General features: G+C 69.7%; 109 protein-coding genes (2 of these 109 cut by a window edge). 75 read left to right on the forward strand and 34 right to left on the reverse strand.

The window, feature by feature from the left end:
- Positions 1-60, forward strand: the 3' end of a protein-coding gene (locus ACFY1L_RS09650; RefSeq protein ID WP_388820670.1) for an Nramp family divalent metal transporter. Its footprint begins 1,263 nt before the window's first position; the window shows 60 of its 1,323 coding nt (coding positions 1,264-1,323); its start codon lies beyond the left edge, outside the window; its stop codon occupies positions 58-60.
- 22 nt (positions 61-82) lie between these two features.
- On the opposite strand, the gene ACFY1L_RS09655 is transcribed toward ACFY1L_RS09650, so the two are convergent.
- Positions 83-1,330 (reverse strand): hypothetical protein, encoded by a 1,248-nt coding sequence (locus ACFY1L_RS09655; RefSeq protein WP_388820673.1) that lies wholly within the window; start codon positions 1,328-1,330, stop codon positions 83-85.
- A 40-nt stretch (positions 1,331-1,370) separates the two neighbouring features.
- A complete protein-coding gene (locus tag ACFY1L_RS09660) occupies positions 1,371-1,877 on the reverse strand; it encodes a SigE family RNA polymerase sigma factor (RefSeq protein ID WP_388820676.1) in 507 nt (168 codons plus the stop codon).
- A gap of 143 nt (positions 1,878-2,020) precedes the next feature.
- Here ACFY1L_RS09660 and ACFY1L_RS09665 point away from each other — a divergent pair, with 143 nt between their 5' ends.
- The gene (locus ACFY1L_RS09665; protein WP_388820679.1) at positions 2,021-2,734 is read left to right on the forward strand and encodes a hypothetical protein; all 714 of its coding nucleotides are present in this window, start codon (positions 2,021-2,023) and stop codon (positions 2,732-2,734) included.
- A gap of 11 nt (positions 2,735-2,745) precedes the next feature.
- On the opposite strand, the gene ACFY1L_RS09670 is transcribed toward ACFY1L_RS09665, so the two are convergent.
- The 5 genes from ACFY1L_RS09670 to ACFY1L_RS09690 form a co-directional block, all read right to left on the reverse strand.
- Complete coding sequence (locus ACFY1L_RS09670; RefSeq protein ID WP_388820682.1) at positions 2,746-4,440, reverse strand: chitinase; 1,695 nt, start codon at positions 4,438-4,440, stop codon at positions 2,746-2,748.
- Positions 4,441-4,510: 70 nt separating this feature from the next.
- Positions 4,511-4,906, reverse strand: coding sequence for a hypothetical protein (locus ACFY1L_RS09675; protein ID WP_388820684.1), 396 nt, complete (start codon positions 4,904-4,906; stop codon positions 4,511-4,513).
- Positions 4,906-5,337 (reverse strand): DUF3592 domain-containing protein, encoded by a 432-nt coding sequence (locus tag ACFY1L_RS09680; RefSeq protein ID WP_388820687.1) that lies wholly within the window; start codon positions 5,335-5,337, stop codon positions 4,906-4,908. Before ACFY1L_RS09680 ends, ACFY1L_RS09675 begins: the two co-directional genes overlap by 1 nt.
- Positions 5,338-5,339: 2 nt before the next feature.
- On the reverse strand, positions 5,340-5,903 hold the full coding sequence (locus ACFY1L_RS09685; protein WP_388820690.1) for a hypothetical protein: 564 nt from the start codon (positions 5,901-5,903) through the stop codon (positions 5,340-5,342).
- 20 nt (positions 5,904-5,923) lie between these two features.
- On the reverse strand, positions 5,924-7,486 hold the full coding sequence (locus ACFY1L_RS09690; protein ID WP_388820692.1) for a Flp family type IVb pilin: 1,563 nt from the start codon (positions 7,484-7,486) through the stop codon (positions 5,924-5,926).
- 334 nt (positions 7,487-7,820) lie between these two features.
- On the opposite strand from ACFY1L_RS09690, the gene ACFY1L_RS09695 reads away from it, so the two are divergent.
- The 25 genes from ACFY1L_RS09695 (at position 7,821) to ACFY1L_RS09815 (ending at position 30,200) form a co-directional block, all read left to right on the forward strand.
- Positions 7,821-8,630 carry a hypothetical protein gene (locus ACFY1L_RS09695; protein ID WP_388821171.1) on the forward strand — a complete coding sequence of 270 codons (810 nt, stop codon included), beginning with the start codon at positions 7,821-7,823 and terminating at the stop codon, positions 8,628-8,630.
- A 76-nt stretch (positions 8,631-8,706) separates the two neighbouring features.
- Positions 8,707-9,417 (forward strand): Flp pilus assembly protein CpaB, encoded by a 711-nt coding sequence (cpaB, locus tag ACFY1L_RS09700; protein WP_388820695.1) that lies wholly within the window; start codon positions 8,707-8,709, stop codon positions 9,415-9,417.
- A gap of 9 nt (positions 9,418-9,426) precedes the next feature.
- Entirely contained in the window at positions 9,427-10,674 is a 1,248-nt protein-coding gene (locus tag ACFY1L_RS09705) for a CpaE family protein (RefSeq protein WP_388820698.1), read from the forward strand.
- A gap of 14 nt (positions 10,675-10,688) precedes the next feature.
- Positions 10,689-11,069: a pilus assembly protein gene (locus ACFY1L_RS09710; RefSeq protein WP_388820701.1), complete on the forward strand. Its 381-nt coding sequence runs from the start codon at positions 10,689-10,691 to the stop codon at positions 11,067-11,069.
- 1 nt (position 11,070) lies between these two features.
- The gene (locus ACFY1L_RS09715) at positions 11,071-11,457 is read left to right on the forward strand and encodes a TadE/TadG family type IV pilus assembly protein (protein WP_388820704.1); all 387 of its coding nucleotides are present in this window, start codon (positions 11,071-11,073) and stop codon (positions 11,455-11,457) included.
- A gap of 18 nt (positions 11,458-11,475) precedes the next feature.
- Positions 11,476-12,813: a CpaF family protein gene (locus ACFY1L_RS09720; protein WP_388820707.1), complete on the forward strand. Its 1,338-nt coding sequence runs from the start codon at positions 11,476-11,478 to the stop codon at positions 12,811-12,813.
- A gap of 41 nt (positions 12,814-12,854) precedes the next feature.
- Positions 12,855-13,799: a type II secretion system F family protein gene (locus ACFY1L_RS09725; protein ID WP_388820709.1), complete on the forward strand. Its 945-nt coding sequence runs from the start codon at positions 12,855-12,857 to the stop codon at positions 13,797-13,799.
- A 36-nt stretch (positions 13,800-13,835) separates the two neighbouring features.
- Positions 13,836-14,723, forward strand: coding sequence for a DUF5936 domain-containing protein (locus ACFY1L_RS09730; protein ID WP_388821174.1), 888 nt, complete (start codon positions 13,836-13,838; stop codon positions 14,721-14,723).
- Between the two features lie 239 nt (positions 14,724-14,962).
- On the forward strand, positions 14,963-16,447 hold the full coding sequence (locus ACFY1L_RS09735; protein ID WP_388821177.1) for a sensor histidine kinase: 1,485 nt from the start codon (positions 14,963-14,965) through the stop codon (positions 16,445-16,447).
- Positions 16,448-16,514: 67 nt separating this feature from the next.
- Positions 16,515-17,468 (forward strand): response regulator, encoded by a 954-nt coding sequence (locus tag ACFY1L_RS09740; protein ID WP_388820712.1) that lies wholly within the window; start codon positions 16,515-16,517, stop codon positions 17,466-17,468.
- A 253-nt stretch (positions 17,469-17,721) separates the two neighbouring features.
- Positions 17,722-17,955: a hypothetical protein gene (locus ACFY1L_RS09745; protein WP_016437724.1), complete on the forward strand. Its 234-nt coding sequence runs from the start codon at positions 17,722-17,724 to the stop codon at positions 17,953-17,955.
- Positions 17,955-18,566: a pilus assembly protein TadG-related protein gene (locus ACFY1L_RS09750; protein WP_388820715.1), complete on the forward strand. Its 612-nt coding sequence runs from the start codon at positions 17,955-17,957 to the stop codon at positions 18,564-18,566. The genes ACFY1L_RS09745 and ACFY1L_RS09750 overlap by 1 nt, the downstream gene beginning before the upstream one ends.
- A 34-nt stretch (positions 18,567-18,600) precedes the next feature.
- Positions 18,601-19,179, forward strand: a complete 579-nt coding sequence (locus tag ACFY1L_RS09755) for a hypothetical protein (protein ID WP_388820718.1) — start codon at positions 18,601-18,603, stop codon at positions 19,177-19,179.
- Between the two features lie 8 nt (positions 19,180-19,187).
- Entirely contained in the window at positions 19,188-19,835 is a 648-nt protein-coding gene (locus ACFY1L_RS09760) for an OmpA family protein (RefSeq protein ID WP_388820720.1), read from the forward strand.
- Positions 19,836-20,324: 489 nt separating this feature from the next.
- A complete protein-coding gene (locus tag ACFY1L_RS09765) occupies positions 20,325-20,936 on the forward strand; it encodes a hypothetical protein (protein ID WP_388820723.1) in 612 nt (203 codons plus the stop codon).
- Positions 20,927-22,000, forward strand: a complete 1,074-nt coding sequence (locus tag ACFY1L_RS09770; protein WP_388821180.1) for a hypothetical protein — start codon at positions 20,927-20,929, stop codon at positions 21,998-22,000. The genes ACFY1L_RS09765 and ACFY1L_RS09770 overlap by 10 nt, the downstream gene beginning before the upstream one ends.
- Before the next feature lie 123 nt (positions 22,001-22,123).
- The gene (locus ACFY1L_RS09775; RefSeq protein ID WP_388820726.1) at positions 22,124-22,423 is read left to right on the forward strand and encodes a hypothetical protein; all 300 of its coding nucleotides are present in this window, start codon (positions 22,124-22,126) and stop codon (positions 22,421-22,423) included.
- Positions 22,424-22,435: 12 nt separating this feature from the next.
- Positions 22,436-23,788, forward strand: coding sequence for a putative T7SS-secreted protein (locus tag ACFY1L_RS09780; RefSeq protein WP_388820728.1), 1,353 nt, complete (start codon positions 22,436-22,438; stop codon positions 23,786-23,788).
- A 130-nt stretch (positions 23,789-23,918) separates the two neighbouring features.
- Positions 23,919-24,518: a hypothetical protein gene (locus ACFY1L_RS09785; RefSeq protein ID WP_388820731.1), complete on the forward strand. Its 600-nt coding sequence runs from the start codon at positions 23,919-23,921 to the stop codon at positions 24,516-24,518.
- Between the two features lie 19 nt (positions 24,519-24,537).
- Positions 24,538-25,245, forward strand: coding sequence for a hypothetical protein (locus ACFY1L_RS09790; protein ID WP_388820733.1), 708 nt, complete (start codon positions 24,538-24,540; stop codon positions 25,243-25,245).
- Between the two features lie 2 nt (positions 25,246-25,247).
- Positions 25,248-25,481: a hypothetical protein gene (locus ACFY1L_RS09795; RefSeq protein ID WP_388820736.1), complete on the forward strand. Its 234-nt coding sequence runs from the start codon at positions 25,248-25,250 to the stop codon at positions 25,479-25,481.
- A gap of 587 nt (positions 25,482-26,068) precedes the next feature.
- A complete protein-coding gene (locus ACFY1L_RS09800; RefSeq protein WP_388820739.1) occupies positions 26,069-26,200 on the forward strand; it encodes a hypothetical protein in 132 nt (43 codons plus the stop codon).
- A gap of 15 nt (positions 26,201-26,215) precedes the next feature.
- Positions 26,216-26,947 carry a hypothetical protein gene (locus ACFY1L_RS09805; RefSeq protein WP_388820741.1) on the forward strand — a complete coding sequence of 244 codons (732 nt, stop codon included), beginning with the start codon at positions 26,216-26,218 and terminating at the stop codon, positions 26,945-26,947.
- An 8-nt stretch (positions 26,948-26,955) separates the two neighbouring features.
- Complete coding sequence (locus tag ACFY1L_RS09810; protein ID WP_388820744.1) at positions 26,956-27,396, forward strand: hypothetical protein; 441 nt, start codon at positions 26,956-26,958, stop codon at positions 27,394-27,396.
- A 260-nt stretch (positions 27,397-27,656) separates the two neighbouring features.
- Positions 27,657-30,200, forward strand: a complete 2,544-nt coding sequence (locus ACFY1L_RS09815; RefSeq protein WP_388820747.1) for a Flp family type IVb pilin — start codon at positions 27,657-27,659, stop codon at positions 30,198-30,200.
- Between the two features lie 6 nt (positions 30,201-30,206).
- On the opposite strand, the gene ACFY1L_RS09820 is transcribed toward ACFY1L_RS09815, so the two are convergent.
- Complete coding sequence (locus ACFY1L_RS09820; protein WP_388820750.1) at positions 30,207-30,680, reverse strand: hypothetical protein; 474 nt, start codon at positions 30,678-30,680, stop codon at positions 30,207-30,209.
- 291 nt (positions 30,681-30,971) lie between these two features.
- Between ACFY1L_RS09820 and ACFY1L_RS09825 the strand changes: the two genes are divergently transcribed.
- From ACFY1L_RS09825 to ACFY1L_RS09835, 3 genes are read left to right on the forward strand one after another with little or no spacing between them, the layout of a single operon-like run.
- Positions 30,972-31,565, forward strand: coding sequence for a hypothetical protein (locus ACFY1L_RS09825; RefSeq protein ID WP_388820753.1), 594 nt, complete (start codon positions 30,972-30,974; stop codon positions 31,563-31,565).
- 51 nt (positions 31,566-31,616) lie between these two features.
- Positions 31,617-32,306 carry a hypothetical protein gene (locus ACFY1L_RS09830; RefSeq protein ID WP_388820756.1) on the forward strand — a complete coding sequence of 230 codons (690 nt, stop codon included), beginning with the start codon at positions 31,617-31,619 and terminating at the stop codon, positions 32,304-32,306.
- A complete protein-coding gene (locus ACFY1L_RS09835; protein WP_388820759.1) occupies positions 32,303-32,818 on the forward strand; it encodes a hypothetical protein in 516 nt (171 codons plus the stop codon). The genes ACFY1L_RS09830 and ACFY1L_RS09835 overlap by 4 nt, the downstream gene beginning before the upstream one ends.
- A gap of 35 nt (positions 32,819-32,853) precedes the next feature.
- Here ACFY1L_RS09835 and ACFY1L_RS09840 read toward each other — a convergent pair whose 3' ends face one another.
- The gene (locus tag ACFY1L_RS09840; protein WP_388820762.1) at positions 32,854-33,228 is read right to left on the reverse strand and encodes a DUF192 domain-containing protein; all 375 of its coding nucleotides are present in this window, start codon (positions 33,226-33,228) and stop codon (positions 32,854-32,856) included.
- A 124-nt stretch (positions 33,229-33,352) separates the two neighbouring features.
- Between ACFY1L_RS09840 and ACFY1L_RS09845 the strand changes: the two genes are divergently transcribed.
- From ACFY1L_RS09845 to ACFY1L_RS09860, 4 genes are read left to right on the forward strand one after another with little or no spacing between them, the layout of a single operon-like run.
- Positions 33,353-34,105 (forward strand): prepilin peptidase, encoded by a 753-nt coding sequence (locus tag ACFY1L_RS09845; RefSeq protein WP_388820765.1) that lies wholly within the window; start codon positions 33,353-33,355, stop codon positions 34,103-34,105.
- Between the two features lie 59 nt (positions 34,106-34,164).
- Positions 34,165-35,037, forward strand: coding sequence for an LLM class flavin-dependent oxidoreductase (locus ACFY1L_RS09850; protein ID WP_388820768.1), 873 nt, complete (start codon positions 34,165-34,167; stop codon positions 35,035-35,037).
- Between the two features lie 43 nt (positions 35,038-35,080).
- Positions 35,081-35,674: a nucleoside deaminase gene (locus ACFY1L_RS09855; RefSeq protein ID WP_388820771.1), complete on the forward strand. Its 594-nt coding sequence runs from the start codon at positions 35,081-35,083 to the stop codon at positions 35,672-35,674.
- Positions 35,675-35,690: 16 nt separating this feature from the next.
- The gene (locus ACFY1L_RS09860) at positions 35,691-36,482 is read left to right on the forward strand and encodes a methyltransferase domain-containing protein (protein ID WP_388820774.1); all 792 of its coding nucleotides are present in this window, start codon (positions 35,691-35,693) and stop codon (positions 36,480-36,482) included.
- A gap of 6 nt (positions 36,483-36,488) precedes the next feature.
- On the opposite strand, the gene ACFY1L_RS09865 is transcribed toward ACFY1L_RS09860, so the two are convergent.
- The gene (locus ACFY1L_RS09865) at positions 36,489-37,643 is read right to left on the reverse strand and encodes a winged helix DNA-binding domain-containing protein (RefSeq protein ID WP_388820777.1); all 1,155 of its coding nucleotides are present in this window, start codon (positions 37,641-37,643) and stop codon (positions 36,489-36,491) included.
- Between the two features lie 766 nt (positions 37,644-38,409).
- Here ACFY1L_RS09865 and ACFY1L_RS09870 point away from each other — a divergent pair.
- The 7 genes from ACFY1L_RS09870 (at position 38,410) to ACFY1L_RS09900 (ending at position 45,391) form a co-directional block, all read left to right on the forward strand.
- Positions 38,410-39,183, forward strand: coding sequence for an isoprenyl transferase (locus tag ACFY1L_RS09870; protein ID WP_388820780.1), 774 nt, complete (start codon positions 38,410-38,412; stop codon positions 39,181-39,183).
- A gap of 328 nt (positions 39,184-39,511) precedes the next feature.
- Complete coding sequence (locus ACFY1L_RS09875; RefSeq protein ID WP_388820782.1) at positions 39,512-40,837, forward strand: PhoH family protein; 1,326 nt, start codon at positions 39,512-39,514, stop codon at positions 40,835-40,837.
- A 400-nt stretch (positions 40,838-41,237) separates the two neighbouring features.
- A complete protein-coding gene (locus ACFY1L_RS09880) occupies positions 41,238-41,921 on the forward strand; it encodes a transglycosylase SLT domain-containing protein (protein ID WP_388820785.1) in 684 nt (227 codons plus the stop codon).
- 155 nt (positions 41,922-42,076) lie between these two features.
- Positions 42,077-43,456, forward strand: a complete 1,380-nt coding sequence (locus ACFY1L_RS09885; RefSeq protein ID WP_388820788.1) for an AI-2E family transporter — start codon at positions 42,077-42,079, stop codon at positions 43,454-43,456.
- 224 nt (positions 43,457-43,680) lie between these two features.
- Positions 43,681-44,505: a MarR family transcriptional regulator gene (locus ACFY1L_RS09890; RefSeq protein WP_388820791.1), complete on the forward strand. Its 825-nt coding sequence runs from the start codon at positions 43,681-43,683 to the stop codon at positions 44,503-44,505.
- Positions 44,506-44,571: 66 nt separating this feature from the next.
- The gene (locus tag ACFY1L_RS09895; protein ID WP_388820794.1) at positions 44,572-44,958 is read left to right on the forward strand and encodes a roadblock/LC7 domain-containing protein; all 387 of its coding nucleotides are present in this window, start codon (positions 44,572-44,574) and stop codon (positions 44,956-44,958) included.
- Positions 44,959-44,962: 4 nt separating this feature from the next.
- Positions 44,963-45,391, forward strand: a complete 429-nt coding sequence (locus ACFY1L_RS09900) for a hypothetical protein (protein ID WP_361266008.1) — start codon at positions 44,963-44,965, stop codon at positions 45,389-45,391.
- Positions 45,392-45,450: 59 nt separating this feature from the next.
- Here ACFY1L_RS09900 and ACFY1L_RS09905 read toward each other — a convergent pair whose 3' ends face one another.
- Genes ACFY1L_RS09905 through ACFY1L_RS09915 form a run of 3 tightly spaced genes read right to left on the reverse strand, consistent with a single transcriptional unit; the run spans position 45,451 to position 48,988 of the window.
- Positions 45,451-47,784 (reverse strand): ABC transporter permease, encoded by a 2,334-nt coding sequence (locus ACFY1L_RS09905; RefSeq protein ID WP_388820796.1) that lies wholly within the window; start codon positions 47,782-47,784, stop codon positions 45,451-45,453.
- Entirely contained in the window at positions 47,781-48,467 is a 687-nt protein-coding gene (locus tag ACFY1L_RS09910) for an ABC transporter ATP-binding protein (protein WP_361266004.1), read from the reverse strand. Before ACFY1L_RS09910 ends, ACFY1L_RS09905 begins: the two co-directional genes overlap by 4 nt.
- Entirely contained in the window at positions 48,464-48,988 is a 525-nt protein-coding gene (locus ACFY1L_RS09915) for a PadR family transcriptional regulator (protein ID WP_388820799.1), read from the reverse strand. The genes ACFY1L_RS09910 and ACFY1L_RS09915 overlap by 4 nt, the downstream gene beginning before the upstream one ends.
- Before the next feature lie 321 nt (positions 48,989-49,309).
- On the opposite strand from ACFY1L_RS09915, the gene ACFY1L_RS09920 reads away from it, so the two are divergent.
- Positions 49,310-51,691 carry a transglycosylase domain-containing protein gene (locus tag ACFY1L_RS09920; RefSeq protein ID WP_388820802.1) on the forward strand — a complete coding sequence of 794 codons (2,382 nt, stop codon included), beginning with the start codon at positions 49,310-49,312 and terminating at the stop codon, positions 51,689-51,691.
- A 65-nt stretch (positions 51,692-51,756) separates the two neighbouring features.
- On the opposite strand, the gene ACFY1L_RS09925 is transcribed toward ACFY1L_RS09920, so the two are convergent.
- From ACFY1L_RS09925 to ACFY1L_RS09950, 6 genes are all read right to left on the reverse strand, one after another.
- A complete protein-coding gene (locus tag ACFY1L_RS09925; protein ID WP_388820805.1) occupies positions 51,757-53,862 on the reverse strand; it encodes a SpoIIE family protein phosphatase in 2,106 nt (701 codons plus the stop codon).
- Between the two features lie 493 nt (positions 53,863-54,355).
- Positions 54,356-55,051 (reverse strand): DUF402 domain-containing protein, encoded by a 696-nt coding sequence (locus tag ACFY1L_RS09930; RefSeq protein ID WP_388820807.1) that lies wholly within the window; start codon positions 55,049-55,051, stop codon positions 54,356-54,358.
- Between the two features lie 72 nt (positions 55,052-55,123).
- Positions 55,124-56,509, reverse strand: coding sequence for a class II fumarate hydratase (locus ACFY1L_RS09935; protein ID WP_388820810.1), 1,386 nt, complete (start codon positions 56,507-56,509; stop codon positions 55,124-55,126).
- 68 nt (positions 56,510-56,577) lie between these two features.
- The gene (locus tag ACFY1L_RS09940; RefSeq protein WP_388820813.1) at positions 56,578-57,357 is read right to left on the reverse strand and encodes a DUF2690 domain-containing protein; all 780 of its coding nucleotides are present in this window, start codon (positions 57,355-57,357) and stop codon (positions 56,578-56,580) included.
- A gap of 201 nt (positions 57,358-57,558) precedes the next feature.
- Positions 57,559-58,125, reverse strand: a complete 567-nt coding sequence (locus tag ACFY1L_RS09945) for an SH3 domain-containing protein (protein WP_388820816.1) — start codon at positions 58,123-58,125, stop codon at positions 57,559-57,561.
- 170 nt (positions 58,126-58,295) lie between these two features.
- Positions 58,296-59,963 carry a fumarate hydratase gene (locus ACFY1L_RS09950; RefSeq protein ID WP_388820819.1) on the reverse strand — a complete coding sequence of 556 codons (1,668 nt, stop codon included), beginning with the start codon at positions 59,961-59,963 and terminating at the stop codon, positions 58,296-58,298.
- A gap of 157 nt (positions 59,964-60,120) precedes the next feature.
- On the opposite strand from ACFY1L_RS09950, the gene ACFY1L_RS09955 reads away from it, so the two are divergent.
- Both ACFY1L_RS09955 and ACFY1L_RS09960 read left to right on the forward strand, forming a co-directional pair.
- Positions 60,121-60,813, forward strand: coding sequence for a DUF1707 domain-containing protein (locus ACFY1L_RS09955; RefSeq protein WP_388820821.1), 693 nt, complete (start codon positions 60,121-60,123; stop codon positions 60,811-60,813).
- Positions 60,814-60,987: 174 nt separating this feature from the next.
- A complete protein-coding gene (locus ACFY1L_RS09960) occupies positions 60,988-61,365 on the forward strand; it encodes a WhiB family transcriptional regulator (protein ID WP_388820824.1) in 378 nt (125 codons plus the stop codon).
- Between the two features lie 64 nt (positions 61,366-61,429).
- On the opposite strand, the gene glpX is transcribed toward ACFY1L_RS09960, so the two are convergent.
- On the reverse strand, positions 61,430-62,464 hold the full coding sequence (glpX, locus tag ACFY1L_RS09965; RefSeq protein ID WP_388820827.1) for a class II fructose-bisphosphatase: 1,035 nt from the start codon (positions 62,462-62,464) through the stop codon (positions 61,430-61,432).
- Between the two features lie 126 nt (positions 62,465-62,590).
- Between glpX and ACFY1L_RS09970 the strand changes: the two genes are divergently transcribed.
- Complete coding sequence (locus ACFY1L_RS09970) at positions 62,591-63,112, forward strand: DUF4245 domain-containing protein (protein ID WP_388820830.1); 522 nt, start codon at positions 62,591-62,593, stop codon at positions 63,110-63,112.
- Positions 63,113-63,175: 63 nt separating this feature from the next.
- On the opposite strand, the gene ACFY1L_RS09975 is transcribed toward ACFY1L_RS09970, so the two are convergent.
- The 3 genes from ACFY1L_RS09975 to xseA all read right to left on the reverse strand — a co-directional run bounded on the left by ACFY1L_RS09975 (position 63,176) and on the right by xseA (position 65,340).
- Positions 63,176-63,766 (reverse strand): malonic semialdehyde reductase, encoded by a 591-nt coding sequence (locus ACFY1L_RS09975; RefSeq protein WP_388820832.1) that lies wholly within the window; start codon positions 63,764-63,766, stop codon positions 63,176-63,178.
- A gap of 111 nt (positions 63,767-63,877) precedes the next feature.
- On the reverse strand, positions 63,878-64,111 hold the full coding sequence (locus ACFY1L_RS09980; protein ID WP_388820835.1) for an exodeoxyribonuclease VII small subunit: 234 nt from the start codon (positions 64,109-64,111) through the stop codon (positions 63,878-63,880).
- Entirely contained in the window at positions 64,108-65,340 is a 1,233-nt protein-coding gene (xseA, locus tag ACFY1L_RS09985) for an exodeoxyribonuclease VII large subunit (RefSeq protein ID WP_388820838.1), read from the reverse strand. The genes ACFY1L_RS09980 and xseA overlap by 4 nt, the downstream gene beginning before the upstream one ends.
- Before the next feature lie 216 nt (positions 65,341-65,556).
- Here xseA and ACFY1L_RS09990 point away from each other — a divergent pair, with 216 nt between their 5' ends.
- The gene (locus ACFY1L_RS09990) at positions 65,557-66,567 is read left to right on the forward strand and encodes a 4-hydroxy-3-methylbut-2-enyl diphosphate reductase (protein ID WP_388820841.1); all 1,011 of its coding nucleotides are present in this window, start codon (positions 65,557-65,559) and stop codon (positions 66,565-66,567) included.
- A 29-nt stretch (positions 66,568-66,596) separates the two neighbouring features.
- Positions 66,597-67,343, forward strand: coding sequence for a polyphosphate--glucose phosphotransferase (gene ppgK / locus ACFY1L_RS09995; protein WP_388820844.1), 747 nt, complete (start codon positions 66,597-66,599; stop codon positions 67,341-67,343).
- Here the strand turns inward: ppgK and ACFY1L_RS10000 are convergent.
- Complete coding sequence (locus tag ACFY1L_RS10000) at positions 67,340-67,936, reverse strand: DUF6542 domain-containing protein (RefSeq protein ID WP_388820847.1); 597 nt, start codon at positions 67,934-67,936, stop codon at positions 67,340-67,342. The genes ppgK and ACFY1L_RS10000 overlap by 4 nt on opposite strands.
- A gap of 200 nt (positions 67,937-68,136) precedes the next feature.
- Here ACFY1L_RS10000 and ychF point away from each other — a divergent pair, with 200 nt between their 5' ends.
- A complete protein-coding gene (gene ychF, locus ACFY1L_RS10005; RefSeq protein ID WP_388820850.1) occupies positions 68,137-69,225 on the forward strand; it encodes a redox-regulated ATPase YchF in 1,089 nt (362 codons plus the stop codon).
- Here the strand turns inward: ychF and ACFY1L_RS10010 are convergent.
- A complete protein-coding gene (locus ACFY1L_RS10010) occupies positions 69,215-70,129 on the reverse strand; it encodes a squalene/phytoene synthase family protein (protein ID WP_388820853.1) in 915 nt (304 codons plus the stop codon). The two genes, ychF and ACFY1L_RS10010, sit on opposite strands and share 11 nt — an antisense overlap.
- Before the next feature lie 144 nt (positions 70,130-70,273).
- Between ACFY1L_RS10010 and ACFY1L_RS10015 the strand changes: the two genes are divergently transcribed.
- Genes ACFY1L_RS10015 through ACFY1L_RS10025 form a run of 3 tightly spaced genes read left to right on the forward strand, consistent with a single transcriptional unit; the run spans position 70,274 to position 73,321 of the window.
- Positions 70,274-70,585: a hypothetical protein gene (locus ACFY1L_RS10015; protein WP_388820856.1), complete on the forward strand. Its 312-nt coding sequence runs from the start codon at positions 70,274-70,276 to the stop codon at positions 70,583-70,585.
- 1 nt (position 70,586) lies between these two features.
- Positions 70,587-71,615, forward strand: coding sequence for a hypothetical protein (locus tag ACFY1L_RS10020; RefSeq protein ID WP_388820858.1), 1,029 nt, complete (start codon positions 70,587-70,589; stop codon positions 71,613-71,615).
- On the forward strand, positions 71,612-73,321 hold the full coding sequence (locus ACFY1L_RS10025) for a hypothetical protein (RefSeq protein WP_388820861.1): 1,710 nt from the start codon (positions 71,612-71,614) through the stop codon (positions 73,319-73,321). The genes ACFY1L_RS10020 and ACFY1L_RS10025 overlap by 4 nt, the downstream gene beginning before the upstream one ends.
- On the opposite strand, the gene ACFY1L_RS10030 is transcribed toward ACFY1L_RS10025, so the two are convergent.
- Entirely contained in the window at positions 73,302-74,999 is a 1,698-nt protein-coding gene (locus ACFY1L_RS10030; protein ID WP_388820864.1) for an APC family permease, read from the reverse strand. The two genes, ACFY1L_RS10025 and ACFY1L_RS10030, sit on opposite strands and share 20 nt — an antisense overlap.
- A 150-nt stretch (positions 75,000-75,149) precedes the next feature.
- Between ACFY1L_RS10030 and ACFY1L_RS10035 the strand changes: the two genes are divergently transcribed.
- Positions 75,150-77,468: a DUF4132 domain-containing protein gene (locus ACFY1L_RS10035; RefSeq protein WP_388820867.1), complete on the forward strand. Its 2,319-nt coding sequence runs from the start codon at positions 75,150-75,152 to the stop codon at positions 77,466-77,468.
- Positions 77,469-77,540: 72 nt separating this feature from the next.
- Here ACFY1L_RS10035 and ACFY1L_RS10040 read toward each other — a convergent pair whose 3' ends face one another.
- Positions 77,541-78,449 (reverse strand): LysR family transcriptional regulator, encoded by a 909-nt coding sequence (locus tag ACFY1L_RS10040; protein ID WP_388820870.1) that lies wholly within the window; start codon positions 78,447-78,449, stop codon positions 77,541-77,543.
- A 97-nt stretch (positions 78,450-78,546) separates the two neighbouring features.
- Between ACFY1L_RS10040 and ACFY1L_RS10045 the strand changes: the two genes are divergently transcribed.
- Together ACFY1L_RS10045 and ACFY1L_RS10050 are read left to right on the forward strand one after the other, a co-directional pair.
- Positions 78,547-79,377: an oxidoreductase gene (locus ACFY1L_RS10045; protein WP_388820873.1), complete on the forward strand. Its 831-nt coding sequence runs from the start codon at positions 78,547-78,549 to the stop codon at positions 79,375-79,377.
- Between the two features lie 79 nt (positions 79,378-79,456).
- A complete protein-coding gene (locus ACFY1L_RS10050) occupies positions 79,457-81,634 on the forward strand; it encodes a DEAD/DEAH box helicase (protein WP_388820876.1) in 2,178 nt (725 codons plus the stop codon).
- Positions 81,635-81,637: 3 nt separating this feature from the next.
- On the opposite strand, the gene ACFY1L_RS10055 is transcribed toward ACFY1L_RS10050, so the two are convergent.
- Positions 81,638-82,618: an SMP-30/gluconolactonase/LRE family protein gene (locus ACFY1L_RS10055; protein WP_388820879.1), complete on the reverse strand. Its 981-nt coding sequence runs from the start codon at positions 82,616-82,618 to the stop codon at positions 81,638-81,640.
- A 127-nt stretch (positions 82,619-82,745) separates the two neighbouring features.
- On the opposite strand from ACFY1L_RS10055, the gene ACFY1L_RS10060 reads away from it, so the two are divergent.
- Positions 82,746-83,213: a MarR family winged helix-turn-helix transcriptional regulator gene (locus ACFY1L_RS10060; RefSeq protein ID WP_388820882.1), complete on the forward strand. Its 468-nt coding sequence runs from the start codon at positions 82,746-82,748 to the stop codon at positions 83,211-83,213.
- A gap of 35 nt (positions 83,214-83,248) precedes the next feature.
- Here ACFY1L_RS10060 and ACFY1L_RS10065 read toward each other — a convergent pair whose 3' ends face one another.
- Positions 83,249-84,454 carry a serpin family protein gene (locus ACFY1L_RS10065; protein ID WP_388820885.1) on the reverse strand — a complete coding sequence of 402 codons (1,206 nt, stop codon included), beginning with the start codon at positions 84,452-84,454 and terminating at the stop codon, positions 83,249-83,251.
- Between the two features lie 144 nt (positions 84,455-84,598).
- Here ACFY1L_RS10065 and ACFY1L_RS10070 point away from each other — a divergent pair, with 144 nt between their 5' ends.
- The 6 genes from ACFY1L_RS10070 (at position 84,599) to ACFY1L_RS10095 (ending at position 91,198) form a co-directional block, all read left to right on the forward strand.
- Complete coding sequence (locus ACFY1L_RS10070) at positions 84,599-85,822, forward strand: DUF4190 domain-containing protein (RefSeq protein ID WP_388820888.1); 1,224 nt, start codon at positions 84,599-84,601, stop codon at positions 85,820-85,822.
- A gap of 147 nt (positions 85,823-85,969) precedes the next feature.
- Positions 85,970-86,722 (forward strand): GntR family transcriptional regulator, encoded by a 753-nt coding sequence (locus ACFY1L_RS10075; RefSeq protein WP_388820891.1) that lies wholly within the window; start codon positions 85,970-85,972, stop codon positions 86,720-86,722.
- A 353-nt stretch (positions 86,723-87,075) separates the two neighbouring features.
- Positions 87,076-87,276, forward strand: a complete 201-nt coding sequence (locus tag ACFY1L_RS10080; protein ID WP_361265901.1) for an SPOR domain-containing protein — start codon at positions 87,076-87,078, stop codon at positions 87,274-87,276.
- Positions 87,277-87,301: 25 nt separating this feature from the next.
- Entirely contained in the window at positions 87,302-87,766 is a 465-nt protein-coding gene (locus tag ACFY1L_RS10085; protein ID WP_388820894.1) for a (deoxy)nucleoside triphosphate pyrophosphohydrolase, read from the forward strand.
- A 53-nt stretch (positions 87,767-87,819) separates the two neighbouring features.
- Positions 87,820-88,281 carry an ATP-binding protein gene (locus ACFY1L_RS10090; RefSeq protein WP_388820897.1) on the forward strand — a complete coding sequence of 154 codons (462 nt, stop codon included), beginning with the start codon at positions 87,820-87,822 and terminating at the stop codon, positions 88,279-88,281.
- Positions 88,282-88,540: 259 nt separating this feature from the next.
- Positions 88,541-91,198 carry a SpoIIE family protein phosphatase gene (locus ACFY1L_RS10095; protein ID WP_388820900.1) on the forward strand — a complete coding sequence of 886 codons (2,658 nt, stop codon included), beginning with the start codon at positions 88,541-88,543 and terminating at the stop codon, positions 91,196-91,198.
- 14 nt (positions 91,199-91,212) lie between these two features.
- Here the strand turns inward: ACFY1L_RS10095 and ACFY1L_RS10100 are convergent, their stop codons facing one another.
- Positions 91,213-92,679, reverse strand: coding sequence for a hypothetical protein (locus ACFY1L_RS10100; protein WP_388821183.1), 1,467 nt, complete (start codon positions 92,677-92,679; stop codon positions 91,213-91,215).
- Between the two features lie 233 nt (positions 92,680-92,912).
- Here ACFY1L_RS10100 and ACFY1L_RS10105 point away from each other — a divergent pair, with 233 nt between their 5' ends.
- The 3 genes from ACFY1L_RS10105 to ACFY1L_RS10115 all read left to right on the forward strand — a co-directional run bounded on the left by ACFY1L_RS10105 (position 92,913) and on the right by ACFY1L_RS10115 (position 95,459).
- Positions 92,913-94,031 (forward strand): hypothetical protein, encoded by a 1,119-nt coding sequence (locus ACFY1L_RS10105; protein ID WP_388820903.1) that lies wholly within the window; start codon positions 92,913-92,915, stop codon positions 94,029-94,031.
- 97 nt (positions 94,032-94,128) lie between these two features.
- Positions 94,129-95,130 (forward strand): phosphotransferase family protein, encoded by a 1,002-nt coding sequence (locus tag ACFY1L_RS10110; protein ID WP_388820906.1) that lies wholly within the window; start codon positions 94,129-94,131, stop codon positions 95,128-95,130.
- A 5-nt stretch (positions 95,131-95,135) separates the two neighbouring features.
- On the forward strand, positions 95,136-95,459 hold the full coding sequence (locus tag ACFY1L_RS10115) for a hypothetical protein (RefSeq protein WP_388820909.1): 324 nt from the start codon (positions 95,136-95,138) through the stop codon (positions 95,457-95,459).
- On the opposite strand, the gene ACFY1L_RS10120 is transcribed toward ACFY1L_RS10115, so the two are convergent.
- Genes ACFY1L_RS10120 through ACFY1L_RS10135 form a run of 4 tightly spaced genes read right to left on the reverse strand, consistent with a single transcriptional unit; the run spans position 95,437 to position 99,281 of the window.
- A complete protein-coding gene (locus ACFY1L_RS10120; RefSeq protein ID WP_388820912.1) occupies positions 95,437-96,210 on the reverse strand; it encodes a succinate dehydrogenase/fumarate reductase iron-sulfur subunit in 774 nt (257 codons plus the stop codon). The two genes, ACFY1L_RS10115 and ACFY1L_RS10120, sit on opposite strands and share 23 nt — an antisense overlap.
- Positions 96,207-98,150, reverse strand: coding sequence for a fumarate reductase/succinate dehydrogenase flavoprotein subunit (locus ACFY1L_RS10125; protein ID WP_388820915.1), 1,944 nt, complete (start codon positions 98,148-98,150; stop codon positions 96,207-96,209). The genes ACFY1L_RS10120 and ACFY1L_RS10125 overlap by 4 nt, the downstream gene beginning before the upstream one ends.
- Entirely contained in the window at positions 98,150-98,971 is an 822-nt protein-coding gene (locus tag ACFY1L_RS10130) for a hypothetical protein (RefSeq protein WP_388820918.1), read from the reverse strand. Before ACFY1L_RS10130 ends, ACFY1L_RS10125 begins: the two co-directional genes overlap by 1 nt.
- 19 nt (positions 98,972-98,990) lie before the next feature.
- Entirely contained in the window at positions 98,991-99,281 is a 291-nt protein-coding gene (locus tag ACFY1L_RS10135) for a hypothetical protein (protein WP_361265870.1), read from the reverse strand.
- A 333-nt stretch (positions 99,282-99,614) separates the two neighbouring features.
- On the opposite strand from ACFY1L_RS10135, the gene ACFY1L_RS10140 reads away from it, so the two are divergent.
- From ACFY1L_RS10140 to ACFY1L_RS10190, 11 genes are all read left to right on the forward strand, one after another.
- Positions 99,615-101,735: an ABC transporter family substrate-binding protein gene (locus tag ACFY1L_RS10140; protein ID WP_388820921.1), complete on the forward strand. Its 2,121-nt coding sequence runs from the start codon at positions 99,615-99,617 to the stop codon at positions 101,733-101,735.
- A 138-nt stretch (positions 101,736-101,873) separates the two neighbouring features.
- Positions 101,874-103,781 (forward strand): translational GTPase TypA, encoded by a 1,908-nt coding sequence (typA, locus tag ACFY1L_RS10145; RefSeq protein ID WP_388820924.1) that lies wholly within the window; start codon positions 101,874-101,876, stop codon positions 103,779-103,781.
- 591 nt (positions 103,782-104,372) lie between these two features.
- The gene (locus tag ACFY1L_RS10150) at positions 104,373-105,407 is read left to right on the forward strand and encodes an ABC transporter permease (protein WP_388820927.1); all 1,035 of its coding nucleotides are present in this window, start codon (positions 104,373-104,375) and stop codon (positions 105,405-105,407) included.
- Positions 105,408-105,508: 101 nt separating this feature from the next.
- The gene (locus tag ACFY1L_RS10155) at positions 105,509-107,314 is read left to right on the forward strand and encodes an ABC transporter substrate-binding protein (protein ID WP_388820930.1); all 1,806 of its coding nucleotides are present in this window, start codon (positions 105,509-105,511) and stop codon (positions 107,312-107,314) included.
- 92 nt (positions 107,315-107,406) lie between these two features.
- Positions 107,407-108,387, forward strand: a complete 981-nt coding sequence (locus ACFY1L_RS10160; protein ID WP_388820933.1) for an ABC transporter permease — start codon at positions 107,407-107,409, stop codon at positions 108,385-108,387.
- A 21-nt stretch (positions 108,388-108,408) separates the two neighbouring features.
- Positions 108,409-109,470 (forward strand): ABC transporter ATP-binding protein, encoded by a 1,062-nt coding sequence (locus ACFY1L_RS10165; RefSeq protein ID WP_388820936.1) that lies wholly within the window; start codon positions 108,409-108,411, stop codon positions 109,468-109,470.
- Between the two features lie 11 nt (positions 109,471-109,481).
- On the forward strand, positions 109,482-110,606 hold the full coding sequence (locus ACFY1L_RS10170; protein WP_388820939.1) for an ABC transporter ATP-binding protein: 1,125 nt from the start codon (positions 109,482-109,484) through the stop codon (positions 110,604-110,606).
- A 52-nt stretch (positions 110,607-110,658) separates the two neighbouring features.
- Positions 110,659-110,919 (forward strand): hypothetical protein, encoded by a 261-nt coding sequence (locus tag ACFY1L_RS10175; RefSeq protein ID WP_388820942.1) that lies wholly within the window; start codon positions 110,659-110,661, stop codon positions 110,917-110,919.
- A gap of 14 nt (positions 110,920-110,933) precedes the next feature.
- Positions 110,934-111,137, forward strand: coding sequence for a hypothetical protein (locus tag ACFY1L_RS10180; protein ID WP_388821206.1), 204 nt, complete (start codon positions 110,934-110,936; stop codon positions 111,135-111,137).
- Positions 111,138-111,212: 75 nt separating this feature from the next.
- Positions 111,213-111,602, forward strand: a complete 390-nt coding sequence (locus tag ACFY1L_RS10185) for a VOC family protein (RefSeq protein WP_388820945.1) — start codon at positions 111,213-111,215, stop codon at positions 111,600-111,602.
- A 162-nt stretch (positions 111,603-111,764) separates the two neighbouring features.
- Positions 111,765-112,943: the 5' portion of an MFS transporter gene (locus ACFY1L_RS10190; protein ID WP_388821186.1), read on the forward strand. It continues 48 nt past the right edge of the window; only the first 1,179 of its 1,227 coding nucleotides appear in the window; its start codon is at positions 111,765-111,767; its stop codon lies beyond the right edge, outside the window.

A 112,943-nucleotide genomic window follows, 5' to 3' on the forward strand; every position in this document is an offset into this window, starting at 1 on the left:
CTGTTCCTGATCCTGTGCGTGAAGCAGATCTGGGACCAGCCGTGGGCGGAGTTCTTCTGACCAGTGAGGCCGACCCCCGGGGTCACTGCCACCACTTCGGGCTGAGGGCGATCTCGCGGAGCTGCTTCATGCTCAGCGCGGGGGTCTTGCGGGTGGCGGCGGTGTCCTGGGCGCCGGAGTTGAAGGCGCTGACCACCACCCGCCGTCCGTCGGCCGTGATGGTGTCGACGGTCCACATCACGACCCCCGTGCCGCCCTTCTCGCCCGGCCCCTGGTGCGTGGCGACCTTCGTCCCGTCGGACAGGGTCTCGGCGTCGGAGCCGAAGAGGTCTCCCGCGACGTCCGACATATCGCTCTGGACGTTGACCTGGACGAGGCTCTTGCCCTTGCCGTCGTCGAGGACGGCGTAGCCGAACCCGGAGTCGGAACCGCTGTCCTCGGAGATCGTGAAGCCCTTCGGCAGCAGGGACCTGAGCGTCGGGGCGACCGGCACGGCGGCGGCGGTCTCGGTCGAACTCGGCTGCGCGGACGGCTTGTTCGGGTCCTCGGGCGTCGCGTCGACGGCGTCACGCCAGGCCTTCGCCGCGGCGATGTTCCGCAACTGGGCCGGGGACAGCGGCGGTCGGTCCCGGGTGATCGGCGCGTCCTTCTCCGCCGCGGCGTTCCACTCGCTGACGCTGACGTGGTGGCCCTGCGGGGTGACCAGTTCGGCGGTCCACCACTTGGTCTCCACACGGCGGTCCGGATACTCGTACCCCTGCAGGACCATGACCAACGAACCGTCCGGCAGCCTGGTCGTGCCGCAGGCGTCGTAGTGGACGTAGGCCTTCCCCGGGCACTTGGTGACCTGCCGGGCCTCGTCGCTGCCCGGCTCGACCCGGCCGAGCCCGACGCCCACGGCCGCCGCGCCCTTGCCGTCGTCGAAGACGAGGTGCACGTACGGCCCCGGCCGCTCGTCCGTGCCGTGTGCCTCCGCCTGGCTGAACTTGCCGTCGGGGAGCAGCTTTTCGAGCGTACGGATCAGGGAGTCGCCGGAGACGGGGGCGGGAGCGGGGGAGGAGGTGGCGCTGTGCGTGGCGGCCACGGAGGAGTCGTCCTCCCTCGGGGAGCCGCCGCCGGGCAGGAGCAGCGCCGCCCCGCCCACGCCGACGAGCGCGAGACCGGCGGCCCCGCCCACGCCGGCGGCCCGCCGCAGCATCAGGCGCCGCCGCCCCTTGAGGGCACCGGCGGCGACCAGCGCGGCCCGGTCGGTCTCGAAGGCGCCGCCGGCCTGCCGCAGGCCGGCGGAGAGCCGCTCCTCGAAGGGATCGCTGTGCTGTTCGACGGGCATGACGGACCACCGTTTCGTGAAGTGGGATGACACGGAGCGTTCAGGGGCGCGCGTACTCGTCGAGGTCCTCGCCGAGCAGTTCCCGCAGCCGGCCGAGGGCTCGGACGCACCGGGTGCGCACGGCTGCCGAACTCGCGTTCATGGCCTGGGCGGTCTCCTCGATGGAGCGGTCCTCCCAGTAGCGCAGGACGACCACCGCCCGGTCCTTCGCGGGCAGCCGGCCGAGCGCCTCCAGCAGGGTCAGCCGCAACGGCGTGTCGAGGCCTTCGGCAGGTCGGTCCGGCAGCACGTCGGTGGCGCGCTCGGTACTGCTGCGTCTGCGCTGATGGGCGAGGAACGTACGCGCGAGAACGGTCTGTGCGTAGGCCGCGGGGTTGCCGACCCGTGCCAGGCGTCCCCAGCGGACGTACAACCGCCCGAGGGTCTCCTGCACCAGGTCCTCGGCGAGATGCGTGTCCCCGGCGGTCAACAGACAGGCGGAACGGTAGAGATGCCCGGCACGCGCCGATGCGAACTCCGCGTACTCGTCCGCGCGTGCCTGTCTCATTCCTGATCCCCCTGTCCGCGGTACCGCCCTCACTTCATTGATGCGGTGGCACCGGGGAAATGTTTCACGCAGGCTCGGGCCGTCGTGCCGGTAGGGTGCTCCACCGGTTGCTTGATCACCAAGAAAGGCTCGACGGAGGCCTGATGAACACCCCGCCGCCCATACCGCCGTCCGGCCCGTACGCCGCCCCGTATCCGGGACCGTACGGAGTGCCGGGCCCCGCGCCCGCCCCCATGTGCGAGGTGTGCGGGGCGGCTCCCGCGGCGGCGGTGACCATCCGGGCCCACCAGGGCATGGTCGTGCTGATGCGCTCGATGCGGCGCCAGGGCGTCTACTGCCGGCCGTGCGGCATGGCCTTCTTCCGTGAGATGCAGGCGGACACCATGCTGCAGGGCTGGTGGGGCCTGCTGTCGGCGTTCGTCACCCCGCTCTTCCTGCTCCTGAACCTGGGGGCCCGCGCGACTCTCCGCGCCCTCCCGGAGCCCACCACCTGGGGCTGGCGCCCACCCCTGGACCCGGGCAAGCCCATCCTGAAGCGCCCGGCGGGCCTCATCGCCCTGATCCCCCTGATCGCAATCGCCGTTCTGGTCACGGCGTTCACCGTGCTGATGATCATCGGCCTGGTGGCCGGGGACGACGACACCCCGAAGCCGCTCACCGCCGGCTCGTGCGTCCGCAACGAGGGTTCCTGGACCGACCAGGACCTGCAGCCGGTGCCCTGCGACTCCGCACTCGCCGCCTACCGAGTCAAGGACCCCGGCACGGACGAATGCCCGGCCGGGGCCTATCTGGCCGACCTGAAGTACAGCGGGGACGGCACGACGAACCTGTGCCTGGTTCCCCTCAGCCGGCGGTGACACTCACGCGGCTAGGGGAGTCCGTGCACATGCGCCCCCACCGAACTGGACCATGAACTCCCCGCCGCGGCATCCCAGTTGGTCGACCACGTCATCGCACCCCGCAGGTCGGGATACGTCTTCGACGGCTTGAAGGAGCCGCAGTTCGTTCCCTTGGTCAGGCAGTCCAGGGCGTTGTTGACCACCGTCGGGGAGACGTAGCCGCTGCCCGCCGCGCTCGTCGAGGCCGGGAGGCCGAGGCCCACCTGGGACGGGGAGAGGCCGCCCTCCAGCTGGATGCAGGCCAGGGCCGTCAGGAAGTCGACCGAGCCCTGGCTGTAGACCTTGCCGTCGCAGCCCAGCATCGAACCGCTGTTGTAGTACTGCATGTTGACGACCGTGAGGATGTCCTTGATGTTCAGGGCCGTCTGGAAGTAGGAGTTCGACGTCGACTGCATGTCGATCGTCTGCGGCGCCATCGTGATGACCAGGGACGAGCCCGCCTTCGAGGAGAGGGAGCGCAGCGCCTGGCTCATGTACGTCGCGTTCAGGCCGTTCTCCAGGTCGATGTCGACCCCGTCGAAGCCGTACGTCTGCATCAGCGAGTAGACGGAGTTGGCGAAGTTCGTCGCGGACGCCGAGTCGCTCACCGACACCGTGCCGTTCTGGCCGCCGACGGACACGATGACCTTCTTGCCCGCTGCCTGCTTCGCCTTGATGTCCGCCTTGAACTGGTCGACCGTGTAGCCGCCGAGGCCCGCCGAGTCCAGGTTGAAGGTCACCGCACCCGGCGTCGTCGTCGCGTCCGCGAAGGCCACCGCGATGATGTCGTACTGGGAGGAGACGTCCGAGATCTTCTGGACCGTCGCCCCGTTGTTGAAGTTCTGCCAGTACCCGGTGACCGCGTGCTTCGGCACGGCGCCACCGCCTCCGCCGCCGGAGGACGCCGTCGTCGTCCCCGTCACCGCCGCCGACTTCGCCGACTCGCCCGCCGAGTTCGTGGCCGTGACCTGGAAGGAGTACGACGTCGACGCCGCGAGCCCCGTCACCGTCGCCGAAGTCCCGGTCACCGCCGTCACCTTGGTGCCGTCGCGGTAGACGTTGTAACCGGTCGCGCCCGACACCGAGTTCCACGCCAGCGACACCGACGACGACGTCGTACCCGACACCGCCAGTCCGCCCGGCGTCCCCGGAACCGTCGGCCCCGGATCAGTGCCGCCGCCCCCGTCCGGGCCGTACACCGACACGTCGTCCGCGTAGTACGCCGCCTGCCCGTACCAGCCGTGCGTGTACACCGACACCGACGTCGTCGACGCGCCCGTAGTGAAGGTCGTCGACAGCTGCTTCCAGGACGAGGAGTCCGGGGTCCACGTCGACACGTCCGTCGTGCCGGTGCCGGTCACGCCCAGGAACGCGTACCCGCCCTGCACCCAGGCGCTCAGCGTGTACGTCGAGTTGGGCTTCACCGCCACCGACTGCGTGCACTGGGCGTTGTCCTGCCCGGCCGGCGTCGCCTTCAGGGCCGCCGAGCCGCCGTGGACGGGGGAGGTGACCGTCGTGCCGCTGCTCGCGGTACAGGTCCAGTTGGCCAGGCCGGACTCGAAGCCGGCGTTCTTGGCGTTGTTGACGTCCGCGGCGGACGCCTGAGCCGCGCCCGCCAGGGACAGGGCGAGGGCGGCGGTGACCGCTCCCGACCAGAACCTCATGGATCGTCTAAGTGGGTACATGACAACAAGTTGGTCCAGACCAATCCGCCTGTCAAGAGGTCCAGACCAACTTCCCCGCAGCCGGGGGCCCTCACGCCTCCCGGCCCTCCCACCACTTGTCCAGCAGCAGCCCCATCGAACAGCCCGCCAGCAGCACCCCCGTCGACATCCACAGCGCGAGACTCGACACGTTCGCCAGCTCCGGCCGCAGCGACACCGTCAGCAACTGCCCCGCCGCCGGCACCGCGCAGGCCGCCGCCACATGGCGCGCGGGCATCTGGCGCCACGGCTCCGGATGCACCCGGGCGGCCGCCCAGGTCGCGAGGACGACGCAGAGCAGGTTCGGGACGTGGACGAAGGCCAGTGCCGAGCCGAAGGAGTCGACTCCGTCGGGGCCCACCAGGTTGTCGTAGACCACCCTGATCTGGACGTACTCGGTGACGACGAGAACCAGGATGCCCACGGCCCAGCAGCGTATGAGAGCCATCAGTTGCCTCCGAAGGCCTCGTACGCGAGCAGGACCGTGAAGCCCAGCGCCGCCATTCCGCAGCCCGCGGTCAGCGCCAGGGCCTGCAGCACCGGGGACCAGCTGCCCCGGCCCGCCACGGTCGCCGTCCCCTGCGGATCGCGGGGGTCGTAGGTGACGGTGACCGGGGTGCCCTCGTCGGTCGACCAGCCCGCGAGGTCCTCGAACTCGACGTGCGTGCCGTCGGCCGTACGGAAGGCGAAGAAGTGGCGGGTGGCGTCGGAGCGGTTGTACGGCTCGGTCTCGACCCGGACGCACTCACCGGAGGCGCGCACCCCGCGCCGCAGCACCCGCGCCACCGTCACCAGCCGCCTGGCGTACTTCACCGCGATCGCCCCGAACAGCACGACGAGCAGCACGAGTACGACGTAACCGCCACCCGGCACCTGCACGGCTAGTGCACCTCCACCGAATCGACGATCTTCGCGAGGTCCGCGTCCGAGAGCTTGCCCTCGACCGCGTCGACACGAACTGCGAAGGTCTTGCCGGAGGAGTCCAGGCCCGTCAGGATCACGCCCTTGACCGGGGTGCCCTTGGGCGGATCGTCGTCCTGGCCCGCCGACTTGAAGGTGAAGTCGATCCGCTTCGCCTCGTCCGTGCCGGACAGCTTCACGTCCTTGTCGCCCTTCACCTTCGCGCCCATCTGGATGCCGGCCTCGGCGGCGATGGCGGCCTGCTCGGCCGAGTCCGCCTGGGTGAAGCCGAGTTGGACGGTGATGACGGAGACGGTCCTGCCGCTCTCGGTGCGTACGGCCGCCGCCGCGTTGTACTTGCTGCGCTCGGCCGCGCTCTGCTCCTCGTACCCACCGGATCCCTTCGGGTACGACACGTCGACGCCCTTCGTCTTCAGCGTCCCCCAGTCGTCGGGCACCGAGGCGGAGTCGGAGTTCCCGTCGCCGCACCCGGCGAGCAGTGCGGTCAGCAGGCCGGCGGCCAGGAACGTACGGCGGGTCTTCATCGGCGAAAGCTCCCCTCTCGTCAGTTCGCACAGTAGCTGTAGGGCAGGTAGGAGCGGCTGTCGCCGCGAGGGGCGCCCAGGAACTGCGCGTCGGTCAGCGTCTCGGACTTCTGCTCGGTGCTGACCGTCAGGCCGAGGCTGAGCCCGATGTTGAGCTCGAAGCCGTACTCGGCCGCGTTGACCTGACCGGTGTACGTCATCCTGCTCGACTTGCCCTGGTCGAACATCAGCTGCCCGAAGGGGTCGTCGGCGCCGGGTCGGCTGGTCGGGGCGTGGTCGTCGAACATGTACTTGAACGGCGCGGCGATCTGCTCGTTGTTGCCGTCCAGCCACTGCTCGCCGACCGCCCGGGCCTTGTCGCCCTCGGGGCCGGGGTCGAAGCTGACGGAGTTGGTGACGATCTCGATGCCGGTGGAGCTGTCGGTGCCCTTCTCGCCGACACTGCCGCCCCGCTTGTCCTTCTTGTCCTTGCCGTTGTCGCCGCCGACCTTGACGCCGTCCTTCTGGCCGCCGTCCTCGACCGTGCGGGTCATGTCGATACGGACCAGCTTGCCCGTCTTCTTGTCGTAGGTGACGGTGATGGTGCCGGTCTGGGTCCGGGAGGCCGAGTACTCGCCGCTGACCGGGCCGGCCTCGTAGCCCACCTTGGTGCCGTATTCGATCGACGAGGAGTAGGTGTACGACTTGGTGCCCTTGTAGGGGTTGTCCGTCCAGGTCACGTCCGGCGAGTACTTGAAGTTGCCGCCGAGCGTGGCGCTCAGCTTCTTCTCGTCCGCCACCGAGAACTTGATGCCCGCGGACGCCGACGCCTCCAGACCCACTTTGCCGTAGGTGATCTTCCGGTTGTCGCCGAGGTGTTCCTTGACCCGGTTCTCGGTGTCCTCCTCGTCCTTGAGGGGACCGGCGCCGAAGAGGTAGGCGATGCTGTCGCCGAGACTGGCCTCCGCGCCGCCGGGCATCGTCCGCCGCATCTCGTACATCTGCAGCTTCTCGATGTCGTCCCGGAACTGCTTGGCCTCGTCGGGGCTCTCGAAGACCCAGGTGTCGCCGTTGGTGACCTTGATCCCGGCGCCGAGCTCCACCTTGTCGGTGCCGAACTTGCCCACCTTCATGCCCGGTTTGAAGTCCTTCTTCGCGGCGACGGACGCGGCGTCGGTGAAGGTCAGATAGACCAGCTCGTCCTTGTCGTCGACCTTGCCGTCGTGGTTGACGTCCGTCTTCGCCTTGAGGTGCTGCTCCTGGAAGCCGTACTCCTTGCCGATCTCCCAGAACAGGATCTTCGCCTTGGAGCCCGCCTTGTCGGTGACCGAGGAGACCTGGCACAGGGCCGGCTCGTAGTCGGCGTCGGTGAGGGGCTCGCCCTGGTTCGGGCCGCCGGCACCGCAGTTGCCGCCGCCGGCCACCTTGCAGATCTGGGCGGCGAGCTTGTCGTAGATCGTCTGCCCGATGCCGGTGGCCGAGACGGCGAGCACGATCGCGGCACTGACCACGACCATGCCGAGGTACTCGGTGCCGGTCGCGCCGCGGTCGTCGAATCTGTACGTCGGTGGTGTGTACGGCCGTATGCCTCCCCCGTGAGACATGCGCACCCCTCCTTGGCGGGCGGTGTTCCTGTGGATGGCCGCGACAGTAGGTGCGGGGGTGGCCGGGCGGCGTGGGTCCGGGGACCCAAACAGGGGCCCAGTGTCGAACTGGGACCGGCAAGATGCTCAACCTGCCCCGTTTTGGCGTGTCTTGTGAAACAGCAGTTGCCCACCAGCTACAGAAACGCTGTTCTCCGGTCACAGAGGCGTGGATACAGTGCTGAGGTAGTCACGCAGTGAAGTCATCTCGGTGTACCGGAGTAACCCCGGTGGATCGACGGCGTAACACGGGGAGCTGCGCGTGCCAACTGCCATTGCCGTGACCAGTGCCGACATGGCGCTGCCACCGCAGGACGAGCGGACCCTGCCTGCCGTCGTCCTGCCGGACCTGGACAAACAGCCGCTCGACCAGGCACTGGCCGGCCTGCAGAGCCTCATCGACCAGCACGGGCATGTGATCGTCGTCTGCTCGCAGGCCGTCTCGCGTGGAGTGGAGCGGCGGTTGCACACGATCCGCTCCCTCCTGGAGAGCGACCGTATCGCTCTGTTCCGCCCGGATCTGCCCCCACTCGGACTGGCCGTCCTGGCCCGCCAGTTGAGGCAACTGGCCTCCTGCGACCTCAGCCCCGGCGTGCTCGCCTCCGCGGGCCGGCTGCTCACCCACTACATCCATGCGGGGGCCCTGCTCGGCTCCGTCGCCCGCCTCGACCGCGTACCCGTCGGACTCAAGTCGCACGCCAAGTCCTGGGTGCCGGGCAGCCAGTTCGGCGTACTCGCCCATCCCGAGCCGCAGTTGGTGAAGATCGGCCCCGGAGCCACCCTCGCCGGGCCGGAGTTCGGCACCTGGATGCTGGTCGGAAAAGGGCAATTGCAGTCGGACTGGGTCACCGGGACCCTGGCCAAGCAGTGGAACGTACAGGGACTTCGCGAGGCGCCGCTGCCGGCCGAGTCGTCGGTCTGGTGGGGAACGGGCAAGGTGATCGAGTTCGCCGCCTTTCTCCCCGACCTGTCAGTGCTGTACCAGCTGGTCACGTCCGTGCGGCAGAGCACCTGCCACTGGTGCGGCATCGACGTCATCGGCGACCGCTGCGTCTTCTGCAGCGCCACTCCACCGCTCACCGAGAACCAAATCACCGCCGGGTGAGTCCTGAACCTCCAGACGCACCGCTTGCACGAATCCATTCCGCTCGACCGATATCCCCAATGAGGTTGTACGGTTCATGAACTCCCGTCAGCGCCGCGGCGTGCTACTCCTGCTCCTGTCGGTCGTCTGCGCCCTGGGCGCGTTCGCCGGCGTCCTGTCCGTCATCAGCGACGTGAAGTCCAAGGTCGGGCCCGAGGTCACGGCGTACCGGCTGAAGACCAATGTGGCGCCCTACACCACGCTGAACACGGGCCAGTTCGAGAAGATCAAGATGCCCGAACGCTGGCTGTCGGAGAACGCGGTCACCAATCTCAACGACATCCGGGGCAAGATCGCCGTCACGACCCTGAAGGCCGGCTCCCTGCTGCAGAGCGACATGATCGTGAACCAGCCCGCTCTGCAGCCCGGGCAGCAGGAGGTCGCCATCATGATCGATGCGGCGACCGGTGTCGCCGGCAAGATCACGCCGGGATCCACGGTCAACGTGTACGCCACCTTCGCGGGCGAGCGGGAGGGTGACCCCGCCCAGTCCAAGATCATCGTAACAAACGCCAAGGTGCTGGACGTCGGGAAGATCACCGCGCTGGATCCGAGCGAGAGCAACAAGAACCAGCAGCAGCCCACCGACGCCGTGCCGATCACCTTCGCCCTCTCCACCCTCGACGCCCAGCGCATCACGTACGCCGAGTCGTTCGCCGAGCGGGTCCGGCTCGCGCTGGTGGCGCCCGGCAGCGACACCACGGTCCCCGACAGGGACCGGACGTACCAGCTCGCGAAGGACAAGTGAGAGGCCCGCATGCCCACGAGGATCCTCCCGGCGGTCGGTGACGCGGACGCGGTCCGTTCCATCACGACACTGCTCAGCCAGCTCCCGGACGCCGATCCGGTGGCCCCGGTCGTCGACTCGACCCAGCTCATCGACACCCTCGCGCGCCTGGCCGCCGAGTCGGTCGACGAGCTGCCCGAGGTCGTGGTGGTGCACGAACGGATCGGCCCGGTCCCGGCGTTGGAGCTCATCCGCGAGGTGGCGCTGCGCTTCCCGGCGGTGGGAGTCATCCTCGTCACCTCGGACGCGAGCCCCGGCCTGTTCCAGGCGGCCATGGACTACGGCGCGCGCGGACTTGTGGCGCTCCCGCTCAGCTACGAGGAGCTGGCCAGCCGCGTCCAGGCGGTCGCGCAGTGGTCCGTGGGCGTACGGCGTCATCTGGGCTCCGGCGGCGACGTGTTCACCGGGGTCGGCGGCACGGTCGTCACGGTGAGCGGGTCCAAGGGAGGCGTCGGCGCCACCCTCATGGCCATCCAACTGGCCCTTGCGGCACAGGCGTCCGGGCGCAGTACGGCCCTGGTGGACATGGACCTGCAGACGGGGGACGTGGCCTCGTACCTGGACGTCCAGTTCCGCCGCTCGGTCGTCGACCTCGCGGCCATCACCGACATCTCCCCGCGGGTCCTCGCGGACGCCGTCTTCCGCCACGACACCGGGGTCGCGCTGCTGCTCGCCCCCGGAGACGGCGAACGCGGCGAGGAGGTCACCGACCGGGCCGCCCGGCAGATCGTCAGCGCACTGCGCTCGCGCTACGAGGTCGTCGTCATCGACTGCGGTGCGCAGATGGGCGGGGCGGCCGCGGCGGCCGTGGAGATGGCCGACACCGCGCTGCTGGTCACCACGCCCGACGTGGTCGCCGTACGGGGCGCCAAGCGGACGGTGCGGATGTGGGACCGGCTGCAGATCCGCAAGGCCGAGGAGACGACGGTGGTCGTCAACCGCCACACCCGCGGGACGGAGATCCAGCCGCCGCTGATCCAGAAGATCACGGGGACGGCGGTGGCCGGGACCGCGATCCCCGCGAACTTCAAGGAACTTCAGGGCGCGGTGGACGCGGGGCGCATCCACGAACTGGACAGCAGGAGCGTGGTCAAGCAGGCGTTGTGGGCGCTGGCGGGGGAGTTGGGGCTGGTGAAGCCGGTCGAGGGCGCGCAGAAGGGCGGCGGGCGGCTGCGGGGGGATCGGGGATCGGTGAGTTTCCGGCGGCGCAAGGAGTGAGGGGAGTGAGGGGGATGACTGCGAAGGAGAGAGACCGGGGCCAGGTCACCATCGAGTTCCTCGGCATGACGCCGCTGATCATCGTCACGCTGGTGGTGCTGTGGCAGCTCGTGCTCGTGGGGTACGCGTTCACGCTTGCGGGGAATGCTGCGGACGAGGCGGTGCGGGCGGGGACGGCGGCCGAGTACGACGGCAACGGGAAGTGTCAGCAGGCGGGGCTGGACAAGCTGTCGGGTGCGTGGAAGGAGGGCGCGACAGCGGGGTGCGGCGGGTTCGGCACCGGCTACATCACCTCGGACGTCAGCATCAAGGTCCCCGTCCTCTTCCCCGGCACGATCAACTTCCCCTTCACCGTGAAGGGCCACGCGGGCGCCGTAGAGGAGGCGACGAACTGAGATGTCGTACGGCAGGAGAGTCCGCGACCGCGACGTCCGTGACCGCGAAGTCCGTGACCGCGGCCAAGTTGCCATCGAGTACCTCGGGTTCATCCCGATCCTGCTCCTGGTCGCGATGGCCGCCGTACAACTCGGTCTGATCGCCTACACCGCCCAGCAGGCGGGCACCGCGGCCCGCACCGGGGCGCGCAGTGCGTCGCTCCGTGACGACTACACGCAGGACTGCCGGAACGCGGTCAGTGGCTTCCTGGCCGACGGCACGAAGTGCGAAGCCGCCTTCGGCGGTGACGACGTCACCGTCACCTCGACCGTGAACATTCCCTCGATCGTCCCCTTCTGGAAATTCGGAGACGCCCACAAGACCGCCACCATGCCGCTCGACCACTGACGCACTGCGAGGAACACCATGAGCCTGCGGGCACGAATCAACTCCCCCGAGGAGAACGGTCACCGGGGCGAGGACGGCCACATGGTCGCCTCGTACCGGGCCAAGCTTCTGGAGGAGATCGACCTCGCGGAGATGAGCTCGCTGGCCGCGGCCGAGCGCCGGGCCCGCCTCGAGCGGGTGCTCGGGCACATCATCAGCCGCGAGGGCCCCGTGCTGTCGACGGTCGAGCGCTCGCAGCTGATCCGCAGGGTGGTCGACGAGGCACTGGGCCTGGGCATCCTGGAGCCCTTGCTGGAGGACGCGTCGATCACCGAGATCATGGTGAACGGCCCGGACGCGATCTTCGTCGAACGAGGCGGCAGGGTCGAGCAGTTGCCGCTGCGCTTCCCGTCCCACGACCAGCTGATGCAGACGATCGAACGCATCGTCTCGACGGTGAACCGCAGGGTGGACGAGTCGAACCCGATGGTCGACGCGCGCCTGCCGTCCGGCGAGCGTGTGAACGTGATCATCCCGCCCCTGTCGCTCACCGGCGCGACGCTCACCATCCGCCGCTTCCCGCGCTCCTTCACGCTGCAGGAGATGATCGGCTTCGGCTCGCTCGACGAGCACATGCTGTACCTGCTGGCGGGGTTGGTGCAGGCGAAGTTCAACGTGATCGTGTCGGGCGCGACGGGCACCGGAAAGACGACCCTGCTCAACGCCCTCTCCGGCCTGATCCCGGAGGGCGAACGCATCATCACCATCGAGGACTCGGCCGAACTCCAGCTCCAGCAGGCACATGTGATCCGCCTGGAGTCCCGCCCCCCGAACGTCGAGGGCAAGGGCCAGGTCACCATCCGCGACCTGGTCCGCAACTCCCTGCGTATGCGCCCCGACCGCATCGTCGTCGGTGAGGTCCGCGGCGGCGAGTCGCTGGACATGCTCCAGGCGATGTCGACGGGCCACGACGGCTCCCTGGCCACGGTGCACGCGAACAGCGCGGAGGACGCCCTCATGCGTCTGAAGACCCTGGCGTCGATGTCGGAGGTGGAGATCCCCTTCGAGGCGCTGCACGACCAGATCAACAGCGCGATCGACGTGATCATCCAGCTGACCCGCTTCGCCGACGGCGCCCGCCGCATCACCGAGGTCGCACTCCTCGACAGCCACGGCAGCGAGCCGTACCGGCTGGCGACGGTGGCCCGCTTCAACGCCCAGCCGATGGCGGCGGACGGCCGTATCTACGGCGCCTTCGAGTACTTCCCGCTCCCGCGCCGTACCGCAGACCGCCTCTACATGGCGAGCCAGCCCGTCCCCCAGGCCTTCGGCGTCGCCCAGACCGCAGACCAACTCGCCACCCGAGAAGCCAGGTAGGCAGGAACCCGTCCCCATGGAACCCAGGTAGGAACCGCTCGATGGATCTGCAAACCCTTGTCACGCTCACGACCGGCATCACCCTGCTGACCTGCGTCCTGGCAGTCATGGGCCTGCACGCCTACGCCATGGGCAAGGCCCAGCGCCAGGCCCTCGTCGACCGGCTCTCGGCCACGGGCCAGATCCAGATCGGCGGCCGCCGACGCCGCTTCCGCAACCTGGACCGCCGCCTGCGCCGCACGCAGCTCGGCAAGAAGCTGGAACTGCGGCTCGCGGCAACGGGTTTGGACATCACGCCGGGCGAGTTCTTCGTCTACATGCTCGCGACGGTGATGGGCCTGTGGCTGATCGGCCAGGCGTCTCTGGCGCCCTTCTTCGGCCCGATCGCGGGTCTGCTGGGCATCTGGGTGGCCCTGCAGTTCCTCAACTGGCAGCGCCAGAAGCGCATCGAGAAGTTCATCAACCAGCTGCCGGAGCTGGCCCGGATTCTGGCCAACGCGACGCAGGCGGGGCTGGCGTTGCGGACGGCGATCGGGATGGCGGCGGAGGAGTTGGAGGCGCCGGCGGGGGAGGAACTCGGCAAGGTGGCCAACCAGTTGGCGGTGGGCGCCTCGATGGACGATGCGCTCGGCGAGCTTGCGGAGCGCCTGCCATCCCGTGAACTCGTCGTCCTGGTCACGACGTTGGTGCTGTCGAACCGGGCGGGCGGCCAGGTGGTCAGTGCCCTGCGCAACCTCACGGAGACCCTCGAGGAACGCAAGGAGACCAGGCGCGAGGTCCGCACCCAGCTCTCCCAGGTCAACATGACGTCGTACGCCGTCCCCGTGCTGGGCGTGGGCTCGTTGTTCCTCATGAACGGCGTCAAGGACGGCGCCCTGGATCGCATGACGGGCTCCGCGTTCGGCCAGGCGGCGGTGATCATCGCGTTCTCGCTGTACGCCGTGGGGTTCATCCTCATCCGCCGGCTGTCCCGCATCGACGTCTGAGCGGCCGAGACAGGTTCAGGAAGGAGGACGACCATGGTGGCACTTCTGCTGGCCCTGGTGATGGGCCTCAGCGTCTGGGGCATCTTCGCCGGCATCCGCATGTACCGCGCGGACGCCCGGCTGCCCGTCGACCTGGCGCTGGCCCTGGAGGTCGGATCCACCCGCACCGGCGCGGTCGACTCGCTCGTCGACCGCCTCGGCATGCGGTATGCGCCCGCGGTCCTGCGCCTGATGGGCCCGAAGATGGTCGCCAAGTACCGCCGCAAGATCGACCTCGCGGGCAACCCCGGCGGCCTGACCATCGACCGCTACGCGGCCCGCCGCGCGGTCTACGGCTTCCTCGGCGGCGTGGGCGGCCTGGTGTTCCTGATGAAGGGCAACTTCATCGTCGCGGTCATCCTGTTCGCCTTCGGCGCGTTCTGGACGGAGGTCGGCATCTGGTCGGCGATCCGCATCCGCAAGGACGTGATCGAGCGGACGCTGCCGGACTTCCTGGACGTCCTGGCGGTCGTGGTGAGCGCGGGCCTCGGCTTCCGCCAGGCCCTGGACCGCGTGGCCTTGAAGTACGAGGGCCCCTGGGCCGACGAACTCCGCATCACCCTGCGCCAGATGGACCTCGGCATGAGCCGCCGCCAGGCCTTCGCGGAGCTGCGCCGCAGGAACGACTCGGAACAGGTGGCGATGTTCGTGACAGCACTGCAGCAGGGCGAGGAGCTGGGAGCGCCGATCGTCGACACTCTCGTGTCCCTGGCGAAGGACATGCGCCGCACGGACGCGCAGAACGCCCGCCGCAAGGCGGCCCGCGCGGTCCCCAAGGCCACCATGATGATCACCACCTTCATGGTCCCGGCCACGATGATCCTTCTCGGCGCCGGCCTGATCCTCGGCTCCGGCACCGACTTCGGCTCGCTCACGGGCAAGTAGAGAGGCGGTGACTGGTGATGCCGACGACGAAAGAACGCATCGGGCTCCTGCGGCGCCGCCCGAAAGCCCCGGAGATCACAACGCCCCCGGCAGGCACGGTCCTTCCGGCCTACGTCCGCACCGGCGCTCCCGACATCCCGGTGACCTCGGCGACACCGGCACTGCCACCGGGCTGGGAACCGGCGGACGCACCACTGCCGGGGCTGCCGGCACAGCCGGATCCGCGGGTGCAGGCGGGCATGGCTCCCGTGGCCCCCGGGGCCGGCGGGGTTCCGGCGGAGCGGACGGTACGGATCACGCGGGCGGGGCGCCGGACCCATGCGCAGGCGGCGGCTCCGGTGCCTCCTCAGCCGGCTGCTCCCGCGCTCCCTTCGGCGACCGCCCCTGCGGCAGCCGGCGGTGCACAGCCTCCGGCGGCGCCGGCTGCACCTGACGCCGGGGCCCGCACATCCCCTACGCCTCCCACGCCTCCGGCATCCGTCTCATCCCCTGCGTCCGCGTCCCCCGCGATCCCCATCCAGGTCAACGCACTCCAGGCCATGTGCCGCCAGGTCTTCGGCTTCCGCCTGGCCATGATCGCCCTGTCGGCCCCCGCGGCCCTCGTCAACGCCTCGCCGGGCCTGGCCACCCGCCTCGTGGGCGCAGCCGTAGTCGTCACCTTCATGGGCTCCTACGTCCTCTTCAGGGACTGGGAACGCTTCGGCCCCCTCCTCCTGCGCCACCCGACCCTCCTGGCGGTGGACACCCTCTTCGGTTCCCTGCTCCTCATCTCCGCGGGCCCGGACACCACCCTCGCCTACGTCAGCGTCTGCACCCCACTGCTGGCAGGCATCGTCTACGGCTGGCGCGGCGCGGCCGTCTTCGCATCCCTCCAGTCCGTGATCCTCTTCCTGGTCTACGCGGCGTCGAGGAACGAGCACGCGACCCCCGCCGAGACCCTGCTCCTCCCCGGCCTCTGTGTCATCGCGGGCGCGGTCGGCTCGGCCCTGCGCAACCTCATGCTCCGCTTCGGCGCGGCGACCCAGGCCCTGACCACCGTCCAGGCCCGCCTGGCGGTGACGGAGGCGGTGAGCGCCGAACGGGCCCGTCTGGCAAGGGAGATGCACGACTCCGTGGCAAAGACGCTCCACGGCGTCGCGCTGGCCGCAGACGGCCTGGCGGGCTCCGCCGGCGCCTCCCGCATGGACGCGACACTCGTCAGGCAACAAGCCGAACTGGTCGCCCGATCGGCCCGCCGAGCCGCCGCCGAGTCCCGCGAGCTGCTGGCCGACCTGCGCCGCGAGTCCGACCCGGACCACGCCACGGACGTCCTGGTCGAACTGGCCGCCCGCACAAAGGACTTCAGCACCAGGACCGGCCTCCAGGCCACCTACCGCCCGACCGGCGAGCACTCGGTACCGCCGGTCCCACCCGCGGTGGCCCGCCAACTCCTCACGATCGCCTCGGAGGCGATGGAGAACGCGAACCGCCACGCGGGCCCGACCCGGGTGGACGTGAACGCAGGCGTCCACGGTGACCTGCTCCGCATCAGCGTGTACGACGACGGCCGCGGCCTCCCGCCGGGCACCACCCTCGAACAACTCCGCCGGGCAGGCCACTTCGGCCTGGTCGGAATGGTGGAGCGGGCCGCGTCGGTGGGCGCCCGCATCCGCATCGGCCGCGGCGCCCACCCCCGGGGCACCGAAGTCCGCCTGGAACTCCCGCTGGCGGCCCTGACGACGTAGAGATCGCGATCAGCCGGATGAGCAGTACGCCGCACCCGTCCCCCACGACAAGAGAGGAGGCCGCTTCATGCCGGACCAGACAACTCCCCACACCGGCCCGCAGCAGCCGCCGGCCCACAACCCGTTCGAGGCGTTCCCGCCCCCCGAACCGCTGAAGGTAGTGGTGGCGGACGACAACCCGGTGGTGCGTGCAGGCCTCACCGCACTCCTCTCCGGCCGCGCGGACATAACGGTGGTGGCGGAGGCGGCGGACGGCCGTCAGGCCTACGAGGCGGCCGTCCAACACCGCCCCGACGTCGTACTCCTGGACGTCCGCATGCCCGGCGTCGACGGCATCTCGGCACTCCCGTACCTGGTGCAGATCGCCCCGGTGGTGATGCTGACGTACAGCAGGGAGTCGGAGATCGTCCAGGAAGCCCTGCGCCGGGGCGCAGGCGGCTACCTGGTCCACGGCGAGTTCACCGCGGACCAACTGGTGGCAGCGGTGCGGGACATCAAGGAGGGCCGGGCCCACTTCACCCCGACGGCAGCGGGCGCACTGCTGGCGCAGCTCCGGCAGGGGCAGGGGGCGGGAGGTGGCGTGTCGCTGCCCGAGGGGTTGGGGCAGGCAGATGCGAGTGCATACGGAAATGCAGCGCGTGTGTCAACGTATGTGAATCCTGAACATGCCGCTCCACCTGGGAACTTGGCTCCGCCCAGGCCTCCCGTCGCCACTATTTCTTCAGAAAACCTTTCGCAGATGCAACCGGATGTGGGACAGTCTTCGTCTGGATGGACGAGTGGCCGTCCGGCTGCTCCCGACAGGTCGAGGTTCCAACTCAGCACGAGGGAGGCGGAGATCATGGACCACATCGCGTCCGGCATGAACAACCAGCAGATCGCCGCCACGTGCTTCATCAGCGAGAAGACGGTCAAGAACCACATCAACCGCATCTTCGCGAAGCTCCACAGCACCAGTCGCTCGGAGGCCGCCGCCAAGTGGCTCGGCACGGCCCCGGGTTCGGGTCGAGGGCTGGGGTGACCTGCGATGACCGTACGGGGGGATAGGGGGCTGGGCCTGCGGGCCCAGGTCGCAGACGTGCAGTCCCAAAGCGGTGGTTGGGCCTCGGTTTGGGCCCGTGATTGGGCCCTGGGACCCTCTGGTGGACCGGGTGTTCCGCCGTACGTTTCTCGTGTCGAAAGCGGCACCGGCAAGGAGGAAGCCGGTAACGCGAACGGCACAGAGACTCAGCAGTCGGCCGGTGAGCGGCCGGCCGAACCCGGAGGGGAACACCATGAGCGACCTGATGCTGAAGACCGCCGTTGCGACCAAGGTCCGCGTGAACGGCTGGAAGAACACCACGGTCGAGGCGATGCAGCGCCGCGCCGGCGACAAGGGCCAGACCGCGGTCGAGTACCTGGGCATCATCGCGGTGGTTGTGGCGATCGTTCTGGCGATCACCGGCACCAACCTCGGACAGACGATTCTCGGCAAGATTCAGGCGCAGATCGCCAAGGTTGCTCCTTGATGCAAGCTCGCCGGTACGGCGATGCAGGGCAGGCCTTCCCCATCTACATCACGGTGGTGGGGGGCCTGCTCTTTCTTGCGTTCGCCTATTTCGCGGTCGGCCAGGCCGCGGCGAATCGGAATGGCGCCCAGACGGCCGCCGACGCGGCGGCACTCGCGGCGGCCCAGGAAACCCGGGACCAACTTGCCGGCATGTGGGTGGACAACGTACTCGACCCGACCAAGTGGCAGGACATTCTCAACGGCAACCGCCCAGGGCTCAACGACTGCTGGCGTGCCTACCAGCTTGCGTCGCGGAACGACGCGCGTGTGGATGATCCCACCGGCGGTTGCCAGCCGCCGGACGCTTTGCCCCTGAGCTACACGGTCTATGTGAAGGCCGACAAGCCCGTTGGGGAATCCATCGTCCCCGGCACGGAGAACCGCCACGCGCATGCGCACGCCACTGCCGTGATCGAACCGCTCTGCACGTTCAAGCTCCCGGCTGAAGATGCCGGGGACGATGTGCTGCCGCGGCTCTCCTGCAAGGACAGGGACTGGGACCTGGACCCGGACGACCTCACCGATCTGCCCGGACCCGAAGACCTCTTCGACGTCCATCTGGCCGACTGACAAGCGAACGACGAGTGATGAAGGAAGCGGAGTCATGAGCATTCGGTTCACTACGAAGGCCCGCAGGGGGATGGTCGCGTTGACCGTTGCGGCCGGTCTGGCCCTCGGTGTGGCCGGTTGCGGCGGGGGCGGCGACGACAAGAAGCCGGACACGTCGGCGTCAGCCTCCAAGGACAGTGGATCCAAGCCGAGTGCTCAGGAGGGGAAGTCGGAGACACCCCTGGCTGAACTCAAGGGCACTGACGGACTGCTTCTTCAAATCACCTCCGCCACGCGGGATTCGGGCGGATTCGTCACGGTGAACGGGATTGTGAAGAACGACGGCGCCAAGTCGGTCGTCATTCCACCCCAGACGAGCGGTGACGAGACCGAAGTGATCGCGCACGGTCCTTCGCTCGGTGGTGCCACGCTCGTTGATTCCAAGGGCAAGAAGCGCTACTACGTGCTGCGCGACACGGAAGGACGTCCGCTGACGACGACCGGCCTCGGGAACCTCGAAGCGGGGCAGACGCTCCCGGTCTTCATGCAGTTCCCTGCCCCGCCGGCAGGTACGACCGACGTCGACCTGCAGGTCCCGACGTTCTCCAGCGGCACGATCAAGATCTCTGGGTGAGGCCGACCATGACCCGTACCCACACCCGGACAGCGCCGCCACGTCTCGCTTTGGTCGTCGCTGCTGCCACTGTCATGGTCGCCACGAACCTTTACAGCGCAGTAGCGGCCCACGCCGACGAAAGCCCCAGCGTCCCCCCAGGCACAGAGGCTTCCGCCTCCGCCCCCGTCAAGGTCGACCCCAACGACCCCGACCTCAAACTCCCCGAGGGCGCGACTCTCGCGGCCTCCAAAGTCCTCGACATCAAATCCGTCGTAGAAGACCAAAGCGGCGACGAACGCCGCGAAGACACCAACTCCGACGTCAAGTTCGCCCTCCAGGCCGAGGTCCTCTTCAGCAAGGACAGCGCGAAACTCAGCGGCGAGGCCAAGTCCCGTATCTCCGCGATCGCCGACGAGATCAAGAAGCAGAACGGGACGAAGGTCCGCGTCTTCGGCTTCACGGACAACCTGGGCTCTTCGGCACACGGCGACGTCCTGTCCAAGCAGCGCGCGGACGCCGTACAGGGAGTCCTCGAGCAGGAGTTGAACGACTCCAACATCACCTTCGAAGTCCGCGGCTACGGCGAGCAGTACCCCATCGCCGACAACTCGACGGAGGCGGGCCGCAAGAAGAACCGCCGGGTGGAGGTCAGCTTCCCGCGCACGGAGAGCTGACCCGACCCCCGCAACGCACGGGAACGAACCGGGGCCTGTCCCACGCCGTCAGAGGCGTGGGACAGGCCCCGGTTCGTCGTACGTCAGTTGTCAACCGTCAGCCCCGCCGCCGTCGGACGCGTCGGTAGGCTGGTCTTCGGTCCTGCGCTCAATGACGAAGGATCCCTTGCCTACGACCGTCCGCACGTAGCCCAGCTCGGCCAGCAGGACCAGCGAGCGAAGCACGCGCAGGCAAACAAAGTGCACTGCGCCGGATGGTTGACCATGGCCGACAGCTGTGCGGTCAGTCACCCGGTGGGTGTCAAGCGGTCACGTGAAGTGCTGTACAACCGGCCAAAATCTCACCAAATCGACAACAGGTCCATCTGGCCTTGACAAGATCCCGGCTGGTGCCCGCGTGTGCCCCACGGATAGCGTTTGGTTCGCTTGAGTTATCCCCCACCTCAACGGGAGTCCACAGTGAACCGCCCCGCCCGGCTCACCATCGCCGTGCTCACCGCATCCGCAGCCCTGCTGCTGACCGCCTGCGGCTCGGGAGGAGGCGACGATTCGTCCTCGGACGACATCAAGGGGGCCGGCACGGGGGCCAGCAGCAGCCCCTCGACTTCCGCTTCGGCAGCATCCGACGTCAAGCGTCCGGGGATCACGCTCCCGAAGAGCTTCCAAGTGTCCTTCGACGGCTGGGCGAACAGCGATCCGAAGCTGCAGGCGGTCATGGACGACGGCAAGGAGCGCCTGCTGGGCACATACGCCGCGATCATTGAGCGAAACCCGAAGGCGGACTACGTCACCTTCTACAACGAAGGCGCCGCTCTGGCCACGGCGCAGGAGTGGGTCAAGGGGCTCGTGGATGATGACCTGACGCTCATCGGCAAGGGTCGGGCGTTCGACCCGCAGGTTCGCATCAGCCCGGACGGTTCGGGGACCCTCTTCTACTGCGTGGACGAAGGTGACGGGTCCACGAAGAACCTCACCACCGGCGAGGTGACGAAGACACCGGCCGACGACGCATTCGTGCTGTACCAGACCAAGTTGCGCAAGAGCGATGACGGGGTTTGGAGGACAACGACAGTCGCGACGAAGCGTGGTGGCTGCCAGTGACGCGCATCGTGTTCCGAGCCGCGGGCCTGGTCGCGGCGGCGTTGGCTGCTGCCGTGTCCACACCGTCCACGGCGTTCGCGTACGGCGACGACAAAGGTGAGGCAGCAGGGCAGCCCAGCGGCAAACCGAACGGCGGCGCGTCCGGGAACCAGCTGAGCGCCGAGGTCACCAAGTCGAGCATCGTCATCACGCAGTCGGGAGGAGGCGGAGGCTCCAAGCCCGCCACTGGGACCCTCGCGTCGGTCGATCCCAACTGGGAACCTCCGGCCTGCTGGTACGAACCCGTCCTGTCACCCGAGGAACTCAAGGCCGGGGTGGATAAGTTGAAGGGCACTGACAAGCTGGCCCCGGTCAATTCGCACCTCTTCTGGGCCTACGAGCTGTTCGTCAATCACTATGACAAGGGTCAGGACGACGGCTACAAGAACTACAACCTCGGCAAGCGCGGAATGTTCTGGCGGGACGTGGTTCGCGCCGGGCATGAGGACGATCTCGCCGCTTGGGATTGCGACAAAGTCATGTTCTGGCAGGGCGCCGGTACTGTCCCCGACGTCCCCAATGCCCCCACCCCGAAGGTCCTGGCCGCCTACGCCTACGACAAGATCCGTGTCCCGGAGACCGAGATCGAGCTGAAGCCTGACACCAAGTCCACGGTGAACCTGCCCACTTGGGTGTGGCTCGACAAGGGCACCTTCAAGGAGGTCAGGGTTCGCGCCGAGCTGCCGAACACCGGCCTCTGGGCGGAGACGACGGCCAAGCCGGTGGCCCTACATCTGAACCCGGGCACCGGGGACGCGGAGACGTATCCGGCCTCCGGCGACTGCACGATCAACGACGACGGCTCGATCGGCACCCCGTATGACAAGGGCGACGCGAAGAAGACCCCTTCGTGCGGCATCAGGTACCTGCGGGCCACTGACGGCAAGCCGTACAACCTGAAGGCGTCGATCACCTGGCAGATCTCCTGGGAAGGTTCCGGCGGCGCCAAGGATGACCTGCCGGACGGCACCTTCGAAACCACAAGGGACATGACAGTGCAGGAGATTCAGGCCATCAACCGCTGAGTGATCGTGAGGAATCTGTCGTGAGAGGCCCGCTCCTCCGAAGGGGCGGGTATCCGCAGCGGCCTCACAAGTAGAACAGCTGTAGTCGCTTACTCATGGAAGCAGGGGAGAGGGGAAAGGCGCGTGGCGGACCGGCTCGCTGTTGATGACGATGAGCTTGCGCACTTCATGAAGTTGCTGAAGAAGTCGAGCAGTTCCCTGAAAGGACTACGCAAGGCGCTGAGTGACGCCACCGTCAGGGGACTTGGCACCGACGACTTGGATTCTGCGTGTGAGACCTTCCAGGAGGACTGGAAGTACGGTACCGAGCAGATCGGTGAGCAGACCGAGAAGCTTGCCGAGATCATCGGAAAGAGCAAGGACAGCTACAACGAGGTGGACAAGGCGTTGGAGGAAGCCCTGAAGAAGGCCAAGGAAGGCTAGGGGAGATACGAAGTGACCTACACCCCTGGGCTCGAGCACTCGAACGGGCTCCTTGACTCGCAGGCCCGTGCGGACCTCAACAAGCCTCAAGGCCTCAAATCGCACCCCGGTGTCTCGAACCATGACTATCCGAACCTGGGCTTCAACCCTGCGCCGGGCAACACTGACACCGTCCACGATCTATGCGTCAAACTCGCCAACTGTGCCAAGGTCCTGGAAGATTCGCATGGATTGGTGACCAAGCTCCTGGACGGCAGCTACTGGAAGGGCGACGCGGCCGTAGCCTTCCGGGAGCAGCTCGACGGTGGCCCGCTGCCGATCAACCTCAAGAACGCTGCGCACTCCATCCGCAAGGCTGCCCGTCAACTCGGTCGTTGGGAAAGCGAACTCGAGGAGTTCCAGCGTCGCGCCAAGCGGCTTGAAGGGGATGCGAAAGAAGCACAGGGCGTTCTGGACACGGCGAAGGGTCGTGCGAGCAAGGCGAAGAGTGACCCGGATCTTGACAAGAAGGGTTCACGTCACGACGAGGCGCACAAGTCCCTCACCCACGCGAACACGGCTGTGGAGGAGGCGCAAGCCGAACTCGACAGAATCATCGGCCAGGCGAAGAAGCTTGCCGAAGAACACGAGGAAAAGGCCCGGTACCGGGCCCGCAAGATCAGTGACGCGACAGAGAAACTGGCGCCCCACGAGCCGGGATTCTGGGAGGAGAAACTCGACTGGCTCGCCGACAACCTGCCGGACATTCTCAGCTGGACAGCTGCTGCAATCGGCATCGCGGCTCTCTTCGTGGCCACGGGTGGGACCGCTGCAGCAGTGCTGCTCCTTGTCGCAGCCACGATGAGCGCGGGAGCGATGGCGACGCGATTGTCGGATCCGGCGGTGCGCGCGTCCTTGTGGGACGGTATCCGCCATGGTGAGTGCGACGCCGACTTCTGGAGCAACGCGATCGGAGTCACGGCGGACGGCCTGGGCATGCTCCCGGGAGTGGGTGCACTGGCCAAGGGTGCCCCCGCCCTGTTCAGAGGTGTCGGCGAGGCGGGCGAAGTGCTCACACTCGGTCAGAGGGTCGCCGCTGCCGGTGGAAAGACCATGACGGCTGCCAAGGAGTTCGCCGAATTGAAGAACCCGTTCACGGAGTGGGTGGTGACCAAGGCGCCTGGATTGACCAAGACAGTCGAGGTTGCGGAGGCGGTTGCTCCATGGGCCGGCCTGGCAACCGCGTCATACGGACTGGCCACAACAATGAACGACTCCTTGGAGAACGACACGGCTGGGAACGTGGGCACTTCAATCGACGGCGCGTTTCTGGGGCCGATCGACGTGTCCGAGACTGTCGATCTTGCTCGCCGTGTTTTCCAGTGATCGCCGTGCCAACTCGCCGCTTTCCCCCGAATCAGATGAGAAGGTAGCTGCCATGCAATCTCCCACCCACTCCACGGCTTGGAGTCATCCGCCAACCCGTAGCGCCTGGACGCGACATATGGTCATGAACGTGGCTGGACTTCTCGGCTGGCCGGGTGGATGGATCGCTCTGCTAGGCATCTCGACCTATACGCCGAACTGGGTCGTGTGGATCTTTATGCCGTACTTCATCTACGGATTCTATAGGTTCTTCAACCAACTCACGTACTTCCCCTGGGCCTTCCGTATGCGCCGTGTTCTGCGAGAGTATCCGTGGCAGCTCCTCGAAGGAGTTCCTAGCGGGCTCGGCAAGCACCCCGAAGCTCGAGACGACGGAATCTGGTTCGAGTTCCAGAACCCGGCCAATCCCAAGGAGAAGATCCCGTTGGTGTTCATCAAGCACCAACGGTCTTACTGGTGGATGAAGCGCCTGGACGGCCCCCGCACCAAACCCCACCGCCGAGCACAGATCGAACCTCTCTGGTTCGCCGGCGACCCGCGCTTCCTCTCAGTCGTCGCAGCGCCGGGTCGAGGCGGCAAGGCACCCAAGCGGTTTCACATGCTCTACCAGCGTCCGGCGTTCGACAGCCGCTGTGCGCCTGAAAGTTGGGGTGCAACGCCAGCTGATCTTGAGCACGCTAGCCGTGCCGGTGCCCGGAACCTCGACGCCCTCTCGCAATCCCCCGTCTAGAAGCGAGCACATAGGAGCCATGACGGCATCGGCAACGAACTTCATCCTTCATCCGAGCCTGGCCGAAGAGGGAGACGGCATCTGGTTCGCGACTCCCGCTGGGTTCACGACGCTGCCCCTTGAAGCCCTTCTTGAGCCGGCCACCTCCCCCGGCGCTGCGGAGCTGCGTGAGGCGCTTGCCCCCATCCTCGCCTCTGCGCCTGACGAACTGTCCCGCCAGAGCTTCATGGCGAACCTCTCCGCTGCCCAACGAATGGTGAACATCCTGCGCGTGGCAGGCACGGTCCACTGTTCCCTCGGACTACACCGCGATGACACCGGTGACGGTGACGGCGGCGTGTTGCTCTCCTTGTTCGCCGTCGGTTGGGTGGCCACGGCGTGGGCACCGCGAGGTGTCAATGCTGCCCGGGCTGTTGCGACGGCCGAGGGCCACACGGACATCGAGTACGCCGAACTCCCTTGTGGGCCCGCCACGTTCAGCGAGACGGTTCGCACACCCACCGCCGAGTCCGGACTGCCTCGTCAGCCATTGCTTCAGATCCACGCCAACCTTCCACACCCGGACGGCAACCGTCTGGCCGTTCTGACGCTCAGCACGACGGCCGTGGCCCACCGTGAGCACTACCGAGACATCCTCAGGCAGATCGCGGGGATGGCCAGTTTCGAGGATCCGTTCTCGCCTGTCGCGGATGAACAGGAACGAGGAAGGAAGCGAGAACTCTCGTAGTCGTGTCAGAGCGTCTCGGCATGACCGCGGGCGACGTGGAGACCATCGAGTTGGGCGGTCTTCCTCCCTTGACCGTGGATCTCCTGATCAGGCTGTCCACGGTGCTGGATCTCGCGGTGGACCTGCGTGTCGTCTCCGGCACCGACTCCGCGGACAACAGCGTGTCCGTGGCCCAGATGCTCACCGCCTGGCAGCACGCTGCCGAGATCCACTCCGACCCCGAACTGCTGGCATGACTGATCGGGAACCGAGCCTTGGCCATCACGCGTCAGGGCCCAGGACTGATCGCCGAGACGCCCTGATCAGCGCTCAAGGCCGGGCTCTGTCCCCGATTGGGCACCGATTTGGGCCCACGGACCCATGCTGCCCGGACGCCCCCTCCGTCGATCCGTGTCATGAACCACCGGAGAGGGGCCCGGCGGAAGTTGCCCGGATCTGCGTGAACGCACCCCTCCGCTCGGGGAGTTGAGGAGGGGCGGGCATGGCGTCCATCGGGGGAGTGCCGGGCACGGCACGGTATGGCCGTCCGGGCCGGGTGGACGCAGGAGTATACCCGCCTCCCTCTCCTCCGCCCTGGTCCTCGTCCACGTCCTCTTCGCGTTCACGATCGTCGGCGGCCTCGGTCTGCTGCTGACAGCAACGTCGTACGACGCCCTCGACGGCGGCGTACTCGCCCTCCTCGCCTACGCGGCAGCGCCCGGCACCCTCGGCTGGTGGCTGGCCCGGCGGACCTGGGAGGGAGGAGTCCGAGTCTGGCGCGGACTGGTCGCCGTACAGATCTGGCTGGTCCTCGCCTCGGTTCATCGAGCAGGCACAGCGCCAGGTGCGGGCGGCGAAGGGGAAGCCGATCGAGTGGAACTTCTCCAACGAGAAGGTGGCCAAGGCGACGGAGCAGGCCTTCGAGGACGCCGGCCTGGAAGACGTGATCGTCAAGTACACACCGGTGGAGAAATAGGAGCTGGGAAGCCGTATGTCGAGTGAAACGGTGGTGAGGGCGGCATGGTGGTCCCGCGCCGAACCCGTTGCGCAGCTGGCCGAGCGCTGGCTGGAGCTGCTGACCCGGTTGAGCGAGTTGTCCGAGGGCGCACTGGCCGAGTGGCGCTGGGACGAGGACGCCCGCAACCCGGGTCAACAGGTTCCGGCCCGCTCCGAGGACTTCGCCAGGGCGCTGGAGGCGGCCAATACGCACGATGATCTCGACATCCTCGGCTACAAGGCGAACGTGACCGTCACACAGCCGGACGGCGGATACGCCCACTGCCGGGTGCAGGCGGGAGGCACCAACGGATATTCGCCGTTCACGGCCGTACTGCAACTGTTCCCCGGTCCGGACGCCACGGCGGCTCCTCTCACGGGCCGCAGTGCCGAGGCGCTCGCGATCCTGGCCGGGGTGTGGGACGCCGACTACGGACTCACCTACGACCGCGCACTGTTCAAGCAGGTCAAGACCGCGTTCGGCCTGACGGCGGCGCACCCTCGTTGCGGCTGGTCCGTCCACCTCTCCGCTCACCGCGCCGCCCGCGTCCCCACCGACTTCCCCGCCCGTCGCCTGCCGGCCGACCACGGCGGTCTCGTCCTCGACCTCGCGGACACCCCCGGCGGGACCCCGGCCACGGAAACGGTCCTGGCCGCCCACAAGGCGTTGACGGACAGCGGCTCCCTGGAACCCCTGCCCGTCCCGGCCACGCGCCCGAAGCTGTGAGCTGCCCAATGCCCACCCCCACGTACGTCTCCACCCTCGAAGACCACCTCACCCGCCCCCTCCCCGACGAGGGCTTCCACCTGCTGAAGCTCCACGAGAGCCGGGACTTCTCCTCCGCCGACCCGGACGACGACTGGGGCGAACTCATGCGTGTCAGCGGTGAGTTCGAGGCGGAACTCCAGGACCTGGCGACCGCCCTCGACGCCCGCTGGGGTCCGCACAAGGAGATGTCCATGGAGGACTACGCCTTCCTGGACCCGGACGATGACGACAGTGACCTCCCGCCCCTCTTCCGCGAACTCGTCCACCAGGGATGGTTCGGCGACCTCCTCTACTGGCACACAGGCGACCACGTCGTCGCCGCAAGCGTCGGCCACGAGGACAAGGAGGAGCCGGTGGTCCTGTTCGCGGCGGTGACCGGCTCCGCCGAGGGGTTTCCACAACGCTGAGGGAGACGGGCGACTACTTTCAGCGGATCGTCGGGCGACGAGGTATACAGCCCAAGCACTCTTGAGGGGTATCGCCCGGGCCCCGGAGTGGGACTTCGGGTCCGGTTCCCGCCCTGGTCAACCCCGGTCCCAGGCTGTGATCGGGGTGATTGGGAGTGCATTTGGGCCCACGGGCCCATCTCGGGCAGGCCGCCCCTCCCTACCCTCTGGCGGAGTAGTGGGCCAACAGCGGTAAGTCCGCATGCAGTTGAGGAGGGGACATGGCCTCGATCGGGGGAACGCCGGACTTCGGGGCAACGTGGACGACGGGGAACGGCGGGCGCCGGAACATGCCCACCCCCCTCGCCTCCGCCCTGATCCTCACCCACGCCCTCTTCGCGTTCACGATCATCGGCGGCCTCGGCCTGCTCCTCACCGCCACCTCCTACGACGCCCTCGACGGCGCCGTACTCGCCCTCGTCGCCTACGCCGCCGCGCCCGGCACCCTCGGCTGGTGGCTGGCCCGGCGCAGCTGGGAGGGCGGGGTCCGGGTCTGGCGTGGTCTGGTCGCCGTACAGGTGTGGCTGATCCTCAGCGGCGTCGCCAACCTCGTCGACGGATCGGCCCGCGGCGGCATGCAGCTCGTCCTGCCGGTCCTCATCCTCTGCTTCCTGCTCCGCTCGGAGAGCCGTCGCTGGTACGAACTCCCCGAACTGGACCGCGCCGAGCATCGCCCCTTCTCCCTGGCCCGCATGATCCGCTGGCGCCGGGACGACGGACAGACCGCGGTGGAGTACGCCGGTCTGGTCGCCATCGTCGCCGCGATCATCACGGCGCTGCTCGTCAGCGGGCTCGGTACCCAGATCTACGGCGGTATCGAGGCGCAGATCTGCAAGGTCGCCGGGATGGGCTGCCCGGCCCCGTCGGGCGGCGGCACGGACGTCAACGCCGGGAAGGGCAACACCGGCGGCGACGGAACCACCGGCGGGACCACAGCGGGCAACGGGGGCAGCGACGGCGACGACCCCGCGGGCGACACCCGGACCACCGACAACAACGGCAACGAGCCCAAGGACGGCGACACCGCAGACAAGAAGGACGACAAGAAGGACGACAAGAAAGACGACGGCTGTTTCTCCGGCTTCGGTGCCTTCTTCGGCTGTGCCGGCAACCAGGTCAAGCAGGTCGGCGAAGGCCTCTTCGTCGACGGCGTCTGGGGCGACCTCACCGGCATCTACGACATGGTCCGCCACCCCCTCGACACGCTCAGCGGCATCGCCGACTACGGCAAGCAGCTCGGCAGCGACTGGATGGACAACTCCAAGGACGCCCGCGACAAGTGGTCCAAGGGCGACTACCTGGGCGCCGTCCTGGGCTGGGGCGACGCCTCGCTGAAGACCGGCGGAACCGTCCTCTACGACATGTTCATCGGCGACGACGTGGCCGACGACTGGAACAACGGCAACAAGACCCGCGCCGTCAGCCATGTCCTGTGGAACGTCGGCTCCCTCTTCATCCCCGGGTACGACGTCGCCAAGGTCGGCGAGAAGATCGGCGATCTCGGCAAGCTGGGCAAACTCGGGAAGCTCGGGAAGCTCGCGGAAAAGGCCGGCAAGGCGGCGGAGGACGCCAAGAAGGCGGCCAAGGCCGGTGACGTCGCCGGCGCGAGGAAGGCCGCGAACGAGGCGCAGGAGGCGGCCGACGAGGCCGCGGAGAAGGCCAGGAAGAACGGGTGCCTCGTGGGGATGGCGCCGCGGGCCCGCGTCCCCTACGGCGGAGGCGTGTTGCCGCCCGATTCCTCGGGTGGCGTCGTTGCGGCGGCTTATGCACGGCCTCGCACCACCGCGACCACCGCGACCACCGCAGCCACGGCGGCCACGGCGGCGGTGTACACACGACCGCGTACGACCCTGTCACACGCGACCACGACCGTTGCCCTTCGGTCCGGCCCGGCGTTCGCCCTCCAGGCCGATGCAAAGAAGTGCGACACCGACGACCAGAACGCGGCACGCGATGCACAGCAGAAGGCCCTGGAGGCCCGAGCCGAGGCGGCGAAGGCAGCCATCAAGAAGGGCAAGCTGAGCATCGACGACCGCAATATCGACGACTTCGTCAAGAACGCCAAGGACAACCCCGGGAAGGGGGAGATCGGCAAGAAGCAGGCGGCGGACGCGCTCGATGAGCTGACCGACCTCGCGGCACGTGGCAACGTCGATCGCGTGGGCGCGAGCAAGCTCGGCTCCGAGGTGACCAACTCGCGCAATGCCAGCAGGCTCGAGGAGATGCTCGCCGAGGTCCGCGGAGTGCGGCGTGCCTCGGAGGACGCAGCAGAGGGCAGCACCGTGCACACGGCCGTCGGCTCGGAACACAACAGGCCGCAGGTCGAGGTGGCACCGGGGGAGACGGTGGATGTGTCGGACGTTCCGGACGCGGACGTCCTCTACAAGGGCAAGGACGGGAAGATCCACCTTGTCGAGGTGAAGAACACCGTGAACCCGACGCGTCAGCCGGAATTCGTCGGCAAGGTCGACACGCTTTCCGCCTGGAAGAAGGGCGATCCGAACCGAACGGCTCGCGTCGAAATCGACAAGAGCGACAAATGGACGGAGATTTTCCGGCCCATCAAGGGGAAGAAGGTCTCACCGGCGCAGCTCATGGACGAGAAAGGAATCGACGCACGGATCGGCGACGCGAACTTCACGTCCAAGCAATTGGGGGACATGCAGCGGGCGTTGGAGGAGAAGTTCAGTCGGGGCGAGCAGATCGACTGGCAGCGGCTGAACGACGACCCGAACGGGGCGCTGCATTACCTCGGCCTGGAGTGAAGCCGGTCAGCCGCCGAACCAGACCACGGTACGGACGTTCTCCTCACCGTGGAGCTCGGCCAGCGTGCGCATCACGCTCCACACCGGCTGCCACGGGCCCTCGGGCGGCACCAGGTCGCGGTAAGTGGGCACGACGGGACGGTAGACGTCCGATCCCAGAGGGAGTTCGCCGTCCTCGGGCCACCGGGACGGAGCGATGTTGCCCTCGCCGAAGGCCGCCTCGGCCGGCTCGTACAGCTCGCCCGGGAGCACGGTCAACTCGCCCGGCACCACCGTGCCTTCGCTGTCACGGAGCCAGCGGCGCACCCAGTGCCGGGACCGGCCGTCGGTGCACGGTGCGTCCCAGTCGACCGCCGACACGTCCTGCCACGAGAACCACGAGCGACTGTGGCCTCCGTATTCGTCCGCCTCGGCGCGCACCGGGTCCGAAACGTCGAAAGGGAGGTCACGATCGGCGAAGAGCGACTTGACGGGCTCCACGCTTCGGACGTCGAAGAGGGCCGACCACGATGGGTAATCATGCGCATCATGCAAATGCCGGAGCTCGGCGAAGGGTTCCCACTCGACGTATTCGGCGTTGTATCGACCGGCCCACGCCCGGCATTCCAGCCATCCATGCAAGTCGGTACTCATACGGCGACTCTAGCCAACCCGCCGACCGGTACGACGGCGCCCGGCCACGGAAAGGGGCCTCGCCACCCGCTGGGGTCCGCACAAGGAGATGCAGTGACAGACTTGGCCGGGTTTTCACAACACTGAGGGGGACGGGCGATGGGTGACCATTTCCAGCGGATCGTCGACGTCGAGGTGAGTGTCGACGAGGCGGGGCCGCTGGCGGCGCGCACGGTCGAGTGGCTGGTCGAGCAGGGGGTGATCACGAGGGAGTTGTCGGACGACGGGGTGTACAGCCCGAGCACTCTCGAGGGATACCGCCCGGGCCCCGATTGGCAGCGGGCGGTGGCCGTTCCCGAAGCGGCTTGGCCACCCGGCCCCCTGGCCGTGATGGCCGGACGGGACTACTACGTCGAGGGCCAGGGAACGGACGAGGCCGACCACGCGACCTGCCCGCGCTGCACCTCACGCACGGTGATCACCGACTATCCCGAGTCCTTCGAACCGGACGAGGAGGTGTGGCGCCCGTTCCGGGATGCCGTCGACGCCTGGAAGGCGACGGGGGAAGCCGACGTCACCTGCCCGGCCTGCGGCACCGCCGTCCCCATCACGGAATGGGACTTCGGCTCCGGCTTCCTTCTGGGCGCCCTCGCGTTCGACTTCTGGGGCTGGCCACCGCTCGCCGACGGATTCGTCGCGGAGCTGGGCAGGCAGTTGGGACACCGTACGGAGCAACACACGGGAAAATTCTGAGACCTGCCCGAACTTGCCGACCGGTACGGCCGAGGACCCGAGGACGTACAAGTGCTCGCAAATCTCTTCACCGTCACGGAACTTGAGCCGCCGACCTTCCGCAGCGCACTGGCCGACCTGCTGGCCGTGCAGGACGAGGCGGTCGACGTGGCCGACACGGACGGAGACCAGGAAACCCGACGCTGGGACGCACCCGTCCTGTGCACTTACCGCGTGCTGCCCCTCGGCGACCTGGCGTTGGAGCTCGACCTCTACGTCGAGGACCGAACGGCCGGCGCCCTCACGGAGGCGGGCCTGGCACAAGGCCTCGCGCTGCGGACGACGACCTCGGTCCTCCACCCCGCCCTGGACCTCGACCTGCCCAGCGCCTACCGGGTCGCGACCCGGGACGGACGTTCCGTGCGCTGCCGGCTCGAGGCGATCGACTCCGACGAGGACACGACGTACCGGGTCGACGTGATGGAGGAGAAGGTGGCCGATCTCCCTCGCGCGAAGGTGGAGATCCTCCCCGAGATCCTCGAGCACGAACGCATCGCGACGCCTGTCTCCGACGCCTTCCTCGCCACGTTCCCCACGGGACAACTCGTGACCGAGGTCGACGACGACCATGCGGAGGGCTTGCGCACCGTCTTGTCCCACCTCGACGCGGACTTCCGCAAATGGACCTACCCAGGCACGCAGCCGGACCCCGAACGCTGGTGGTGGCACCGAACCCCGAGCCCGAGGAGCATCCCCTGGTGACCTCGAAGACGACCCCGAACCGGCCATGGAGCCATGTCGAGGACACCCTGCGGCAGCGCTACGTCACCGACGTCCTCGTACCCGGCTGGATCGAGCGGGAGGAGGGGCAGGTGCCCGAGTTCCGCCCGCAGCCCCTCGTCGTGCACGTCCTGCTCGACGAGGGGGCGCTGCGGCTCGAATCGGTCGGCCAGTACGACCAGTTGGCGGTCCGTGTCGTGGACTCCGTCACGGTGGACGGCGTGGAGCTCTTCGAGCGCGTCAAGGAGGAGACGGAGGACGAGATCGCCTTCGCGTCCTGGGGTGAACAGCTCTTCGGCGACGGCTGGTCCCGCCTGCGCTGCACCACCGTCCGCCCGTTCACGGACGCCGGCTCGAACCCCGAGGAGAGCCTGGTGAAATGCCTCGCCCTCGAACTCGAGTCCCGCTACTGGCTCTTCTTCGACCCGACCTGGACCTTCGGCATCAGGATCGGAAACGCCGAGGACATGCGCCGCTGGGAGCGGGAGAAGTAACCCCGCAGACCTGCTGCCCGAAGCCCGAAGCCCGCTCAGGCGTCGACCGCCACCTCCACCCGCGCCCCGACCCGCAACCCCCAGCCCGCCATCACCCCGGCCTCGGCCTCCAGCACATGCCGCGAACGGAACCGCGGCAGTCCCAACCGCCAAGGCTTCATGGTGTGTACGGCGATGACGCCGAGGTCGCGGTCGACGTAGGCGACGTCGATCGGCATCCGCATCCGAAACGTGTGCACGCTGTTGGCGGGCGAGAGCAGGATCGCCCCGTCGAGGGAGTCCCGCCCCAACAACCCTTTGGTACGGGCGCGGTAGGAGGTCGCGATCTCCAGCGGAACGGCGACCACGCTCGCCCCGCCCGCACCGTGCACGATCAACTTCCCCCGCCCGTCCTGCCATCGCCGCCCCATACCGAGCCACCTCCCGTTGCCGCTGCTGCCCGCTGCGCGAACCGAACGTATCCGCACGGGAGTGGGCCCCACATGGGCCCAGGGACCCATGCCCTCCCGCCCGCACCGCGCATAAGGTCCCGCCGTGCGCACACTCCTCACCCTCGTGGCGGCCCTGTGGGGCGCGGGAACGGGCCTGCTCCTGCCCCGCGCGGCCCACCGCTTCTCGGTCGACCCGGGCCGACCGTGGAGCGACCACTGCCCGGGCGGCCACCGGATCACGGGCGCATTCGCCGGCTGGCTGGGCAGAGCGAACTGCCGGCAGAGCGAGGAGGCGGAGCAGTGCGGCCCGTACGGCCCGAGCGCGGTGACCGTCTCCACGACAACGGCCCTCACCTGCACAGCACTTGCCGCCGCCACCGCCCCCCACCCCGAAACCGCGGTCTGGCTTCTCGCCACCCCCGTCGCCGTCCTCCTGGCCCTGATCGACTACCGAGTCCACCGCCTCCCGGACGCCCTGACCCTCCCCCTGGCCGCAGGCACCGCCGCCCTCCTCGGCCTCGCCGCAGCCCTGCCCACCGCCACGGGCTCCTGGCCCACGTCCCTCCTCGGCGGCCTGACCCTGGGCGCCGCCTACCTCCTCCTCTTCCTCATCAATCCCTCCGGCATGGGCTTCGGCGACGTAAAACTCGCCCTGTCCCTGGGCACAGCCCTCGGCTGGTACGGCTGGCAGATCCTCCTGACAGGCGCTTTCGCGGGTCTGCTCTACGGCGCCCTGTACGGCCTCGGCATGGTGGTACTGCGACGCGCGGGCCGCAAGTCGGCGATCCCACTGGGGCCGTTCATGATCGGCGGGGCGTTCACGGGGCTGGTGCTGGGAGCTTTCGCTGCCGCATGACGGCGCGGCGACTCGTAAAGGTGTTGTCCGGTTCGTTCCCGTGAGGGTAGGAAGGCGTCATGACTGGACTCGGTGCTGTGTTCCGACCTCAACTGCCTCCCGAGCGGCTGCGGGACGTCGCCCGTCTCGCCGACGAGAGCGGGCTCGAGGAGCTCTGGCTCTGGGAGGACTGTTTCCGGGAGGGCGGGATCTCCACCGCCGCTGCCGCCCTCGCCTGGACCGAGCGGGTGCGGGTCGGCGTCGGGCTGCTGCCCGTGCCCCTGCGCAACGTCGCCATCACCGCCATGGAGATCGCCGCTCTGCACCGGATGTTCCCCGGGCGCCCCGTCGTCGGCGTCGGGCACGGCGTGCAGGACTGGATGGGGCAGGTCGGGGCGCGCGTCGAGTCGCCGGTCACCCTGCTGCGGGAGCATCTCCTCGCGTTGCGCGCCCTGTTGGGCGGGGAGCGCCTCACCACCAAGGGGAGGTACGTCCGCCTCGACGACGTCGCGCTCGACTGGCCGCCCGCCGGGCCCGTGCCCGTCATCGCCGGCGCCACCGGGCCCCGTTCGCTGCGGCTGGCAGGGGAAGCGGCCGACGGCACCATCCTCACCGCGTCCACCACGGCCGACGGCGTACGGCAGGCCCGTCAACTCATCCAGCAGGGACGGGAATCGGCCGGCCGCACCGAACCGCACGAAGTCGTCGTCTACCTGCTCACCGCCACCGGACCGGACGCCGCCGCCCGGCTCCGCGCCGAACTCGTCGACGAGGGGCTCGAGTCCGTCCCGGAGCTCGGGGTCGCCGGAGACGCCGGGGCCGTCGCGAAGGCCGTTCAGCGGCTGGCCGAGGCCGGGGCCGACCGGGTGATCCTCCAGCCGACGGGGGACGAGCCCGACCCGGAGGGCTTCGTGCGCTTCGTGGCGGAACAGGTTCGGCCCCTCGTGCCGTGACCCACGTGACGGCCCACACCGAGACCACGAAGGCCGAGCTCCCGTGAACGAGCCGCTGCCCGCCCCCTGGCACCTCCCCTTCGAGCTCGCCTGGGAAGCCTTCCGGGCGGGCAGCCGGCCCGTCGGCGCGGTCGTCGTCGACGCCGCGGGCGAGGTGGTTGCCACCGGGCGGAACCGGAGCCAGGAACCCGTCGCCCCGCCCGGTCAGCTCGCCGGTACCAACATCGCCCACGCCGAGATCAACGCCCTCGCCCAACTCCCGGCCTGGCGGCGCCACGACGGCCACCGGCTCTACACCACCCTCGAGCCCTGCCTGCTGTGCAGCAGCGCCCTCATCCACAGCCGCGTCCGCCACGTCGTGTACGCCGCACCCGATCCGCTCTGGCGCGGCATCGAGGACGTACCGCTCGTCGGCGGACTGATCGCCGAACGCTGGGCACGGCGGGAAGGCCCCGTCGACGGGCCGCTCGCCACGTTCGGCGCGCTGCTCATGCAGCTGTGGGGCGTGCTCCACAACCCGGACGAGGTCGACCCCACCGCCACCCGCACCGTCCGCCGCTGCCTCGCAGCAGCCGACGGCCTCCTCGAAGCCCCGACGGCGCAGTCGGCGTACGACCTGCTCCGGCCCCACCTCTGACAGGACCGATCACCCCATGCCCCACAGCGAACTCCACCGCTTCGAAGACCTCGTGGCCGAGGGCGCCGCCGTCCCCACCGAGGGATGGGACTTCTCCTGGTTCGAGGGCCGGGCAACGGAGGAGCGGCCCTCGTGGGGGTACGCCGTCTCCCTGGCCGACCGGCTCGCCGCGGCCGGTGCCGCGCTGGACGTCCAGACCGGGGGAGGGGAGGTCCTCGACTTCGCGCTCGGCCGGGCCGCGAAGGCACCGGTGCTCACCGCCGCGACCGAGGGCTGGCCGCCGAACGTCGCCAAGGCCACCGCCCGGCTCCGCCCCCGCGGCACGGTGGTCGTCGCCGCCCCCGAGGACGCTCCGCTGCCCTTCGCGGACGGTGCCTTCGACCTGGTCAGCAGCCGGCACCCGGTGGCTCCGCACTGGACGGAGATCGCCCGCGTACTGGAACCCGGCGGCACCTATTTCGCCCAACACGTCGGCCCCGGCAGCGCGTTCGAGGTCGTCGAGTACTTCCTCGGCCCCCAGCCCGACCAGAACCTCGGCGCCCGCCACCCCGACCGCGAACGCGCCGCCGCCGAGGCCGCCGGCCTCGAGATCGTCGACCTGCGTGCCGAGCGGCTCCGCATGGAGTTCCACGACATCGCAGCCGTCGTCCACTTCCTCCGCAAGGTGATCTGGATGGTCCCCGACTTCACCGTCGAGGCCTACGAGCCCCGCCTGCGCGCCCTGCACGAGCAGCTCACCGCCCACGGCCCTTTCGTCGCACACAGCACCCGCCACCTCTTCGAGGCCCGCAAGCCGCACCACCGATGAGCAGCCCTATGCGTGGGGCCCCGCCGTAACCTCCCCCACCACCAACTCGGCCTCCGCCTCCAGCACGTCCCCCACCCGGCCCACCTGCTCGCCCAACTCCCGTTCCTGCCGCGCCGTCAGCCGCCCGAGCGGCTCCACCGTGACCGTCGTACGACGTCCCCGGCGCCGCTGGTGCCAGACGCCCGCCACCACACCGTCCAGCAGCAGCACCGGGTAGTTGCCCGCCTGGCCGCCCGCCAGCGCCCGCCGGTATGCGGCCCCCGGGAACAGCGATTCCCGGGGTTGCGCGGCAATGCCGTACGCATCGAAGTACGGCAGCAGTCGGACCCCGCGCACCCGCCCCTGCGGGAACGCCGTGTCGCCCGCCGTGACCCACCACCCGGGCGCGCCCTCGAAGACGACCTCCTCGATCTCCCCGGACTCGGCCAGCCTCCCGAACAGCTCGGTGCTCCAACCTCCCGGCGCCGCCAGCCACTTGGCGAAGTTCTGCGGGGTCGACGGGCCGTACGCGCGCAGGTATCGGCGGACGAGATCCTGCAGCGCCTCGTCCGGGGGCAGCGGGGTGAAATGCGGCGGGCGGGTGTACGTCACCCTGCGGCCCCGGTTCGGGCCGAAGCACAGCGCGCCGGACTGGCCCGCCCGGTGCAGCACCTGCCGCCAGCGCGGCCACAGGTCCTGGAAGGCGGGCATCACCCGGTCGCCGGCCCAGGAACCCGTGCGGGCGACGACCTCCTCGCCCAATTCGTCGACGGTCAGACAGGCGCCCTCGAGCGCGTCCCCGATCGCCGCCACGATCCGCCGCGCCTGCTCCTCGGTGACCCGTGCGTCCGGCGCGAACGGGCTCGTCCCGGACGGCAGCGCGGGCAACGCCGAGCACCACAAGGGCAGTTCGCGCGCGGGGAGCAGATGCACGGTCCCGCGCGGGCCGTGCGTCTTCACCAGCGAGCGGTCCTCCCACAGCGCGGCTCGCACGTCCGCCCTGGTCACCGTGTCCGCCCGCACCCCCACCGACACCTCCGCCGCCGACAGCACCTGGGCATGCGCGCCCAGCATCGCGCCGACGACTTCCGCGACCGGCGTGCCGCTGTCTGCGGGCGTGGCCAGGAACTGCCGTTCCAAACGGCGCGCGCTCGCCTCGTTCCACGTGATCGTCGTGGTCATGAGTCGACGCTAGGCCCGAACCAGGTCGGACGCCGTCCTACATGGCGAGGCCCCTGGAAATCCCACACCGGCCTCCACACCCCCGTACCGGACAATCAGCGCATGAAGGACGGATCGCACCCGCACATTCGCAGGTCGGGTGCGGTTTCCACATTGTTATCGAGGTCGGCTCGCCTCGAGCTGTATCCCTCACGTAAGTTCAGACCAAGGTAATTCGCGTGAGCAAAGCCGCGCGGGCGGCACCGCGCAGTGGAGGGGGCTGCGCGGTGCCTTTCCTCCATCAGGCCCGCGTCAACGTGCCGCGTCACCCGGTCGGGGGATGCGAGGGCGGCGGGGAATCCGCTGTGATTTGGCCATGAATCGGCCACGGAGCAGCCCATCCGTGGCCACCCGCGCGTCGCCGTTCGATTTCGGAGAGTAGTTGTGGCACGCCGATGCACGCAGCATCACTTACGAAGGGTTATGGTGGAAACCCCCCCTCGGGCCGGTCCGTCTCCCCCCCACGGACCGGCCCGTTTTTTGTGTGCGGACGGACGCCCACGGTCCCCATGCCCTCCCCGGCCCGCGCCCGGTTCAAGCGGCCGCGCGGCGGAATCCCCTGCGCCCGGCACCCGTTGGCGGCGGCCCGGCGCGGCAGGGGTAGGCTTCGCCTCCGGGGACCGTCATACGGAGATCCCGGACCGCCATACGGACAGGGCCCGCCCTCGGCCGAGCCGCCGAGCCCGGGCCGCGCCTGTCCGATCCGTACGGAGGGGCTGACAATCACGTGAACCTGCGCGACAAGCTGCGCAGCCTGCTGGTCAGGCTGTACGCACGCCGGGTGGAAGGTCACCTGGACCACGCTCAGGTGCCCAAGCACATCGGCGTCATCATGGACGGCAACCGGCGCTGGGCGAAGGCCTCTGGTTCCACCACCGTGCACGGCCACCGGGCCGGCGCCGAGAAGATCGAGGAGTTCCTCGGCTGGTGCAGCGAGACGGACGTCGAGGTCGTCACCCTCTGGCTGCTGTCGACGGACAACTTCGACCGGCCCCAGGAAGAGCTCGGCCCGCTGCTCGGGATCATCGAGGACGTCGTACGGACCCTTGCGGCGGACGGCCGCTGGCGGGTGCACCACGTCGGGACCCCCGACCTGCTGCCCTCCCAGATGCAGACCGCGCTGAAGGAGGCCGAGGAGTCCACCGCCGGCATCGACGGGATACTCGTCAACGTCGCCATCGGCTACGGCGGCCGCCAGGAGATCGCCGACGCCGTGCGGTCGATGATGCTCGACGCCGCCGACAAGGGCACCTCGCTGGAGGAGCTCGCCGAGTCCGTCAGCGTCGACGCGATCGGCCGTCACCTCTACACCGGCGACCAGCCCGACCCGGACCTCGTGATCCGTACCAGCGGCGAGCAGCGGCTGTCCGGATTCATGCTGTGGCAGACCGCGCACTCCGAGTACTACTTCTGCGAGGTCTTCTGGCCGGCCTTCCGCAAGGTGGACTTCCTGCGCGCCCTGCGCGACTACGCGGCGCGACACCGGCGTTACGGCGGCTGACACGCCGCACCCCCCTGAGCGGGCGCGAGTACCCCAATATGGGACGGATGTAACAAGGAGTTCACCAGGGCGCCGTCATTTGCGTCGGCATGGTGACGCATGTTCGAGGGCATAAGCCAGTCAGGTCGATGCCCGAACCACGGGTGTCGGATCTCAGCGGACGGCACGGGGCCGTCCGCCCGGGAGGCCCTTTGCACCAGCCCGATCGTGCGGTCACTGCACGGACGACAAGGCGGAGGGCCGGTTCTCGGCCCGTGCAATGCGGCCGTCGACCGGTCCAGCTCCACTCCGTCGCTCCCCGACCTCATCCGAGGGGGTACGTCCTTCCGTGGTGACCAGCACAAAGCGCCACAAGCCAGACCGGCGCACCTATGTTCTCGACACCAGCGTTCTGCTGGCCGACCCGAACGCCCTGAGCCGCTTCGACGAGCACGAGGTTGTGCTCCCCATCGTCGTGGTCACAGAGCTGGAGGCCAAGCGGCACCATCCCGAACTCGGCTACTTCGCCCGGCAGGCCCTGCGGCTGCTCGACGAGTTCCGGGTCCGGCACGGTCGCCTCGACGCCCCCATCCCGATCGGGGAACTCGGCGGGACCGTACGTGTCGAGCTCAACCACTCGGACCCCAGCGTTCTGCCTTCCGGCTACCGCCTGGGGGACAACGACTCCCGCATCCTCGCGGTCGCCCGCAATCTGCAGGCCGAGGGATTCGACGTCACCGTCGTCTCGAAGGATCTGCCGCTCAGGATCAAGGCCTCGTCCGTGGGTCTCCTCGCCGAGGAGTACCGCGCCGAACTCGCCATCACGGACTCCTCCGGCTGGACCGGAATGTCCGAACTGACCCTGCCCGCCGAGCAGGTGGACGTCCTCTTCGAGGAAGGGCACGTCTACGTCCCCGAGGCGGCCGACCTGCCCGTGCACACCGGCCTGACCATCCACTCCGAGCGCGGCAAGGCGCTCGGCAGGGTCACGGCCGAGGGCAACGTCCGCGTCGTGCGCGGCGATCGGGAGGCGTTCGGCATCAAGGGCCGCAGCGCCGAGCAGCGGATCGCGCTCGACCTGCTCCTCGACCCGGACGTCGGGATCGTCTCCATGGGCGGCCGGGCCGGCACCGGCAAGTCGGCGCTCGCGCTGTGCGCGGGTCTGGAGGCGGTGCTGGAGCGACGCCAGCACCAGAAGGTCATGGTCTTCCGGCCGTTGTACGCGGTCGGCGGGCAGGAGCTCGGCTATCTGCCCGGCTCCGAGGCCGAGAAGATGAGCCCCTGGGCGCAGGCGGTCTTCGACACGCTGTCCGCGGTCACCAGCCGCGAGGTCATCGAAGAGGTCACCGCGCGCGGGATGCTCGAGGTCCTTCCGCTCACCCACATCCGCGGACGCTCGCTGCACGACGCGTTCGTCATCGTGGACGAGGCGCAGTCACTGGAAAGGAATGTGCTTCTCACCGTTCTGTCCCGAATCGGCGCCAATTCGCGGGTGGTTCTCACCCATGACGTGGCACAAAGGGACAATCTGCGCGTCGGTCGCTACGACGGTGTCGTCGCCGTCGTGGAAAAGCTGAAGGGGCACCCGCTCTTCGCGCACGTGACGCTGACCAGGTCCGAGAGGTCCCAGATCGCGGCCCTTGTGACCGAAATGCTCGAAGACGGCCAAATCTGAGGTAATTGGGGCCAGTTGGCGCCGTCCCGCAAAGGCTGCGAGCCTAGCGGGGCGGCGCCTTCGCGTGTTGCGGTTTCTCAAAATCCCTTGGGTCAAACGGGATGTGAGCTTTCACACGCAACTCAGAATTGCCACCCGGCGTCCGGTTACGGCAGAGTCTCACTCCTGTCAGGCCCCGCATACGACACACCTGTACCCCCAGCGGTACGGCACCACAGAAGCACCACAGCTAACTCCACAGCGTTGTCGTATGCCGCCCGAGCACCACGCGGCGCTCCCCGCAAGGGAGTTGCCCACCGGGCCCGCGCCTCCCGTGACCCCGTAGTTGGGAGGCCAGAGCCAAGGGGCACGATTGCGTCCGCCAGGGTCACCGAAGCGGGCGATGCTGGAAGGAAACCGTGTGAGCCGGATTTCGGTCCGGGGATTCGCAGTGGCCTCGGCCACCGCGGTCACCGCCGTCGGAAGCGTTGTCGGCGTTGCCTCGGGCAGCACCGCGCAGCCCAACGACGCCGAGGCGACGGCAGCCGACACCACGCTGCTCGCGGACATACCCACGGGCCAGCAGGCCCAGGTGCAGACCGCATCCCTGACGCAGCAGGCCGACGCCCAGGCCATCCAGGCCGACGCGAGCGCCAAGAAGGACGCCGAGGAAGCCGCCCGCAAGGCCGCCGCCGACACCGCGGTCGCCAAGAAGGAAGCGGCGGAGAAGGCGGCCAAGGAGGCGAAGGAGCGCGCCGAGGCCAAGACGAAGGCCAGCCGCAGCAGCGCCGACTTCCCGGTCCAGAGCTCGTACTCCATCGCCGAGATCCAGTCGATGGCACGGCAGATGGTCCCGAGCGGCCAGTTCCAGTGCTTCAGCAACATCGTGGACCACGAGTCCAGCTGGAACTACCACGCGGTCAACGCCTCTTCCGGCGCCTACGGCCTCTTCCAGGCGCTGCCCGCCTCCAAGTACTCGTCCGTCGGCTCCGACTGGCAGACGAACCCGGCCACCCAGATCAAGTGGGGCCTGAACTACATGAACAGCCGGTACGGCAGCCCGTGCGAGGCCTGGTCGTTCTGGTCGGCCAACCACTGGTACTGAGCCGCCGAGGCCCGCGGCCTCGCCTCTCAACCTTGCGCAGCCCCTCCCCGTCCTAGGGGGAGGGGCTTTCGCCATCTGCGGCCGGACGCCCTGTACGGTCGGACGCAACGACTCCGGGGGGAGTGGTGGGGAGAGACGGGGGAAGAGGACGGATCATGTCGCGAGTGCCAGGGTGGCTCGGTCGTATCGGTGCCGGACTGACCGAGGTGAGTGAGCGGTTGGACGAGCGCCGCGCCGAGGTGGAACGCGAGGAGGCCGAGGCCGACCCACTGCCGCCGCGCCCGGACGCGGACCACGCCACCCCGCCGCCCGCCGAGCACGTGACCGTCGTACCGGCCCGCCCCGACCCGGCGCAGGCGGTGCCCTGGGGTGTGCGCGTGGCCGCCGAGGCCGGCTGGCGGCTGCTGATCCTGGCGGGCACGGTCTGGGTCCTGATGCGGGTCATCAGCGCCGTACAGCTCGTCGTCTTCGCCTTCGTGGTCGCGCTGCTCATCACGGCTCTGCTGCAGCCGACGGTGGCACGTCTGAAAAGCTACGGCGTGCCGCGCGGCCCGGCGACCGCCCTCACCGCGATCTTCGGCTTCGTCGTGCTGGGGCTGCTGGGCTGGTTCGTGACCTGGCAGGTCATGGAGAACATCGACAACCTCTCCGACCAGATCCAGAACGGCATCGACGACCTGCGCAACTGGCTGCTGAAGAGCCCCTTCCACGTCACCGACAAGCAGATCAACCAGATCGCCAAGAACCTGCGGGAGGCGGTCGGCGCCAACACCGACCAGATCACCTCCGCCGGGCTCGAGGGCGTGACGGTGGTCGTCGAGGCGCTGACCGGCATTCTGCTGACGTTCTTCTCGACCCTCTTCCTGCTGTACGACGGCAGGCGCATCTGGGAGTGGACGCTCAAGCTCGTCCCGGCGGCGGCGCGGCCGGGTGTCGCGGGCGCGGGTCCGCGGGCGTGGCGCACGCTGACGGCCTATGTGCGCGGCACGGTGCTGGTGGCGCTGATCGACGCCATCTTCATCGGCCTGGGCATCTACTTCCTCGACGTACCGATGGCCGTACCGCTCGCCGTGTTCATCTTCCTGTTCTCGTTCATCCCGCTCGTGGGCGCGGTGGCGTCCGGCGCGCTGGCGGTGGTCGTCGCGCTGGTCACCCAGGGCGTGTTCACGGCCGTGATGACGCTGGTGGTGGTCCTGGCCGTCCAGCAGATCGAGGGCCACATCCTGCAGCCGTTCATCCTCGGCCGCGCGGTCCGCGTCCACCCGCTGGCGGTGGTCCTGTCGGTCGCGGCGGGCGGCATGGTCGCGGGCATCGGCGGCGCGGTGGTGGCCGTACCGCTGGTGGCGGTGTCGAACACGGTGGTGGGTTATCTGCGGGCGTACTCGGCGGAGCAGACCCGTGCCGACGCCGGTGCCGGCGGTCAGCAGGCCACTCCGGCGATCGAGGACAAGGCCGTTCAGGCCGAAGGACAGTCCGGGGATGCGGCCCCCGGGGACGGCACCGAAAACGCCGAGGACCCCGCCCGCCAAGGGTGAACGGCGTCCACACCCTCACCTCCGCGGCTGCTTGAAATACGTCCCCCAATCGGTCAAATGAGCGCCGAACAAAGCTATTTGGGTGGGCCCGCGGCTCAACTTCCGTCACCTCGGGACAGGTCGGAAATCTCCGGACGGAATATGCGCCCGGCCTGATACACATTCCCCCCTCAGCGCTACGCGTGAGGCGTATGTGCGATCTGGCTGGGGCGGCGAGGGGCGTGATGTCGGGCTATGAGCTGCTGGCGCGGGCCCTGGGCGAGTGCGGGCGTGAGGGGCTGAGCGGTGAGCTGCGGGTGGGCGGGCAGCCCGGTGGGACCTTTCATCTGCGGGGCGGGCTCGTCGTCGCCGTGGAGTCGCCCGGGGCGCCGGGGGCGGAGGCGCTGCTGCTGCGGTCCGGGCGGGTGAGCGGGGAGCAGTGGGCCGCGCTGGTGCGGGAGGCCGGGGGCACGCGCTGGCCGGCCGCCGGGCTCATCGCCCACGGTTACGCCGGAGCCGCCCAGCTCAGGGTGGTGTGCATGATGGCGCTGCAGGACGCCGCGTTCGCGATCGTCGCGGGCCGGGTCGACGGCTGCGAGCGCACCGCCCCGGGCTTCGAGCCGCCCGCCCCGGTCCCCGTCGGCGAACCTCCCGCCCGGCTCCTGGAGGACGCGGCCCGCAAGATCGCCGCCCTCGCCGCGCTGCCCCACCCCATCCACCCCGACCGCGAACGGCCCGTCCCCACCCGGCGGTTCGACGGCCCGCTCACCGAACTTCGGCGCGACCTGTTCACCCACGCCGACGGCCGCCGCACCGCCCGCGACCTCGCCTTCCGCACCGGTCGCGGCGTCTACACCGTCACCGTCGAACTGGCCCGCATGCTCGCCGAGGGCCTCATGGAGTACGCCCCGCCGCCCGCCCCGATCCCGGTCCGCACACCCCCCGACGGCATACGCCACCGCACACCCCCGCCCCCGGCACCGCCCCCACCCGAACCGCCCGCCCCCACCGACCTCCCGCGCCGCAGGCCGGGCGGCTTCTTCCGGCTCCGCAACGGAACCCCGAGATGACCGAAGCCCTCAATCCCCAGCTCACCAGATCCCTGAATCCCAAGAAAAAATACGGGAGTTGACCACATGGACCACGAAGCCCTCGCGCACGAGATGCGTGGCCTGCGAGAGCAGGTGACCGGCATCACCGACACCGCGGTCGCGGCGGCCGACGGGCTGCTCATCGCGGCCGACACCGCCGACTCGATCGACCCGGAAGGGCTCGCCGCGCTCGCCGCGGCCGGCCTCGGTCTCGCCCGCCGTACCGCCCAGGCGACCGCCCGCGGCACGCTGCGCCAGACCGTGACGTACGGCAGCCACGGCTGTGCCGCCTTCTACGCGGTCGGCGACACCGCCCTGATGGTCGTCCTGGGCGACGAGGGCATGGACGTGGACCGACTGCACCGGGCCACCCAGCCCGCCCTCGACCGGATCGGCTCGATCCTCATGAACAAGACAGCAGAAGGAGTCTGAAGGGATGGCGACAAAGCGTATGACCCCCGGTTTCTCCGACCAGGTGATGGGCCTGGTCAAGTCCTTGCGAACCGACGCCCCGGACTGCGTGGCCTCGGGCGTCGTAGACATGTCCACCGGCATGCTGCTGTCGTACGAGACCGTCGACAACCATCCGCCGGAGGTCCTGGACCTGCTGGCGGGCGCGACCCTCGACCTGTTCCAGGGGCGCACGGTCGTGATGATCGAGGACGTCTTCAAGGAGCGTCGTGGGATGCAGAGCGAGAACCACTTCTTCCAGGAGATCCTCGTGAACAGTGAGAACCTCACCCACCTGTTCGTGCGCATGAACGAGCAGCAGGACGTCGTCGCCGTCGTCGTCTGCCGCAAGTCGGTCAACGTCGGCATGCTGTTCGCACAGGTACGACGGGTGGTGCGCGAGTACAGCCTGTGAGACGCGCAGGGCCCCTCCCCGGTGTGGGGAGGGGCCCGCAACCCGCCAGGGAAGTCCGCCTACTCGGTGCGCAGGCCGTCCGGGCGCATCAGGCGGAGCAGTGGCGGCAGGCTGAGCAGGGTCACCGCGAGGACGACCCCCGCGCCGATCGCCGTCATCGACAGCACACTCGCCCAGTCCACGCTCACCGAGACGTCGACCATCTTCAGCAGCACCGCGCCCAGCGTCAGTCCGACCGCCGACGCCAGCAGCAGCCCGAGCGCGATCGGGATCGCCGTCTGCCACAGCACCGACAGGCTCAGCGTGCGGCGCCGGGTGCCGAAGGCGACCAGCGACGACAGCAGCTTCTTGCGCTCGCGCAGCTGCTCCAGCTGGGAGACCAGCAGGCTCGCGCCGATCAGCAACAGGACGCAGGTGGCGCCGACGAACAGGCCGTTGCGGATGGACCGGAACTGCAGCGACTCCTCGCTGGCCGCCAGCGTGAACACGTCCGCCAGCGGATCCAGTCGAGCGGCGGTGTTGCGCGCGTAGTCCCTGGCGTCCGGCACCGACGGGTCCAGCGAGACGAACACCCGCTGGTACAGGCCGGCCTCCGCCGCCTTCGGCAGTGCGCCCGAGGTGAGGAGCAGGCCGCTGCGCTCGTAGCCGGTCGGGTCCTCGCGCTGCGCGGCCGTCCTGATGCCGGACGGCACCTTCCAGGCCACGGTGTGGGCGCTCGACCCGCTGTACTCCGGGTCGAAGTACAGGGTGCCGCCGGACTTGGTGAGCTTCTTCGTGTCGCTGTCGTACTCGCCGCCGAGGATCTGGAAGACGTCGCCGTCCCGGCACGACGTCAGCCGCGCCACCTCGCGCAGTTCGGCGCAGCTGCCGACGGCCACCTCCAGCGTGCGCTCCGGGTCCTTCGCCCGGTCTCCGGCCGACCCCATGGAGACGGCCGACGCACGGCGCACACCCTCGGTCTTCGCGAGCTGCCGGCCGACCTCGGCCGGCGAGACGTCGCCCCGGACGCCGACCTCCAGCTGAGCACGGTTCAGGTCGTTGCTCGTCGCCTTGGTGTAGTCGTGCTCGACCCCGGCGAACAGCATCTGCAGCGCGATCGCCCCGGCCACCGCGACCGCGATGCCGTTGACCATGCGGGCGGCCGTGCCGCTGCTCAACTGCAGCCTGCGGACGGCCAGTTGCCAGGAGACCGAGCCGGCGTCCAGCCGGGCCACCACGGCCTCGACGACCCACGGCAGCAGCGCGGTGACGCCGACCAGCAGCAGCACGGTGCCGCTGATCACCATCCACTGGTTGAAGTCGCCGTTGGTCCTGCCCTGCCCGATCATCGGGTAGAGCAGCCCGAGGCCGCCCACCGGCAGCAGCAGCCGCCACCACAGCCGGCGCCGCGGCGGCCTGGCCGCGCGGACCACGCCCAGCGGTTCGATGACGACGCCGCGCAGCGCGAACAGGGTCACGAGGACGGCAGCGGCCGGCACGGCGACGGCGACGAGCACGGCCAGCGCGGGCGAGGGGTTGAGGTCGCTCGGGAACACGCTGACGTCCCGCACGTCCAGCAGTGCCGCCAGCTGACGTCCCACCAGGAAGAAGCCGGTGCCGAAGACGAGCCCGAGCAGCGCCCCCGCGAGGGCCTCGCCGCCCGCGATCCGGCGCGCCATCCGCCCGTCCGCGCCGACCAGCCTGAGCGCCGCGAGCCGGCGGTCCCGTCGCTCGCCGCCGAAGCGCACGGCCGCCGCGATGAACACGCCGACCGGCAGCAGCAGCACCACGAAGATGATCATGATGAGCAGGATCAGGATCGGGTCGAGCTTGTCCTGCTGGTGCCCGGGGGAGGGCCCGAAGTAGTTGATGCGCTCGACGGTGCCGTTGGCCAGATGGTCCCCGAGCCCTGTGCCGCCCGCGTAGTAGGAGAGTTCGGAGGGCCCGACCAGCCCGGAGTTCCCGATGGTTCCGGTGATCTTGTACGGGAGGCGCTCGCGCAGCAGCTTGCCGGAGCCCGAGTCGAGCAGCTCCTTCAGCGCCGGTGAGACGACCATCTCGCCCTTCGCGGGGAACTTCCCGACGCCCGGCGGCAGCGGCGCCCGCGCCCCCTCGGGCTCAAGAAGCCGGCCGCGTACGTCCCTGCTGCGGAACGTCGTGTCGACCGAGGCGATGACCAGAGTGTCGTCCGCCTTCTTCAGCGTCTTCGCGCTGTACGTGAAGTCGTCCCGGGCGCTCGAGCGCTCGTTGCGCTGGGACAGCGCGTTCGGTATGGCGGTCGTCAGCAGCAGCAGCGCCACCCCGAGCCCCACGCCGACGGCCGTCAGCAGTGCCCGGACCCACCCCTCGCGTCCGCCGGTGAAGGCGAACCGGACCCCCATGGCCAGATCGTCGGCCCACTGCCGCATCCTCATACGATGCGCTCCATGTCCCGGGACTTCCCGTCCCGTACGACGATCTCGCGGTCGGAGTAGGCGGCCACCCGCGCCTCGTGCGTGACGAGGACGACGGCGGCGTTGGTCGACCGGGCGGCGTCCGTGAGCAGGTCCATCACCCGCTCGCCGTTGAGCGAGTCGAGGGCACCCGTGGGCTCGTCGGCGAACAGCACACGGGGGCTGGTGACCAGGGCCCGGGCGACGGCGACGCGCTGCCCCTGACCGCCGGAGACCTCACCGGGACGCTTCTTCTTCAGGTCGTCGACCTCGAGCCGCTCCATCCACGTGAGCGCGGTCCGCTCGGCCTCCTTGCGGGAGGTGCCGTTCAGCCTCAGCGGCAGGGCGACGTTCTCGACGCAGGTGAGCTCGGGCACGAGCTGGCCGAACTGGAAGACGAACCCGAACTCGGAGCGCCGTAGCGCACTGCGTTCGGCGTCGCTCATGGTCGCCATCTCGCGGCCGTTGTACGTGATCGAGCCCGAGTCGGGCGTCACGATCCCGGCGAGACAGTGCAGCAGTGTCGACTTGCCGGAGCCGGAGGGGCCCATCACCGCGACGACCTCGCCGGGGTGGATGGAGAACTCGGCGCCGTCGAGCGCGGTGGTCGGCCCGTACGCCTTGTGCAGGTCGTCGGCCACCAACAAGGAACCGGCAGGAGTCACTTGGCCACCGCCTCGGCGAGCTTGTCGAGGCGCGCGGCGGTGAGCTCCAGCCAGCGCAGGTCGGCCTCGAGATGGAAGAGTGCGTGGTCGCAGATCAGCTGGTCGGCGAGGTCCCCCCGGCGCTTGCGGTCGGTGAGGATCCGCATCAGGCGCAGGTGCTCGGCGCGCTGGTTGTCGAGGATGTCGGCCGCGTCGCGGTGGGTCAGCAGCGCGAGGACGACCTTGGTGTACAGCGTCGACTGCAGATACGGCTCGGGCGGCTCCGGCGTCGCGAGCCACCGCTCCACGTCGGTGATGCCGGCGTCGGTGATGGCGTACCGCTTGCGCTCGGGGCCGCCGCCCGCCTCGATGCCGTCGACCTCGACGAGCCCGTTCTTCAGCAGACGGGACATCGTCGAGTAGACCTGGCCGTAGTGCAGCGGCCGGTCGTGACCGAACTTCTCGTCGAAGGCTCGCTTCAGGTCGTAGCCGTGGCGGGGCCCGGACTCCAGGAGCCCTAGAAGGGTGTGACCGATGGACATGCGGAGCACTCTACATAGCGTGTATACCCCTTGTGTATACGCGGCGTGTGTAGATCATGGCGGGCCGTACGGCCCCGCAGGTCGGGGCCGATTGTCACGGTTCTGCTACACGATTTCCGGCACTGATTTCCTTTGCCGAGGCAACCCTTGACCCCTCTGAACCGTCGGTTCCGTTGGGGCGGGTGCTGATTGTCACGTCCGTAAAAGGCCGGATCGGCCGACCTTTGCCACATCTCCCGGTGTTAGCTTTCTGAGCTGACCTGAGCGGCGAACCTGTGTGGCGTGTGAGCACACATGAACGAAGCGGAGCGGATCGGACCAATGGGACGGGCGGAAGACAGACGAGCGCGACAGCGCGGTGGCCGCCGCGCGGCGCCCACGCGCTCGTCCGGGGCAACGGCGACCGCGGCACTGCCGGAGGAGCCGGTCACGGTCGTCGGCGGCCGGGCCGCGGCGCGCAGGGCGGCTCAGGGCAGAGGCAAGGGCAAGGGCAACGGAAAGAACAAGGACGGCAGGAGCTTCATACGCCGGCTGTTCACCTGGAAGAAGATCGTCGGGACCTTCTTCGCGATGTGCCTGCTCGGCATGGGCGCCTTCGTCGCGCTGTACCTGATGATCGACATCCCCAAGGGCAACGCCGACGCGACGCTGCAGAGCAACGTCTACAAGTACAGCGACGGCAACCTCCTGACCCGCGACGGTGAGCGCAACCGCGAGATCGTGGATCTGGCGAAGGTGCCGAAGCCGGTCCAGCGGACCTTTGTCGCCGCCGAGAACAAGACCTTCTACAAGGACAACGGCGTCGACCTCAAGGGCACCGCCCGCGGTCTGCTCAACACGCTCTCCGGCAAGGGCGCCCAGGGTGGTTCGACCATCACCCAGCAGTACGTCAAGAACTTCTACCTGACGCAGAACCAGACCGTCACGCGCAAGCTGAAGGAACTGGTCATCTCGCTGAAGCTGGACCGCACGAAGTCCAAGGACTACATCCTCGCCGGCTACATCAACACCAGCTACTACGGCCGCGGCGCCTACGGCATCCAGGCCGCCGCGCAGGCCTACTACCGCACCGACGCCGAGAAGCTCTCGGTCGAGCAGGGCGCCTATCTCGCCGCGCTGCTGCAGGCGCCGAACCAGTACGACTGGGCGATCGCGACCGACACCGGCAAGCGGCTGGTCAAGGCCCGCTGGAACTACGTCCTCGACAACATGGTCGAGGAGGGCTGGCTGGACAAGACCAAGCGCGACGACATGAAGTTCCCGACGCCGAAGGCGCCCAAGGCCGCCCCCGGCATGGGCGGCCAGACCGGCTACCTGGTGGACGCGGCCAACAACCAGCTCGCCAAGCAGCTGGTCGCCCAGGGCACCGCCGACAACATCAACGACGCCGTGACCATGGTCAAGGCCGGTGGCTGGACCATCACGCTCAACATCGACAAGAAGAAGCAGGCGGCGCTGGAGAAGGCCGCCAAGTCGCAGCTGACCAGCAAGCTCGACCCGAAGAAGCGCTCGGTCGACGCGGACGTCCAGGCCGGCGCCGTCTCCGTGAACCCGAAGACGGGCGCGGTCGTGGCGATGTACGGCGGCCAGGACTACTACAAGCACTTCCGCAACAACGCCACCCGCACGGACTATCAGCCCGCCTCGACGTTCAAGCCGGTCATCCTCGCCGCCGCCCTGGACGAGGACGCCCAGACGCAGAGCGACAAGCCGATCACCGCTAACACGATCTACGACGGCACCAGCAAGCGCCAGGTCGTGGACGACGGCTCCAAGGTCGGCTTCGCCCCGGAGAACGAGGACGACCAGAACTACGGCAACATCACCGTCCAGACGGCGATGAACAAGTCCGTCAACTCCGTCTTCGCGCAGATGGGCGTCGACGTGGGCATGGACAAGGTGCTCAAGGTCGGCAGCCAGCTCGGCATGGACACCGGCGACCTGAAGGCCGTACCCGCGCAGACCCTCGGCACGATGGGCGCGAGCCCGCTGCAGATGGCCGGCGTGTACGCGACCCTCGACAACCACGGCAAGAAGGTCACCCCGACCATCATCAAGTCCGTGGAGAACAGCCGGCATTCGGTGAACCTGCCGAACCCGATCGGCGGGCAGGTCATCAGCCGCGAGGCCGCCGACTCGGTCACCTCGGTGCTGACCGGCGTGGTCGACGACGGTACGGCCAAGGTGTCGGTGCGGGACAACGCCAACCGCGACGGCCGGAAGGTGGCCGGCAAGACGGGTACGTCCGACGAGAACCGCTCGGCCTGGTTCACCGGCTACACGCCCGACCTGGTCACCTCGGTGGGCCTGTTCGGTGAGTCCAAGAAGAGCGGCGCCCAGGTCTCGATGTACAAGGCGGGCGGACTGCCCCGCGTCAACGGCGGTGGCTTCCCGGCGCAGATCTGGGCGGCGTACACCTTCGGCGTCTCCAAGACGGGCCTGAAGTTCGACCTGGAGACCACGCAGGGCGCGGCGGTCCAGCCGACGTACACGCCGACGCCGTCGCAGACCCCGTCCCAGACGCCGTCGCAGACCCCGACGAGCGAGGCGCCGACGTCGCCGACTCCGACGAAGACGCCGACGCAGACCCCGACCCAGACACCCACGCAGACGCCGACCCAGACGCCGACGACACCGTCGACGTCGACTCCGACGGACGGCACGGACCCGGTGGACCCGCTGAACCCGAACGGGCAGCAGTAGCAACCGACAACGAGAAGGGGCGCCCGGGGAAAACCGGGCGCCCCTTCTTCGTCGTCCCGCGACCGTCAGATCTGCGCGGGGGTCTTGCTGAGCTCGAACCAGACCACCTTGCCGGTGCTGAGCCGGGTCGCCCCCCACCGTCTGGCGAGCCTGTTCACCAGGTACAGCCCGCGTCCGCCCTCGTCGGTGGCCCGGGCCTGCCTCAGCCGCGGCAACTGCGGTACGTCGTCGCCGACTTCGCACCGCAGTACGTCGGTCCGCAGCAGCCGCAGCGTGACCGGCCGGGAGGCGTACCGCACGGCGTTCGTCACGACCTCGCTCACGAGGAGCTCCACGGAGTCGCTGAGCTCCTCCAGGCCCCACCGGGACAGCGCGCGGCGGGCGAGCCGCCGGGCGCGCCCGGGCGCCGCGTCCTCGGGCTCCAGGAACCAGTACGCCACGTCGCTCGGCGCGATGCCGTCGAAGCGGGCGGCGAGCAGCGCGATGTCGTCGTCCCGGTCGCCCGGGCCGAGCATGTCGAGCACCTCGTCGCACAGTGCCTCGAGCGGCGGCGGATGGTCGGGTCCGGTCAGCTGAGCGGTCGCGGCGAGCTTCTCGCGCAGCTGCTCTATGCCGGTCCACACGTCCCTCAGCCGCGACTCCACGAGCCCGTCGGTGTAGAGCAGCAGGGTCGCTCCCGCGGGCGCGTCCAGCTCTACGGCCTCGAAGTCGACGCCGCCCACACCGATCGGCGCCCCCGGCGGCACCCGCAGCACCTCGGCGCGCCCGCCCAGGTGCAGCAGGACCGGCGGCGGATGGCCGGCGTTGGCGATGGTGATGCGGTGCGAGACGGGGTCGTAGACGGCGTAGAGGCAGGTCGCCATGCGGTCGGTGCCCAGGCGCTGGGCCTGCTCGTCGAGGTGGTGCAGGACCTCCTGCGGGGGCAGGTCGAGCCCGGCGAGGGTCTGCGCGGTCGTGCGCAGCTGGCCCATGATGGCCGCGCTGGTCATGGAGTGGCCCATGACGTCGCCCACCACCAGCGCCACGCGGCTGCCCGGCAGGGGGATGGCGTCGTACCAGTCGCCGCCCACACGTGCCGTCTCGGCGGCCGGGAGGTAGCGGGAGGCCAGCCGTACGCCCGTGGGGCGCGGGAGCGTCTCGGGCAGCATGGTGCGCTGCAGCTCGTCGGCGATGTACGCCTCGCGGCCGTACAGCACCGCCTTGTCGATGCCGAGCGCGCTGTGCGTGGCGAGCTGGGCGGCGACCAGGAGGTCGTCGGGTTCGAAGGCGAGGCGCTCCGGGCGGCGCAGGAACAGCGCGGCGCCGATCACGCGGCGCCGGCCGCGCAGCGGGGCGAGGATCGCGCGCTGTCCGCCGGGTACGACGAACTCTCCACCCTCGCCCAGGAGTTCGGGCAGGGCGGCATGGGCGGCGGGCGCGTCGGTGAAGACCGGCCGCACCCCGCGCAGCACCTCGGCGAGCGCGCTGCCGGGCCGCACCTCGCACAGCTCGGCGCCGAGCGCGTCAAGCCCCGAGACCTCCGCGGGCTCCGGCTGCAGTGCGGGCGAGAAGCCGCCCTCGGTGTCCCGCTCGGCCGGGATCCGGTCGGTGCGGCGCAGCCGCAGCAGCAGCGGGCCGGTGGGCCGCTCGTCGCCGACGGGCAGCGGGTCGCGCAGATAGACGAGGATCGCGTCCGAGAAGGTCGGCACGGTGGCCCGGCACAGGCCCATGACGATCTCGTCGAGGTCGATGCCGCGGGCGATCCGGCGCGTGGCGGCGCCCACGAAGCGCAGCCGGTCCCCGTCGCGTCGCATCGGCGTGGGCTGCCCGGGCTGCACTCCCTGTCCCTTACGGCGTTCCTGGCTCCCGGACCCCTGCGGGCCGTTCTGCTCGGTGCCGGGCTGGGCCGGGATGCTCTCGGGCACGGGCCGCGGGCGGTGCGTGTCTGGTTCCACGGCCGCGGGCTGTGAGTGCTCGGGGCCGCTGGTGTCGGAGGGGGGCGAGGCCGGTTCCTTTCCCTTGCCGCACGGCTTGGCCGTGCCCGGCGTCGACGGCGTCTCTCCCGTGCGCGCCTGTGCGGGTAAGGCGGCGGAGGGAGTCGAGGGCGCGGAGGGCGCGGGCGTCTGGGTGTGCAGGAGCGCCCCGCGGGGGTCCGCGGGGTCGGCGCCCGGCTGTGGGCGCTCGAAGGACATGGGGTGCTCCGTCACGCGCGTCGAATCCGTCCGTCCGGGGCCACGGCCCTGTCCTCAAATTCCCGCCTGCCCCGCGACGCCTGGCACGCGCACCTGCTGCGTTGTCGTCGGTCGCCGACGCTCCGCGTCGACTCCCTCCTCCGCCTTGCAGCTGCACGCACCAGACGCCGCGGGGCCCGCCCTCCGGGCGAACGGCGGGAATCTGAGGACAGGGCCGTGCGCCATGCGTGCAGTTCGTCCCGCCGAAATCCCGATACCCGGAATACCTGCACCCGGAACGGGATTCCCGCGTGGTCAGAGGCTGTTCCTGTGCCACCGGCGAACCGTCTGCGGACAGGGCAGGCCCTACCGGTGTTGCCCTTGTACCCCTCGCTCACGTCCTGCCGCCCCTCGGTGACGATCGGTCAAGCCCAGCGGATGCTCAGGGAGTTGCCGCTGTATGTCCTTGCGGAGGACGATCCTACGGTTGTGGACCGGGGGCGCATCAAGGGTCTCATGTGGACATGTGCGCGGGCGTACGGTCCCAGTCCTCCGGAAGTGACGGTACAGCCCAGGACGGATCCGGGCGCCAATGCTGCCAACCGTCGCTGAACGGCGGGCCCCAGGCGCGGATCACCTCCACCGCGTCCAGCCCCGCCTGCCGTACCCGTTCGGCGACTTGATCGTCCATCAGTCCGTCCCGCCGGGCCTGCGCGAACTCGTCCTCGTCACGCCAGTGCCAACTGCGGTCCGGGTGCACGGAGATGTCCAGGAAGTGGTCCTCGGAGTCGACCCCGCCGTCCCAACGCTCGAGCGGTGTCTCGAGATTCACGTACCAGTTCTTGAACTGCCAGCCCGGCTCCCAGAACAGCCACACCGACCAGGGCTCACCGGGCCGGGCCAGCTTCAGCACGCCCGTGCCGAACCACCGGTCGCGTTGTACGGTCCGGGGCTTGGTGTAGCGCGACCCCAGGGGTTCCAGGTGCACGGGCGTACCGTCGGCGAGCACCGGCTTCACGCACTCGGTGCCGGGCGCCATCCAGACGGCGAGCAGTTCGGCGTCGTCGCGGACGACGGTGACGGGGCGCGCGATGTGGAAGCGCTCGCCGGCGTTCTCCCGGTACCGCCACAGGACCTGTGTCCCGGGGGCCCAGAAGCCCGTCGCCGAACCCGTGTCCACTTCCGCTCTCACCGCTCCACCGTCTGCCATGAACAGATATTAGGTGCCACAGGCATACGACGCTGCGGCGCGCGTCACGGTTCTCGCCAGGGCGACGATTGGTTACGGATGCGTCATACGCAGGACATCCAGCGCCTCGTCGAGCTGCTCTTCCGTGAGGTCACCGCGCTCCACGTACCCGCCCTCCAGGACGACTTCGCGGATCGTCCGCCGCTCCGCGAGGGCCTTCTTGGCGACCTTGGCGGCCTCCTCGTACCCGATGTACTTGTTGAGCGGTGTGACGACGGACGGCGAGGACTCGGCGTACTCGCGCGCCCGCTCCCGGTTGGCGGTGATTCCGTCGACGGTGCGGTCGGCGAGCAGCCGGGAGACGTTGGCGAGCAGCCGGATCGACTCCAGTACGTTCCTCGCGATGACCGGCAGCATCACGTTGAGCTCGAAGTTGCCGGCGGCCCCGGCGGCGGCGACGGTGGCGTCATTGCCGGTGACCTGGGCGGCGACCATGAGCACGGCCTCGGGGATGACGGGGTTGACCTTGCCGGGCATGATCGACGAACCGGGCTGCAGATCGGGCAGGTTGATCTCGGCGAGCCCGGTCCGCGGCCCGGAGGCCATCCACCGCAGATCGTTCGCGATCTTCGTGAGTCCCACGGCGACGGTGCGCAGTTGCCCGCTGGTCTCGACGATCCCGTCCCGTGCACCCTGCGCCTCGAAGTGGTTGCGGGCCTCGGTGAGCGGCAGCCCCGTGACGCGGGCGACCTCCTCGATGACGGCCGCGGAGAAGCCGGGCGGGGTGTTGATGCCGGTGCCGACGGCGGTGCCGCCGAGGGGCAGCTCGGCGAGGCGGGGCAGGGAGGCGTGCAGCCGCTCGACGCCGTAGCGGATCTGGGCCGCGTATCCGCCGAACTCCTGGCCGAGGGTCACGGGCGTGGCGTCCATCAGATGCGTCCGCCCCGACTTCACCACGTCCCCGAACTCCTCGGCCTTGCGCTCGAGGGAGCCGGCGAGGTGCTCCAGCGCTGGGATCAGGTCACGGGTGACGGCGGCGGTGGCGGCGATGTGGATGGAGGAGGGGAAAACGTCGTTGGACGACTGGGACGCGTTCACATGGTCATTGGGGTGTACGTCCCTGCCGAGCCGCTCGGTGGCGAGCGTGGCGATGACCTCGTTGGTGTTCATGTTGGACGAGGTCCCGGACCCGGTCTGGAAGACGTCGATGGGGAAGTGCTCGTCCCAGCGCCCCCCGGCGACCTCACCGGCCGCCTCCTGAATCGCCTCCGCGATGTCCTTGTCGAGCACCCCGAGCCGCGCGTTCACCTTCGCCGCCGCGCCCTTGATCCGGGCGAGGGCCTCGATGTGGGCACGCTCGATGCGCTGCCCGGAAATGGGGAAGTTCTCGACGGCACGCTGCGTCTGGGCCCGCCACTTGGCGTCCGCCGGGACCCGTACCTCGCCCATGGAGTCGTGCTCGATGCGGTATTCGCTCATGTCCGTATAGCGATCGGGGAGGTGGGGATGTTCCGGACTCTGGGCCACCCGGGGCCATGACCCGGGTCTCACCGTGGCAGCGCGGTGCACGCGGGCTTTCCGGCCACCTCGGCGCACGCCTGTGCCCCGCGCGGGTCCGACGCGGCCAGCATCGGGCTGCTGTACCCGTCCGATCGGTGACCCGGGTACTCCGCGGACAGCTCGTCCTGGCCCGACCTGATCGAGATCTCCCGCGGGCCGCCGGTACGGGTGCGCAGTTCGGACCAGACCGTGGCGCAGGACGGGGAGAACCGCAGCAGCACGGCCTCGGCGCCTTCGGTGACGCTGCTTTCCGTACGGGCGTCCCGGTCGCAGGTCTCGGAGGTCGGGAGTTCACCCTGGCAGTCGCCGCCGTGGCAGGAGGCGACCGTCCTGGTCGCCGCCGCGTGGTCGGGGTCCAGTACGTCCCCGGCGCCGGCGGTGACCGCCACGGTGGCGGCCATGGTGGCGAGGGCGACGACGGCGCGGTTCGGCCGGCGGAGGCGGCGGGGCCGTACGACCGCGGGCGGGACCGGCGGCCGCTTCATGGTGGCCGTCCCGTCGGCCTGCGCCCGGGCTGCGGCGTCCCACAGGCTGAGCAGCGGGCCGGGATCGGCGTTCGCGAGCCGGGCCAGCGCCACGACCGCCGCCCGGGGCGGGAACTGGTCGCCGTTCAGATAGCGGTGCCAGGTCGACTTGCTGAAGGGGGTGACGGTGGCCAGTGCCGCCAGGCTCAGCCCCGTCCGTTGCTTGAGGGCACGCAGCCGCTCCGTCAGGAGCCGCTCCTCGTCCTGCGACGCGTCGGGCAGCCGCTGCCTCTTGACCGTCACGTGGCTCTCCATCTCGCTCCCTCGCCGTGCCGGAGTGACCGCCTGATGTGTTCCCGGTGGCGGTGCCCGCTCATACCGCGATCACCGGAATATGAAGGGGAGTTGACCTGCGATTACGCCACTCGGGGGACGGCCGGTCGACCGGGTGGCACCTCCCGCCGGGAGGTGCCACGGATCATGAGTGGTGCGGTCGATCGGCCGTCAGCACCAGCGGACGGCGCTGCGGTTGTTCACGTAGCGGGCGGAGACGTAGCCCCTGCGGTGGGCGAGCCGGTACCAGCGGTCGTTGCCCCGGACTCCGGAACCCCGGACCTTGCAGGTGACGGCGACGCGGGCGCCGACCGGCCGCGAGCCGACGACGCGGTACCCGGTGCCCGGCCCGGACCTGACGTTCAGCCGCAGGTGGCGCGTGGTGACGTCGCCCCAGGTGTGCGTCGTGACGATGTGCCGGATGCCGTGGATGTGCCCGATGCGGCGCTGGTAACCGGTGCGGGCGACCGTGTGCCGCCGGGTGTGCTTCTTGAGGTGGTGGCGCTTCGCGTGGTGGCACGCGGTGTGCCGACCGTGGTGCTTCGGGGCCTTCGGCCGGGCGGGCAGCACGGACGGCGTGGCGACCGGCTGCCATCCCGGCACGGAGATCTGCGGGGGAGTGGAGTTCCAGGCGTGGGCCGGCGCGGCCGGCCCGGCGTCGGCGACGGCCGCCACCGGGAAGACGGCGACGACCGCGAACGCGGCGACGAGGCCACCGCGCAGTGTGCGTCGAATCATGGGATGTCCCTCCGAGATGACCTGCGGATCACGGGCTGTGATCCAGTCAGCACGGAGCGTTTCCGGCGAACTTCGCAAAGATGCCGTCCCACCCGTTCCTGGGACGAAGTGGGACGGCATCCAGGAGTCGGCCGACGTCGTACGGCGATGTCGTACGGCGTCCCGGGACGCTACGCCAGCCCGGGCCCCCGTACCGGAATGGTCGTGAACGTCGGCGCGGGCGCCGGGTCCTGGAAGAAGTCGTTGCCCTTGTCGTCGACGACGATGAACGCCGGGAAGTCCTCGACCTCGATCTTCCAGACCGCCTCCATGCCGAGTTCCTCGTACTCGACGACCTCGACCTTCTTGATGCAGTCCTGGGCGAGGCGCGCGGCCGGGCCGCCGATGGAGCCGAGGTAGAAGCCGCCGTGCGCGTCGCACGCGTCCGTGACCTGCTTGCTGCGGTTGCCCTTGGCGAGCATGACCTTGGAGCCGCCCGCCGCCTGGAACTGCTCGACGTAGCTGTCCATTCGGCCGGCCGTGGTCGGGCCGAAGGAACCGGACGCGTAGCCCTCCGGCGTCTTCGCCGGGCCCGCGTAGTACACCGGGTGGTCCTTCAGGTACTGCGGCATCTCCTCGCCCGCGTCCAGCCGTTCCTTGATCTTGGCGTGCGCGATGTCACGGGCCACGACGAGGGGGCCGGTGAGCGAAAGGCGGGTCTTCACCGGGTACTTGGTGAGCTCGGCGAGGATGTCGTCCATCGGCTGGTTCAGGTCGATCCTGACGACGTCGGAGGACTCGTCCAGGTGCTCGTCGGTGGTCTCCGGCAGGAAGCGCGCCGGGTCCGTCTCCAGCTGCTCCAGGAAGACGCCCTCGGCGGTGATCTTCGCGACGGCCTGCCGGTCGGCGGAGCAGGACACGGCGATGGCGACCGGGCAGGAGGCACCGTGCCGCGGCAGGCGCACCACGCGCACGTCGTGGCAGAAGTACTTGCCGCCGAACTGCGCCCCGATCCCGATCTTCTGCGTCAGCTCGAAGACCTTCTCCTCCAGCTCCTTGTCCCGGAAGCCGTGGCCCAGCTCGGAGCCCTCGGCCGGGATCTCGTCCAGGTAGTGCGCGGAGGCGTACTTGGCGGTCTTCAGCGCGTACTCGGCGGACGTACCGCCCACGACGATCGCCAGGTGGTAGGGCGGGCAGGCGGCCGTACCCAGCGAACGGATCTTCTCCTCCAGGAACTTCATCATGGAGGCCTCGTTCAGTACGGCCTTCGTCTCCTGGTACAGGAACGACTTGTTGGCCGAGCCGCCGCCCTTCGCCATGAACAGGAACTTGTACGCGCCGCCGTCGGTGGCGTACAGCTCGATCTGCGCCGGCAGGTTCGACCCGGTGTTCTTCTCGTCCCACATGGTCAGCGGGGCCATCTGCGAGTAGCGCAGGTTGAGGTTCAGATAGGCGTCGTAGATGCCACGGCTCAGGGCCGCCTCGTCGCCGCCCTCGGTGAGCACGTTCTGCCCGCGCTTGCCCATGACGATCGCCGTGCCGGTGTCCTGGCACATCGGGAGCACACCGGCGGCCGCGATGTTCGCGTTCTTCAGCAGGTCCAGCGCCACGAACTTGTCGTTGCTCGAGGCCTCGGGGTCGTCGATGATGCGCCGCAGCTGGGCCAGGTGCGCGGGCCGCAGGTAGTGCTGGATGTCGTGGATGGCCTCCTCGGCGAGCTTGCGCAGCGCCTCCGGCTCCACCTTGAGGAACGTCCGCCCGTCGGCCTCGAAGGTGGAGACACCCTCGGAGGTCACCAGCCGGTACGGGGTGGTGTCCTCTCCCATGGGGAGCAGATCGGTGTACGCGAACTCAGGCATCGCAGCCCATTCCTCACTCGACAGACGGCCGCCCGCCGACACTGGCGGGCGCCCACCAGCGTAGAACCTGCCTCGGACAGCGGTCCTGTGAGGTTGTCCTCAGTTGGTCTGCGGATTGGGGTAGTCGCGATCTATCGCGTTTGGGTACGCTGCTGTCGTGGACCTTCAGAAGCACACCGAACCCGCACCCGCGGCAACCGAACTGCGGGCCTCGGACGCCGACCGCGACCGCATCGCCGACATCCTGCGCGACGCCCTCGCCGAGGGCCGCCTGACCGCCGACGAGCACGCCGAGCGGGTCGAGGGCGTGCTCGCCGCCAAGACGGTCGGCGAGCTGGAGGTCTTCATCCGGGACCTGCCCGCCGCCCACCGGCACCGCGCGGCCCCCGCCTTTGCCGCGGCCCCCAACCGCCCCACCGTGGGCGCCATCCCGGCCGACCCGGACGACAACGTTGTGGCGGTCTTCAGCAGCGCGGTCCGCAAGGGCCGTTGGCGCGCCGGACGCCGTATCCATGCGTATGCGATCTTCGGCAGCGTGGACATAGACCTCAGCGAGGCCCTCTTCGAGTACCAGCAGGTCGTGATCAAGACGATCTCGGTCTTCGGCAACGTCGAGATCCGCGTCCCGGAGAACATCTCGCTGCGCGGCACCGGCGGCGGAGTCCTCGGCAACTTCGAGGTGGCGCCCCTGGATTCGACCGATCCGGACGCGCCCGTCGTCTACATCGACGGCTGGGCCGTGCTGGGCAACGTCGAGGCGCGGCCGAAGCGGGGCAAGCTCGTGGCGGACATTCTCGATCGCGTTCAGCACAAGGTCGACAGGAGTTTGCGCAAACACCTGGATCGTTGACGGTTGTGAATTCGGCGGCGCCCGAGGGGAATTGGTCCACCCGTGGTCGGGGCCGACGGGCGCTCAGGACCACCCGAAATCCAGCGGTTCGGAACTCAGTGCATAGGCGCGCGTACAGCGGGTAGGCCTTGCTGCATCGTCTCTCGCTCGCGAAGCCGTCGTCAGGAGTAGACCGTGCTGCAACCGCCGCATTCGTCCCTGCAGGTAGCTGCCGTTCCGGCCCAGCGGGTGCCAGTGCGGGACAGGGACCAAGACGCTCCATGGCACACCGAGGCGGTGTGCCGGCGCGACGAGGCCGGCCTGTTCTTCGCCCCCTCCAAGGAACCCACCGCCGCCCGGCTCTCCCGCGAGGAGGCGGCCAAGCGCGTCTGTGCCCGCTGCCCGGTCATGGTCGAATGCCGCGAGCACGCGCTCCTGCAACCCGAGCCCTACGGCGTCTGGGGCGGCCTCACCGCAGCAGAACGCCGAGTGGTCCTGGCCCGACGCCGCCGCCGCGAAATGGAGTTGAAGAAGACGGCCCGCGCACAGGGCCCCATAGCGGCAGCGGGTTAGCCCGCCGACTGCACGTGAAAGGGGCGCCCCCTACCGCACCAGGGGGCGCCCCTTTGACGCTGGGCTATTTGGCGCGATCAAAGTCAATCGCACTGTAAGCACGCAGCTTGCTCAGCCGATGCTCGGAGTCAATCCTCCGTACCGTCCCCGACTTCGACCGCATCACGATCGAGTCGGTCGTAGCCGTCTCCGACCGATACCGCACACCACGAAGCAACTCACCGTCGGTGATGCCCGTGGCGACGAAGAACACGTTGTCCCCGGACACCAGGTCGTCGGTCCCCAGCACCCGATCCAGATCGTGCCCGGCATCGATCGCCCGAGCCCGCTCCTCGTCGTCCTTGGGCCACAACTTGCCCTGGATCGTGCCCCCGAGACACTTCACCGCGCAGGCCGAGATGATCCCCTCCGGCGTACCGCCGATACCGAGCAGCATGTCGACGCCGGTGCCTTCGCGCAGCGCGTAGATGGAACCCGCCACGTCACCGTCGGAGATCAGCTTGATCCGCGCCCCCGCCTCCCGGATCTCCTTGATGATCCCTTCGTGCCGAGGCCGGTCCAGGATCACCACGGTCACGTCCTCCGGCGAGGACCGCTTCGCCTTGGCCACCCGCCGGATGTTCACGGAGACGGGCGCGTTGATGTCGACGAAGTCCGCGGCCTCGGGCCCGGTGACCAGCTTGTCCATGTAGAACACGGCGGACGGGTCGAACATCGACCCCCGGTCCGCGGCCGCCAGCACGGCGATGGCGTTCGGCATGCCCTTGGCCGTCAGGGTGGTCCCGTCGATCGGATCGACGGCGATGTCGCACTCGGGCCCGGTCCCGTCACCGACGCGCTCGCCGTTGAAGAGCATCGGGGCCTCGTCCTTCTCGCCCTCGCCGATGACGACCACGCCGTTCATCGACACGGTGGAGACGAGGGTCCGCATGGCGCGCACCGCGGCGCCGTCGGCGCCGTTCTTGTCGCCCCGCCCGACCCAGCGGCCCGCGGCCATCGCGGCTGCTTCGGTCACCCGGACGAGTTCCAGGGCGAGGTTGCGGTCGGGGGCTTCGCTGGGGACTTCGAGTTCGGACGGCAAGTGATGATGCTCGGTCATCGGAGCGCACCTTTCTGATACGACGACGGCCGGATGAGGGTTCGTCCTCGACTCTATCGTCAGTCCGACAAAATGAGCAGGGGACCCCACGGATGAGCGGACCGGGCACCTGCGACGATAGGGGACGTGGCAGGTTCGAACGGCAGGCAGAAAACGGTCCGGGACATGATCCTCTCCCTGGGCCTGATCGGGATCGCGGCGGCAATCATCTACGTCTTCATCCCGCACGACGACTCGGATCCGGACATCCCGCGGGTCGACTACCGCGTCGAGCTGCTCACGGCGCGCCGCGCCGCGGCCTACCCGGTGGCCGCCCCGGAGGGCCTGTCCAAGGACTGGAAGGCCACCTCGGTCCGCTTCCGGGGAGACGACTTCGACGCCTGGCATCTGGGCTTCCACGCCCCCGACGACCAGTACGTGCAGATCGAGCAGTCGACTCAGAAGCCGTCGACGTTCGTCGATGAGGCCAGCCAGGGCGCGAAGGCGACGAAGACCACCCAGGAGATCGCCGGCAGGACCTGGACGCACTACACCGGCGGCCGCTACGACGCCCTGGTCCTCCCGGGCAAGAGCTCCACGACGGTGGTCGCGGGCACGGGCTCGTTCAGGCAGCTGACGGAGATGGCGCAGGCGCTGAAGATGTCCTGACCGCCCCGGACACGAAGAGGCCCCCGGCGTATGTGCCGGGGGCCTCTGTCATGCGGGGGTCGTTCAGACCGTCGTCACGACCTGCTCGTACTCCAGGCGCGGGGAGCGCGGGAACCAGGCGTCCTCGCCCGGCTTGCCGATGTTGACCACCATCAGCGGGGTGTGGTCGTCGTCCAGGAACTCCTTCTGGAGGCCCGCGAAGTCGACACCGGTCATCGGGCCGGCGGCGAGACCGGCGGCCCGCACCCCGACGATGAAGTACGCGGCCTGCAGGGCGGCGTTCAGCGCGGCGGCACCCTCGCGGGCCGGGCGCTCGGAGAAGAAGACGTCCTTGGCGGCCGGGAAGTGCGGGAAGAGGGTCGGCAGCTCCTCGTGGAACTCGTTGTCCGCCGAGAGGATCGCGACCAGCGGGGCCGTCGCCGTCTTCGGCTGGTTGCCCTCGGCCATGTGCTGCACCAGGCGCTCACGGGCCTCGGCGGAGCGGACCAGGGTGATGCGCAGCGGCGACTGGTTGAAGGCGGTCGGGCCGTACTTGACCAGGTCGTAGATGGCCTGCACCTGCTCGTCGGTCACCGGCTCGTCGGTGAAGGTGTTCGCGGTGCGGGCCTCGCGGAACAGCAGGTCCTGGGCGGCGGGGTCAAGAACGAGGGACATATCGGCCTTCTCGGGAGATGAGCGGTAGGTGGTACCGACACTAAACCAGAGAAGTTCAACCTTCAACAAAAATCGGAGCGTGGTGATCCGACTCACAGCGCACGCCGCCGGTTACTCCCCGTCCGCCCCTTCTTCGGCCTCTTCCTCCTCGGCGAGTGCCGCGTCCAGCCGGGCCCGGGCCCCGTCCAGCCATCGCCGGCACACCTTGGCCAGCTCCTCGCCCCGCTCCCAGAGCGCGAGGGACTCCTCCAGCGTCGTACCGCCCGCCTCCAGCCGCCGTACGACCTCGATCAGCTCGTCCCGCGCCTGCTCGTAGCCGAGCGCCTCATCCACCTTGCTGGTCATTCGCCCACCCTATGCATCGGCTCGGCATCCACTCGTACGGAGAACTCGCCCTCGGAGACCCGCGCCCGCAGCGGCTCGTCCGCCGTGACCTCGCCCGGGTCGCGCACCACGTGCCCGTCGGCCTTCTGCAGCACGGCGTACCCGCGCTTCAGGGTGGCGGCGGGGGAGAGGGCCACCACGCGCGCGTGCGTGTGCGTCAGCTCCGAGTCGGCGCGGTCGAGGAGATGCCCGAGGGTGCGCCGCGACCGCTCGACCAGCGAGGCCACGTGGTCGGCGCGTTCGTCGATCATCCGGTGCGGGTCCTCTATCGAGGGCCGGGCGAGCGCATGGGCGAGCCCGCGCTCCTCCCGTTCGACGAGGGCCTCGACGCACCGCCGCGCGCGATGCCGCAGCTGCTGCACGCGCTCGTACTCCTCCCCGACGTCCGGTACGACCTTCTTGGCGGCGTCGGTCGGGGTCGAGGCCCGCAGGTCGGCGACATAGTCGAGGAGGGGGGTGTCGGGCTCGTGCCCGATGGCGGAGACGACCGGCGTACGGCACGCGGCGACGGCGCGCACGAGCTGCTCGTCGGAGAACGGCAGCAGATCCTCCACGCTGCCACCCCCGCGCGCGACGATGATCACGTCCACCTCGCCGAGCTCGTCGAGCTCCTTCACCGCCTGCACGACCTGCGGGACGGCGTGCACGCCCTGGACGGCGACGTTGCGCACCTCGAAGCGGACGGCGGGCCAGCGGTGCCGGGCGTTCTCCAGGACGTCCCGCTCCGCGGCGGAGGCGCGGCCGCACACGAGCCCCACGAGCTGCGGCAGGAAGGGCAGCGGCTTCTTCCGCTCCGGCGCGAACAGCCCCTCCGCGGCGAGAGCCTTCTTCAACTGCTCGAGCCGGGCGAGCAGTTCACCGACCCCCACGGGCCTTATCTCGGCGGCCCGCAGCGAGAGCTGCCCCCGCGGCGCATACCACTCGGGCTTCGCCAGTACGACGACCCGCGCGCCCTCGGTCACGACGTCGGCGACGGCGTCGAACACCTGGCGATAACAGGTGACGCTGACGGAGATGTCGTACGAGGGATCCCGCAGCGTCAGAAACACCACGCCGGCGCCGGGCCGCCGCGACAGCTGGGTGATCTGCCCCTCGACCCACACGGCCCCGAGCCGGTCGATCCACCCCCCGATGAGCCGCGAGACCTCACCGACGGGCAGCGGGGTCTCGGCGGACGTGTTCAAAGCCATGCCGCGAGAGTAACGGCCGGGTACGACAACGCCGCCGAGCCGTGAGCCACGGTGACACGCCGACGGACGCCGGTGGGTGCGGAGGGGCGCGTACGGCAGCCATGGGGCGCCGAAGAGCAGCCGTGCCTCATGTGTCGTGTCCGTGCCCACCCCGCTCGCTCCGCCGGCCGGTCTCCCCGAGGGCGCGATCTTCGGCCCCCGGGGCGCGGCCTTACGATGGATCGCATGACTGCTTCGCCTGGCCGCCGTGTCCTGCTCGCCGCCCCCCGTGGCTACTGCGCGGGTGTGGACCGCGCCGTGATCGCCGTCGAGAAAGCCCTGGAGCAGTACGGGGCTCCGATCTATGTCCGGCACGAGATCGTGCACAACAAGTACGTCGTGCAGACCCTGGAGAAGAAGGGCGCCATCTTCGTCGAGCGCACGGAGGAGGTCCCCGAGGGGAACATCGTGATGTTCTCCGCGCACGGCGTGGCCCCCGTCGTCCACGAGGAGGCCGCGCGCGGCAAGCTGGCCACCATCGACGCGACCTGCCCGCTCGTCACCAAGGTCCACAAGGAAGCCGTCCGCTTCGCGAACGAGGACTACGACATCCTCCTGATCGGGCACGAGGGCCACGAGGAGGTCATCGGCACCTCCGGCGAGGCCCCCGACCACATCACGCTCGTCGACGGGCCGGAAGACGTCGCCAAGGTCGAGGTCCGCGACGAGTCGAAGGTCGTCTGGCTCTCCCAGACCACGCTCTCCGTCGACGAGACCATGGAGACCGTCGACGCCCTGAAGGAGAAGTTCCCGCAGCTCATCTCCCCGCCGAGCGACGACATCTGCTACGCCACGCAGAACCGCCAGCTCGCCGTGAAGCAGATGGGCGCCGAGGCCGAACTCGTCATCGTGGTCGGCTCCCGCAACTCCTCCAACTCCAAGCGGCTCGTCGAGGTCGCCAAGCTCGCCGGCTCCCGCGAGGCCTACCTCGTGGACTTCGCCGACGAGATCGACGAGGCCTGGCTGGAGGGCGTGACGACGGTCGGCGTGACCTCGGGCGCCTCCGTCCCGGAGGTCCTGGTCGAGCAGGTCCTGGAGTGGCTCGCGCAGCGCGGCTTCGAGGACGTCGAGATCGTCAAGGCGGCCGAGGAGTCCATCACGTTCTCGCTGCCCAAGGAGCTGCGCCGCGACCTGCGCGACGAGGCTGCGACGCTGATCGCCGAGCGTACGGGCACCTCGGCCGAGTGACTGTCAGTCGTACGTCGTAACGTAGAGCCATGCAGATCTTCGGTGTGGACATCGGTGGGTCCGGGATCAAGGGCGCCCCTGTGGACCTCGACAGGGGCGACCTCGCGGAGGAGCGCTTCAAGGTGCTCACCCCGCACCCGGCGACGCCCGACGGCGTGGCCGACGGTGTGAAGCAGGTGATCGACCACTTCGGCTGGACGGGCCCGGTCGGACTCACCTTCCCGGGCGTGGTCACCGACGGGTCCCACATCCGTACCGCGGCCAACGTCGACAAGAGCTGGATCGACACGGACGCGCGCGCGTTGTTCAGCGAGCGGCTCGGCGGCCTGCCGGCGACGGTGGTCAACGACGCGGACGCGGCGGGCATCGCCGAGATGCACTTCGGCGCCGGCAAGGACCGCCGAGGCACGGTCATCCTGCTGACCTTCGGCACCGGCATCGGCAGTGCCGTGTTCGTCGACGGCGCCCTCGTGCCCAACACCGAGCTGGGCCACCTGGAGCTGCACGGGCACGACGCCGAGAAGCGCGCCTCCAGCAAGGCCAAGGAGGACGGCGAGCTGACCTGGGAGCACTGGGCGCACCGCGTCCAGAAGTACCTGGAGCACGTCGAGATGCTGTTCTCCCCCGACCTCTTCATCATCGGCGGCGGCGTCAGCCGCAAGTCCCAGAAGTTCCTGCACTTCATCGAGGGCATCAAGGCGGAGCTCGTCCCGGCGCAGCTGCAGAACAACGCGGGCATCGTGGGCGCGGCGATGCGGGCGGTGGAGAAGGGCTAGGAAGCGGGCGGGCGGCGTCGGGCGACGCGTTGGCGCATCAGGGCGACCTTCCGGGCGGTCGCGATCAGGCCGGCGACGAGCGTTCCGCCGTACAGCCATCCGGCCTGCGTGGCCAGTGCCGTCACCAGGCCCATCAGGCGGCCCAGCAGTCCGCCGCTGCTGTCGGCGACGGGGAGCAGGCCCGCCGTGAAGGCGATGGGGACGACGACGGGTGCGGTCACCAGGTCGTCGTTGCGCACCCATACCGCCGTGAGCAGGCACACCGGCAGGAACAGCACGCCGTACAGCGTCAGTGACGCCCCGAACAGCAGCTGGTCGAGGCAGCCCAGGGCGAACATCGCGGTCCCGCAGAACAGGCCGCCGCCGAGCCCGGTCAGCCGCGGGTTGGGCAGCCGCCGTACGGTCCGGCGCAGTCGTCGTACGGCCTGGAGCAGGGGCGGGCCGGGCTGTCGTGGAGGCGCGGGACGGGCGGGCGGACGGCGTCCGGCGGCAGGCCGCGCACCACCGCTGCCGCCGCGCGCCGCCTGTGGGGGCAGCGGAGCTGTGCCGCGTCGCGGTCCGTTGTGCGGGGGTCGCGCCCTGTGTTGCTCCACTGGACCAACTTAGGTCGTTTAATGTGCCGAATCGCCCGTCTGACACGCCGACGGGCAGACCTTGGCCATGTGTTCGACGGGGCGCCGGGGCGGGGACCGGCACGCCGTAGACTGGTGGATCGGCCCGCCCGCGCACCGAAGAAGGACCGGGCCCACCGCCCCAGCCCCCTGAAGTCCTCTCACGTACGGGAAGTCGCAACGTGTCGCTCACGATCGGAATCGTCGGTCTGCCGAATGTCGGCAAGTCGACCCTGTTCAACGCCCTGACCAAGAACGACGTGCTCGCGGCCAACTACCCGTTCGCCACGATCGAGCCGAACGTCGGCGTTGTGGGCGTCCCGGACGCGCGTCTGACCAAACTGGCCGAAATCTTCTCCTCGCAGCGCATCCTCCCGGCGACCGTCGACTTCGTCGACATCGCGGGCATCGTGCGCGGCGCCTCCGAGGGCGAGGGCCTGGGCAACAAGTTCCTCGCGAACATCCGTGAGTCCGACGCGATCTGCCAGGTCATCCGCGCCTTCAAGGACGAGAACGTCGTGCACGTCGACGGCAAGGTCTCGCCGAAGGACGACATCGAGACGATCAACACCGAGCTGATCCTCGCCGACCTCCAGACCATCGAGAAGGTCCTGCCGCGCCTCCAGAAGGAGTCGCGCATCAAGAAGGACATCGCGCCCAAGGTCAAGGCCGTCGAGGAGGCCAAGGAGATCCTGGACAAGGGCGACACCCTCTTCTCGCAGGGCATCGTCCAGGGCAGCGAGCGCGCCGAGCTCCTCCACGACCTGCACCTGCTGACGACGAAGCCCTTCCTCTACGTCTTCAACGTCGACGAGGACGAGCTGGTCGACGACGACTTCAAGAACGAGCAGCGCGCCCTGGTCGCCCCCGCCGAGGCGATCTTCCTCAACGCCAAGCTCGAGGCGGACCTCGCCGAGCTCGACGAGGAGGACGCCCTGGAGCTCCTGGAGTCGGTCGGCGCCGAGGAGCCCGGCCTCGCCACCCTCGCGCGCGTCGGCTTCAACACCCTCGGCCTGCAGACGTACCTCACGGCCGGCCCGAAGGAATCCCGCGCCTGGACCATCAAGAAGGGCGCCACCGCCCCCGAGGCCGCGGGCGTCATCCACACCGACTTCCAGAAGGGCTTCATCAAGGCGGAGGTCATCTCCTTCCACGACCTGGTGGAGACCGGCTCGGTGGCCGAGGCCCGCGCGAAGGGGAAGGCGCGGATGGAGGGCAAGGAGTATGTGATGCAGGACGGGGACGTGGTGGAGTTCCGCTTCAACGTCTAGCGCGCCTCGCGGCCCGCCGCGCCTCGCGCAGGACCCTCAGCGTGCCCGGCAGGGGAGGGCTCGCGGAGCCGTGCAGCAGGGCTGCTCCGCGGGCCAGTGCCGCGTCGGCGGTCAGCAGCTCGATCTCGACGAAGGCGTTCAGCAGAATTCGGCCGGGGGCCGGGGCCCGGGCGGACAGGTCGCGGGCCGCCTCCAGGGCGGTGCGGGCCGCCGTGATCTCGTGTTCCACCAACGGGCGCAGGCCCGGCGGCTCCTGCCCCGCCGTGAGGTCGGCCGCCGTGACCGAGAACCGCGCCAGCGTTTGGGCCGGAATGCCCGGCCGCCCTTCCGCGGCGTCCTCGGCGAGATCGTTGACGAAGTCCAGCCGCTGGCTGCCGTCGATGAGCGTCCGGCACATCGCCCGGTACCGGCCGTCGCCGTCCTCCTCCGGACCCAGCAGTACGGCGAGCAGCATGAAGCCGGGCAGTGAGTACGCGTCGATGTAGGCCTGGTAGTCGGCCTCAGAGTCGAAGCCGGTGAACTCCAACTCGGCCTCGGCGGTGGACAGATATTCCTTCATCGCCTGCCGTAGCCGTGGATACGCGGCGACGGTGTGCAGCAACGCGCGGATCAGCGGGTGGTCGGCCACCCCCGTCTCCAGAGCCTTGCGCACCTGCCGCTCCCAGGACGCCCACGCCGCGATCCGCTGCGGCTTCGGGCCGGTGTCCATCAGGTTGTCCCCGTGGTGCATCACGGCGGTCGCGGCCACCACGTGCGGCAGCACCGACGGCGGCAGCAGCAGACGGGCCGCCAGGTAGGAACTACGGCGGAACCGCGCCACCAGCCGCCGCCCGTCGCCGTAGTCCCTGCGCAGTTCCGGTTCCCGGATCCCGGCCGCGCTCAGGCACCGCTTCCACGTGTTCACCTTCGTGACCGTCCGCCTTCGAGGAGTGAGTGACCGAGTGAAAAGGGAAGTTGATGTTATGTCATGCCCTGCCTCGATCCCTCGGACGGGGCTTGCCCAAATGGGTACGCTTGTACGGGCGTTGGCGGCACGGGGAGGCTTTGCATGGCTACGAGGATCTCGGTGTCCGTCAAAGGGCTGATCGGGCTGGACGATCCCGACCGTATGCTCGCCGAGCTCGAGGCGGAGACCGGACTGACGTGGCACCCGGAGCCCGTCGACGAGGGCAGGGTCCTGTCCGGCGGCGTCGTCGAGATCATCCTCGTGGCAGTGGCCGTGAAGGCGGCCGAGATGACCCTCGAGGCCACGGTGGACGCGGTGAAGCGGATCGTCGAGCGCTGGCGCCGGGAGCGGCTGGAGCCGCCGGAGGCGACGGTCGACACCGAGTCCGTGCCCGACCCCGAGCGGGGTGACTGACATGGCGTTCCGGGCGGTGGTGATCGGGCCGGCGCGGTACGCCGAGGACTCCGGGATCGACAGTCACCCGTCGATCGGCGAGAGCGCCCGCATGTACGGCGAGATCCTGGCCGGCGACGGGATGTGGGGGACGGACTCCTGCCGGGTCCTCGGCGAGGACGAGGTCCAGACGGCCGACGGCGTCATGCGGGCCCTGCAGCAGGCCGCGGACGAGACCGGTCCGGACGACATCCTCCTCGTGGTCTACGTCGGCCACGGCCAGTACTGGAGCGACCTGCCCGGCGCCCAGGTCCACTTCTCCGTGGGCGCCTCCCACCGGGACGAACCCTGGACGTGGCTGTCCAGTTGGTACGTCTACCGCGTCATGCGCAAGGCCCGGGCGAGGCTGAAGGTCCTGATCGCCGACTGCTGCTACTCCAACCTGCTGCCCCAGCTGGGCGAGGAGCCGCTGCTGCCCGGAGTGCTGGGCGAGCTGGACGAGGGAACCTGCGTCTTCACCGCCGTGAAGAACGCGAACTTCGCGTCCGCCGACGGCTGTTCGGCCCTGCCCGGGGACCTCGCGAAGTGCACGCCGTTCAGCGGGCATCTGCTGCGCATACTCCAGGACGGCACGAAGGACTACAACCACCAGCTCACCATCGGCCTGCTGCGCGAGGCGGTGAAGGCGGAGATGGAGCGCTGCACCGGGGCCCGCCACCAGGTGCCGCGCATGTCGCTGAACGACGCCCGGGACGGCACACCGCTGTTCACCAACCGCATGGAGCCCACGAAGCGCGACCAGGTCCCGCAGCTCCCCGTCGACCCCGAGGACTGGGTGAAGACCCTGCTGCTGGACCGCGACTCCCGCCTCGACGACCTGTTCAAGGACGAGCGCAAGACCGGTGACGTCGTCGCGCTTCTGAGCTCCCGGCAGGACGAGGCCAGTCGGCACCTCGCGCGGCACATAGACGTCCGGGCCAACCGGACGTTCAGCTCGCCCCACGCCTTCGCCCGCTACTGGAACCAGGTGGAGAAGGCACTGCGCGTATGAGAGAGGGCCAGGAGGCCGGGGGCTCCGAGGGCGGGGACGGTGGGGGCCCCTCCCGCTCGAGCGAAGGCGAGAGCGGGGGAGCGTGGAGCGTCGGCTACGAGTGGGTGACCACCTGCTCGGTGCAGATCTTCAAGCGGCGCGTGGAGGCCATACGGGAGGGCACACCCGGGGTCAGCGACCCGCGGCCCGCCACCGCGATCCGGGCGCTGCACGCCTTTGCCCTCAAGCGCTCCGTCGACGAACTGATCGTCTCCGCAAGGCAGTTCGACGACCGGGACGCCATCAACATGCTGGCCACCGCGGCGCTCAGCCGGAACATCCTGCAGGCCGCGGAACTCGCGATCAAGCAATGGGATGCCGAGCAGGAGAGCGACGCAAGGCCCCTCCGGCTGACCGACGGCATCATCCACGACATCGCCTGCCAGCGGACCGTCCTCGACGTCGCCGTGTTCATCCGCGAGTGCCGTCGTGTCGGCAGGCGCGAGATGGTGGACCGGACGGTGCGCATGTTCACCACGCCGAGTTCGGGGCGGACCAACCTCGACAAGGCCCTGCTCTACATCGCGTTGCGTGACGAGAGCTGCGCCGAGGAGGCGGCCGAGCTGCTGCGTCTGACCCTGTTCTCGATCACCGAGAACGGTTCGACGGTGGCGTCGGACACGGTTCCGAGGGAGTTCCAGGATCTCGCCGGTGCGCTCCACCAGCTCAGCCCCTCCGAGCGGATCCTGGAGGAGTGGATCGACGCACAGCTGCGGCTCGAGGACCATGTGCACGACACGAGGCGGATCATCGCCCAGCTGATCGCCAGCGGGACGGACGGCCGCGACACTCTCGTGGAACACGTCGGCAGACGGCGGAAGCACTACGACATCGTGGAGATCTGCGATGAGCTGACGAAGTCGCCGCTCGCCGAGAAATGCGTACAGGTACGTCAACACGCCGCACTGCGCGACAACTTGGAGGAACTGGCCGAGATCGTCAGGGCCTGGCACGAGTCCCAGGCCCTCACCAGGACGACCAAGGACCTGCTCGCCGACATCGTCGCCAAGGGGGACGCCGGACCGCGCTCGCCCAGGGAACTCGAGCGCCTGAACACGGTGTTGGGCAACGTCAACGCCGCGCCCGAGTGCAGACGGCTGCTGCGCATCGCCGCCGCGGTGCACACCGACGGCCGCTCCGGCGCCGATCTGGTCGCCCTGCTCGGCAGGATCGAGGGGACGCGGGACCGCAACCGCGCCGCGCAGACCATCGCCCAGCGACTCGCCGTACGCGTTCTCGAACAGGGCGCCGACGCCCGTCTGTTCGTCGACTACGTCACCGGGCTGCGCGGCACCGGCCGGGCCGAGGCCGTCTACCTGGCCTGCAAGGAGCTGGCGGATCCCCCCGACTCCGTGCGGCCGCCCGCGGGGTCCGGCGCGGTCGTCGCCGAGATCGCGGCCCGGCTGTACGACGCGGGTCTGGACCGGGACGGCTGGGACCTGCTCGAACGGTGCCTGGAGAACGAGCAGCGGATGGCCCCCGATGAGGTGGCGGCGGTCGTCGAACGGCTCGGTGGCTGCACGATGACGGAGGACGACCGGCGCTTCCTCCTGCGAGCCACGGTGGGCCGCTGGTCCGACGCCCACCGCCGCGAGGCGACGGTCGGAGAACTGCGCGCCGGCGGCTTCGACGCGGAGGCCAAGGAGGTCATCCGCTCGCTGCGCTAGCCTCCGGGGCGGCCGGTCCCGCGCCCGGAGTCGGGAGCATGGGGGCCACTTCGGTCATGTGTCTTCGGGACGCGGCGACCAGTCCCTCGAAGGACACGAGTGCCGTGAGGACGGCCAGGCCGCCGAGGAACTTCTTGTGGTCCATGCCGACCGAGGAGTTGCCCAGCAGCGTGAGCAGCGTCAGCACCGCGAAATGGCCGATCAGCCAGAGCGCCGCCTGGGCCGCGGGACTGGTGCGCCAGTCGCGGAACAGCGTGACGTGGACCTTGGCGTCGTAGATGCGGCCGAAGGCGGGCAGCCAGCGGGCCAGGATCGGCAGGCACAGCAACAGGACGCAGCCCACCGTGAGCGTCAGCATGCCCCGCCACAACGGCGCCCACCCCGCTCCGTAGAGGATCAGCGCTATCAGGGCGAAACTCGCCCGCGCCAGGACCTCGTGGACGCCCCGCCGGCGGCGGGAGTAGCCGGTCAGGTAGGGGCGCAGCGACACGAGGACCACGCCCGGGACGGCGTAGACGACCAGCGTCAGCACCCCGGTGATCTCGACCAGCGTGTCCCAGCTGCCGCCGACGGCCACCAGCACGGTCCCCGAGATGAAGAAGTCGACCAGCAGCACCAGCCAGTAGACGTCGTAGCGCCGGTTCAACGTCGCCTTGCGTGCGGTCTGCAGCCCGCGGTGGGTGAGATGGGCCCGGCTGAGCGCCGCGACCTCGCGCGTGACCGCGTGCGCGAAGACGAGCCCCGCGCCCATGGGCGAGACCACGGCGGCGATCCTGAGCAGCCAGCCGAGCCACATCAGCGAGGCGAGCCTCGCGAAGTGGGCGTACGGCGACGACTCGTCGACGCTCGGGCTCCAGGTGGCGGCGTACCGGGTGAAGACGACCTGGAGCGAGATGTACAGGACCATGGAGCCGACGATCGTCCCGAACACCGCCCACCGCAGCCGCGCCGCCTCACCGATGCCGCGGCGCTTGATGTTCCCGGCGAGGTCCAGCGGCCCCTGGAAGCCCACATAGGCGTAGATCACGCCGCTGCCGACCACCGCGGTCAGCGCCGCGTCGGCGCCCATCCCGCGGGTGTGGCCGCCGGCCGGGGGACCGTCGTGGCCGAAGCCGGCCGCGATCAGCAGCACGACGGCCAGGACGGGGATGACGATCTTCAGCACCGTCAGCCATGAGTTGATCCGGAAGAAGATCCGCGGGGCGATCAGGTTCACGGCGGCGATCACCGCCATGAACGTCAGCGCGTAGCACCAGCCCTTGGGCGTCAGTGTGGCCGAGCGGTCCAGGAGTCCGCCGACCCACTGGGCGACGCCCTTGGTCATCGCGACGGCCTCGCTGGCCAGGTTGATCGCGTAGAAGATCCACAGACCGGCCGCGACCACCGTCGCCACCAGTGCGCCGCTGCTCTGCAGCGGCAGGAAGACCAGGCCGCCGGTCTTGGGCGCGGCGGTGCCCAGTTCGACCATGACCGCGGCGATCAGCAGCATGAGCAGGCCGCCGAACAGCCAGGCCAGATAGGCGTCCGAACCGGCCGTGCGGAACGCCTCGTCCGCGCCCAGGATCCAGCCCGAACCGATCACACCGCCGGCCGCCAGACCGACGAGGTGGAACACCGACAGCCGCCGCTGCTCGTCCTCGTCCTCGAACTCCCCCGGCCCGGTGCTGTGGTGCTGCAATGTCTGGACCATCCGCCTTTGTACCCCCGTGTAGCGTCGGCGGCTCCTCACGCACAGTGGCGACAGGGTACAGCGGGGCGGATCATGTGTGTACATGCCAGTGGGGCGGGCGGGACGGCATTGTCAGTGCCGACTGCCATCATCCAACTCATGCTCCACGACAGGCTGATGCGCGCGCTGACCGACCCGGACTGCCGGATCGAGGTCCCGTACGCCGAGCTGCCCCAGCTCTCCGACGAGGAGCTCGGCACCCTCCTCCCGGAGGCCTACGGCGTGCCCTCCTCGGCCCCGCACGCGCTGACGATGCTGGCCTTCGCGATCGAGGGTGCGGCCAAGGAGCGCCGGCCCCGCTTCACGCCCGACGCGTGCCGCCGGATGTTCGAGGTGCTCGTCGAGCGGAGCGAGGACCGCGGCTGGGTGGACCTCACGGTGGGTGTGGACGCGCTGGAGCACTGCACCGGACCGCTGCCCGACGTGTCCGAACCGGCGCGCGCCCTGGTCGAGTTCCGCCTGGCGAAGGACGCGGTACGCCAGCCGTACGCACTGCTCGCGGTCGCCGGGCTCGCGGGTGAGGAGACGCTGCGGGCGGTCGTGGAGCGGCTCTCCGAGGACGTCGGCCCCATCGTCGCGGACGAGATCGCCGTCATCGCCGGTCTCGGCGCGGCGGGGCAAGCGCAGTTGGCCGGGATCGGCCGGGACCACAGATTCGCCTCGCCGCCGTCCGTCGCCGACGCCTGGCACAGGTCCGCCGAGAACCCCGCCTACGTCGCGTTCGCCCGCCGTGCGCTGGAAGCGGCGGCCGACCGCGCCGACGCGATCCGCGCGGGGGAGATCCCGTACTTGGCCGACAAGGCGTTCACGGACCGGGAGATCACCACGCTCGGACAGGCCGCCCGGGTGGCACTGCTGCGCGACGAGCCGTGGCTCCCGGCCCTGTTCGACCGCCTGCTGCCGGGCATCGTCCTCGCCCCGACGGCCGCCAGGACCCTGCCGTCGCAGGCGCTCCTGTACGAACTGGTCCGCGCCGCACAGGACTTCCCGACCCCCGAGCTCGTCACCGCGATACGGACCGTGCGGACGATCGTGCGGCACGCCGGGGTGCCCAAGCAGCTCGACAGGATGCTCAAGCATGTGGACGCGGCCCTGGCCGAGCGCACCGATGTGGCGCTGCGGATGCCGACGCTCGGGTTCGGTGAGGGCGGCGTGCTGCGCAAGGAGGCGGAGGGTTACGAGGCGGTCGTCACCGTCGACGGCACCACCGCCGAACTGACCTGGGAGAAGGACGGCCGCCCGCTGCGCTCCGTCCCCGCGCCCGTGCGCCGCGACCACGGCGGCCTGGTCAAGGAGCTGCGCGCCCTGGTGAAGCGGGTCGGCATCCAACTCGGCACCCTGGCAAGGGCGTTGGAGGGCGGCTTCGCGGTCGACGCCGTCCACCCGTACGGCTGGTGGCGCACCGACCTGGCCGGGCATCCGCTCGCCCGGTCCGTCGTACGCCGCCTGATCTGGGAGGTCGAGACCGAGCCGGGCACTTGGCGGACCGTCCTGCCCGAGACCGAGGACCTCCCGGACGCGCCGGACGACGCCTGCGTACGGCTCTGGCACCCGCTCCGCTCCGACCCGGACACCGTACGGGCCTGGCGGGATCTGCTGACCGAGCGGCGGATCCGGCAGCCGTTCAAGCAGGCGTTCCGCGAGATCTACCTCCTCACCCCGGCCGAGCAGGAGACCCGCGTCCACTCCAACCGCTTCGCCGCCCATCTGGTCCACTACCGGCGGATGTTCGCGCTGTTCCGGGCCCGCGGGTGGAAGAGCGACCTGCTCGGGCCCTGGGACGGCGGGGAGCAGGACGACGCCGTGCGGACCCTGGCGGCGGGGGAGTGGCAGGTCCGGTTCTTCCACTCCCTGGCGGACTGGGACGGCGAGGAACTGCTGGCCTCGACCGACCGGGTGTGCTTCGCCCGCCGGGAGGACGGCGTCTGGCGGAACGCGCCGCTGGCCGACGTTCCGCCGCTGGTGTTCAGCGAGGCGATGCGCGACGTCGACCTCTTCGTCGGCGTCACCTCGGTCGCCGCCGACCCCGACTGGACCGACGGAGGTCCGGTGCGCGCCTACTGGGAGCGGGCCGGATTCGCCGAGCTGACCGAGAGCGCAGAGGCCCGCCGCGACGCCCTGGCGCGGATCCTGCCGCGCCTGAAGATCGCCGACCGGTGCGCGATCGACGGCCGCTTCCTGGTCGTGCGGGGCGCGCTGCGCACGTACAAGATCCACCTCGGTTCGGCCAACATCCTGATGGAGCCGGACGATTCCTATCTGTGCATCGTCCCCTCGCGCGGCAAGGGCGACGGGAAGGTGTTCCTGCCGTTCGAGGACGACCGGCTGTCGCTGATCCTCAGCAAGGCGTTCCTGCTGGCCGACGACACCGGGATCACCGACGGGTCGATTCTCCTGCAGATCAAGCGAGGTGGTTGACGGCCGCTTCCGTGTCCTGGTGCCGCAGGTGGTGCGGCCCGTTCGGGGAGCGAGGGAGGGGCGGCGCACCCGTCACCCCAGCTCCGTCACCTGCCGGCAGGCCTCCGCGTACGCCCGCACCAGCGGTCTGCGGTCGCCCTTGCGCCAGGCCAGGACGTAGCGGCTGGGGCTGACGCCGCGCACCGGGCGGGTCACCACGCCGCCCAGCGTGACCAGCGGTGCATTGCCCACGGCCACCAGACACACGCCCAGGCCGGCGACCAGTGCCTCGTACGTCTCCTCCGTGCTCGCGATCTCCGCGCCGATGCGGGGCGGGCGGCCGGAGCGTTCGTCGAGGGCGAGCCAGTAGTCCCGCAACGGGCCCGCGGACCGGGGGAGGGCGAGGAAGGGTTCGTCGATGAGGTCCGTGAAGTCGATCTCGGTGCGGGAGGCGAGGGGGTGGGTGTCGGGGAGGGCGACCAGGCGGGGCTCCTCGGCCACCACCGCCCACGCGTACCGGTCCTGGTCGGGGAGGGGCAGCCAGACGAAGGCCACGTCCGCGTCGCCGTCCGCCAGGCCCGCCGACGGGTCCTCCCAACTCACCTGGCGCAGCCGGACCGTGGCCTCGGGGTGCCCGGCCGTGAAACGGGACCGGATCGCCGGGAGCAGACCGCCGCGGCCCGGGCTGGTGCTCATGCCCACGACCAGCGTGCTGCGCTGCGCCGCCCGCGCCTCCTCCATCGCCGACGCGCCCTCGGCCCACGCCGCGAGCACCCGCCTGGCGTGCGGCAGCAGCGCCGTGCCCGTTCCGGTGAGCTCCACGCCCTGTCGGTCCCGCCGGAAGAGCTCCACCCCCAACTGCCGCTCCAGCGCCCGGATCTGCTTGCTCAGCGCGGGCTGCGACACGTAGAGCCGCTCGGCCGCACGCGTGAAGTGCAGCTCCTCGGCCACCGTGACGAAGTACCGCAGGTCCCGCACATGAACGTCCGTCGTCATAGCCATCGGTTATCAGCGTAGGTCTTGGACGGGCGACAGGGGGCGGCGGCAGCCTGGTCTGCAGACGAAGAGACGCATGAAGACGACGGCAGCAGGAGGAGACATGAACAGGGTCTGGCTGGTCACCGGTGCGAGCAGCGGCTTCGGGCGGGCCATCGCGGAGGCGGCCCTCGCCGCCGGTGACGTGGTCGTCGGCGCCGCCCGCCGGCCCGAGGCGCTGGACGACCTCGTGGCCGCCCATCCCGACCAGGTCGAGGCGCTGCGCCTGGACGTCACCGACACCGCCGCCGCCGAGTCGGCCGTACGGGACGTGGTGGCGCGGCACGGGCGGATCGACGTGCTGGTCAACAACGCGGGCCGCACCCACGTCGGCGCCTTCGAGGAGACCACCGACGCCGAACTGCGCGAACTGTTCGACCTGCACGTCTTCGGCCCCGTGGCCCTCACGCGCGCGGTGCTGCCGCACATGCGGGAGCGGCGCTCGGGGTCGGTCGTGCAGATGAGCAGCATGGGCGGGCAGATGTCCTTCGCCGGCTTCTCGGCGTACAGCGGAACGAAGTTCGCCCTGGAGGGCCTGTCCGAGGGGCTCGCGGACGAGGTGCGGGAGTTCGGCATCAAGGTGCTGATCGTGGAGCCGGGCGCCTTCCGGACGGCACTGTTCGACACGAGTCGCGCCGGAGTCAGCGCGGACAGCGGCGTGTACGCCAGGGTGAGCGAGACCCGGGGCGCGGTCTCCGGCGGCGACGGAACCCAGCCCGGCGACCCCGCCAAGGCCGCCGCCCTCATCCTTGCCGCCCTCGAGGCCGAGGAGACCCCGCTGCACCTGCCGCTCGGCGAGGACGGCGTCGAGGCGGTGCTCGGCAAGCTCGACCAGGTGCGCACGGAGATCGCGGCCTGGGAGAAGCGCACACGAGCGACGGCCTTCGACGCCTGACCCCCGCTTGCCGCCCCCCGGTTGTCAGACCCCGGTGCCAAGATGGGCGTACTGGGGTGGACGGCACGTGAGGGGCGGCATGGTGGACGTGGGGGAGGTGCAGGCGCCGGTGGGGCGGCGGGCCCGGGAGGTGTGCGCGGAGGGCATTCGGCTCTACGACGCCGCGCGTACCGTACTCGCGGATCACGCCCGCGCCCTGGAGGCGGTCCGCTCGGCGCTGGCCCCGCTCAGGCAGGAACTCGTCGTCAAGGAGCTGGAGTCGATCCCGGTCGCCCGCCTCAAGGACGCGACCGAGGGGCGGCTGCGGCTGGCGGCCGTCGAGGCGGCGGGGTTCGCGTCGGTGCGCGCGGTGTACGAGGCGAGCCGCTACGAGTTGCGGCAGATCCCCGGCGTCGGCGCTCAGACCGCCGACCAGGCGCTTGCCGCGGCCCGGCAGATCGCGCGGGCGGTCGAGGAGACGGTGTCGGTCCGGATCGACGTCGACAACCCCGAACCCCGCACCACCGCCCTGGTCGTCGCGCTGCACAGGCTGGTCGAGGCCGGTCCCGAAATGCGCCGCGCGGTGGACACCGCCGGGCAACTCGACCGCCGGCTGCGCGAGTTGCTGCCCGCGGCCCGCCCGGCGACCGGTCGGCTGCGCCTGGCGCTGACCGGCCGTCGCCGCAAGGAGGCGGCTCTCGCGGCGACGGCCGAGCTGCGCGCGCTGACGGCGGAGGCGGCCGACAAGGGCACCCGGCTGCAGCTGACGCAGGCCGCCACCGACCTGCTGCGCGAACCGGCCTCCGACATCGAGGCCTGGGTCGACTTCGAGCTGCGCTCCGCCGAGTACTACAGCCAGCTCGCCGAGGTCTCCGAGCACCGTACGGACGAGGCGGCCGCGGAGGGCTTCCTGCCCTCGGAGGTGGCCGAGCGGGTGCACGCGCAGCCGCTCGACGACACCCACCGCCGGGTCTCGCTGCGCGGTTACCAGTCCTTCGGCGCCCGTTTCGCGCTCGCCCAGCGCCGGGTCGTGCTCGGCGACGAGATGGGGCTAGGCAAGACGGTCCAGGCGATCGCCGCGCTCGCCCACCTCGCTGCCGAGGGGCACAGCCACTTCCTGGTGGTGTGTCCCGCCAGCGTGCTGATCAACTGGACCCGCGAGATCCGTTCCCGCAGCACACTGCGGGCGGTGCCGGTGCACGGCCCGGACCGGCAGGACGCGTACGCCGAGTGGCGCGAGCGCGGCGGCGTGGCCCTCACCACCTTCGACCTGCTGCACACCCTGCCCGGACCGGACGGCACCAAGCCGGGGATGCTCGTCGTCGACGAGGCGCACTACGTCAAGAACCCGGACACCCGCCGCGCCAGGACGATCGCGGCCTGGACGAAGACGTGCGACCGCGTCCTCTTCCTCACCGGCACACCGATGGAGAACCGCGTCGAGGAGTTCCGCACGCTCGTCCGCCACCTCCAGCCGGACCTGCTCCCCGGCATCCGCGACAGCGACGCGGTCGCCGGCCCGCAGGTCTTCCGCAGATCGGTCGCGCCCGCCTACCTGCGCCGCAACCAGCAGGACGTGCTCACCGAACTGCCCGCGCTGCTGCAGGTCGACGAGTGGGAGGAGCTCGGCGCAGCGGACCAGGACGCGTACCGCACGGCGGTCGTGGCGGGGAACTTCATGGCGATGCGCAGGGCCGCGTACGCCGACCCGGAGAAGTCCGCGAAGCTGCAGCGCCTGCGCGAACTGGTCGCGGAGGCGGCGGACAACGGCCTGAAGGTGGTCGTCTTCTCGTACTTCCGCGACGTGCTCGCCACGGTCCGACAGGCCCTGGGCGAGGACGTGTTCGGCCCGATATCCGGCACCGTCCCCGCCGCCCGCCGTCAGCAGCTCGTCGACGACTTCACCGCCGCCGACGGGCACGCGGTGCTGCTGTCGCAGATCGAGGCCGGCGGCGTGGGCCTGAACCTCCAGGCCGCGTCCGTGGTGATCCTCTGCGAACCGCAGGTCAAACCCACCCTGGAACACCAGGCCGTGGCCCGCGCCCACCGCATGGGCCAGACCCGCACGGTCCAGGTGCACCGCCTCCTCGCCACGGACAGCGTCGACGAACGCCTGCTGCGCATCCTCGAGAACAAGGACCGCCTCTTCGACGCCTACGCCCGCCGCAGCGACACCGCGGACGCCACACCGGACGCGGTCGACGTCACAGACGGCAGCATCGCGCGGCGGATCGTGGAGGAGGAGCAGCGAAGACTGGCCGCGGAGCCGGTCGACTGACCGTCAGATCCCGTCCACCCAGGCCACGGTGAACGGCTCCTCGGGCACCCCGGGACCCATCGGCCCGCCCTTGTCGAACTGTGAGCGGACCACCAGCAGTCGGCCGTGGGTGCGGGCGAGCGTGGTCGGGATCTGCAGCGCGGTGTCGGTGAACCGCCGCTCCAGTCGGGCCGAGGAACCGTCCGCGGACAGCCGCCAGCGACTGATCGTGTTGCTCGCGTTGTGCGCGGCCCACAGCGTGCCGTGCGCCAGCTCCAGACCGTCGCCGTGCGTCAGGTCGCCGCCGTTCAGGGCGACTTGGCTTACGGCGCCGGAGGCGGTGGTGACCCGGTACAGACCGCCGCCGGTCATCCCGACGACGAACAGACACCGCCCCGCCGGGTCGGCGACGATGCCGTTGAGGAACAGCCCGTCGGCGGGGGCCACGGCGCTCAGGTCGTAGGCGGCGTCGAGCGTCGCGCTGCCGCCGCGGGCACGGCGGAGGTCGGCCGGGGTGACGCGGTAGACCACCGGGCGGGTGCTGTCGGTGAGGTAGGCCGTGCCGTCCGGTCCGATCGCCAGGTCGTTGACGAAGGACGGGTCGCTGCCGGGCACGGTGAAGCGGGCGAGCAGGGTGCGGGTGCGCAGGTCGTAGACGTCCACCCCGGCCGTGGAGTCGATGACCCACAGACGGCGGGAGCGGTCGACCTTCAGACCGTTGGCGGTGTTGCGGCCGTCCGCCCCGGCCGGCAGGAAGACCTCGGCGGCCCGGCTGCCGGCCGCCGCCCGGTACACCGCGCCGGTCGTGTACGAGCCGACGTACGCGTCGCCGGTGTACGGGTCGAGGGCGATGCCTTCTGGGTAGGGGCGGTCGCCGGGGAGCGTGAAGGCGGTGCTGATGCGGACCGCGGCGGCCGCCCGGGCGGTGGTCGCCGGAAGCGCCGCGGCGAGGGCCAGGCCGGCGCTGCTGGTGAGGAAGGTACGGCGGTGGATCGAACGGGACACGCTGGTGCCTCTCGATTCGGCTTCACATTCCATGACGTAAACGAACCTAGATTAGAACTCTAATCATCGTCAATGCATTAATGGCCGTGTGGAGGCGTAGCAAGGATTGCCCCGATACCATGCGCTGATGACGTCCATGCCCGCCTCCGAGCGCCTCGGCTCGCACCTCAAGCTGGCCGAGCAGGCCCTCATGGCGACCAAGTCCGCGGTCCTGAAACCGGCGGGCGTGACCGTCGCGCAGTACTCCGCGCTGCTCCACCTCTCCGAGAACCCCGGCATCTCGGCCGCGGCCCTGGCCCGCCTGTGCGGAGTCACACCGCCGACGATGAACACGGTCCTGAAGAACCTCCAGGACCGCGCCCTCATCGAACGCACCCCCCACGAGTGGCACAGGAACGTCCTGGAGACCCGCCTCACCGACCGGGGCCGCACGGTCATGGCCGACGCGGACGCCCGCGCCGTACGCGTCGAACGCGCCCTGGCCGCCGAGTTCACGCTCGAGGAACGCGAGGCGCTGGTCGGGCTGTTGGGGCGATGCGTGGAACTGCTGGAGAAGGAGCGCGGGCGGGCCCAGAGGGCTGTGCCCGGCCAGTAAGGGCGCCTATGGCGTGGACGTTTCGTCCGTCGGGCTCATCGGGCGACGAACTCCTGGAAGCCCGGCATGGGTTCCGGCCGCGTCACCCATCCCGCCGCCAGCACCAGCCGCGAGTGCCGGTGCACGGCGAGGAAGCCGAAGGGGCGGTCGAAGCGGGCCCTGACGGTGGTGGTCACGAAACGGAGCTCGGGGATCCCGCCGGCCGCGGCCAATCCGAAGGACGTCACCGCCGCCGCGCGGAAGCCCAGCGGGCCGAACCTCGCCGTCACGCCCTGCTCGGCCGACCGGACGGCCAGCGGGAATCCACTGATGCCGGGGAAGTGGCCGTGTTCGGTGTCCCGCGCGGTGGTGAGCCCGAACAGCCGGTGCAGCTCCAGCAGATCGTGGTGCGCGGTCATGCCGTACGACACCGTCGTCACGTCGAGCGTCGGCGGTCGCGGCCGGGTACGGCGCTCCTTCTCGACGCACAGTCCGGGGCCGACGTCGCCGTGGGGAAGCCGGTGTCCCTGCACCACCGGGGACCTGCCCGCGAGGATCTCCACGCCCGCGCCGAGCACCTGCCCGGGCGTCATGTCCTCCTCGCCGAGCAGCAGATGGACGTCGATGGCGGTATCGCCCAGCACCCTCAGCTCGGTGACCGAGCCGTGGCGCGTGTCCGCCACCCCCACCCGGTCCAGCAGCGTGCTCTCGCGGCGCAGGCCGAGCAGCGTCCGGTCCCCCCACGGCCCGGAGCGCGGCCACAGCGGCACCTCCCGGAAGCGGCGCAGCCAGTCGGTACGCATCCCCAGCGCGCTCGCCAGCACCATCTCGGTGTCCTCGCGCAGCTTCACCGGCATCCGCTCGACGAGCCCGCCGGTGCGCTTCGCCGCCCAGGCATCCAGCGCTTCCTGATCGCCCACCGCATCCCCCGTGAGCACCCCGTGCGCCGCCGCCGGCAGCCCCGCCTCCCACGCCTCCCGCAGCTCCAGCGTCCGCTTGGTCCACAGTCCGAGGGCGCAGTCCAGGCCCCGCATCCGCCCCATCGCCCCGAGCAACTCCCGCGCAGCGGAAGCCGCCTGACCGGCGGGCAGGCCCACTGCCTCCTCGAGCTCGGCCCGGGCAGCACCCCCCGCCCCGTCCGCCAGGAACGCCAGCAGCGGCCACACACCCGCCGCCGAGAAGACCGTGCCGCCGTCGATCGCGCCGGCCCACCGCGCGGTCAGGCCGTTGACCGCCTTGATCGCCGGATCTGAGATGCCCATTCCGCCCCCGCTCACCTCGCGCTTACCATGCGCCCAGTCAGTCGTGCACCGGCTCGGTACGTCGGCCCTGTACGGCAGCCCGTACGACCCCGCACGTCTCCGCGCAGCCCCGCGCCCGCCCCCGGAACCAGGAGCACGGTACCTGTGTCCATACCCCCGCCCCCTGGGCCCCACCAGCCCCCGGGACCTCAAGGACCCCAAGGACCGTATCCGCAGGGCCAGTACCCGTACCCGCAGGGCCCCTACGCCGCTCCCGGGCCGACCCCGTCTCCGTACCCGTACCAGCCCTGGGGCCAGGGCTACAGCCCGTACAACCGCCCTGCCCCCGTCAACGGGCTGGCCATCGCCTCCCTCGTCCTGGGTGTCCTCTGCTTCGTCCCCGCCCTCGGACTGCTCCTCGGCCTGATCGCGCTGGGGCAGATCAAGAGGAAGGGCGAGCGCGGCAAGGGGCTGGCGGTGGCCGGGTCCCTGCTGTCGTCGGTCGGGCTCGCGCTGTGGGTGCTGGTGCTGGCCACGGGCGCCGTGTCCGACTTCTGGGACGGCTTCAAGGACGCCGCGAAGGACAACGGCAGCGCCTACTCCCTCACCAGGGGCGAGTGCTTCGATGCCCCGGGCGGGTCCCTGCTGGGCAAGGCCTACGACGTCGACAAGGTGCCTTGTGCAGGCGAGCACGACGCCGAGGTCTTCGCCGCGTTCAAGATGACGGGCACCGCCGCCTACCCCGGGGACAGCAAGGTGCAGGAGGTCGCCGACACCAGGTGCTACGTGCTGCGTTACGGCTACGCCATGGACGCCTGGGCCGTGCCCGAGGACGTCGACGTGTACTACCTGACGCCGACCCGGGAGAGCTGGCGGCTCGGCGACCGCGAGGTCACCTGCATGTTCGGCAACATCGACGAGAAGGCCGGTCTGAAGGGCTCCCTCCGCAACGACGCACGCACACTGGACGCCGAACAGCTCGCCTACCTGAAGGCCGTCAACCTCGAGAACGCAGCCCTGGACACCCAGCCCTTGAACACCCCGGAGGAGGACCTGAAGAGCAACCGCGCGTGGGCCGGACGCGTGTCGGCCGCGCTCACCAAGGAGGCCCGGATGCTGCGCGACCACCCCTGGCCGGCCGGTGCGAAGAAGCCGGTCACCAAGGTCGCCGAGGATGTGGAGGCCGTACGGAAGGAGTGGGCCCGGGCCGCCGCGGCCACCGACGCGGACACCTTCTACGAGCACTACGACCGGGTCATGAAGCTCTCCACCCCGGACAGCGCGGTCACCGCCCGCAAGGCTCTGGGCCTGGCCACGACCCCGCCCCCGGGCGCGTACGGAGACGCCGGCGGGGACGACGACACGGGTGGCTCCGAACTCGAGGTGTGACGGCCGCCATAGCGGGGAGAAAGTGCCTGCGTAAAGCCCTCCCGGGGCACATGTCATCACATCGAGTGATTCTCTGGCCTTTGCTTGCACGGGCCAACCCACGGTTGCCACGCTGTTGCTGTCTGTACAACCTGATGGGAGCGGCCAGTGACTTTCGGTGAGCAGCCGGCGTACCTGCGCGTCGCGGGTGATCTCCGCAAGAAGATCGTCAACGGCTCGCTGCCACCGCACACCCGCCTTCCCTCCCAGGCCAGAATCCGCGAGGAGTACGGCGTCTCGGACACGGTCGCGCTGGAGGCCCGCAAGGTCCTGATGGCAGAAGGCCTGGTCGAGGGCCGCTCGGGATCGGGGACCTACGTCCGCGAGCGCCCCGTCCCGCGCAGCGTCGCCCGCTCCGGTTTTCGCCCGGACGGTGGGGCCACACCCTTCCGCCAGGAGCAGGCCGACGGCGGGGCGCGCGGCACCTGGGAGTCCAGCAGCGAGCAGGCCGAGGCGAGCAGTTCCGTCGCCGAGCGGCTCTCCATCAAGCCCGGCGACCGCGTGATGTGCACGCGGTACGTATTCCGCGAGGCCGGCGAGGCGATGATGCTCTCCACCTCCTGGGAGCCCCTCGCGGTCACCGGCCGCACCCCCGTGATGCTCCCCGAGGAGGGCCCGCTCGGCGGCATGGGCGTCGTCGAGCGCATGGCGGCGATCGACGTGATCGTGGACAACGTCACGGAGGAGGTCGGCGCCCGCCCCGGCCTCGCCGAGGAACTCCTCGCCCTGGGCGGCGTCCCCGGCCATGTCGTCCTGGTCGTCCAGCGCACGTTCTACGCCTCGGGCCGCCCCGTCGAGACCGCCGACGTCGTCATCCCGGCCGACCGTTACCGGGTCGCGTACCACCTCCCAGTGAAGTAGCGCACACCTTTACGGCGGTCACCGCTCCCAGCACCCCGCCGCGTCCGCTCCCGGACCCCCTCCGGACCCCCTCGATCCGCCGGTGGAATCTGGCCGTTCTCGCAGGTCGCCCCAGGCCCGCCCGGCACACCGCTGACCGGATGCGTCCACGTCTGCGCACGGCGCGTTCGACGCCGTGCGCCCCCCTCGGTCTGGCCGGTTGCGTACCTCTTTGTGAAATTCCGTATTCGCTGCGTAAAGGTTAGGCGTAGGCTCGGGCATATGCGGATTGCGGTTTCCTTATGGGGCGGGGCACGGCACGAACCGCGGGCGGGATGCGGTCGGGCCGAGACGGGAAGGAGCGGTGGGGCGCGATGAACGACGGCACGATCACTCTTCCCTGGCTCGTCATACGGCAGGACGACAACGGCAATCGCTACCGCGTCGGCAGGTACGCGACCCGGGCCGAGGCCCAGAAGATCGCGGACAGCCTCGACAACCGCGGCCACAAGCAGCTGTATTGGGTCGAGCGGATCGGCCAGAACGGCCAGGGCGGAACGGCCACGGCCAACTGACCCGGACTCCCGTAGGCTCCGGCGCATGACAGAACGGATCGTGGTGGTGGGCGCCGCACTGCTCGACGGCCCCCGCCTCCTCGCCGCCCGCCGCAGCGCGCCCCCCGACCTGGCCGGCCGCTGGGAGCTCCCCGGCGGCAAGGTCGAGCCCGGCGAGACCCCGGAGGCGGCCCTGACCCGGGAGCTGCGCGAGGAACTCGGCGTCGAAGCGGAAGCCGTGCGGCGCGTACCGGGCGAATGGCCGTTGAAGCCGCCGTACGTCCTCCAGGTGTGGACGGCCCGGCTGCTCCCGGGTTCTGCCACCCCCAAGCCCCTTCAGGACCACGACGACCTGCGCTGGCTGACTCCGGACGAACTGTGGGACGTGGACTGGCTGGACCAGGACATCCCGGCCGTCCGGGAGGTGTCTGTTCTTAGGGGCGCGAGGAACTGCGCGAAGAGCCACAACGGACCCGCAGCCGCCCGATACCCGCACGACCCGAGCTCATAGGCGCACTCGCCTAAACGCCGTAGGCAGACGGTACTGCCCCCTCGATATCGGGTATGTCCCAATTAACCCCACGAAACCGGACATGGGGTGAGCGTCTGGCTTGGGAAGTGATCGGCGTGATCGACACCGTGGACGACCGCGCCGAGTGGAGCTTCCCCGCTGAACCGGGCGCCGTCCGCAACGCCCGCGCAGCCGTCCGCGGCCAACTGCACCGCTGGGGACTCGACTCGCTCTGTGATCTCACCGCCCTGCTGGTCAGCGAGCTGGTGACCAACTCCCTGCGACATGCCACCGGCCCCATCGGCGTCCGTCTGGTACGCCCCGCAGGCCTCCAGGACGTCCTGCTGGTCGAGGTCTCCGACCCGCTCCCGGACCCGCCCCGCGAACGCATCGCCCACCCCGAGGACGAGAGCGGCCGCGGACTGCAGTTGGTAGCGCACTCCTCCCGCCGCTGGGGCACCCGGCCCGACGAGGCGGGCAAGACGGTGTGGTTCGAACTCGCCGTCCCGAGTTGACGGGTCGTACGGGCCTGTACGGCCGTCTGCGCTCTGTCGACCGGCTGGTTCAGGCCAGTGGCAGTTGTTGGAATGCGTGATTCGACGGCGTGTTGGCTGGTTAGAAGACTGGAAGTGTTGCTGTAGCCCGGACCGAAAACCATCGGGATCGTGCTGTGATCGTGAACACCGTGTTGTGCGGCACCGTAGTGCTGGATACTGCGGGCAGCCGCCGCCGGTGACCGGTGCCGGACGCGGTGAGCTGGAGGGGACGGTTCGCGTGAGCGAGATACCAGCGAAGGCCACGGAGTCCGACGACCCGTCGGACGGCGCGAGGGCCGAGGCCGCGGGTGATGCCGTGGCGGACGCGACGCGTCGTGCGACAGGCGGGACGGGGCTGTCCTCCTCCGCGGAGGCACCGGGCGGTGACGCCATGTGGCAGAGCAGTCCGCCCGGTTCCATCTACGACTACATCAAGGTCGCGTCCTTCTCCATCGGCCCCGACGGCCTCGTCGACCAGTGGAGTCTGCGTGCCGAGCAGCTCTTCGGCATCGCCGCCGAGCGCGCCGTCGGCATGGACCCCATCGAGGCGTTCATCGACCCCGACCTGCACGAACAGGGCCAGCGCAAGATGGCCGAGATCCTCGACGGCCGGGAGTGGACCGGCGTGGTCCCGTTCCGCACGCCCGAGCCGGTCGAGGGGCAGGGCGTGAAGGAAGGCCTCGCCGAGGTCTACGTCATGCCGACGCGGACCGAGGAGGGCGAGCGGGCCGCCGTCTGCATCGTCGTCGACGTACGCACACTGCGCGGCATCGAGACCGACCTCGCCGCCGCGCAGGCGATTTTCGGTCAATCTCCGTTCGGCTTCCTGCTGATCGACACCGATCTGCGGGTCCGGCGCGCCAACCAGCAGTTCGCCGGCACTTTCGGCGGCACCCCCGACGACCACCGCGGCCGCGGTGTCCACGACTATCTGCGCAGCCCGGAGGCCGAGCGGGTGTCCGCGACCCTGCGCCGGGTCCTGGAGACCGGCGACTCCATCACGGACATGCACGTCACGGGCTTCGTGCCGGGCTCGGACGACCGCCGTCACTGGTCCATCAACCTCTACCGGGTGCACAGCGGCTCCGGGCGCCCCATCGGCATCGCGTGGCTCGGAACCGACATCACCTCCCGACGCCAGGCAGCCCGGGAAGCGGCCGCCGCGCGGCGCAATCTCGCCCTTCTGAACGAGGCCGGCGCCCGCATCGGCAACTCCCTCGACCTGGAGACCACGGCCCGCGAACTCCTCGACGTCGTCGTCCCGGGCTTCTGCGACCTCGCCACGGTCGACCTGTACCAGGGTCTGCTGGCCGGCGACGAGACCCCGCCCGGTCTCGCCGACGGCAGCGCGGAGCTGCGCCGGGTCGCGTTCGCGAGCGCGGTCTCCGACGCGCCGTTCATCGGTTCCGGGCCGCCCGTCTCGGTCGGCGCGGTCCACCACTACCCCTTCAACTCCCCTTGTGCGGACGCCCTGCGCACCGCCCGCACGCAGCTCGTCCCCGCCGAGGAGGGCGGTCTCGTCCAGTCCACGCTGGCCGTGCCGATGGTCGCCCACGACACCGTCGTAGGACTCGCGCAGTTCGCCCGTACGAAGGGCAGCGAGCCGTTCGGGGAACGGGACCGGGACCTCGCGGTGGAGCTGGCGGCGCGGGCGGCGGTCTGTATCGACAACGCGCGCCTGTACCGGCGTGAGCACGAACGGGCGTTGATACTGCAGCGGTCCCTGCTGCCGCCGGGCGACCCGGTGGCCTCCGGCCTGGACATCGCCTGCCGCTATCTGCCCGGCAACGCCTCCCCGGACCGGCCGAGCGAGGTCGGCGGCGACTGGTTCGACGTGATCGAACTGCCCGGTCACCGCACGGCGTTGGTGGTCGGCGACGTCATGGGCCGAGGTCTGCGGGCGGCGGTGGCCATGGGCGAACTCCGGTCCGCCGTACGGACGCTGGCCCTGCTCGACCTCGAACCGGCCGAGGTGCTCAGCGCGTTGGACGAGATCGCGCGCGGCCTCGGTGCCCCGGGCGGCGTCCAGCAGGCCACGCGCGCGGCCCGGCGCCCCCGCGAGGCGGACCTGTCCGAGGTGTACCTCGCGACCTGCGTCTACGCGGTCTACGACTCGGTGACGCGCCGCTGCACCTTCGCCAACGCCGGCCATCTGCCCCCCGTCCTGGTCGAACCGGGCGAGGACGCGCTGATGCTCGACGTGCCGCCGGGCATGCCGCTCGGCGTGGGCGGGGAGCCCTTCGAGGAGGTCGAGGTCGAACTACCCGAAGGTGCTCTTCTCGCGCTCTACACGGATGGACTGGTCGAATCCCGCGACCACCCGCTGGACGAGGGCCTGCAGGCGTTCGTGGGTGCGCTCACCGACCCGACCCGCCCGCTGGAGGACGTCTGCGACCACGTCCTGAACACCCTCGACACCCACCACGGCGAGGACGACATCGCCCTGCTGATGGCTCGTGTCCAGGGTCTGCCCGCCGACTCGGTCGGCGACTGGACGCTGCCCCGGGAGCCGCGCAGTGTGGGCCGGGCCCGCGAGTACGCCCGCGGGCAGTTGCTGTCGTGGGACCTCGAACCCCTCGTCGACACAACGGAGTTGCTGGTCAGCGAGCTGGTCACGAACGCGCTGCGGTACGGCGAGGGTGACATCAGACTGCGGCTCCTGCTGGACCGCACGCTGGTGTGCGAGGTGTGGGACTCGGGGCTGGTCCAGCCTCGCCGCCGCCGGGCCAGGGACACGGACGAGGGCGGCCGGGGCCTCCAGCTCGTCGGCCTCCTGAGCGCGGCGTGGGGCTCGCGCCGGACGCCGCGTGGCAAGACGGTGTGGTTTGAACTCCCGCTGCCGGACGGGGAGACGGGGTTGGCGGATCCTGCGGAGGCGTTGCTGAGTCTGTTCTGACGGTGGGGGTGCGCCTAAAGTGACGCTTCCGCGCCACGCCGGGCACGTGTGTGCGGTCCGCCGTAGCTCGCCGGCGGGCCGCCGTCCGGGGCTCCGCCCAGCAGCACCCCGCCGAGGACGACCCCGGCGACCCCGCTCGCGTGCTCGGCCGTCCCGGTGATCGGGTTGCCGTGCACGCGCACGTCCTGCTCGGCCAGCGCACGGGCTTGTCGGGCCGACACGTCGGCGGCCAGGGCGTCCGGCGGCTCGGCGCCGAGCAGCCGCTGTGCCTCCGCCAGTCGGGTGCGTGCCGCGCTGCCCACCGCGCCGCGGTGCGTCGCCACGAACCCCTCCGCCGCGTCGAGGGCGCTGCGGGCGACGAGCGGCGAGGCGACCGACAGCACTCCGGCCCGTCCCACCGCGACCGGTGCGGTCGCGTGCACGATCCGCCGTAGCGCGTCGAGCGGGTCGTGCGGCCCGGCGGTCAGCTCTTCCCGTACGGCGGCCAGGGCGAGGTCGGCGTGCGCGGCCCGGGCGTGCAGCTCGCCCGCGGGGAGGTCCGCGCCGCCCGTTTTCGCGGCCGCGAGTTCCGCCTCCGCGCCGGTCAGGGCGGCCGGCAGCAGCCCCGCGGCCGACGCGAGGTCCGCGGCGAGCCGTTCGATGCCGGTCACGAACACCGAGGCCTGGGCCGTCGCGCCCTCGGCGGCCCGCAGATGACGTATCGCGCCCTCCCCGTCCTCCGAGTCGGCCGCCTGGCGGGACCGGTTGAGGCGGGTGGTGGCGAACACCAGGCGGTCCTTGGCCTGTTCGGTGTGGCCGGTGACGGCGTCGATCGCGGCGGGGGAGTAACGCCGCCCGAGCTCGGCGACCGTGGCCTCCGCGCTCCCGGTGCGCGCGGTGAGCTCCCGGAAGCGGACCTCCGCCAGCTGCAGGGCTTCCTCCAGACCGCCGCCCGGTCCCAGCGCACGCAGCCGGTCGAACCCGCCCGCTTCCGCGTCCAGCCGCCGCCCCGCCTCCTGGCACCGCCCGACGATCCCGGTGAGGGCGTGCCGCCGGGACGTCTCGTCGTCCGGGACCCCGTCGTCGTACTGCTGCCGCATCCGGAAGGCGGCCGCCAGCTCCGACTCGGCGTCCCGCACGGCCTGCGCGAAGGGCGCCACGGCCTCCGCGCCGAACCGCGCCCGGGCGAAGCCGAGTTCGTCCCGGCTGGTGCGCACACAGTCGTCGGCCTCGACGAGCAACGCCCGCGCCCGCTCGTCCAGTTCGGAGAGCGGCGGTACGGCGGCCCCGATGGCGGCGGCCCCACCGGGCGTCGTGCGCGTCCGGGCCCGCCGGGTGCGCCGCACATACCCGTACCCGGCGAGCACACCCACGACGCCCACCGCGAGGAGCGGCAGCACCAGGTCGATAGCCGACGTCTCGTCCTGCTGCGCGGCGGCCGCGGTCGGGGCGGCCGGATGCGCACGGGTGACCGGAACCATCACATCGGCGTTGATCGTCATCCACGGCAACACCAGCCACACCGCCCCGGCCAGCGCGCCCACCAGCGTGTGCAGCACCCGCACGGATATCTGGGTGGTGGCGCGCCGCGGCCGGCCCCGGATCAAGGATGACGTCACATTTCGGAGCGTATGAGCAGGAATGCGAACACGCGACCGGGATGCGTCCGGGGTGGGGGTGAAGTGACACAGGGGGACGGATGACCACGGACGATGACGCGACAGGGGGAGCGGGCATGGACCGGACGGAAAGCACGCACAGGGAGCAGCCGGACGCGGAAGGGCCGGCCACTCCCACCCACGAATCCGCAGCCGCCGAGGCTCAGGACAACACGAAAAACCCGAGCCACCCCTGGCGCCGCAGACTCAAACGCACCGCCCTGACCCTCGTCCTCGCCCTGCTCCTCCCCACCCTCGCCGCCGAGATCGCCCTACGCGTGAACTACACCGGCGACCCCGCAGAAGGCACGTACAGCAGAACCAAGGACGCCATCTGGCTGGGCCACGCCTGGCTCGACGGCCGTAAGACGACCACCGACGTCACCGCCCTCGCCCACCGCCTCGAGTCCACCGGAATCCGCGACCTGTACGTCCACGCAGGCCCCCTGGAACACGACGGCACCCTCCCCAAGTCGGCGTACCCCAAGGCGCGTTGGCTGATCACCACCCTGCACCGCCAGGCGCCGCGCCTTCGCGTACAGGCCTGGCTCGGCGACGTACTCGCAACCGAGAGCCCCACCGGCATGCGCCTCGACCGCCCCGAGACCCGGGCCGCCGTGGTCGCCTCCACGCGCCAGATCCTGGCCGCCGGCTTCGAAGGCGCCCACTTCGACCTCGAGCCCCTCCACTCGGGCGACCGGAACTACCTCACCCTCCTCGACTCCCTCCGCTCGGTCACCCGCGCGCACCACGCCCAACTCTCCGTCGCCGCCCACCAGATAGACCCGCTCCCCGGCTTCCACTCCTTCTGGGGCACGGTCGCCGGACACCCGAAGTGGTGGTCGCAGCGCTTCTTCGGCCAGGTCGCACGCCGCGTCGACCAGATCGCGGTGATGTCGTACGACACCATGCAACCGCTGCAGAGCCTGTACGGCGGCTATGTGGCCCAGCAGACCTCGCTCGCCCTGGAGGTCACCCCGAAGTCGACGGACCTGCTGATGGGCCTGCCCTTCTACCACGAGAACCGGTTCGGCCACTGGAATCACGCGGAGACCGTCCCCGCAGCCGTCCGCGGCGTCCGCCTCGGCCTGTCCCGCACGGACGCGGACCGGGCGAACTTCGGCGTCGCGCTCTACGTCGACTTCGCGGCGACGGAGGCGGACTGGCAGGCGTACGAGAAGGACTGGGTCCACTGAAGGCGAAGGCAGCCCGCGTGAAGGCTGCCCGCGCAAAGACCGCACGCCCCGGAAAACCGCCTGCGCAGCCCTCTCCCCGCCTGCCACGATCTGGCGAATGACCGCACCCCGCAAGCACCCCACCCGCAGGCACCTGACCCGAGCCGACCTCGCCCCCCTCGCCCGCGCCGCCGGAAGCCACCGCACCCTCGCCGCCGTCACCCGCCTCCAGGGCGGCACCAAGAAGGGCGTCTACCGCCTCGCCTTCGACGACGGCTCCACCGCCGTCGCCTACGTCTGGTCGCCGGACGAGGACTACTGGGACGCCGACCCGCCCGACCTGCGCGACCCCTTCGCCCACGGCACCGGCCTCGACCTGCTCACGGCGGCCCACGACCGCCTGACGGCCGCCGGCGTCCGCACACCCCGCCTCCTGCACGCCGACGCCACCCACACCCATCTCCCGGCCGACGCGGCGATCGTCGAGGACGTCACCGGCGGCAGCCTGGAGGAGGCCCTGGACCGCGACCCGAGAGCGGGGGCCGAGGCCCTGGCCCGTCTCGCCGAGCAGCTCACCGCACTGCACGCCCACGAGGGCCCGACCTTCGGCAAGGTCGCCCTCGTCGACAACGGGGGTACCCCGGACGCCGGCTCATGCGAGCGGCGCGTCACGGACGGCGCCCTGCGCGACATCGAGGAGATCGCCGTACGGGATCCACGGGCAGCCGCAGCCCGGGCCCAACTGGCGGACGCCGTGAGGTCATTGGCCGCCGAGGTCCGCCCCCGCACCCGCCACACCCTCATCCACGGCGAACTCGGCCCGGACCACGTCCTGTTGACTCCCGACGGCCACCCGGCCCTGATCGACGTCGAAGGCCTGCTGTACTTCGACGTGGAGTACGAGCACGTCTTCCTCGAGCTCCGCTTCGGCCCGCACTACGACGTCCTCCGTGCCCCCGGCCTCGACGAGGACCGTCTCCGCCTCTACCGCCTGGCGATGCACCTGTCCCTGGTCGCAGGCCCCCTCCGCCTCGTCGAGGGCGACTTCCCGAACCCGGGCTGGATGCGGGAGATCGCGGAGTACAACCTTCTCCGGGCGCTGGAGTTCGTGACACGATGACGGCCATGCACGCTTTCCTGGTGGTGGCGACCGCACTGGTCGTGACGGTCCTGGCCGCGATCGGCCTCGCGGGGATCGTCAAGGAGTGGGCGCCGCCATGGGGCCGCGCGGTACTGCGGCCGAGGCTGTGGGGCGCCGGCGCGCTGCTCGCCGCCGTCGGCATGGGCGTCTTCAGCTTCCTCGGCCCCCTGGACGGGCCGCACGGCAGCTTCGGGCCCCTGCCGTGGGTCGGCTGGGTCGCCTTCATGGGCGGCCTGGTGCTCCAGCACCTCGGCCTGCGACCCGGCCGTACCCACGCGCCGGCCGCTACGACGAAGACCGCCTCCTGATCTTCGACCCCAGCCACACCAGCGGGTCGTACTTGCGGTCAACTGCCCTTTCCTTCAAGGGGATCAGCGCGTTGTCCGTGATCTTGATGCCTTCGGGGCAGACCTCCGTGCAGCACTTGGTGATGTTGCAGTAGCCGAGGCCGTGTTCGTCCTGGGCGGTCTTCTTGCGGTCGAGCCCGCCCTCGGCGGCCGCGTCCAGCGGGTGCATGTCCAGCTCCGCCACCCGCATCAGGAAGCGCGGCCCGGCGAACGCGGGCTTGTTCTCCTCGTGGTCGCGCACGACATGGCAGGTGTCCTGGCACAGGAAGCACTCGATGCACTTGCGGAACTCCTGCGAGCGGTCCACGTCCTCCTGCATCATCCGGTACTCGCCGGGCCCCACACCCTCCGGCGGCACGAACGCCGGGACCTCGCGCGCCTTCTGGTAGTTGAAGCCGACGTCCGTCACCAGATCCCGTACGACGGGGAAGGCGCGCAGCGGTGTGACGGTGATCGTCTCCTCCCGGGTGAAGACCGACATGCGCGTCATGCACATCAGGCGCGGGCGGCCGTTGATCTCGGCGGAGCACGAACCGCACTTGCCCGCCTTGCAGTTCCAGCGGACCGCCAGGTCCGGTGCCTGGGTGGCCTGGAGGCGGTGGATGATGTCCAGCACCACCTCGCCGTCGTTGACTTCGACCTTGAAGTCCTCCAGGTCGCCGCCCTTGACATCGCCCCGCCACACCTTGAAGCGGGCCTCGTAGCTGCTCACTCGTACAGCTCCTCTTCGGCGAGGTACTTGACCAGCTCCTCCTTGTCGAAGAGGGCGAGCAGGTCGGCGCGGATGGGTTCGGTGGTCTCGCGGGTGAGGGCGATCTGGCCGCGGACGGGGTCCGTCGCCGCCAGTCCGCCCGTCGGGTCGGTCAGCGCGCACAGCAGATTGATGTTGCGCCACTTGCGGTCCATCGTCGGGTGGTCCTCGCGGGTGTGGCCGCCGCGCGACTCGGTGCGCTCCAGCGCTGCCCGCGCCACGCACTCGCTGACCAGCAGCATGTTCCGCAGGTCCAGCGCGAGGTGCCAGCCCGGGTTGAACTGGCGGTGCCCCTCGACGCCCGCCCGGCGGGCCCGTACGCGAAGGTCGGCCAGCTTCTCCAGGGCCTGCGCCATCTCGGCCTCGCGGCGGATGATGCCGACCAGATCGTTCATCGTCTGCTGGAGTTCCTGGTGGAGGGTGTACGGGTTCTCCGGCGGGCGTCCGTCCTCCTCGCCGGGGGCCGGGCCCTCAGCGGAGAAGGGGCGCAGTGCCTCGGCCGCCGCCGTGTCGATCTGGACGTCGTCCACCGGCGGCCGGCCGTCCGCCAGGCCCGCCGCGTACTCGGCCGCGTGCCAGCCCGCCCGGCGCCCGAACACCAGCAGGTCGGAGAGCGAGTTCCCGCCGAGCCGGTTGGAGCCGTGCATGCCGCCGGCCACCTCGCCGGCCGCGAACAGCCCGGGCACCCCGCGCGCCGCCGCCGTGTCGGACTCGACCGCGATGCCGCCCATCACGTAGTGACAGGTCGGCCCGACCTCCATCGCCTCCGCCGTGATGTCGACGTCCGCCAGCTCCTTGAACTGGTGGTACATGGAGGGCAGCCGGCGCCGGATGACCTCGGCGGGCATCCGCGTCGACACGTCCAGGAAGACCCCGCCGTGCGGCGAGCCGCGGCCCGCCTTCACCTCGGAGTTGATCGCGCGGGCGACCTCGTCACGGGGGAGCAGCTCCGGGGGACGCCGGTTGTTGTCCGGGTCCTCGTACCAGCGGTCGCCCTCCTCCTCCGACTGCGCGTACTTCTCCTTGAAGACGTCGGGGATGTAGTCGAACATGAACCGCTTGCCGTCGGAGTTCCTGAGCACCCCGCCGTCGCCGCGCACCGACTCGGTGACGAGGATGCCCTTCACCGACGGCGGCCAGACCATGCCCGTCGGGTGGAACTGCACGAACTCCATGTTCAGCAGCGGCGCCCCCGCCAGCAGTGCCAGCGAGTGGCCGTCGCCCGTGTACTCCCACGAGTTCGAGGTCACCTTGAAGGACTTGCCGATGCCACCGGTCGCGATCACCACGGAGGGCGCTTCCAGGACGAAGAAACGGCCGGTCTCACGCTCGTAGGCGAAGACCCCGGAAACCCGGCTGCCGTCCTTGAGGATCCTGGTGACCGTGCACTCCTGGAAGACTTTCAGGCGCGACTCGTAGTCGCCGGTCTCCTTCTTGTCCTCCTGCTGCAGCGACACGATCTTCTGCTGGAGCGTGCGGATCAGTTCGAGCCCGGTCCGGTCGCCGACGTGCGCGAGGCGCGGGTACTCGTGGCCGCCGAAGTTGCGCTGGGAGATCTTCCCTTCCTTCGTACGGTCGAAGAGGGCGCCCCAGGTCTCCAGCTCCCACACCCGGTCGGGAGCCTCCTGCGCGTGCAGTTCGGCCATCCGCCACTGGTTGAGGAACTTGCCGCCGCGCATGGTGTCGCGGAAGTGCACCTGCCAGTTGTCGTGCTCGTTGACGTTGGCCATGGCCGCCGCGATGCCGCCCTCGGCCATCACCGTGTGCGCCTTGCCGAACAGCGACTTGCAGATCACGGCCGTACGGGCGCCCCGCTCCCGCGCCTCGATGGCGGCGCGCAGTCCGGCGCCGCCCGCACCGACCACGACGACGTCCCACTCCTGGCGGTCGACCACGGACATCAGAAAAACCTCGGATCGTCGAAGGCACCGGACGCCAGCAGATAGACGTAGAAGTCGGCGAGCGCCACGCTCACCAACGACGCCCAGGCGAGCAGCATGTGACGGGCATTCAGTTTCCCGACGAACTGCCAGGCCTGGTAGCGCACGGGGTGCTTGGAGAAGTGCTTGAGCTTGCCGCCGACGATGTGCCGGCAGGAGTGGCAGGAGATCGTGTACGCCCAGATCAGCGTGATGTTGACCAGGAACACCAGGGTGCCGAGGCCCATGTGGCCCCAGTTCTCGTCCGTGTCCCGGAAGGACAGCACCGTGTCGTACGTCAGGATGCCGGCGACCAGGATGGCCGCGTAGAAGAAGTACCGGTGGATGTTCTGCAGGATCAGCGGGAAGCGGGTCTCACCTGAGTACTTCTTGTGCGGCTCGGCCACCGCGCAGGCCGGGGGCGATGCCCAGAAGCCCCGGTAGTAGGCCTTGCGGTAGTAGTAGCAGGTCAGGCGGAAGCCCAGCGGGAAGATCAGGATGATGATCGCCGGGGAGATTCCCCACCAGCTGCCGAAGAGGTCGGCGTTCGGGCCCGAGGGCATGTTCTTGCAGTTCTCCGCCAGACAGGGCGAGTAGAACGGCGAGACATACGGCGCCGAGTAGTAGTCCGCGTTCGCGAAGGCCCGCCAGGTCGAGTACACGATGAAGGCCAGCAGTCCGGCCGCGGTGGCGGCCGGGGCCAGCCACCAGCGGTCGGTGCGCAGATGCGGGGCGTCGATCGCGGCGCGCGTACCGGCTCGTACGCCGCCGCTGTTCAGATGTGGTTCCGTACCAGTGGCCAACTCATGACTCCGGTCGGGTTCAGGGGGCGTGGCGGTCGCGTGCGCCCAGTCCCTCGTCGTCCGTGTCGACCCACAGCGAGGGGTCGTACGGGGTGTCGGGGATGGTGACGAGCTCGGGCTTGCGCTGCGCGGCCGGGGTGCTCGCCGCCTCGCGCAGGAGCGCGACGCTCTCCCGCAGGTGGTCGGCGTCGGCGCGGACGCGGCGCATGTCGAGACCGCCGCTGCCGAGTTGCTGCTCCAGGCGGCCCACCGACCGGGACAGGTCGTCGAGGCAGCGCTGGACTTGCGTCAGGTCGTCTTGCACGGACATGACGTGACCTCACTTCCATGGGCCCTCGGGCCCCAGGTGGCAACGTTCATGCGCCTGCGAGTGTTGCGCGTCACACCTGCCGGTGGGAAGGGATGTGCAGCGATTGGCGGATTGCATGCCTCCAGTGCACGCCTGCAAGCGCTCTGTGTGCGCCGGGGGCGCACGTTGGGCCGTACGAGTGGGCTTCCCCGTGCCTGTCGCCGTGTCGGCGCCGGTCGAAGAACCCTTTCCTCTTCAGTGGGCCGTAGATCTGATCAACTCCAAAATACCGCCAAATGTGATCAGACCCCCACCCGTGTCACCGGCGGGAGCGGCTCCTCGGAGGTAGCAGAGATGTCCCACGACGGCGTCGGACTCAGCGCGGTCATGCGCTCGGTCGCCTTCCTCACCGCAGGGGTGCTCGCCGTGCCCCTGCTTGCCGGGTGCAGTTCCGAGGACGAGGCGGGCAAGCCGCTCGCCGGGCCGCAGATCATGCCCGCGGCCCGGGATCTGGTCGCCGACGGCGGCACGCTGCGGTGGGCCGTCGACGATGTGCCGGAGACCCTGAACACCTTCCAGTCGGACGCCGACGCGACCACCACCCGCATCGCGCAGGCCGTGCTGCCGTCCATGTACCGGCTGGACGCGAAGGGGCGGCCGCAGCGCAACGCCGACTTCCTGGAGTCCGCCAAGGTCGTCAAGACCGAGCCCAAGCAGGTCGTCGTCTACAAGCTCAACCAGCAGGCCGTCTGGAGCGACGGCCGGGAGATCGGCGCCGCCGACTTCGCCGCCCAGTGGCGCGCCCTGTCCGGCAAGGAAACCGCGTACTGGACCGCCCGCAACGCAGGATACGACCGCATCGCGAAGATCGAGCGCGGTGCGAGCGACCTCGAGGTCAAGGTCACCTTCGCGCGGCCGTACGCCGACTGGCAGTCGCTGTTCTCGCCGCTGTACCCGAAGGACGTCATGGGCACGCCGGACTCGTTCAACGACGGCGCGCGCACGAAGCTGAAGGTCACCGCCGGGCCCTTCGCCCTGAAGGCGGTCGACCACAAGAACGCCCAGGTCACGCTCGTCCGCAACGCCCGCTGGTGGGGACAGCCCGCCAAGCTCGCCGAGATCGACCTCAGGGCCGTACCGCTCGACAAGCGGGCCGCCGCGCTGGCCGACGGCGACATCGACCTGGCCGAGGTCGACCCGGCCACCGCCGACCGCATCGCCCTCGCCCACCGCGCCCAGGGCACCGGTACGCCACTGCAGGGCCCGGCCCCGCTCTCGGGCCCCGGCGGCCGTATCGCCGCGAAGGAGCCCGCCGTCCACGGCGCTGCCGACGAACGCCGGCCGGAGGAGCTCGGCGGCTTCGAGGTCCGCAAGTCGCTGGAGCCGGCCTTCACCCAGCTCGCCCTCAACGGTTCCGAGGGCCCCCTGGCCGACGAGCGCGTCCGCCGGGCCGTGGCCCGCGCCCTCGACCGCCAGGAGCTCGCCCGGATGGTGCTCAAGCCGCTCGGGCTGCCCGCGGTGCCCGTCGGCAGCCACCTCGCCCTGTCCGGCCAGGCCGCCTACGCCGACAACAGCGGCGCCCTCGGCGGCCAGGACACCGAGGCGGCGCAGGCACTGCTCGCGGACGCCGGCTGGGTGCGCGGCGGCCCGGTCAAGGAAGAGACCAAGGAAGAGAAGAAGAAGGGCGAGAAGGCCGCCGGCGCCGAGCGCAGGAAGGCCGGGAGCGATTCCGAGGACGAGTCCGAGGGCGGCGACGACGGGACGTACATCGTCGGCGAGGACGACAAGGCGCCGCGCGAGGCCGACCGCGAGAAGAAGGACCCCAAGGACCACAAGAAGAAGCACGACAAGGCCGGTGCCTACGCACCCAAGGGCACCCCCGCCCCGGCCGGTGCCGCGTCCGGGATCCTCGCCAAGGACGGCAAGCCGCTCACGCTGCGCTTCGTGCTCCCGTCGGGCACGGGCTCGCAGGCGGTGGCCGCGGTCGCCGACCGGATCAGCAGCATGCTGGCGCGCGTGGGCATCCGTACGCAGACCACCAAGGTCTCCGGCGACAGCTACTTCAAGGACTACATCGCGTCCGGGCAGTACGACCTCGCCCTGTACTCCTGGCCCGCCACCGCCTTCCCCGCCACCGACGCCCGGCCCATCTACGCCAAGCCGGTTCCTGCCGCCGACGGCTCCCTGAACGTCGAGCAGAACTACACCCGCGTCGGTACCGACCAGGTCGACCAGCTCTTCGACCAGGCCGCCGGGACGCTGGACGGTGACGAGAACCACTCCCTCATCCGCAAGGCCGATTCCCGCATCTGGGCGGCGGCCGGTTCGATCCCGCTGTACCAGCGGCCGCAGCTGATCGCCGCGAAGAAGAGCGTGGTCAACGCGGGTGCCTTCGGTTTCCGGACGCCGCTCTACGAGGACATGGGCTTCCTGAAGAAGGGCGCGAAACCCTCCGCGAGCCCGTCCGGGAGCTGAGCCGCGTGGCCCTGCGGAGGCCGCTACCCGCAGGGCCACGTAACATGGGGTGAGGCCGTGGCATGTCAAGCCCGGCAGGGCCCGCGTCACACAGATGTACGCGCAGGTCTTCCTCACACTCCGGGAGAACGCCGCTTTATGGCCACGCGCCACGACATCCGCAACGTCGCCATCGTCGCCCACGTCGACCACGGCAAGACGACCCTCGTCGACGCCATGCTGAAGCAGGCCGGTGCCTTCGCAGCGCACGCCGCCGAATCGCTCGACGACCGCATGATGGACTCGAACGACCTGGAGCGTGAGAAGGGCATCACGATCCTGGCCAAGAACACGGCCGTGAAGTACCACCCGAAGGATGGCGGCGACGTCATCACGATCAACATCATCGACACCCCCGGTCACGCCGACTTCGGTGGCGAGGTCGAGCGCGGTCTGTCGATGGTGGACGCGGTCGTGCTGCTCGTCGACGCCTCCGAGGGCCCGCTGCCGCAGACCCGCTTCGTGCTGCGCAAGGCGCTGCAGGCCCGTCTGCCCGTCATCCTGTGCATCAACAAGACGGACCGGCCCGACTCGCGCATCGACGAGGTCGTGAACGAGGCCTACGACCTCTTCCTCGACCTCGACGCCGACGAGGACCAGATCGAGTTCCCCATCGTCTACGCCTGTGCGCGTGACGGTGTCGCCTCGCTGACCAAGCCGGAGGACGGCACGGTCCCGGCCGACAGCGACAGCCTGGAGCCCTTCTTCTCCACGATCCTGTCGCACGTCCCGGCCCCGGAGTACGACGAGACGGCCCCGCTCCAGGCGCACGTCACCAACCTGGACGCCGACAACTTCCTCGGCCGTATCGCGCTGCTCCGCGTCGAGCAGGGCGAGCTGCGCAAGGGCCAGACCGTCACCTGGATCAAGCGTGACGGCACGATGTCCAACGTGCGCATCACCGAGCTGCTGATGACCGAGGCGCTCACCCGCAAGCCCGCCGAGATGGCCGGCCCGGGCGACATCTGTGCCGTCGCCGGTATCTCGGACATCATGATCGGCGAGACCCTCGCCGACCCCGAGAACCCGATCCCGCTGCCGCTGATCACGGTCGACGAGCCGGCGATCTCGATGACCATCGGTACGAACACCTCGCCGCTGGTCGGCCGTGGCGGTACCGGCAAGGGCGCCGACAACAAGGCCGCGGTCAAGGACCGCAAGGTCACCGCCCGCCAGGTCAAGGACCGCCTCGACCGCGAGCTGATCGGTAACGTCTCCCTGCGCGTGCTCGACACCGAGCGTCCGGACGCCTGGGAGGTCCAGGGCCGTGGTGAGCTGGCGCTCGCCATCCTGGTCGAGCAGATGCGCCGCGAGGGCTTCGAGCTGACCATCGGCAAGCCGCAGGTCGTCACGAAGGAAGTCGACGGCAAGACGTACGAGCCGGTCGAGCGCATGACGATCGACGTGCCCGAGGAGCACATGGGCGCGGTCACGCAGCTCATGGGCGTCCGCAAGGGCCGGATGGACAACATGTCCAACCACGGCTCGGGCTGGGTCCGCATGGAGTTCGTGGTGCCGTCCCGCGGTCTCATCGGCTTCCGGACCGAGTTCCTGACGCAGACGCGAGGCACGGGTATCGGGCACTCCATCCACGAGGGCCACGAGCCCTGGTTCGGCGCCCTGCAGACCCGTAACAACGGCTCCCTGGTCGCCGACCGCGCCGGCTCCGTCACCGCCTTCGCGATGACGAACCTCCAGGAGCGCGGCGTGCTGTTCACCGACCCCGGCACCGAGGTGTACGAGGGCATGATCGTCGGCGAGAACTCGCGCTCCGACGACATGGACGTGAACATCACCAAGGAGAAGAAGCTCACGAACATGCGGTCTTCCTCGGCCGACTCGTTCGAGGCGATCGTCCCGCCGCGCAAGCTCTCGCTCGAGCAGTCGCTGGAGTTCTGCCGCGACGACGAGTGCGTGGAGGTCACCCCGGAGGCCGTTCGCATCCGCAAGGTGAACCTGGACGCCCGCGAGCGCGCCCGCGCCGCGAGCCGCGCCAAGCACGGCTGACAACAAGCCACTTCGAGCCCGGGCGCTCCCATCTTGGGAGCGCCCGGGCTTTTTGCAACTCATTTTCCGCCGGCCGGTGTCCGTAATGCGGAACACTGCGCCCGATAGCCATGTAACACGTCCGTTTCGTGGGCTTCTTCTCCCGAACGGTTTGTCCAGTTTTTGGAAGATGTACGCGCCAGCTGTGACTGAATTGAGATTTAAAGACGGTGGTCGGCCTCTGGCCAATGGCAGATAGTTAGCCGCGTAGCGCTCGGGTCAATGGGTCTCGCGCCGCGGGGGCGGCGCCGACTCACGAGCACCAGGGGATGTTTGACCCTCCGTCAGGGGTGTCGGAGGGTTCATGTGCATCTCCTCCTGTTGGTGAACACGTGGAGTCATGAGGAGGAGTCCCATGCGCGGTGTCACGAGCACCAGGTGGGTCACACGGTCTTTCGCAGGTAAGTGCCCTCCCGTGCACGGCAGTTCACTCTGAGGATTTCACCGGCCGGTCAGTGCGGGCTCATGCCTACGCGCGTCCGGCTGCGGGTTTCCCCCCATCCTCGGGGTGCCCTGACGCTTCCACACCCACACCTGTGAAATGGGCGAACTGTGACAAGTCCTATCGACGTTGAGGGCGGCGGGACGTCGGTCGTCGTCGACGGCGCACCACAGCCTCCGAAGACGGCCGAGGCCGCGCAGCTCGAGGGCCGGTCCCCCGGCCAGCTGATGTGGATCCGCTTCAAGCGCGACCGCACCGGCGTGATCTCGGCGTTCGTCGTCCTCTTCTTCTTCGTGATCGCGGCCGCCGCGCCGCTGATCTCGAAGCTGTACGGCAAGAACCCGTACACCGTCTACGCGGACGAGCGCCCCGAACTCTTCGACAGCGCGGGCGTGCCGATCCAGCCCAACGGCGGTATCAGCAGCGAGTTCTGGTTCGGCCTCGAACCGGGCAACGGCTACGACGTGTTCACCAAGCTGATCTACGGCATCCGCACCTCGCTGATGATCTCCGTCGCGGTCACCGTCGCCGTCGTCGTCACCGGCATCCTCCTCGGCGTCACGGCGGGCTACGTCGGCGGCAGGACCGACTACGCGATCGGCCGCGTCATCGACTTCCTGCTCGCCTTCCCCTCCCAGCTGTTCTTCATCGCCAGCATGCCGGTCGTGGTCTCCCTGTTCGTGAGCCCGCGCGACGAGACACCGACCTATGTGCGCGTGGTCGCGCTGATCGTGGTGCAGTGGGTGCTCGGCTGGATGAGCCTCGCCCGCATCCTGCGCGGCACCACACTCGCCCTGCGAGAACGGGAGTTCATCGAGGCGGCCAAGGTGAGCGGGGCGTCGCCCTGGCGGATCATCCGCAGGGAGATCCTGCCGAACGTGGTGACACCGCTGCTGGTGCAGTCGACGTATCTGCTGCCGAACTTCGTGACGATCGAGGCCGGCCTGTCGTTCCTCGGCGTCGGCATCGTCGAGCCGACACCCGACTGGGGCCAGATGTTCTCCAAGGCCTCGACCGAGCTCGTGCTGCAGAACGACATCACCTACATGTTCTTCCCCGGCGTCTCGATGATCATCTTCGTCGTCGCGTTCAACCTGCTCGGGGACTCGGTCAGGGACGCCTTCGACCCCAAGTCGGCGCGCTGACCGGCCAGTTCGAGGGCGTCCTCGCCCGGATCCGCACGGCCATTCCTGCATTCCTTATCGCACATTGCACTGGTGACACACAGATGGGTGGAAACTGAGTGATGAGTAGGGGCGGACGCCACGCATACGCCGCTTTGTCCGTGCTCGCGGCCGGGGCACTCGTGCTCACCGGTTGCAGCAAGGGCGGCAGCGACGCAAGCGACAACAACAAGCAGGACCAGGAGAACGCCAAGCGGCAGCAGTCGTCGATCAAGTTCGGCGACGCGGCGGACTCCCAGGGACCCGCGGCTGCCGTAAAGGGCGCCAAGTCGGGCGGCACCATGGAGGTGCTGCAGCGCGACAGCTTCGCGCATCTGGATCCCGCTCAGATCTACGTCTCCGACGAGGGGGCGCTCTCGCAGCTGATCCACAGAGGCCTGACCGGATACAAGGCGAGCGGCAACGGCAAGACGCACGAGGTCGTCGGCGACCTCGCCACCGACTCCGGTACGACCACGGACGGCGGCAAGACCTGGAAGTACACGCTGAAGGACGGCATCAAGTTCGCGGACGGCACCGCGATCACGTCCAAGGACATCCGCCAGACCTTCGAGCGGCAGTTCGCGTCCTTCATCAACACGGGCCCGACCTACATCCAGCAGTGGCTGGCCAACACCTCCGGCACCGAGTACCGCAAGCTGCTGCCGGACGGCCCGTACAAGGGCAAGCACCTGCCGGACAGCATCCTGCAGACGCCGGACGACAAGACCATCGTCTTCAAGTTCAAGACGGCGCACCCCGACCTGCCGTACGCGCTCGCCATGGCGGGCTACGCCGTCGTCTCCGCCAAGGGCGACACCAAGGAGAAGTACGACAAGAACCCGGTGACGTCCGGCCCCTACAAGATCCAGTCGTTCAAGTCGGGCAAGTCGATGGTGCTCGTCAAGAACACCAACTGGGACCCGAAGACGGACCCGATCCGCAACCAGTACGTGAACCAGTGGAACTTCACGTTCAACCAGCAGTACGAGCAGTCCACCAAGGCCCTGCTGGCGGACACCGGCGCCGACCAGGCCGGCATCAGCCTCACCAACCAGGTCGACGCGGGCAACCTGTCCAACGTCCTGAAGGACCCGAAGATGAAGGCCCGCACGATCTCCGGCTACCAGCCGTACGTGGGCCAGATGAACATCAACCTGAGCAAGCCGGAACTCAAGGACATCAACGTCCGCAAGGCCATCGCCTACGCCCTGCCGGTCACGCCGTTCATCCGCGCCTACGGCGGCACCGACGCCATGGAGGTCGCCGGCGGTCTGATCAGCCCGACCGTCAGCGGCTACGACCCGAGCTTCGACCCGTACGGCAAGAAGAAGAAGCCCGCGGGCGACCCGGCCAAGGCCAAGGAGCTGCTGAAGAAGGCCGGCAAGCTCAACATGAAGCTGACCTTCGGCTACATCAACACCCCTGAGGGCCAGCAGTACTCCACGGCCATGGCGGCGGGTCTGAAGAAGGCCGGCTTCGACGTCCAGCGCCAGGAGATCCCGGCCGAGTCGTACTACGACCAGGTCTCCAAGCTGAACAACACCTACGACATCTTCCACACCGCGTGGGGTGCCGACTGGCCGTCCGCCTCGACCGTCATCCCGCCGCTGTACGACGGCCGGCAGATCGCCGACGGTGCGTCGAACTACTCGCAGGTCAACGACGAGCACGTGAACAGCGAGATCGACCGCATCAACAAGATCACCGACCCGGTCAAGGCCGCACAGGGCTGGGAGGAGATCGACAAGTACCTCCTCACCAAGGTGGTGAACGAGGTCCCGACCGGTTACTACAAGCAGATCCAGATCGCCGGTTCCAAGGTCGGCGGCTTCGTCTACGACGACGTGATCGGCGGCGTCGACCCGCGTCGCCTCTACATCAAGTAACCCCTGTCCGCCCGGTATCCGGTGCGTGAGCCCTCGGCGGCGCTCGCACCGGGTACCGCCCGGCACGTCGACGTCAGAGAGCTGCCCCTGTCATGCTGCGCTTCCTCTTCCGCCGGTTCCTCGGTGCCGTCGTCATCCTCTTTCTGCTGAGCATCGTGACGTTTCTGCTGTTCTTCGGGATGCCGCGCGACCCGGCGCTGCTGATGTGCGGCAAGACGTGCAACCCGACCAGCCTGGCGAACATCCACCATGTGCTCGGCCTCGACAAGTCGATCCCCGAGCAGTACGGGATCTTCCTGCACAACCTCGTCTTCGGCAGCAACCAGTTCGCCCAGGGCCCTTGCCCGGCCCCCTGCTTCGGGTACTCGTACCACACCAACGACCAGGTCTGGTCGACCCTGTTGGACCGCCTGCCCATCACCGTCTCGCTGACTCTGGGTGCCGCGGTGGTCTTCCTCTTCGTGGGGCTCGGCACCGGCATGCTCGCCGCGTGGAAGCGCGGGACCCTGCTGGATAAAACGGTCACCGCCGCGTCCATGGTGCTCAGTTCGATGCAGATCTACTTCCTGGGACCGCTGGCGCTGGCCGCGCTCGTCTACCAGACGCACGTCTTCAGCAAACCCGCGTACAACGACTTCACCGCCGATCCGGTCACCTGGTTCACCGGGCTGATCATCCCGTGGGTGGTGCTGTCGACGATCTTCGCCTCGCAGTACACCCGTATGGCGCGCTCGTCGATGATCGAGCAGCTCCAGGAGGAGCACGTCCGCACCGCCCGCGCCAAGGGCATGTCCCGCAAGTACGTCTTCTTCCGCTACGCCTGGCGGGGTTCGCTGATCCCGATCGTCACCATCTTCGGCATCGACCTCGGCTCGCTCCTCGGCGGCGCCATCATCACCGAGTACACGTTCGGTCTGCCGGGGCTCGGCCATCTCGCCGTGGACGCCGTGTCGTTCAGCGATCTGCCGCTGCTGCTGGGCGTGATGCTGTTCTCGGCCACCATGATCCTGCTGTTCAACATCATCGTCGACGCCTGTTACGCCTTCATCGACCCGCGCGTGCGGTTGTCCTAGGCCGGGTATGAGGAGACTGTCGTGACCACTGTGACCAAGGAAGCCGGCGCACCCGTACCGGCCGACGAGGGCGCCTTCCTCTCGGTGCGGGACCTGCACGTCAGCTTCAAGACCGAGGACGGCATCGTGAAGGCCGTCGACGGGCTCTCCTTCGACCTGGAGAAGGGCAAGACCCTCGGCATCGTGGGCGAGTCGGGCTCCGGCAAGTCCGTCACCAACCTGACGATCCTCGGGCTGCACAACCCGATGTTCACCACCGTCGAGGGCGAAATCCTCCTGGAGGGCCAGGAGTTGACCACGGCCCGGGAGTCGGAGCTGGAGAAGCTGCGCGGCAACAAGGTCGCGATGATCTTCCAGGACCCGCTCACCGCGCTGTCGCCCTACTACACGGTGGGCCGGCAGATCGCCGAACCGTTCATGAAGCACACCGGCGCCTCGAAGAAGGCGGCCTGGGACCGTGCGGTGGAGATGCTCGGCAAGGTCGGCATCCCCAATCCCAAGGAACGGGCCAAGGACTACCCGCACCAGTTCTCCGGCGGTATGCGCCAGCGCGCGATGATCGCCATGGCGCTGGTCTGCGACCCCGGTCTGCTGATCGCCGACGAGCCGACGACGGCCCTCGACGTGACGGTGCAGGCCCAGATCCTCGACCTGCTGAAGAGCCTGCAGCAGGAGTTCGGCTCGGGGATCATCTTCATCACGCACGACCTCGGTGTCATCGCCGACATGGCCGACGACATCATGGTGATGTACGCGGGCGGCGCAGTGGAGCGCGGCACCACCGACCAGGTCCTGCGCTCGCCCCAGCATCCGTACACCTGGGGCCTGTTGAACTCCATGCCCCGTCTGGACTCGGACCTCGACGCCCCGCTCAACCCGATCCCGGGCGCCCCGCCCTCCCTCCTCACCCCGCCGTCCGGCTGCCGCTTCCACCCCCGGTGCACCTTCCAGGACCGGGTCGGCGGCACCCGCTGCATCACCGAACGCCCGCTCCTGGCCCCGGACCGCGCCTCCGCGTGCCATCTCACGGCCGAGCAGAAGCGCACCATTTTCGTGGAAGAGATCAAGCCCCGTCTGGGCTAGGAGGAGACGTCATGACAGAGGACCTCGTCCTCCCCGCCCCGCGGGAAGCAGGTGCCGGTCCGGACGGCGAGCCGCTGCTCGAAGTCTCGGGCCTGACCAAGCACTTCCCGGTCAAGGGCGGCTTCCCGATCCGCCGTACGATCGGCGCCGTACAGGCGGTCGACGGCATCGACCTGACCGTGCACGTCGGCGAGAGCTTCGGCCTGGTGGGGGAGTCCGGCTGCGGCAAGTCGACGACGGGCCGCCTGATCACGCGGCTGCTGGAGCCGACGGCCGGGACGATCTCGTACCGGGGCAAGGACATCACGCACGCCTCGCGCAAGCAGATGGCGCCGATCCGGTCCGAGATCCAGATGATCTTCCAGGACCCGTACTCGTCGCTGAACCCGCGCCAGACGGTCGGCAAGATCATCTCGGGCCCGATGGAGATCAACGACATCACCCCGGCCGGCGGCCGCGAGAAGCGCGTACGCGAACTCCTGGAGATCGTCGGCCTGAACCCGGAACACTTCAACCGCTTCCCGCACGAGTTCTCCGGAGGCCAGCGCCAACGCATCGGCGTGGCAAGGGCGTTGGCCCTGGAGCCGAAACTGATCGTGGCGGACGAGCCGGTGTCGGCACTCGACGTCTCGATCCAGGCCCAGGTGGTGAACCTCCTCCAGAAGGTGCAGCAGGAGCTGGGCATCGCGTTCCTGTTCATCGCCCATGACCTGGCGGTCGTACGGCACTTCTCGCAGCGCGTGGCGGTGATGTACCTCGGCAAGATCATCGAGATCGGCGACCGTACGTCCATCTACACTCGCCCCCGCCACCCCTACACCCACGCCCTGCTGTCCGCGGTCCCCGAGGTGAGCCTCACGGAGGACCAGGACACGGCCGCACGGGAACGCATCCGCCTGGCCGGCGACGTCCCGTCCCCCATCGCCCCACCCTCCGGCTGCCGCTTCCGCACCCGCTGCTGGAAGGCCCAGGACAAGTGCGCCGCCGAGGAACCGCCACTGATCCAGCTCTCCGGCAACCACGCCGGCCACCTGACGGCCTGCCACTTCCCGGAGGAGCCGACGATCGAGGCGCGGGACGAGGACATTGTGCTGGATCCGGCGTTGGTGGCGTTGGAGGAGGGGGCGGAGGAGTAAGGGGCGCGCAGGTTCTGGGGCCCGGACTCGGCGGTCGTTCGGCGGGTATCGCATGCGGGTACGGGTTCGTACCCGCATCCCTGCCGAGGCCCGTGACCGGCTTGCCGAGATAGCGGCCGGTGAGGGTTTGTCGCTGCGTTCCTACCTGGCCCGGCTCGCGGACTCGCTGCTCACTCCTGCCGAGCGCGCCGAACGAGCCGAGCGCGCTCGAGCGGTCCTGCGCGAGTGGAACGGCTACGACCCCGGCGTCGACGAACAGGCCGGTCTGGACGCGGAACTCGATCGACGGCTGGCCGAGTCGGCCGCCCCGTGACCAACGCTCTTCATGTGATTCTCGACGACACCGCCATGGTCGCCGCCGGATCAGGCAACGTCCTGGCCTCCCGCCTGATCGACCGTGCGCACGCCACACAGGGCTGGTTTCTTTACGCGCCGACGTGTGCGCTGGTGGAGGCGGATCGGACGCGGTCCGGTACGGCGGAGCACATCGTCGCACTGCCGAGTGTCATCGTCCTCGACCTCAGTCCATGAGCAACGGGCCCTCGTTCCATTGGGGGAGGCGCATGACAGGATCGGGCTTTCCAGTGGTGCGAAAAGGGGCGGGAGTTGCTGCATCACATCGAACTGTGGGTGCCCGACTTGGAGCGTGCGGCCAAGTCGTGGGGATGGTTGCTGGAGCGGCTGGGATACGAGCCGTACCAGGACTGGCCGAGGGGCTGCAGTTGGCGGATGGGGGAGACCTACATCGTGCTCGAACAGTCCCCTGCCCTGCGCTCCGCCACCGCTCACGACCGCATACGGCCGGGCCTGAATCATCTGGCCTTCCACGCCCCGAGCCACGCGGCGGTCGACGCCCTTGCCGAGGCGGCCCCCGCGCACGGCTGGGCCCTCCTCTTCCCCGACCGTCACCCTTACGCGGGCGGCCCCGAGCACTACGCGGCGTACCTGGAGGACGGGGACGGGTTCGAGGTGGAGGTGGTGGCTCGGGGGGTGTAGGGGGTCTTGAGGGCGTCGACGGAGGGGGTGAAGGCTGCGGTTTGGATGACTCTCTGCTTCTGAAGTGGCTGGTTCGGAGTCTGTGTCGGTTCGCGGACCGTAGGGTTCCTGGCCGTGACGGATTCTTCGGGTGGGCCGCCGCTGTGGCGTGATCGGCAGTATGTGCTGCTCATGAGCGCACGCGTCATCTCTGTACTGGGCAATGGCTTCGCGCGCGTGGCACTGGCGTTCGCCGTACTGGCTCTCCCCGGAGCGAGCGCGGGCAGGCTCTCGCTCGTGCTGGCCTGCCAGGCAGTGCCGCAACTGGTCTTCATCCTGGCCGGCGGTGTCATCGCGGACCGGATGTCCCGGTCGAGGCTGATGGCGCTGGCCGATGGGCTGGGAGCCGGGGCCTATGCGGGCCTGGCCGCCATGGTGTTGACCGGGCATGCGCCCCTGGCCGCCATGTGCCTGCTCGCGGTGGTGGCCGGGACGGCAACAGCCCTGTTCGCCCCCGCCATGGACGGCCTTGTGCCTCTGCTCGTCCCTGCGGACCGCCTGCAACAGGCCAATGCTCTGCTGCGGGTGGGCATCAACAGTTCCATGCTCCTGGGGCTGGCCCTGTCCGGGGTGACCGTGGCCTTCGTGGGCGCCGGCTGGGCGCTCGCGCTCAACGCAGCGTCCTTCGTGGCGAGTGCGGGGCTGACGGCGCGGCTGCGCGTGCAGGCCCTGCCACGCCGGAAGTCGTCGGGGTGGGCCGATCTGCGGGAGGGCTGGCAGGAGTTCGCCTCCCGGCAATGGCTGTGGGTCGTGGTCGCGCAGTACGCGGTCGTCGTCGCCGCGGTCAACGCCAACCTCGGGGTCCTGGGCCCGCTGGCGGCCGAGCAACACCTCGGAGGAGCGCGCGCGTGGTCGGTCATCGTGGCCGCGCAGTCCCTGGGCACCGTCGCCGGGGCGGGGTTCGCCGCCCGCGTGAAGGTGAAACGGCCCATTCTGGTGGCCGTCCTGTGCACGTTTCCGGCTGCGGTGCCCGTTGCTCTGCTCAGTGCTCGGGCACCGCTCTGGCTGATCGCTGCGGCCATGTTCGGGGCCGGCATCGCGAGCGACGTCTTCGGCGTCCTCTGGGCGACCACCATCCAGCGGCAGGTCCCCGAACAGGCCCTGTCACGCGTGAGTTCCTACGACTGGTTCGGCTCGCTCGCGTTCGCCCCACTCGGCCTGCTTGCCGCGGGACCCGTCGCCCAGTCCGTGGGCACGGGCCGGGCCCTCGCCGGCTGCGCAGCCTTGATCGTTCTGGCGACCACGGCGGCCCTGCTCTCGCCTCAGGTGCGCACCCTCGGCGCGGCGAAGAGGCCCTCCGAC

The sequence above is a fragment of the Streptomyces sp. NPDC001663 genome (genome assembly GCF_042893105.1).
Lineage (GTDB): Bacteria > Actinomycetota > Actinomycetes > Streptomycetales > Streptomycetaceae > Streptomyces.

What these genes read in the sequence shown, in the direction of transcription:
- glpX (WP_388820827.1), bottom strand. Translation starts at nt 62,464, where the DNA reads ATGACCGAGCATCATCACTTGCCGTCCGAACTCGAAGTCCCCAGCGAA.
- ACFY1L_RS09825 (WP_388820753.1), top strand. Translation starts at nt 30,972, where the DNA reads ATGGGTGACCATTTCCAGCGGATCGTCGACGTCGAGGTGAGTGTCGAC.
- ACFY1L_RS09850 (WP_388820768.1), top strand. Translation starts at nt 34,165, where the DNA reads ATGACTGGACTCGGTGCTGTGTTCCGACCTCAACTGCCTCCCGAGCGG.
- ACFY1L_RS10140 (WP_388820921.1), top strand. Translation starts at nt 99,615, where the DNA reads ATGTCCCACGACGGCGTCGGACTCAGCGCGGTCATGCGCTCGGTCGCC.
- cpaB (WP_388820695.1), top strand. Translation starts at nt 8,707, where the DNA reads ATGAACTCCCGTCAGCGCCGCGGCGTGCTACTCCTGCTCCTGTCGGTC.
- ACFY1L_RS10085 (WP_388820894.1), top strand. Translation starts at nt 87,302, where the DNA reads ATGACAGAACGGATCGTGGTGGTGGGCGCCGCACTGCTCGACGGCCCC.
- ACFY1L_RS10170 (WP_388820939.1), top strand. Translation starts at nt 109,482, where the DNA reads ATGACAGAGGACCTCGTCCTCCCCGCCCCGCGGGAAGCAGGTGCCGGT.
- ACFY1L_RS09990 (WP_388820841.1), top strand. Translation starts at nt 65,557, where the DNA reads ATGGATCGCATGACTGCTTCGCCTGGCCGCCGTGTCCTGCTCGCCGCC.
- ACFY1L_RS09915 (WP_388820799.1), bottom strand. Translation starts at nt 48,988, where the DNA reads ATGTCCATCGGTCACACCCTTCTAGGGCTCCTGGAGTCCGGGCCCCGC.
- ACFY1L_RS09690 (WP_388820692.1), bottom strand. Translation starts at nt 7,486, where the DNA reads ATGTCTCACGGGGGAGGCATACGGCCGTACACACCACCGACGTACAGA.
- ACFY1L_RS09710 (WP_388820701.1), top strand. Translation starts at nt 10,689, where the DNA reads ATGACTGCGAAGGAGAGAGACCGGGGCCAGGTCACCATCGAGTTCCTC.
- ACFY1L_RS09750 (WP_388820715.1), top strand. Translation starts at nt 17,955, where the DNA reads ATGCAAGCTCGCCGGTACGGCGATGCAGGGCAGGCCTTCCCCATCTAC.
- ACFY1L_RS09840 (WP_388820762.1), bottom strand. Translation starts at nt 33,228, where the DNA reads ATGGGGCGGCGATGGCAGGACGGGCGGGGGAAGTTGATCGTGCACGGT.
- ACFY1L_RS09760 (WP_388820720.1), top strand. Translation starts at nt 19,188, where the DNA reads ATGACCCGTACCCACACCCGGACAGCGCCGCCACGTCTCGCTTTGGTC.
- ACFY1L_RS09715 (WP_388820704.1), top strand. Translation starts at nt 11,071, where the DNA reads ATGTCGTACGGCAGGAGAGTCCGCGACCGCGACGTCCGTGACCGCGAA.
- ACFY1L_RS09675 (WP_388820684.1), bottom strand. Translation starts at nt 4,906, where the DNA reads ATGGCTCTCATACGCTGCTGGGCCGTGGGCATCCTGGTTCTCGTCGTC.
- ACFY1L_RS10060 (WP_388820882.1), top strand. Translation starts at nt 82,746, where the DNA reads ATGACGTCCATGCCCGCCTCCGAGCGCCTCGGCTCGCACCTCAAGCTG.
- ACFY1L_RS09695 (WP_388821171.1), top strand. Translation starts at nt 7,821, where the DNA reads ATGGCGCTGCCACCGCAGGACGAGCGGACCCTGCCTGCCGTCGTCCTG.
- ACFY1L_RS10090 (WP_388820897.1), top strand. Translation starts at nt 87,820, where the DNA reads ATGTCCCAATTAACCCCACGAAACCGGACATGGGGTGAGCGTCTGGCT.
- xseA (WP_388820838.1), bottom strand. Translation starts at nt 65,340, where the DNA reads ATGGCTTTGAACACGTCCGCCGAGACCCCGCTGCCCGTCGGTGAGGTC.
- ACFY1L_RS09740 (WP_388820712.1), top strand. Translation starts at nt 16,515, where the DNA reads ATGCCGGACCAGACAACTCCCCACACCGGCCCGCAGCAGCCGCCGGCC.
- ACFY1L_RS10155 (WP_388820930.1), top strand. Translation starts at nt 105,509, where the DNA reads ATGAGTAGGGGCGGACGCCACGCATACGCCGCTTTGTCCGTGCTCGCG.
- ACFY1L_RS09805 (WP_388820741.1), top strand. Translation starts at nt 26,216, where the DNA reads ATGTCGAGTGAAACGGTGGTGAGGGCGGCATGGTGGTCCCGCGCCGAA.
- ACFY1L_RS09885 (WP_388820788.1), top strand. Translation starts at nt 42,077, where the DNA reads ATGTCGCGAGTGCCAGGGTGGCTCGGTCGTATCGGTGCCGGACTGACC.
- ACFY1L_RS09900 (WP_361266008.1), top strand. Translation starts at nt 44,963, where the DNA reads ATGGCGACAAAGCGTATGACCCCCGGTTTCTCCGACCAGGTGATGGGC.
- ACFY1L_RS09665 (WP_388820679.1), top strand. Translation starts at nt 2,021, where the DNA reads ATGAACACCCCGCCGCCCATACCGCCGTCCGGCCCGTACGCCGCCCCG.
- ACFY1L_RS10025 (WP_388820861.1), top strand. Translation starts at nt 71,612, where the DNA reads ATGAGAGAGGGCCAGGAGGCCGGGGGCTCCGAGGGCGGGGACGGTGGG.
- ACFY1L_RS09745 (WP_016437724.1), top strand. Translation starts at nt 17,722, where the DNA reads ATGAGCGACCTGATGCTGAAGACCGCCGTTGCGACCAAGGTCCGCGTG.
- ACFY1L_RS09660 (WP_388820676.1), bottom strand. Translation starts at nt 1,877, where the DNA reads ATGAGACAGGCACGCGCGGACGAGTACGCGGAGTTCGCATCGGCGCGT.
- ACFY1L_RS09980 (WP_388820835.1), bottom strand. Translation starts at nt 64,111, where the DNA reads ATGACCAGCAAGGTGGATGAGGCGCTCGGCTACGAGCAGGCGCGGGAC.
- ACFY1L_RS09790 (WP_388820733.1), top strand. Translation starts at nt 24,538, where the DNA reads ATGACGGCATCGGCAACGAACTTCATCCTTCATCCGAGCCTGGCCGAA.
- ACFY1L_RS10110 (WP_388820906.1), top strand. Translation starts at nt 94,129, where the DNA reads ATGACCGCACCCCGCAAGCACCCCACCCGCAGGCACCTGACCCGAGCC.
- ACFY1L_RS10035 (WP_388820867.1), top strand. Translation starts at nt 75,150, where the DNA reads ATGCTCCACGACAGGCTGATGCGCGCGCTGACCGACCCGGACTGCCGG.
- ACFY1L_RS09895 (WP_388820794.1), top strand. Translation starts at nt 44,572, where the DNA reads ATGGACCACGAAGCCCTCGCGCACGAGATGCGTGGCCTGCGAGAGCAG.
- ACFY1L_RS09950 (WP_388820819.1), bottom strand. Translation starts at nt 59,963, where the DNA reads ATGCCTGAGTTCGCGTACACCGATCTGCTCCCCATGGGAGAGGACACC.
- ACFY1L_RS10115 (WP_388820909.1), top strand. Translation starts at nt 95,136, where the DNA reads ATGCACGCTTTCCTGGTGGTGGCGACCGCACTGGTCGTGACGGTCCTG.
- ACFY1L_RS09725 (WP_388820709.1), top strand. Translation starts at nt 12,855, where the DNA reads ATGGATCTGCAAACCCTTGTCACGCTCACGACCGGCATCACCCTGCTG.
- ACFY1L_RS09945 (WP_388820816.1), bottom strand. Translation starts at nt 58,125, where the DNA reads ATGATTCGACGCACACTGCGCGGTGGCCTCGTCGCCGCGTTCGCGGTC.
- ACFY1L_RS10175 (WP_388820942.1), top strand. Translation starts at nt 110,659, where the DNA reads ATGCGGGTACGGGTTCGTACCCGCATCCCTGCCGAGGCCCGTGACCGG.
- ACFY1L_RS09810 (WP_388820744.1), top strand. Translation starts at nt 26,956, where the DNA reads ATGCCCACCCCCACGTACGTCTCCACCCTCGAAGACCACCTCACCCGC.
- ACFY1L_RS10020 (WP_388820858.1), top strand. Translation starts at nt 70,587, where the DNA reads ATGGCGTTCCGGGCGGTGGTGATCGGGCCGGCGCGGTACGCCGAGGAC.
- ACFY1L_RS09975 (WP_388820832.1), bottom strand. Translation starts at nt 63,766, where the DNA reads ATGTCCCTCGTTCTTGACCCCGCCGCCCAGGACCTGCTGTTCCGCGAG.
- ACFY1L_RS09920 (WP_388820802.1), top strand. Translation starts at nt 49,310, where the DNA reads ATGGGACGGGCGGAAGACAGACGAGCGCGACAGCGCGGTGGCCGCCGC.
- ACFY1L_RS09670 (WP_388820682.1), bottom strand. Translation starts at nt 4,440, where the DNA reads ATGTACCCACTTAGACGATCCATGAGGTTCTGGTCGGGAGCGGTCACC.
- ACFY1L_RS09925 (WP_388820805.1), bottom strand. Translation starts at nt 53,862, where the DNA reads ATGTCCTTCGAGCGCCCACAGCCGGGCGCCGACCCCGCGGACCCCCGC.
- ACFY1L_RS09735 (WP_388821177.1), top strand. Translation starts at nt 14,963, where the DNA reads ATGGCTCCCGTGGCCCCCGGGGCCGGCGGGGTTCCGGCGGAGCGGACG.
- ACFY1L_RS09720 (WP_388820707.1), top strand. Translation starts at nt 11,476, where the DNA reads ATGAGCCTGCGGGCACGAATCAACTCCCCCGAGGAGAACGGTCACCGG.
- ACFY1L_RS10015 (WP_388820856.1), top strand. Translation starts at nt 70,274, where the DNA reads ATGGCTACGAGGATCTCGGTGTCCGTCAAAGGGCTGATCGGGCTGGAC.
- ACFY1L_RS09685 (WP_388820690.1), bottom strand. Translation starts at nt 5,903, where the DNA reads ATGAAGACCCGCCGTACGTTCCTGGCCGCCGGCCTGCTGACCGCACTG.
- ACFY1L_RS09655 (WP_388820673.1), bottom strand. Translation starts at nt 1,330, where the DNA reads ATGCCCGTCGAACAGCACAGCGATCCCTTCGAGGAGCGGCTCTCCGCC.
- ACFY1L_RS10080 (WP_361265901.1), top strand. Translation starts at nt 87,076, where the DNA reads ATGAACGACGGCACGATCACTCTTCCCTGGCTCGTCATACGGCAGGAC.
- ACFY1L_RS10125 (WP_388820915.1), bottom strand. Translation starts at nt 98,150, where the DNA reads ATGTCCGTGGTCGACCGCCAGGAGTGGGACGTCGTCGTGGTCGGTGCG.
- ACFY1L_RS10040 (WP_388820870.1), bottom strand. Translation starts at nt 78,449, where the DNA reads ATGGCTATGACGACGGACGTTCATGTGCGGGACCTGCGGTACTTCGTC.
- ACFY1L_RS09890 (WP_388820791.1), top strand. Translation starts at nt 43,681, where the DNA reads ATGTCGGGCTATGAGCTGCTGGCGCGGGCCCTGGGCGAGTGCGGGCGT.
- ACFY1L_RS10135 (WP_361265870.1), bottom strand. Translation starts at nt 99,281, where the DNA reads ATGTCCGTGCAAGACGACCTGACGCAAGTCCAGCGCTGCCTCGACGAC.
- ppgK (WP_388820844.1), top strand. Translation starts at nt 66,597, where the DNA reads ATGCAGATCTTCGGTGTGGACATCGGTGGGTCCGGGATCAAGGGCGCC.
- ACFY1L_RS10100 (WP_388821183.1), bottom strand. Translation starts at nt 92,679, where the DNA reads ATGACGATCAACGCCGATGTGATGGTTCCGGTCACCCGTGCGCATCCG.
- ACFY1L_RS10105 (WP_388820903.1), top strand. Translation starts at nt 92,913, where the DNA reads ATGGACCGGACGGAAAGCACGCACAGGGAGCAGCCGGACGCGGAAGGG.
- ACFY1L_RS09860 (WP_388820774.1), top strand. Translation starts at nt 35,691, where the DNA reads ATGCCCCACAGCGAACTCCACCGCTTCGAAGACCTCGTGGCCGAGGGC.
- ACFY1L_RS09705 (WP_388820698.1), top strand. Translation starts at nt 9,427, where the DNA reads ATGCCCACGAGGATCCTCCCGGCGGTCGGTGACGCGGACGCGGTCCGT.
- ACFY1L_RS09935 (WP_388820810.1), bottom strand. Translation starts at nt 56,509, where the DNA reads ATGAGCGAATACCGCATCGAGCACGACTCCATGGGCGAGGTACGGGTC.
- ACFY1L_RS09815 (WP_388820747.1), top strand. Translation starts at nt 27,657, where the DNA reads ATGGCCTCGATCGGGGGAACGCCGGACTTCGGGGCAACGTGGACGACG.
- ACFY1L_RS09930 (WP_388820807.1), bottom strand. Translation starts at nt 55,051, where the DNA reads ATGGCAGACGGTGGAGCGGTGAGAGCGGAAGTGGACACGGGTTCGGCG.
- ACFY1L_RS10050 (WP_388820876.1), top strand. Translation starts at nt 79,457, where the DNA reads ATGGTGGACGTGGGGGAGGTGCAGGCGCCGGTGGGGCGGCGGGCCCGG.
- ACFY1L_RS10160 (WP_388820933.1), top strand. Translation starts at nt 107,407, where the DNA reads ATGCTGCGCTTCCTCTTCCGCCGGTTCCTCGGTGCCGTCGTCATCCTC.
- ACFY1L_RS09865 (WP_388820777.1), bottom strand. Translation starts at nt 37,643, where the DNA reads ATGACCACGACGATCACGTGGAACGAGGCGAGCGCGCGCCGTTTGGAA.
- ACFY1L_RS09905 (WP_388820796.1), bottom strand. Translation starts at nt 47,784, where the DNA reads ATGAGGATGCGGCAGTGGGCCGACGATCTGGCCATGGGGGTCCGGTTC.
- typA (WP_388820924.1), top strand. Translation starts at nt 101,874, where the DNA reads ATGGCCACGCGCCACGACATCCGCAACGTCGCCATCGTCGCCCACGTC.
- ACFY1L_RS10045 (WP_388820873.1), top strand. Translation starts at nt 78,547, where the DNA reads ATGAACAGGGTCTGGCTGGTCACCGGTGCGAGCAGCGGCTTCGGGCGG.
- ACFY1L_RS10065 (WP_388820885.1), bottom strand. Translation starts at nt 84,454, where the DNA reads ATGGGCATCTCAGATCCGGCGATCAAGGCGGTCAACGGCCTGACCGCG.
- ACFY1L_RS09755 (WP_388820718.1), top strand. Translation starts at nt 18,601, where the DNA reads ATGAGCATTCGGTTCACTACGAAGGCCCGCAGGGGGATGGTCGCGTTG.